The 112,922-nt window shown below is 53.3% G+C and carries 113 protein-coding genes and 2 tRNA genes (1 of these 115 running past the window's edge); 74 read left to right on the forward strand and 41 right to left on the reverse strand.

Annotated elements, in window-relative coordinates:
• Positions 1-76, forward strand: a tRNA-Gly gene (locus OGV85_RS04025).
• A gap of 269 nt (positions 77-345) precedes the next feature.
• Here OGV85_RS04025 and queG read toward each other — a convergent pair.
• Positions 346-1,485 carry a tRNA epoxyqueuosine(34) reductase QueG gene (gene queG / locus OGV85_RS04030; RefSeq protein ID WP_032948370.1) on the reverse strand — a complete coding sequence of 380 codons (1,140 nt, stop codon included), beginning with the start codon at positions 1,483-1,485 and terminating at the stop codon, positions 346-348.
• Between queG and nnr the strand changes: the two genes are divergently transcribed.
• The 21 genes from nnr to OGV85_RS04135 all read left to right on the forward strand — a co-directional run bounded on the left by nnr (position 1,484) and on the right by OGV85_RS04135 (position 23,473).
• On the forward strand, positions 1,484-3,031 hold the full coding sequence (gene nnr / locus OGV85_RS04035) for a bifunctional ADP-dependent NAD(P)H-hydrate dehydratase/NAD(P)H-hydrate epimerase (protein WP_003025569.1): 1,548 nt from the start codon (positions 1,484-1,486) through the stop codon (positions 3,029-3,031). The genes queG and nnr overlap by 2 nt on opposite strands.
• Positions 3,003-3,464 carry a tRNA (adenosine(37)-N6)-threonylcarbamoyltransferase complex ATPase subunit type 1 TsaE gene (gene tsaE / locus OGV85_RS04040; RefSeq protein WP_003025570.1) on the forward strand — a complete coding sequence of 154 codons (462 nt, stop codon included), beginning with the start codon at positions 3,003-3,005 and terminating at the stop codon, positions 3,462-3,464. The genes nnr and tsaE overlap by 29 nt, the downstream gene beginning before the upstream one ends.
• A 16-nt stretch (positions 3,465-3,480) precedes the next feature.
• Positions 3,481-4,812: an N-acetylmuramoyl-L-alanine amidase AmiB gene (gene amiB / locus OGV85_RS04045; protein ID WP_016149446.1), complete on the forward strand. Its 1,332-nt coding sequence runs from the start codon at positions 3,481-3,483 to the stop codon at positions 4,810-4,812.
• 9 nt (positions 4,813-4,821) lie between these two features.
• The gene (mutL, locus tag OGV85_RS04050; RefSeq protein ID WP_061547586.1) at positions 4,822-6,693 is read left to right on the forward strand and encodes a DNA mismatch repair endonuclease MutL; all 1,872 of its coding nucleotides are present in this window, start codon (positions 4,822-4,824) and stop codon (positions 6,691-6,693) included.
• The gene (gene miaA, locus OGV85_RS04055; protein WP_061547585.1) at positions 6,686-7,636 is read left to right on the forward strand and encodes a tRNA (adenosine(37)-N6)-dimethylallyltransferase MiaA; all 951 of its coding nucleotides are present in this window, start codon (positions 6,686-6,688) and stop codon (positions 7,634-7,636) included. The genes mutL and miaA overlap by 8 nt, the downstream gene beginning before the upstream one ends.
• 84 nt (positions 7,637-7,720) lie before the next feature.
• Positions 7,721-8,029: an RNA chaperone Hfq gene (hfq, locus tag OGV85_RS04060; RefSeq protein WP_003025584.1), complete on the forward strand. Its 309-nt coding sequence runs from the start codon at positions 7,721-7,723 to the stop codon at positions 8,027-8,029.
• A 74-nt stretch (positions 8,030-8,103) separates the two neighbouring features.
• Positions 8,104-9,384, forward strand: coding sequence for a ribosome rescue GTPase HflX (gene hflX, locus OGV85_RS04065; protein WP_003025589.1), 1,281 nt, complete (start codon positions 8,104-8,106; stop codon positions 9,382-9,384).
• Between the two features lie 189 nt (positions 9,385-9,573).
• Positions 9,574-10,827 carry an FtsH protease activity modulator HflK gene (hflK, locus tag OGV85_RS04070; protein WP_003025593.1) on the forward strand — a complete coding sequence of 418 codons (1,254 nt, stop codon included), beginning with the start codon at positions 9,574-9,576 and terminating at the stop codon, positions 10,825-10,827.
• A 2-nt stretch (positions 10,828-10,829) separates the two neighbouring features.
• Positions 10,830-11,834, forward strand: coding sequence for a protease modulator HflC (gene hflC, locus OGV85_RS04075; protein ID WP_003025595.1), 1,005 nt, complete (start codon positions 10,830-10,832; stop codon positions 11,832-11,834).
• 82 nt (positions 11,835-11,916) lie between these two features.
• A complete protein-coding gene (locus tag OGV85_RS04080; RefSeq protein ID WP_003025602.1) occupies positions 11,917-12,114 on the forward strand; it encodes a DUF2065 domain-containing protein in 198 nt (65 codons plus the stop codon).
• Positions 12,115-12,216: 102 nt separating this feature from the next.
• The gene (gene purA / locus OGV85_RS04085) at positions 12,217-13,515 is read left to right on the forward strand and encodes an adenylosuccinate synthase (RefSeq protein WP_003025606.1); all 1,299 of its coding nucleotides are present in this window, start codon (positions 12,217-12,219) and stop codon (positions 13,513-13,515) included.
• 216 nt (positions 13,516-13,731) lie between these two features.
• Positions 13,732-14,157, forward strand: a complete 426-nt coding sequence (gene nsrR, locus OGV85_RS04090; protein WP_003025609.1) for a nitric oxide-sensing transcriptional repressor NsrR — start codon at positions 13,732-13,734, stop codon at positions 14,155-14,157.
• Positions 14,158-14,313: 156 nt separating this feature from the next.
• Positions 14,314-16,776: a ribonuclease R gene (gene rnr, locus OGV85_RS04095; protein ID WP_003025612.1), complete on the forward strand. Its 2,463-nt coding sequence runs from the start codon at positions 14,314-14,316 to the stop codon at positions 16,774-16,776.
• Positions 16,777-16,846: 70 nt separating this feature from the next.
• On the forward strand, positions 16,847-17,578 hold the full coding sequence (gene rlmB / locus OGV85_RS04100) for a 23S rRNA (guanosine(2251)-2'-O)-methyltransferase RlmB (protein ID WP_003025615.1): 732 nt from the start codon (positions 16,847-16,849) through the stop codon (positions 17,576-17,578).
• 115 nt (positions 17,579-17,693) lie between these two features.
• A complete protein-coding gene (locus OGV85_RS04105; protein WP_003025618.1) occupies positions 17,694-18,098 on the forward strand; it encodes a YjfI family protein in 405 nt (134 codons plus the stop codon).
• Positions 18,099-18,113: 15 nt separating this feature from the next.
• A complete protein-coding gene (locus OGV85_RS04110) occupies positions 18,114-18,812 on the forward strand; it encodes a PspA/IM30 family protein (protein WP_061547584.1) in 699 nt (232 codons plus the stop codon).
• A gap of 58 nt (positions 18,813-18,870) precedes the next feature.
• Complete coding sequence (locus tag OGV85_RS04115) at positions 18,871-19,530, forward strand: YjfK family protein (protein WP_061547583.1); 660 nt, start codon at positions 18,871-18,873, stop codon at positions 19,528-19,530.
• 17 nt (positions 19,531-19,547) lie between these two features.
• Positions 19,548-19,946, forward strand: coding sequence for a DUF350 domain-containing protein (locus OGV85_RS04120; protein WP_061547582.1), 399 nt, complete (start codon positions 19,548-19,550; stop codon positions 19,944-19,946).
• A 9-nt stretch (positions 19,947-19,955) separates the two neighbouring features.
• Positions 19,956-20,597, forward strand: a complete 642-nt coding sequence (locus OGV85_RS04125; protein ID WP_061547581.1) for a DUF1190 domain-containing protein — start codon at positions 19,956-19,958, stop codon at positions 20,595-20,597.
• Between the two features lie 2 nt (positions 20,598-20,599).
• Complete coding sequence (locus tag OGV85_RS04130; protein ID WP_061547580.1) at positions 20,600-21,766, forward strand: glutathionylspermidine synthase family protein; 1,167 nt, start codon at positions 20,600-20,602, stop codon at positions 21,764-21,766.
• Positions 21,767-21,850: 84 nt separating this feature from the next.
• The gene (locus OGV85_RS04135) at positions 21,851-23,473 is read left to right on the forward strand and encodes an isovaleryl-CoA dehydrogenase (protein WP_061547579.1); all 1,623 of its coding nucleotides are present in this window, start codon (positions 21,851-21,853) and stop codon (positions 23,471-23,473) included.
• Between the two features lie 85 nt (positions 23,474-23,558).
• On the opposite strand, the gene yjfN is transcribed toward OGV85_RS04135, so the two are convergent.
• Complete coding sequence (gene yjfN / locus OGV85_RS04140; RefSeq protein ID WP_003025637.1) at positions 23,559-23,834, reverse strand: DUF1471 family protease activator YjfN; 276 nt, start codon at positions 23,832-23,834, stop codon at positions 23,559-23,561.
• 147 nt (positions 23,835-23,981) lie between these two features.
• Positions 23,982-24,311 (reverse strand): biofilm peroxide resistance protein BsmA, encoded by a 330-nt coding sequence (gene bsmA, locus OGV85_RS04145; protein WP_003025640.1) that lies wholly within the window; start codon positions 24,309-24,311, stop codon positions 23,982-23,984.
• A 181-nt stretch (positions 24,312-24,492) separates the two neighbouring features.
• Here bsmA and yjfP point away from each other — a divergent pair, with 181 nt between their 5' ends.
• On the forward strand, positions 24,493-25,242 hold the full coding sequence (gene yjfP, locus OGV85_RS04150) for an esterase (protein ID WP_048219860.1): 750 nt from the start codon (positions 24,493-24,495) through the stop codon (positions 25,240-25,242).
• On the opposite strand, the gene ulaR is transcribed toward yjfP, so the two are convergent.
• Positions 25,239-25,994: an HTH-type transcriptional regulator UlaR gene (gene ulaR / locus OGV85_RS04155; protein ID WP_003025646.1), complete on the reverse strand. Its 756-nt coding sequence runs from the start codon at positions 25,992-25,994 to the stop codon at positions 25,239-25,241. The genes yjfP and ulaR overlap by 4 nt on opposite strands.
• A gap of 106 nt (positions 25,995-26,100) precedes the next feature.
• On the reverse strand, positions 26,101-27,165 hold the full coding sequence (ulaG, locus tag OGV85_RS04160) for an L-ascorbate 6-phosphate lactonase (RefSeq protein ID WP_003025649.1): 1,065 nt from the start codon (positions 27,163-27,165) through the stop codon (positions 26,101-26,103).
• Positions 27,166-27,531: 366 nt separating this feature from the next.
• Between ulaG and ulaA the strand changes: the two genes are divergently transcribed.
• The 6 genes from ulaA to OGV85_RS04190 are packed head-to-tail and all read left to right on the forward strand — an operon-like array spanning position 27,532 to position 31,941.
• Complete coding sequence (gene ulaA, locus OGV85_RS04165) at positions 27,532-28,929, forward strand: PTS ascorbate transporter subunit IIC (RefSeq protein WP_003025652.1); 1,398 nt, start codon at positions 27,532-27,534, stop codon at positions 28,927-28,929.
• A gap of 15 nt (positions 28,930-28,944) precedes the next feature.
• Complete coding sequence (gene ulaB / locus OGV85_RS04170) at positions 28,945-29,250, forward strand: PTS ascorbate transporter subunit IIB (RefSeq protein WP_016151426.1); 306 nt, start codon at positions 28,945-28,947, stop codon at positions 29,248-29,250.
• 10 nt (positions 29,251-29,260) lie between these two features.
• A complete protein-coding gene (ulaC, locus tag OGV85_RS04175; RefSeq protein WP_003025658.1) occupies positions 29,261-29,728 on the forward strand; it encodes a PTS ascorbate transporter subunit IIA in 468 nt (155 codons plus the stop codon).
• Between the two features lie 12 nt (positions 29,729-29,740).
• The gene (gene ulaD / locus OGV85_RS04180; protein WP_003025660.1) at positions 29,741-30,391 is read left to right on the forward strand and encodes a 3-keto-L-gulonate-6-phosphate decarboxylase UlaD; all 651 of its coding nucleotides are present in this window, start codon (positions 29,741-29,743) and stop codon (positions 30,389-30,391) included.
• A 9-nt stretch (positions 30,392-30,400) separates the two neighbouring features.
• Complete coding sequence (locus OGV85_RS04185; RefSeq protein ID WP_003025663.1) at positions 30,401-31,255, forward strand: L-ribulose-5-phosphate 3-epimerase; 855 nt, start codon at positions 30,401-30,403, stop codon at positions 31,253-31,255.
• Positions 31,255-31,941, forward strand: a complete 687-nt coding sequence (locus OGV85_RS04190; RefSeq protein ID WP_061547578.1) for an L-ribulose-5-phosphate 4-epimerase — start codon at positions 31,255-31,257, stop codon at positions 31,939-31,941. Before OGV85_RS04185 ends, OGV85_RS04190 begins: the two co-directional genes overlap by 1 nt.
• Positions 31,942-32,073: 132 nt before the next feature.
• On the opposite strand, the gene yjfY is transcribed toward OGV85_RS04190, so the two are convergent.
• Positions 32,074-32,349 carry a DUF1471 family protein YjfY gene (gene yjfY / locus OGV85_RS04195; protein WP_003025668.1) on the reverse strand — a complete coding sequence of 92 codons (276 nt, stop codon included), beginning with the start codon at positions 32,347-32,349 and terminating at the stop codon, positions 32,074-32,076.
• Between the two features lie 298 nt (positions 32,350-32,647).
• On the opposite strand from yjfY, the gene OGV85_RS04200 reads away from it, so the two are divergent.
• The 6 genes from OGV85_RS04200 to OGV85_RS04225 all read left to right on the forward strand — a co-directional run bounded on the left by OGV85_RS04200 (position 32,648) and on the right by OGV85_RS04225 (position 36,076).
• Positions 32,648-33,412, forward strand: a complete 765-nt coding sequence (locus OGV85_RS04200; RefSeq protein WP_003025670.1) for a TSUP family transporter — start codon at positions 32,648-32,650, stop codon at positions 33,410-33,412.
• Between the two features lie 158 nt (positions 33,413-33,570).
• Positions 33,571-33,966, forward strand: coding sequence for a 30S ribosomal protein S6 (gene rpsF / locus OGV85_RS04205; RefSeq protein ID WP_003025672.1), 396 nt, complete (start codon positions 33,571-33,573; stop codon positions 33,964-33,966).
• A 6-nt stretch (positions 33,967-33,972) separates the two neighbouring features.
• Entirely contained in the window at positions 33,973-34,287 is a 315-nt protein-coding gene (gene priB, locus OGV85_RS04210) for a primosomal replication protein N (RefSeq protein WP_003025674.1), read from the forward strand.
• Positions 34,288-34,291: 4 nt separating this feature from the next.
• Positions 34,292-34,519, forward strand: a complete 228-nt coding sequence (rpsR, locus tag OGV85_RS04215; RefSeq protein ID WP_000135199.1) for a 30S ribosomal protein S18 — start codon at positions 34,292-34,294, stop codon at positions 34,517-34,519.
• A 41-nt stretch (positions 34,520-34,560) separates the two neighbouring features.
• Entirely contained in the window at positions 34,561-35,010 is a 450-nt protein-coding gene (rplI, locus tag OGV85_RS04220; protein WP_061547577.1) for a 50S ribosomal protein L9, read from the forward strand.
• Between the two features lie 142 nt (positions 35,011-35,152).
• Entirely contained in the window at positions 35,153-36,076 is a 924-nt protein-coding gene (locus OGV85_RS04225) for a DMT family transporter (protein ID WP_003839516.1), read from the forward strand.
• A 29-nt stretch (positions 36,077-36,105) separates the two neighbouring features.
• Here OGV85_RS04225 and OGV85_RS04230 read toward each other — a convergent pair whose 3' ends face one another.
• Entirely contained in the window at positions 36,106-36,756 is a 651-nt protein-coding gene (locus OGV85_RS04230; protein WP_003025681.1) for a LysM-like peptidoglycan-binding domain-containing protein, read from the reverse strand.
• A 219-nt stretch (positions 36,757-36,975) separates the two neighbouring features.
• Here OGV85_RS04230 and bamJ point away from each other — a divergent pair, with 219 nt between their 5' ends.
• Together bamJ and cycA are read left to right on the forward strand one after the other, a co-directional pair.
• On the forward strand, positions 36,976-37,596 hold the full coding sequence (gene bamJ, locus OGV85_RS04235) for a BamJ family beta-barrel-assembly machinery protein (protein WP_003025685.1): 621 nt from the start codon (positions 36,976-36,978) through the stop codon (positions 37,594-37,596).
• Positions 37,597-37,904: 308 nt separating this feature from the next.
• On the forward strand, positions 37,905-39,314 hold the full coding sequence (gene cycA / locus OGV85_RS04240) for a D-serine/D-alanine/glycine transporter (RefSeq protein WP_003025688.1): 1,410 nt from the start codon (positions 37,905-37,907) through the stop codon (positions 39,312-39,314).
• Between the two features lie 83 nt (positions 39,315-39,397).
• Here cycA and ytfE read toward each other — a convergent pair whose 3' ends face one another.
• Positions 39,398-40,060: an iron-sulfur cluster repair protein YtfE gene (ytfE, locus tag OGV85_RS04245; protein WP_003025690.1), complete on the reverse strand. Its 663-nt coding sequence runs from the start codon at positions 40,058-40,060 to the stop codon at positions 39,398-39,400.
• A 245-nt stretch (positions 40,061-40,305) separates the two neighbouring features.
• On the opposite strand from ytfE, the gene OGV85_RS04250 reads away from it, so the two are divergent.
• Positions 40,306-41,859: a methyl-accepting chemotaxis protein gene (locus OGV85_RS04250; protein WP_061547576.1), complete on the forward strand. Its 1,554-nt coding sequence runs from the start codon at positions 40,306-40,308 to the stop codon at positions 41,857-41,859.
• 63 nt (positions 41,860-41,922) lie between these two features.
• Here OGV85_RS04250 and OGV85_RS04255 read toward each other — a convergent pair whose 3' ends face one another.
• The 3 genes from OGV85_RS04255 to OGV85_RS04265 all read right to left on the reverse strand — a co-directional run bounded on the left by OGV85_RS04255 (position 41,923) and on the right by OGV85_RS04265 (position 44,719).
• A complete protein-coding gene (locus tag OGV85_RS04255) occupies positions 41,923-42,888 on the reverse strand; it encodes a DMT family transporter (protein ID WP_057063031.1) in 966 nt (321 codons plus the stop codon).
• Positions 42,889-42,964: 76 nt separating this feature from the next.
• Positions 42,965-43,789 (reverse strand): AraC family transcriptional regulator, encoded by an 825-nt coding sequence (locus OGV85_RS04260; protein WP_003025695.1) that lies wholly within the window; start codon positions 43,787-43,789, stop codon positions 42,965-42,967.
• Positions 43,790-43,870: 81 nt separating this feature from the next.
• The gene (locus tag OGV85_RS04265; RefSeq protein WP_057063032.1) at positions 43,871-44,719 is read right to left on the reverse strand and encodes an SDR family oxidoreductase; all 849 of its coding nucleotides are present in this window, start codon (positions 44,717-44,719) and stop codon (positions 43,871-43,873) included.
• Positions 44,720-44,809: 90 nt separating this feature from the next.
• Between OGV85_RS04265 and OGV85_RS04270 the strand changes: the two genes are divergently transcribed.
• The gene (locus OGV85_RS04270; protein ID WP_003839526.1) at positions 44,810-45,190 is read left to right on the forward strand and encodes a winged helix-turn-helix transcriptional regulator; all 381 of its coding nucleotides are present in this window, start codon (positions 44,810-44,812) and stop codon (positions 45,188-45,190) included.
• A gap of 97 nt (positions 45,191-45,287) precedes the next feature.
• Here the strand turns inward: OGV85_RS04270 and cpdB are convergent, their stop codons facing one another.
• Positions 45,288-47,231 (reverse strand): 2',3'-cyclic-nucleotide 2'-phosphodiesterase, encoded by a 1,944-nt coding sequence (cpdB, locus tag OGV85_RS04275; protein ID WP_100245745.1) that lies wholly within the window; start codon positions 47,229-47,231, stop codon positions 45,288-45,290.
• Positions 47,232-47,419: 188 nt separating this feature from the next.
• Here cpdB and cysQ point away from each other — a divergent pair, with 188 nt between their 5' ends.
• A complete protein-coding gene (gene cysQ / locus OGV85_RS04280; protein WP_003025705.1) occupies positions 47,420-48,160 on the forward strand; it encodes a 3'(2'),5'-bisphosphate nucleotidase CysQ in 741 nt (246 codons plus the stop codon).
• Here cysQ and OGV85_RS04285 read toward each other — a convergent pair.
• Complete coding sequence (locus tag OGV85_RS04285; protein ID WP_003025707.1) at positions 48,150-48,707, reverse strand: YtfJ family protein; 558 nt, start codon at positions 48,705-48,707, stop codon at positions 48,150-48,152. The two genes, cysQ and OGV85_RS04285, sit on opposite strands and share 11 nt — an antisense overlap.
• Positions 48,708-49,035: 328 nt before the next feature.
• Between OGV85_RS04285 and OGV85_RS04290 the strand changes: the two genes are divergently transcribed.
• The gene (locus tag OGV85_RS04290) at positions 49,036-49,242 is read left to right on the forward strand and encodes a DUF1107 domain-containing protein (protein ID WP_003025710.1); all 207 of its coding nucleotides are present in this window, start codon (positions 49,036-49,038) and stop codon (positions 49,240-49,242) included.
• Between the two features lie 66 nt (positions 49,243-49,308).
• Here OGV85_RS04290 and paeA read toward each other — a convergent pair whose 3' ends face one another.
• Positions 49,309-50,649: a polyamine export protein PaeA gene (gene paeA, locus OGV85_RS04295; RefSeq protein ID WP_048219853.1), complete on the reverse strand. Its 1,341-nt coding sequence runs from the start codon at positions 50,647-50,649 to the stop codon at positions 49,309-49,311.
• 274 nt (positions 50,650-50,923) lie between these two features.
• On the reverse strand, positions 50,924-51,562 hold the full coding sequence (gene msrA / locus OGV85_RS04300) for a peptide-methionine (S)-S-oxide reductase MsrA (RefSeq protein WP_003025715.1): 639 nt from the start codon (positions 51,560-51,562) through the stop codon (positions 50,924-50,926).
• Positions 51,563-51,774: 212 nt separating this feature from the next.
• On the opposite strand from msrA, the gene tamA reads away from it, so the two are divergent.
• Genes tamA through OGV85_RS04315 form a run of 3 tightly spaced genes read left to right on the forward strand, consistent with a single transcriptional unit; the run spans position 51,775 to position 57,628 of the window.
• Positions 51,775-53,508, forward strand: a complete 1,734-nt coding sequence (tamA, locus tag OGV85_RS04305; protein ID WP_003025718.1) for an autotransporter assembly complex protein TamA — start codon at positions 51,775-51,777, stop codon at positions 53,506-53,508.
• Complete coding sequence (gene tamB / locus OGV85_RS04310; protein ID WP_061547575.1) at positions 53,505-57,281, forward strand: autotransporter assembly complex protein TamB; 3,777 nt, start codon at positions 53,505-53,507, stop codon at positions 57,279-57,281. The genes tamA and tamB overlap by 4 nt, the downstream gene beginning before the upstream one ends.
• Before the next feature lie 2 nt (positions 57,282-57,283).
• Entirely contained in the window at positions 57,284-57,628 is a 345-nt protein-coding gene (locus OGV85_RS04315; RefSeq protein ID WP_003025723.1) for a gamma-glutamylcyclotransferase family protein, read from the forward strand.
• 104 nt (positions 57,629-57,732) lie between these two features.
• Here OGV85_RS04315 and ppa read toward each other — a convergent pair whose 3' ends face one another.
• On the reverse strand, positions 57,733-58,260 hold the full coding sequence (gene ppa, locus OGV85_RS04320) for an inorganic diphosphatase (protein WP_003025726.1): 528 nt from the start codon (positions 58,258-58,260) through the stop codon (positions 57,733-57,735).
• A 309-nt stretch (positions 58,261-58,569) separates the two neighbouring features.
• Here ppa and ytfQ point away from each other — a divergent pair, with 309 nt between their 5' ends.
• The 5 genes from ytfQ to OGV85_RS04345 all read left to right on the forward strand — a co-directional run bounded on the left by ytfQ (position 58,570) and on the right by OGV85_RS04345 (position 64,371).
• Positions 58,570-59,526, forward strand: a complete 957-nt coding sequence (gene ytfQ / locus OGV85_RS04325; protein ID WP_003025728.1) for a galactofuranose ABC transporter substrate-binding protein YtfQ — start codon at positions 58,570-58,572, stop codon at positions 59,524-59,526.
• A 102-nt stretch (positions 59,527-59,628) separates the two neighbouring features.
• A complete protein-coding gene (ytfR, locus tag OGV85_RS04330) occupies positions 59,629-61,131 on the forward strand; it encodes a galactofuranose ABC transporter, ATP-binding protein YtfR (protein ID WP_016149467.1) in 1,503 nt (500 codons plus the stop codon).
• A gap of 13 nt (positions 61,132-61,144) precedes the next feature.
• Entirely contained in the window at positions 61,145-62,167 is a 1,023-nt protein-coding gene (ytfT, locus tag OGV85_RS04335) for a galactofuranose ABC transporter, ATP-binding protein YtfT (RefSeq protein WP_008323019.1), read from the forward strand.
• Complete coding sequence (yjfF, locus tag OGV85_RS04340) at positions 62,154-63,155, forward strand: galactofuranose ABC transporter, permease protein YjfF (protein ID WP_003025736.1); 1,002 nt, start codon at positions 62,154-62,156, stop codon at positions 63,153-63,155. Before ytfT ends, yjfF begins: the two co-directional genes overlap by 14 nt.
• A gap of 103 nt (positions 63,156-63,258) precedes the next feature.
• Positions 63,259-64,371 (forward strand): methyl-accepting chemotaxis protein, encoded by a 1,113-nt coding sequence (locus tag OGV85_RS04345; RefSeq protein ID WP_003025738.1) that lies wholly within the window; start codon positions 63,259-63,261, stop codon positions 64,369-64,371.
• A 114-nt stretch (positions 64,372-64,485) separates the two neighbouring features.
• Here the strand turns inward: OGV85_RS04345 and fbp are convergent, their stop codons facing one another.
• Positions 64,486-65,484: a class 1 fructose-bisphosphatase gene (gene fbp / locus OGV85_RS04350; protein WP_003025742.1), complete on the reverse strand. Its 999-nt coding sequence runs from the start codon at positions 65,482-65,484 to the stop codon at positions 64,486-64,488.
• Positions 65,485-65,659: 175 nt separating this feature from the next.
• On the opposite strand from fbp, the gene mpl reads away from it, so the two are divergent.
• Positions 65,660-67,039 carry a UDP-N-acetylmuramate:L-alanyl-gamma-D-glutamyl-meso-diaminopimelate ligase gene (gene mpl / locus OGV85_RS04355; protein ID WP_061547574.1) on the forward strand — a complete coding sequence of 460 codons (1,380 nt, stop codon included), beginning with the start codon at positions 65,660-65,662 and terminating at the stop codon, positions 67,037-67,039.
• 107 nt (positions 67,040-67,146) lie between these two features.
• Here the strand turns inward: mpl and yjgA are convergent, their stop codons facing one another.
• Positions 67,147-67,698, reverse strand: a complete 552-nt coding sequence (yjgA, locus tag OGV85_RS04360; RefSeq protein ID WP_003025750.1) for a ribosome biogenesis factor YjgA — start codon at positions 67,696-67,698, stop codon at positions 67,147-67,149.
• A 95-nt stretch (positions 67,699-67,793) separates the two neighbouring features.
• On the opposite strand from yjgA, the gene pmbA reads away from it, so the two are divergent.
• The 11 genes from pmbA (at position 67,794) to OGV85_RS04415 (ending at position 77,315) form a co-directional block, all read left to right on the forward strand.
• Positions 67,794-69,146 carry a metalloprotease PmbA gene (gene pmbA, locus OGV85_RS04365; RefSeq protein WP_003830385.1) on the forward strand — a complete coding sequence of 451 codons (1,353 nt, stop codon included), beginning with the start codon at positions 67,794-67,796 and terminating at the stop codon, positions 69,144-69,146.
• A 46-nt stretch (positions 69,147-69,192) separates the two neighbouring features.
• Positions 69,193-69,579, forward strand: coding sequence for a cytochrome b562 (gene cybC / locus OGV85_RS04370; RefSeq protein WP_003025756.1), 387 nt, complete (start codon positions 69,193-69,195; stop codon positions 69,577-69,579).
• Between the two features lie 331 nt (positions 69,580-69,910).
• Positions 69,911-70,219: a glycine dehydrogenase gene (locus OGV85_RS04375; RefSeq protein ID WP_003025758.1), complete on the forward strand. Its 309-nt coding sequence runs from the start codon at positions 69,911-69,913 to the stop codon at positions 70,217-70,219.
• 10 nt (positions 70,220-70,229) lie between these two features.
• Positions 70,230-70,592, forward strand: coding sequence for an SFCGS family glycine-rich protein (locus OGV85_RS04380; protein ID WP_003830384.1), 363 nt, complete (start codon positions 70,230-70,232; stop codon positions 70,590-70,592).
• Positions 70,593-70,594: 2 nt separating this feature from the next.
• Positions 70,595-70,894, forward strand: a complete 300-nt coding sequence (locus OGV85_RS04385) for a DUF4312 family protein (protein WP_003025762.1) — start codon at positions 70,595-70,597, stop codon at positions 70,892-70,894.
• A 22-nt stretch (positions 70,895-70,916) separates the two neighbouring features.
• The gene (locus tag OGV85_RS04390; RefSeq protein WP_003025764.1) at positions 70,917-71,693 is read left to right on the forward strand and encodes a DUF4311 domain-containing protein; all 777 of its coding nucleotides are present in this window, start codon (positions 70,917-70,919) and stop codon (positions 71,691-71,693) included.
• An 11-nt stretch (positions 71,694-71,704) separates the two neighbouring features.
• Entirely contained in the window at positions 71,705-72,349 is a 645-nt protein-coding gene (locus tag OGV85_RS04395; RefSeq protein WP_003830379.1) for a DUF4310 family protein, read from the forward strand.
• A 58-nt stretch (positions 72,350-72,407) separates the two neighbouring features.
• A complete protein-coding gene (locus OGV85_RS04400) occupies positions 72,408-73,541 on the forward strand; it encodes an amidohydrolase/deacetylase family metallohydrolase (protein ID WP_003025769.1) in 1,134 nt (377 codons plus the stop codon).
• Entirely contained in the window at positions 73,525-74,643 is a 1,119-nt protein-coding gene (locus OGV85_RS04405; protein WP_003025770.1) for a DgaE family pyridoxal phosphate-dependent ammonia lyase, read from the forward strand. The genes OGV85_RS04400 and OGV85_RS04405 overlap by 17 nt, the downstream gene beginning before the upstream one ends.
• Complete coding sequence (gene dagF / locus OGV85_RS04410) at positions 74,640-75,380, forward strand: 2-dehydro-3-deoxy-phosphogluconate aldolase (protein ID WP_003025772.1); 741 nt, start codon at positions 74,640-74,642, stop codon at positions 75,378-75,380. The genes OGV85_RS04405 and dagF overlap by 4 nt, the downstream gene beginning before the upstream one ends.
• Before the next feature lie 21 nt (positions 75,381-75,401).
• Positions 75,402-77,315 carry a BglG family transcription antiterminator gene (locus OGV85_RS04415; RefSeq protein ID WP_003839574.1) on the forward strand — a complete coding sequence of 638 codons (1,914 nt, stop codon included), beginning with the start codon at positions 75,402-75,404 and terminating at the stop codon, positions 77,313-77,315.
• A gap of 33 nt (positions 77,316-77,348) precedes the next feature.
• On the opposite strand, the gene nrdG is transcribed toward OGV85_RS04415, so the two are convergent.
• From nrdG to treR, 5 genes are all read right to left on the reverse strand, one after another.
• On the reverse strand, positions 77,349-77,813 hold the full coding sequence (gene nrdG / locus OGV85_RS04420; RefSeq protein ID WP_003839580.1) for an anaerobic ribonucleoside-triphosphate reductase-activating protein: 465 nt from the start codon (positions 77,811-77,813) through the stop codon (positions 77,349-77,351).
• 184 nt (positions 77,814-77,997) lie between these two features.
• Positions 77,998-80,136 carry an anaerobic ribonucleoside-triphosphate reductase gene (gene nrdD, locus OGV85_RS04425; RefSeq protein ID WP_003844922.1) on the reverse strand — a complete coding sequence of 713 codons (2,139 nt, stop codon included), beginning with the start codon at positions 80,134-80,136 and terminating at the stop codon, positions 77,998-78,000.
• A gap of 408 nt (positions 80,137-80,544) precedes the next feature.
• Positions 80,545-82,197 (reverse strand): alpha,alpha-phosphotrehalase, encoded by a 1,653-nt coding sequence (treC, locus tag OGV85_RS04430; RefSeq protein ID WP_061547573.1) that lies wholly within the window; start codon positions 82,195-82,197, stop codon positions 80,545-80,547.
• A 49-nt stretch (positions 82,198-82,246) separates the two neighbouring features.
• A complete protein-coding gene (treB, locus tag OGV85_RS04435) occupies positions 82,247-83,665 on the reverse strand; it encodes a PTS trehalose transporter subunit IIBC (protein ID WP_061547572.1) in 1,419 nt (472 codons plus the stop codon).
• Between the two features lie 156 nt (positions 83,666-83,821).
• Positions 83,822-84,769, reverse strand: coding sequence for a trehalose operon repressor TreR (gene treR, locus OGV85_RS04440; protein WP_286553115.1), 948 nt, complete (start codon positions 84,767-84,769; stop codon positions 83,822-83,824).
• Between the two features lie 191 nt (positions 84,770-84,960).
• Between treR and mgtL the strand changes: the two genes are divergently transcribed.
• The 4 genes from mgtL to OGV85_RS04455 all read left to right on the forward strand — a co-directional run bounded on the left by mgtL (position 84,961) and on the right by OGV85_RS04455 (position 89,174).
• Positions 84,961-85,014 carry a mgtA regulatory leader peptide MgtL gene (gene mgtL, locus OGV85_RS24385; protein WP_191229402.1) on the forward strand — a complete coding sequence of 18 codons (54 nt, stop codon included), beginning with the start codon at positions 84,961-84,963 and terminating at the stop codon, positions 85,012-85,014.
• Positions 85,015-85,158: 144 nt separating this feature from the next.
• On the forward strand, positions 85,159-87,867 hold the full coding sequence (gene mgtA / locus OGV85_RS04445; protein ID WP_003025791.1) for a magnesium-translocating P-type ATPase: 2,709 nt from the start codon (positions 85,159-85,161) through the stop codon (positions 87,865-87,867).
• Positions 87,868-88,090: 223 nt separating this feature from the next.
• A complete protein-coding gene (locus OGV85_RS04450; protein WP_231877176.1) occupies positions 88,091-88,765 on the forward strand; it encodes a hypothetical protein in 675 nt (224 codons plus the stop codon).
• Positions 88,758-89,174 (forward strand): hypothetical protein, encoded by a 417-nt coding sequence (locus tag OGV85_RS04455; protein ID WP_048219841.1) that lies wholly within the window; start codon positions 88,758-88,760, stop codon positions 89,172-89,174. Before OGV85_RS04450 ends, OGV85_RS04455 begins: the two co-directional genes overlap by 8 nt.
• A gap of 414 nt (positions 89,175-89,588) precedes the next feature.
• On the opposite strand, the gene ridA is transcribed toward OGV85_RS04455, so the two are convergent.
• The 5 genes from ridA to pyrL form a co-directional block, all read right to left on the reverse strand.
• A complete protein-coding gene (gene ridA / locus OGV85_RS04460; RefSeq protein ID WP_000047544.1) occupies positions 89,589-89,975 on the reverse strand; it encodes a 2-iminobutanoate/2-iminopropanoate deaminase in 387 nt (128 codons plus the stop codon).
• 200 nt (positions 89,976-90,175) lie between these two features.
• On the reverse strand, positions 90,176-90,637 hold the full coding sequence (pyrI, locus tag OGV85_RS04465) for an aspartate carbamoyltransferase regulatory subunit (RefSeq protein WP_003025816.1): 462 nt from the start codon (positions 90,635-90,637) through the stop codon (positions 90,176-90,178).
• 13 nt (positions 90,638-90,650) lie between these two features.
• Positions 90,651-91,586, reverse strand: a complete 936-nt coding sequence (gene pyrB / locus OGV85_RS04470) for an aspartate carbamoyltransferase (RefSeq protein WP_003025818.1) — start codon at positions 91,584-91,586, stop codon at positions 90,651-90,653.
• A gap of 2 nt (positions 91,587-91,588) precedes the next feature.
• Complete coding sequence (locus tag OGV85_RS24390) at positions 91,589-91,642, reverse strand: pyrBI operon leader peptide (RefSeq protein WP_106875647.1); 54 nt, start codon at positions 91,640-91,642, stop codon at positions 91,589-91,591.
• A complete protein-coding gene (gene pyrL, locus OGV85_RS04475) occupies positions 91,623-91,724 on the reverse strand; it encodes a pyr operon leader peptide (RefSeq protein ID WP_003025819.1) in 102 nt (33 codons plus the stop codon). The genes OGV85_RS24390 and pyrL overlap by 20 nt, the downstream gene beginning before the upstream one ends.
• Between pyrL and OGV85_RS04480 the strand changes: the two genes are divergently transcribed.
• Positions 91,704-91,826: a hypothetical protein gene (locus OGV85_RS04480; RefSeq protein ID WP_085951582.1), complete on the forward strand. Its 123-nt coding sequence runs from the start codon at positions 91,704-91,706 to the stop codon at positions 91,824-91,826. The two genes, pyrL and OGV85_RS04480, sit on opposite strands and share 21 nt — an antisense overlap.
• Here OGV85_RS04480 and OGV85_RS04485 read toward each other — a convergent pair.
• The 5 genes from OGV85_RS04485 to arcA form a co-directional block, all read right to left on the reverse strand.
• A complete protein-coding gene (locus OGV85_RS04485; protein WP_061547570.1) occupies positions 91,823-92,302 on the reverse strand; it encodes an arginine repressor in 480 nt (159 codons plus the stop codon). The two genes, OGV85_RS04480 and OGV85_RS04485, sit on opposite strands and share 4 nt — an antisense overlap.
• A gap of 144 nt (positions 92,303-92,446) precedes the next feature.
• Positions 92,447-93,850 carry a YfcC family protein gene (locus tag OGV85_RS04490; protein ID WP_003844905.1) on the reverse strand — a complete coding sequence of 468 codons (1,404 nt, stop codon included), beginning with the start codon at positions 93,848-93,850 and terminating at the stop codon, positions 92,447-92,449.
• Positions 93,851-93,905: 55 nt separating this feature from the next.
• Positions 93,906-94,910, reverse strand: coding sequence for an ornithine carbamoyltransferase (argF, locus tag OGV85_RS04495; RefSeq protein ID WP_181522667.1), 1,005 nt, complete (start codon positions 94,908-94,910; stop codon positions 93,906-93,908).
• A gap of 57 nt (positions 94,911-94,967) precedes the next feature.
• Positions 94,968-95,900, reverse strand: a complete 933-nt coding sequence (gene arcC / locus OGV85_RS04500) for a carbamate kinase (protein WP_016149477.1) — start codon at positions 95,898-95,900, stop codon at positions 94,968-94,970.
• A gap of 9 nt (positions 95,901-95,909) precedes the next feature.
• Complete coding sequence (gene arcA, locus OGV85_RS04505; RefSeq protein ID WP_181522827.1) at positions 95,910-97,130, reverse strand: arginine deiminase; 1,221 nt, start codon at positions 97,128-97,130, stop codon at positions 95,910-95,912.
• Between the two features lie 672 nt (positions 97,131-97,802).
• Between arcA and OGV85_RS04510 the strand changes: the two genes are divergently transcribed.
• On the forward strand, positions 97,803-98,255 hold the full coding sequence (locus OGV85_RS04510; RefSeq protein WP_003839618.1) for a YhcH/YjgK/YiaL family protein: 453 nt from the start codon (positions 97,803-97,805) through the stop codon (positions 98,253-98,255).
• Between the two features lie 106 nt (positions 98,256-98,361).
• On the opposite strand, the gene argF (OGV85_RS04515) is transcribed toward OGV85_RS04510, so the two are convergent.
• On the reverse strand, positions 98,362-99,366 hold the full coding sequence (gene argF, locus OGV85_RS04515) for an ornithine carbamoyltransferase (RefSeq protein ID WP_181522666.1): 1,005 nt from the start codon (positions 99,364-99,366) through the stop codon (positions 98,362-98,364).
• Positions 99,336-99,431 (reverse strand): putative translational regulatory protein ArgL, encoded by a 96-nt coding sequence (argL, locus tag OGV85_RS24515; RefSeq protein ID WP_371303384.1) that lies wholly within the window; start codon positions 99,429-99,431, stop codon positions 99,336-99,338. Before argL ends, argF (OGV85_RS04515) begins: the two co-directional genes overlap by 31 nt.
• Positions 99,432-99,529: 98 nt before the next feature.
• Here argL and rraB point away from each other — a divergent pair, with 98 nt between their 5' ends.
• The 3 genes from rraB (at position 99,530) to OGV85_RS04530 (ending at position 101,760) form a co-directional block, all read left to right on the forward strand.
• Positions 99,530-99,955, forward strand: coding sequence for a ribonuclease E inhibitor RraB (gene rraB / locus OGV85_RS04520; protein WP_003025845.1), 426 nt, complete (start codon positions 99,530-99,532; stop codon positions 99,953-99,955).
• Between the two features lie 51 nt (positions 99,956-100,006).
• On the forward strand, positions 100,007-100,765 hold the full coding sequence (gene miaE / locus OGV85_RS04525) for a tRNA isopentenyl-2-thiomethyl-A-37 hydroxylase MiaE (protein ID WP_003025847.1): 759 nt from the start codon (positions 100,007-100,009) through the stop codon (positions 100,763-100,765).
• Positions 100,766-100,929: 164 nt separating this feature from the next.
• The gene (locus OGV85_RS04530; protein WP_003839625.1) at positions 100,930-101,760 is read left to right on the forward strand and encodes a hypothetical protein; all 831 of its coding nucleotides are present in this window, start codon (positions 100,930-100,932) and stop codon (positions 101,758-101,760) included.
• Between the two features lie 26 nt (positions 101,761-101,786).
• Here OGV85_RS04530 and OGV85_RS04535 read toward each other — a convergent pair whose 3' ends face one another.
• The 4 genes from OGV85_RS04535 to pepA all read right to left on the reverse strand — a co-directional run bounded on the left by OGV85_RS04535 (position 101,787) and on the right by pepA (position 107,438).
• Positions 101,787-102,290 carry a GNAT family N-acetyltransferase gene (locus OGV85_RS04535; RefSeq protein ID WP_003025856.1) on the reverse strand — a complete coding sequence of 168 codons (504 nt, stop codon included), beginning with the start codon at positions 102,288-102,290 and terminating at the stop codon, positions 101,787-101,789.
• A 219-nt stretch (positions 102,291-102,509) separates the two neighbouring features.
• On the reverse strand, positions 102,510-105,365 hold the full coding sequence (locus tag OGV85_RS04540; protein ID WP_048219831.1) for a valine--tRNA ligase: 2,856 nt from the start codon (positions 105,363-105,365) through the stop codon (positions 102,510-102,512).
• Entirely contained in the window at positions 105,365-105,808 is a 444-nt protein-coding gene (holC, locus tag OGV85_RS04545; RefSeq protein WP_003025862.1) for a DNA polymerase III subunit chi, read from the reverse strand. The genes OGV85_RS04540 and holC overlap by 1 nt, the downstream gene beginning before the upstream one ends.
• A 118-nt stretch (positions 105,809-105,926) precedes the next feature.
• Entirely contained in the window at positions 105,927-107,438 is a 1,512-nt protein-coding gene (gene pepA / locus OGV85_RS04550) for a leucyl aminopeptidase (protein WP_003025870.1), read from the reverse strand.
• A 153-nt stretch (positions 107,439-107,591) separates the two neighbouring features.
• Between pepA and OGV85_RS04555 the strand changes: the two genes are divergently transcribed.
• The 3 genes from OGV85_RS04555 to lptG all read left to right on the forward strand — a co-directional run bounded on the left by OGV85_RS04555 (position 107,592) and on the right by lptG (position 109,887).
• Positions 107,592-107,642: a hypothetical protein gene (locus tag OGV85_RS04555; RefSeq protein ID WP_212723231.1), complete on the forward strand. Its 51-nt coding sequence runs from the start codon at positions 107,592-107,594 to the stop codon at positions 107,640-107,642.
• Positions 107,643-107,704: 62 nt separating this feature from the next.
• A complete protein-coding gene (gene lptF, locus OGV85_RS04560) occupies positions 107,705-108,805 on the forward strand; it encodes an LPS export ABC transporter permease LptF (protein ID WP_003839630.1) in 1,101 nt (366 codons plus the stop codon).
• Positions 108,805-109,887 (forward strand): LPS export ABC transporter permease LptG, encoded by a 1,083-nt coding sequence (lptG, locus tag OGV85_RS04565; RefSeq protein WP_003025875.1) that lies wholly within the window; start codon positions 108,805-108,807, stop codon positions 109,885-109,887. The genes lptF and lptG overlap by 1 nt, the downstream gene beginning before the upstream one ends.
• 101 nt (positions 109,888-109,988) lie before the next feature.
• Here the strand turns inward: lptG and OGV85_RS04570 are convergent, their stop codons facing one another.
• The gene (locus OGV85_RS04570) at positions 109,989-111,491 is read right to left on the reverse strand and encodes a helicase HerA-like C-terminal domain-containing protein (protein ID WP_061547596.1); all 1,503 of its coding nucleotides are present in this window, start codon (positions 111,489-111,491) and stop codon (positions 109,989-109,991) included.
• A 147-nt stretch (positions 111,492-111,638) separates the two neighbouring features.
• A complete protein-coding gene (ahr, locus tag OGV85_RS04575; protein ID WP_048236253.1) occupies positions 111,639-112,658 on the reverse strand; it encodes an NADPH-dependent aldehyde reductase Ahr in 1,020 nt (339 codons plus the stop codon).
• A gap of 220 nt (positions 112,659-112,878) precedes the next feature.
• Here ahr and OGV85_RS04580 point away from each other — a divergent pair.
• Positions 112,879-112,922: transfer RNA gene (locus tag OGV85_RS04580), tRNA-Leu, on the forward strand (it continues 41 nt past the right edge of the window).

The raw sequence follows: 112,922 nt of genomic DNA on the forward strand, positions 1-112,922 counted from the left end.
GCGGGAATAGCTCAGTTGGTAGAGCACGACCTTGCCAAGGTCGGGGTCGCGAGTTCGAGTCTCGTTTCCCGCTCCAAATTCTTACCCCAATAAAAATATCCACAACGAATAATCGCGTTGGGGACGTTTTGTTTCGTCATTGACATACTCTTGTAAACAGACTTATCCACAGGTTCGGGTATTATTCCTGGAATGCAAAAAACTTCGCCGGGTGAATAGTATCATTTTAACTGATTGAAATTATTGGTTTAATTATCATTTCAAATTGTTAATGCGATCACTTGACGATTTTTTCCCTCTTGAATATCAATGTATTTTTATTTTTATACACAAGCTGTGGATGACTTAAGCGTCGCGCGGCAGACCCTTCTCAATGACCCTGACCAAACGTTGTTTCTTCGGTAGCTGCACCTCAACTACGCAGGTATTTCGCTTCTCGATTTGCTGAGCAACCGCCCAGTCTATGTGTTCGTCGAGAAGTGGGTGCTCACCTCTGCGACTTTCCAGCGCGTGAATAACTGCGTTATCCCAGGGGGCATTACCCAACGCAACGGCGATATTTCGCAGCCAGCGCAGGTGGCCAATACGACGAATGGCAGACCCCTCCGTGACTTTTAAAAACCACGCTTCGCTCCAGCTAAACAGCTCTATTAACTCCGGAGCATGAAGCTGCTTGCGCGGGTTGAAGTCATCCTCTGTCGTCAACTGTGAATAGCGGTTCCACGGGCAAATGAGCTGGCAATCGTCGCAGCCGTAAATTCGATTCCCCAACAATGGACGAAACTCTTCCGGGATCGGGCCTTCCAGTTCGATAGTGAGATAAGAGATACAGCGGCGCGCATCTACGGTGTAGGGTTCAACGATGGCCCCGGTGGGACAGATGGTCATGCAGGCGACGCATTTCCCGCATCCTTCTTCTGCTGGTTGGTCGACCGGCAAGGGTAAATCGATTAGTAATTCCCCGAGGAAGAAAAATGAACCGGCTTCGCGATTGAGGATTAGTGAGTGCTTACCTGTCCAGCCAAGCCCGGCTTTTTCAGCCAAAGGACGCTCAAGAATGGGCGCAGAATCGACAAAAGGTCTAAAATTCAGCGAAGCGCAGTGCTGTTGAATCATCTCTCCCAGCTTTTTTAAGCGGTTACGTAACAGCTTATGGTAGTCGCGGCCAAGCGCGTAACGGCTGACGTAACCCAGAGAAGGGTTCTTCAACGTACTGGCAAAGGCCGCTTTGGCAGGAAGATAGTTCATACGTACGCTGATGACGCGTAGCGTACCGGGCAATAATTCGTGGGGGCGGGCGCGCATCATGCCGTGACGGGCCATCCAGTCCATCTCGCCGTGGTATTGTTTATCCAGCCAGGCCTGCAGTTTGGGCTCTGCTTCGCTGAGGTCGGTATCGGCAATACCGACCTGCTGAAAGCCAAGCTCCAGCCCCCACTGCTTAATATTTTGCGCTAACTGATTGAGATCGAGGGGCTCTGACATGACGGACCATACAATGAAGAAAAACCCCGCAAGTATACCACACTCCATCTGGCACGCCGATGACATCAGGCGTATGGAGCGAGAGGCGGCAGACAGTTTAGGGCTGACGTTGTATGAGCTGATGCAACGGGCGGGAGAGGCGGCGTTTCAGGTCACCCGCGAGGCCTATCCGAACGCCCAACACTGGCTGGTGCTATGTGGTCACGGCAACAACGGCGGTGATGGTTACGTGGTGGCAAGACTTGCCAAAGCGCAGGGTTTTAATGTTACGTTGCTGGCGCACGAGGGTGATAAACCGCTCCCCGAGGAAGCGCAGCAGGCGCACGACGCCTGGCTTAACGCCGGTGGCGTTATTCATGCTGCTGATATTAACTGGCCAGACAGCGTGGACGTCATTATCGACGCGCTGTCAGGTACTGGCTTAAAAAACGCGCCGCGTGAACCTCTCCCGGCGTTGATCGAACGTGCCAATAGCCACCCAGCCCCTACAATTGCAATCGACATTCCCTCCGGCCTGCTGGCGCAGACGGGGGCGACGCCGGGGGCAGTCATCAACGCTGCGCATACCGTTACCTTTATTGCGCTCAAGCCAGGTCTGCTCACCGGTAAAGCACGCGATGTCACCGGACGTCTGCATGTTAATGCTCTTGGGCTGGACGACTGGCTGGCGGGGCAGAACGCGCCGCTGCAACGTTTTGATGCTCAACAGCTTGCGCACTGGCTAACGCCGCGTCGGCCCACCTCACACAAAGGCTCCCACGGTCGGCTGGTGATTATCGGTGGCGACTACGGCACGGCAGGTGCAATACGTATGGCCGGTGAAGCGGCGTTGCGTGCGGGAGCCGGGCTGGTCAAAGTATTGACGCGCAGTGAGAACATTGCGCCTGTTCTGACTGCCAGACCAGAACTGATGGTCGATGCGCTGACGCCGCAGACTCTGGAAGAGAGCCTGGCATGGGCGGATGTTGTGGTGATAGGACCTGGTCTTGGTCAGCAGGAGTGGGGCAAAAAAGCGCTGCAAAAAGTGGAGAATTTTCGCAAACCGATGCTCTGGGATGCGGATGCGCTGAACCTGCTGGCAATCAACCCCGATAAACGTCACAATCGCGTGATCACGCCGCATCCAGGTGAAGCCGCGCGACTGCTGGGCTGTTCCATTGCAGAAATTGAAGACGATCGCTTACTTTGTGCACAACGTCTGGTAAAACGGTACGGAGGCGTGGTAGTGCTGAAAGGCGCGGGTACGGTTGTTGCAGCTGAACAGGCTGAGTTAGGTATTATTGATACCGGCAATGCAGGGATGGCCAGCGGCGGAATGGGAGATGTGCTTTCCGGTATTATTGGCGCATTGCTCGGACAGAAGCTTACCCCGTATGATGCAGCATGTGCGGGATGTGTTGCGCACGGAGCGGCGGCGGATGTGCTGGCGGCGCGTTTTGGTACGCGCGGCATGCTGGCGACAGATCTCTTTACCACGCTACAGCGTATTGTTAACCCTGATGTGATTGACGTTTATCATGATGAATCGAGTAATTCCACTACCTGATGAGCAGGCAACTTTAGACCTGGGACTGCGGGTAGCCAAAGCCTGTGACGGCGCGACGGTTATATATTTGTACGGCGACCTGGGGGCGGGTAAAACCACTTTCAGCCGGGGATTTCTGCAGGCGTTAGGTCATAAAGGTAATGTAAAAAGCCCCACCTACACGCTGGTTGAACCCTATTCACTCGATAACTTGATGGTTTATCACTTCGATTTATACCGACTTGCGGACCCGGAGGAGCTGGAATTTATGGGGATCCGCGATTATTTTGCCAATGATGCCATCTGCCTGGTGGAATGGCCGCAACAAGGTAAAGGTGTACTGCCAGACCCGGACGTCGAAATACACATTGAATATCAGGCGCAAGGTCGGGAGGCGCGCGTAAGCGCAGTCTCCTCATCGGGTGAATTATTGCTGGCGCGTTTAGCCGAATAACCTTAAGGGTGGCGGGATGATTTATCGCATCAGAAACTGGCTGATGGCAACCCTGGTCCTGCTGTGCGCGCAGGCAGGGGCCGCCAGCCTCTCCGATCTTCAGGTTTCCAATGGCAATCAACAGGCGCGGATTACGCTGAGCTTTATTGGCGAGCCTGAATACGCCGTGAGCCAGGACGGGAAACGCACCGTCGCGCTGGATATAAAACAAACCGGAGTGATTCAGGGATTACCGCTGCTGTTTAGCGGCAATAATCTGGTGAAATCTATCCGCTCCGGCACGCCAAAAGATGCGCAGTCCTTGCGTCTGGTGGTGGATTTAACCGAGAACGGCAAGGCCGAAGCCGTTAAACGACAGAACGGCGGCAATTATACAGTTGTGTTTACCATCAAAGCTGATGCGCCACCGCCACCGCCTCCACCTCCAGTGGTTGTTAAGCGTGTTGAAACGCCGGTTGTCGCCCCTCGTCCTGCCGAGCCTGCGCGTAACCCGTTTAAAGCAGAGAACGATCGCACCACGATGGTGACCAACAGTAATACCTCCACACGACCTGCGGCGCGCGCCAGCACCGGCAGCGGTGAAAAAGTGGTTATTGCCATTGATGCCGGACACGGCGGGCAGGATCCGGGGGCGATTGGCCCTGGAGGCACGCGTGAGAAAAACGTCACGATTGCCGTGGCGCGTAAACTGCGCAGCTTGCTCAATGATGACCCAATGTTTAAAGGCGTACTCACCCGTGATGGCGATTACTTTATCTCGGTGATGGGGCGTTCAGACGTCGCACGTAAACAAAACGCCAATTTCCTGGTTTCTATTCACGCGGATGCCGCGCCAAACCGTGATGCCACAGGTGCTTCCGTTTGGGTGCTGTCGAACCGTCGGGCGAACAGTGAGATGGCCGGCTGGCTGGAACAGCACGAAAAACAATCGGAGCTGTTGGGCGGCGCGGGCGATGTGCTGGCAAACAGCCAGTCCGATCCTTATCTCAGCCAGGCCGTACTGGATCTGCAGTTCGGTCATTCGCAGCGCGTCGGGTATGATGTGGCGACCAGCATGATCGGCCAGTTAGAACGTATTGGTTCGATGCATAAGCGCCGTCCGGAACACGCCAGTCTTGGCGTACTGCGTTCGCCTGATATCCCGTCTGTGCTGGTTGAAACCGGCTTTATCAGTAACAACAGCGAAGAACGTCTGTTGGCGAGCGATGATTACCAGCAGCAACTGGCTGAGGCGATATACAAAGGATTGCGTAACTATTTCCAGGCGCACCCGATGCAAACCGGACCGCAGGGCGCGCCGGCGCAAACCGCCAGCGCCATATCGCCGGGTAACACGTTAACAAATTAAGGATTAGCCATGCCGATTCAGGTTCTACCGCCACAGCTGGCGAACCAGATTGCCGCAGGCGAGGTGGTAGAACGGCCTGCGTCAGTGGTGAAAGAGCTGGTGGAAAACAGCATCGATGCCGGTGCGACGCGCATTGATATCGATATTGAGCGCGGCGGCGCGAAGCTTATCCGTATTCGTGACAACGGCTGCGGGATTAAAAAAGACGAGCTGGCGCTGGCGCTGGCGCGTCATGCCACCAGTAAAATAGCCTCGCTTGACGATCTTGAGGCCATCGTGAGCCTCGGATTTCGTGGCGAAGCGCTGGCAAGTATCAGCTCCGTGTCTCGTTTAACCCTGACGTCGCGCACACAAGAGCAGCCTGAGGCCTGGCAAGCCTATGCTGAAGGGCGCGACATGGATGTGACGGTAAAACCTGCTGCGCATCCAGTGGGAACCACACTGGAGGTGTTAGATCTGTTCTATAACACCCCGGCGCGGCGCAAATTTATGCGCACCGAGAAAACTGAATTTAATCATATCGACGAAATTATTCGCCGCATTGCGCTGGCGCGTTTTGATGTGACGATTAATTTGTCTCACAACGGCAAAGTGGTGCGTCAGTACCGGGCAGTGGCCGCGGATGGGCAGAAAGAGCGCCGGCTGGGCGCGATTTGCGGCACGCCGTTTCTGGAGCATGCGCTGGCGATTGAATGGCAGCATGGTGATTTAACGCTGCGCGGCTGGGTGGCCGATCCTAACCACACAACGGCGGCACTGGCAGAAATCCAGTACTGTTATGTGAATGGTCGGATGATGCGAGATCGGCTGATCAACCATGCTATCCGCCAGGCCTGTGAAGATAAGCTGGGAGCCGATCAACAACCCGCTTTTGTGTTGTATCTGGAAATCGATCCGCATCAAGTGGATGTCAACGTACACCCAGCTAAACATGAGGTCCGTTTCCATCAATCCCGCTTGGTGCACGATTTTATTTACCAGGGCGTGTTGAGCGTCCTGCAACAGCAGCTTGAAACGCCGCTGCTGTTGGCTGATGAGGACGAACCTGCTCCAAGGCACATCCCGGAAAACCGTGTTGCTGCCGGACGTAACCATTTTGCCGAGCCTGCCCCCGCGCGTGAACCTGCAACACCGCGGTACTCAGCATCCGCTGGCGCTGGAAACGGCAGTAGTGGCGCAGGCCGTCAGGCGGGGGCCAGTTGGCCTCATGCCCAACCCGGATATCAAAAGCAGCAGGGCGAAATTTATCAGAAACTGATGCAGACGCCGGCTCCAACGCGTAAAACGCCGGTCTCTGAAACATCATCGGCACCTCTGAGTGGCAGCAGTCAGGGCTTTGGCCGGGTGCTAACGATTGTCGGTGCAGACTGTGCGTTACTCGAGTGCGATGGCCATATTCGGTTGCTGGCATTACCGGTGGCTGAGCGTTGGCTGCGTCAGGCGCAATTAACGCCGGACCAGGGGACCGTTTGCGCCCAGCCGTTGCTGATCCCTTTACGGTTAAAAGTCAACGCCGATGAAAAAGCGGCGCTGCAAAAAGGACAGAGCCAACTGGCTGAGCTGGGCATTGAATTTCAACTGGATGCGCAGCATGTGACCATCCGGGCGGTGCCTTTACCCTTACGCCAACAAAATTTACAAATCTTGATTCCTGAACTGATAGGCTACCTGGCGCAGCAATCCGTATTCGAGCCGGGCAATATTGCGCAGTGGATCGCACGTAACCTGATTAGCGAGCATCCACAGTGGAGTATGGCACAGGCGATTACGCTGTTAGCGGATGTTGAGCGGCTCTGCCCACAACTCGTGAAGGCACCGCCGGGTGGTCTGTTACAACCTGTTGATTTACATTCGGTAATGAATGCCCTGAAACATGAGTGATACCCGTAAGGCGAGCCTGCCAAAGGCGATTTTTTTGATGGGGCCAACGGCCTCCGGTAAAACGGCACTCGCAATTGAATTGCGTAAAGTTTTGCCCATAGAGTTGATAAGCGTTGATTCCGCCCTTATTTACAAGGGGATGGATATCGGTACAGCCAAGCCCGATGCAGATGAATTACAGGCCGCGCCGCACCGATTACTGGATATTCGCGATCCGTCGCAAGCGTACTCCGCTGCGGATTTTCGTCGCGATGCGTTAGTCGAGATGGCCGACATCACCGCCGCGGGGCGTATCCCGTTGCTGGTGGGCGGCACAATGTTATATTTCAAAGCCTTGCTTGAAGGGCTGTCGCCGTTACCGTCGGCGGACCCGGAAGTCAGGGCCAGAATTGAGCAGCAGGCGGCAGAGCAGGGTTGGGACGCGTTACACCGACAGCTTCAGGACATCGATCCGGTGGCTGCGGCGCGTATTCATCCAAATGATCCGCAAAGACTTTCCCGGGCACTGGAAGTTTTTTTCATTTCGGGTAAAACTTTAACGGAGCTGACGCAAACGTCAGGAGATGCTTTGCCGTATCAGGTGCATCAGTTTGCAATCGCCCCGGCGAGCCGTGAACTGCTCCATCAGCGAATTGAGCAGCGTTTTCATCAGATGTTAGCTTCAGGTTTTGAAGCAGAAGTCCGGGCGCTTTTTGCCCGTGGAGATTTGCATACGGATTTGCCTTCCATTCGTTGTGTAGGGTATCGCCAGATGTGGTCATACATTGAAGGTGAAATTTCATACGATGAAATGGTTTATAGAGGTGTTTGCGCCACGAGGCAGTTGGCGAAGCGACAGGTAACCTGGTTGCGTGGTTGGGAAGGGGTGCACTGGCTTGACAGTGAAAAGCCTGACCAGGCGCGAAACGAAGTATTACAGGTTGTTGGTGCTATCGCGAACTGAATGTGTACAATTGAAACGTATCGTGCGCAATTTTTCAGAATCGAAAGGTTCAAAGTACAAATAAGCATATAAGGAAAAGAGAGAATGGCTAAGGGGCAATCTTTACAAGATCCGTTCCTGAACGCACTGCGTCGGGAACGTGTTCCAGTTTCTATTTATTTGGTGAATGGTATTAAGCTGCAAGGTCAAATCGAGTCTTTTGATCAGTTCGTGATCCTGTTGAAAAACACGGTCAGCCAGATGGTTTATAAGCACGCGATTTCTACTGTTGTCCCGTCTCGTCCGGTTTCTCATCACAGCAATAATGCCACCGGCGGCACTGGCAGCAACTACCATCACGGTAGCAACGCGCAAGGTTCATCTGCGCAACAGGACAGCGAAGAAACCGAATAAGGTTATTAGCTGTTTTACATACGGGGAGCCAGCGATCCTGCGTTCCCCGTTGATTTATATTAAGGGGTTGACGCTTGTTTGACCGTTATGATGCCGGTGAGCAGGCGGTACTGGTACACATCTATTTTTCGCAAGACAAAGATATGGAAGACCTCCAGGAGTTTGAATCTCTGGTTTCTTCCGCCGGTGTCGAAGCAATGCAGGTGATTACCGGGAGCCGTAAAGCACCGCACCCGAAGTATTTTGTTGGTGAAGGTAAGGCAATCGAAATTGCCGAAGCCGTAAAAGCGACTGGCGCTGCGGTGGTGATTTTTGATCATGCTCTGAGCCCCGCCCAGGAACGTAACCTGGAACAGTTGTGCCAGTGTCTTGTTATCGACAGGACCGGTCTTATTTTAGATATTTTTGCCCAGCGTGCGCGCACCCATGAGGGTAAGTTGCAGGTTGAGCTGGCGCAGTTGCGCCATATGGCTACGCGTCTGGTCCGTGGCTGGACCCACCTTGAAAGGCAAAAGGGCGGGATTGGTTTGCGTGGTCCGGGTGAAACCCAGCTCGAAACCGACCGTCGTTTGCTGCGTAATCGCATTTTGCAAATACAGTCGCGCCTGGAAAAAGTTGAAAAGCAACGTGAGCAGGGGCGGCAGTCGCGCAAGAAAGCGGATGTCCCAACCGTATCACTGGTGGGATATACCAACGCCGGAAAATCCACCCTGTTCAACCAGATCACCGAAGCCCGGGTTTATGCTGCGGACCAGCTGTTTGCGACCCTGGACCCAACGCTGCGCCGCATAGACGTGGCGGACGTGGGTGAGACCGTGCTGGCGGATACCGTAGGGTTTATCCGCCATTTGCCGCACGACCTGGTGGCGGCATTTAAAGCCACCTTGCAGGAAACACGTCAGGCGACATTGCTGCTGCACGTTATTGATGCTGCAGATTTTCGTGTGCAGGAAAACATCGAGGCAGTCGACACGGTGCTCGAAGAGATCGATGCACATGAGATCCCGACCCTGCTGGTGATGAATAAAATCGATATGTTGGATGACTTTGAGCCGCGTATCGATAGAGATGAAGAGAATAAACCCATTCGCGTTTGGGTATCAGCGCAAACGGGGATTGGTATACCACAACTTTTTCAGGCTTTGACTGAGCGACTTTCCGGTGAGGTGGCGCAGCATACGTTGCGTTTGCCGCCGCAGGAAGGGCGTTTGAGAAGCCGGTTTTATCAACTTCAGGCAATAGAAAAAGAGTGGATGGAGGAAGACGGCAGCGTAGGTCTGCAGGTTCGTATGCCGATCGTAGACTGGCGTCGCCTCTGTAAACAAGAACCGGCACTGGAAGACTATGTTGTCTGATCTGACGGATATGGCCTGAAGATTTTTTCGCCTCTATACCTTGTGGATTTTGTGCGGCAGGAAGGCGGCAAGTCCTGAAATCTCCAGGAGCATAGTCAACTATGTGACTGGAGTTGAGGGACGCAGCCAACGCATCGGCAGCGCAAAAGACGCAGGTATAGCATCGCATAACAAATATGGAGCACAAAAATGGCGTGGAATCAGCCCGGTAATAACGGACAAGACCGCGACCCCTGGGGAAGCAGCAAACCTGGCGGCAACCCTGAGGGAAATGGAAACAAAGGTGGTCGCGAGCAGGGACCTCCCGATCTGGACGATATCTTCCGCAAACTGAGTAAAAAGCTCGGTGGTCTGGGTGGCGGTAAAGGTACTGGTTCTGGCGGCGGTAGTTCATCGCAAGGCCCGCGTCCGCAACTGGGCGGGCGAGTCTTTACTATCGCAGCGGCCGCCATCGTCATTATCTGGGCGGCTAGCGGTTTCTATACCATTAAAGAAGCGGAACGTGGCGTGGTGACACGCTTCGGTAAATTCAGCCATTTGGTTGAACCGGGTCTGAACTGGAAACCGACCTTTATCGATGAAGTGACACCGGTCAACGTTGAAGCCGTGCGTGAACTTGCCGCATCCGGCGTTATGCTGACCTCTGACGAAAACGTCGTGCGCGTCGAAATGAACGTACAGTACCGCGTGACCGATCCGCAGCGTTACCTGTTTAGCGTAACCAGTGCGGATGACAGTCTGCGTCAGGCAACTGACAGCGCCCTGCGTGGGGTTATCGGTAAATACACCATGGACCGTATCCTGACCGAAGGGCGTACCGTTATTCGTAGCGATACCCAGCGGGAACTGGAAGAAACAATCCGTCCGTACAACATGGGTATCACCTTGCTGGACGTCAACTTCCAGGCAGCACGTCCGCCGGAAGAAGTAAAAGCCGCGTTTGACGATGCTATCGCAGCACGTGAAAACGAACAGCAGTACATTCGTGAAGCAGAAGCGTACACCAACGAAGTTCAGCCGCGTGCAAACGGTCAGGCTCAGCGTATTCTGGAAGAAGCGCGTGCGTATAAGACTCAGACCATCCTGGAAGCACAGGGTGAAGTGGCTCGCTTCGCAAAAATTCTGCCGGAATATAAAGCCGCACCGCAAATTACCCGCGAGCGTCTGTATATCGAAACCATGGAAAAAGTGCTGAGCAATACCCGCAAAGTCCTGGTTAACGATAAAGGCAGCAATCTGATGGTTCTGCCGCTGGATCAAATGCTGAAAGGTGGTAGTGCGCCAGCAGCAAAGACTGACAGCAGTTCAAACCTGTTGCGTCTGCCGCCAGCAACGACTTCCAGCACTGGAGCAAGCAATACATCGTCCACCAGTCAGGGCGATATTATGGACCAACGCCGCGCGAATGCGCAGCGTAACGACTACCAGCGTCAGGGGGAATAACGATGCGTAAGTCAGTTATTGCGATTATCATCATCGTTCTGGTAGTTCTGTTCATGTCTGTCTTTGTGGTCAAAGAAGGCGAGCGCGGTATTACTCTGCGCTTTGGTAAAGTTCTGCGTGACGATGAAAACAAGCCGCTGGTCGTTGCACCAGGCCTGCACTTCAAGATTCCGTTTATTGAATCTGTGAAGATGCTCGATGCGCGTATTCAGACCATGGACAACCAGGCCGATCGCTTTGTTACTAAAGAGAAGAAAGACCTGATTGTTGACTCCTACATCAAGTGGCGCATCAGTGACTTTAGCCGTTACTACCTGGCAACGGGCGGTGGCGATGTTTCTCAGGCGGAAGTCCTGCTGAAACGTAAGTTCTCTGACCGTCTGCGTTCTGAAATTGGTCGTCTGGACGTGAAGGACATCGTTACCGATTCCCGCGGTCGTCTGACCCTGGAAGTTCGTGACGCGCTGAACTCCGGGTCTGCTGGCACGGAAGATGAAGTGGCGACTCCGGCAGCAGATAGCGCGATTGCCGAAGCGGCTGAACGTGTTCAGGCTGAAACGAACGGTAAAGTACCGGTCATCAACCCGAACAGTATGGCGGCATTGGGCATCGAAGTGGTTGACGTGCGTATTAAGCAAATCAACCTGCCTGCTGAAGTGTCCGAGGCTATCTACAACCGTATGCGCGCTGAGCGTGAAGCGGTAGCGCGTCGCCATCGTTCACAAGGCCAGGAAGAGGCGGAAAAACTGCGTGCAACGGCGGACTATGAAGTCACTAAAACGCTGGCAGAATCTGAGCGTCAGGGCCGTATCATGCGCGGTGAAGGCGATGCAGAAGCCGCTAAGCTGTTTGCCGATGCGTTTAGTCAGGATCCTGACTTCTACGCCTTCATCCGTAGCCTGCGTGCTTACGAGAAGAGCTTCGAAGGCAACCAGGACGTGATGGTCATGAGTCCGGACAGCGATTTCTTCCGCTACATGAAGACACCGAGTTCCGCGACACGCTAATCGCGTTCCAGCGGTTTTAAAGCAGCAAAACCACCGGCATCTCCAGGGATGCGGTGGTTTTCTTTTTATATAAGGGCGATGGATGAATTCAACAATTTTGCTGGCGCTCGCGCTGGTTTTGGTGCTGGAAGGGCTGGGTCCGATGCTTTATCCCAGCGCATGGAAGAAAATGATCTCTGCAATGGCGCAACTTCCCGAAAATATTTTGCGTCGTTTTGGTGGAGGTCTTGTGGTTGCGGGCGTTGTGGTCTACTACATGTTGAGGAAAACGATTGGCTGATTAATAAGTAGACTAATTTGCGGATTTTCGCATGCAAAAAGTGCTGTATATCTGAAAAAGCGGTGGTAGAATCCATTTTTAAGCAAACGGTGATTTTGAAAAATGGGTAACAACGTCGTCGTACTGGGCACCCAATGGGGTGACGAAGGTAAAGGGAAGATCGTCGATCTTCTGACTGAACGGGCTAAATATGTTGTGCGCTACCAGGGTGGTCACAACGCAGGCCATACTCTCGTAATCAACGGTGAAAAAACCGTCCTCCATCTTATTCCATCAGGTATTCTTCGCGAGAATGTCATCAGCATCATCGGTAACGGTGTTGTTCTGTCTCCGTCCGCGCTGATGAAAGAAATGAAAGGACTGGAAGATCGTGGTATCCCGGTTCGCGAGCGCCTGCTGCTGTCTGAAGCTTGTCCGCTGATCCTTGATTATCACGTTGCGTTGGATAACGCTCGTGAGAAAGCGCGTGGCGAGAAAGCGATCGGTACTACCGGTCGTGGTATCGGTCCGGCTTATGAAGACAAAGTAGCTCGTCGCGGTCTGCGTGTTGGCGATCTGTTTGATAAAGCAACCTTCGCTGAAAAACTGAAAGAAGTGATGGAATATCACAACTTCCAGCTGGTGAATTTCTATAAAGTTGAAGCAGTTGACTACCAGAAAGTGCTGGATGATGTGATGGCTATCGCCGACATCCTGACCTCGATGGTTGTTGATGTTTCCGATCTGCTGGACCAGGCGCGTAAGCGTGGCGATTTCGTCATGTTTGAAGGTGCGCAGGGTACGCTGCTGGATATCGACCACGGTACCTATCCGTACGTAACGTCCTCCAACACCACCGCAGGTGGCGTGGCAACCGGCTCTGGCCTGGGCCCACGTTATGTGGACTACGTTCTGGGTATCATCAAAGCTTACTCTACTCGTGTAGGTGCGGGTCCGTTCCCGACTGAACTGTTTGATGACGTTGGCGAGTTCCTGTGCAAACAAGGTAACGAGTATGGTGCGACCACCGGTCGTCGTCGTCGTACCGGCTGGCTGGACTCCGTTGCTGTACGCCGTGCAGTACAGATTAACTCCCTGTCTGGCTTCTGCCTGACCAAACTGGACGTACTGGACGGTTTGAAAGAGGTGAAAATCTGTGTCGCTTACCGTATGCCGGATGGCCGTGAAGTAACGACTACTCCGCTGGCAGCAGACGACTGGAAAGGTATCGAGCCGATTTACGAAACCATGCCGGGCTGGTCTGAATCTACCTTCGGCGTGAAGGAACGTAGCGGTCTGCCGCAGGCTGCACTGAACTACATCAAGCGTATTGAAGAACTGACCGGTGTGCCGATTGATATTATCTCAACTGGCCCAGACCGTACTGAAACCATGATCCTGCGCGACCCGTTCGACGCATAATTCTGGTTATAGCGTGGCGTCGAATGGCGCTGCGCTTGCAATATCTCAAGCCGGATAAGGTGCTTTGCATCAGAATCCGGCTTAAAATCACGTAAGTTCCTCGCTTTTTTCCTTCCCGAACTGAAATAAATTAGCGACCTGGCTGGTGGCTGGTTTATCATCAATATAATTAATACCACCAGGTTTATCCGTTTTATCCCTTTTCCTGAGGTTGATGTGCAGTTAACAAGTTTCACCGATTACGGATTACGTGCGCTAATCTACATGGCGTCACTTCCCGAAGGACGTATGACCAGTATTTCTGAGGTGACAGAAGTCTACGGCGTGTCCCGTAATCATATGGTCAAAATAATCAATCAACTTAGCCGGGCGGGCTTTGTTACTGCTATTCGAGGAAAAAATGGCGGTATCCGCTTGGGTAAACCCGCTAAGGATATTGGTATTGGTGATGTGGTTCGCGAGCTGGAACCCTTATCGTTGGTCAATTGTAGCAGCGAGTTTTGCCACATTACCCCAGCCTGTCGACTCAAACAGGCGCTTTCTAAGGCAGTGCAAAGTTTTCTCACGGAGCTGGACAACTACACACTTGCTGATTTGGTTGAAGAGAATCAACCGCTTTATAAATTATTGCTGGTGGAGTAATGAAGTCCAAAGTATTTCGCGTCGCATCGCGGCGGCAACTGAGCGAGTCGCCAGGAGCTTACAAAAGTAAGTGACTGGTGGGAGCAAAGGCAGCCAACAAAGAGGCGTCGTGAAAGACGAAGGAATTCCATCAGAGCTGACAATGGAGGAACCTCAATGTCACAAGATCCTTTCCAGGAACGCGAAGCTGAAAAATACGCGAATCCTATCCCAAGCCGGGAATTTATCCTCGAACATTTAACTAAACGTGAAAAACCGGCCAACCGTGATGAGCTGGCCGCTGAACTCAACATTGAAGGTGAAGAGCAGCAGGAAGCACTGCGCCGCCGTCTGCGCGCGATGGAGCGTGACGGACAACTGGTCTTCACCCGTCGTCAGTGCTATGCGCTGCCGGAGCGTCTCGACCTGCTGAAAGGTACCGTTATTGGCCACCGTGATGGCTACGGCTTTCTGCGCGTTGAAGGCCGCAAAGATGACCTGTACCTGTCCAGCGAGCAGATGAAAACCTGCATTCATGGCGATCAGGTGCTGGCGCAGCCGCTGGGCGCGGACCGTAAAGGTCGTCGCGAAGCGCGTATTGTGCGCGTACTGGTGCCAAAAACCAGCCAAATTGTCGGTCGCTACTTCACCGATGCTGGCGTTGGGTTTGTCGTCCCTGACGACAGCCGTCTGAGTTTCGATATCCTGATCCCGCCGGAAGAGGTGATGGGCGCTCGTATGGGCTTTGTGGTCGTCGTTGAACTGACCCAACGTCCGACTCGCCGCACCAAAGCGGTGGGTAAAATTGTAGAAGTGCTGGGTGACAACATGGGAACCAGCATGGCCGTTGATATGGCCCTGCGTACTCATGAAATCCCATATATCTGGCCGCAGGCTGTTGAGAAACAGGTCGCCGGGCTGAAAGAAGAAGTGCCGGAAGAGGCGAAAATAGGACGTGTCGATCTGCGCGACCTGCCGTTGGTGACTATCGATGGCGAAGATGCGCGTGACTTCGACGATGCGGTTTACTGCGAGAAGAAACGCGGCGGCGGCTGGCGTTTATGGGTGGCAATTGCCGACGTAAGCTATTACGTTCGCCCGCCGACTCCGCTGGACCAGGAAGCCCGCAGCCGTGGCACATCCGTTTACTTCCCGTCGCAGGTTGTTCCGATGCTGCCGGAAGTGCTGTCTAACGGATTGTGTTCGCTCAACCCGCAGGTGGACAGGTTGTGTATGGTCTGTGAAATGACCATTTCGTCGAAAGGCCGTTTAACCGGCTTTAAATTCTACGAAGCGGTCATGAGTTCCCATGCACGTCTGACCTACACCAAGGTCTGGCACATGCTGCAGGGCGACCAGGAGCTGCGTGAGCAGTACGCACCGCTGGTCAAACACATTGAAGAGCTGCATAACCTCTACAAAGTGCTGGATAAAGCCCGCGAAGAGCGCGGCGGTATCTCGTTTGAAAGTGAAGAGGCGAAGTTTATCTTCAATGCTGAACGCCGTATTGAGCGTATTGAGCAGACGCAGCGTAACGACGCGCACAAGCTGATTGAAGAGTGCATGATCATGGCGAACATCTCAGCGGCGCGATTCGTTGAGAAAGCCAAAGAGCCAGCGCTGTTCCGTATTCACGATAAGCCGACGACCGAAGCGATTAACTCGTTCCGTTCCGTCCTGGCAGAGCTGGGACTGGAGCTGCCAGGTGGCAACAAACCTGAGCCGCGCGATTACGCTGAACTGCTGGAGTCGATTGCTGACCGTCCTGACGCAGAAATGCTGCAAACCATGCTGCTGCGTTCGATGAAGCAGGCGATTTACGATCCGGAAAACCGTGGTCACTTCGGCCTGGCGCTGCAATCTTATGCACACTTTACTTCACCGATCCGTCGTTACCCGGACCTCTCCTTGCACCGGGCGATTAAGTATCTGCTGGCGCAGGAGCAGGGTCATAAAGGCAACACCACGGAAACGGGTGGCTACCATTATTCGATGGAAGAGATGCTGCAACTGGGTCAGCACTGTTCGATGGCCGAGCGCCGTGCTGACGAAGCCACGCGCGATGTCTCTGACTGGTTGAAGTGCGACTTCATGCTGGATCAGGTGGGGAATGTCTTCAAAGGCGTGATTGCCAGCGTCACCGGATTTGGCTTCTTTGTCCGTCTTGATGAGTTGTTTATCGACGGTCTGGTGCATGTCTCCTCTCTGGATAACGACTACTATCGTTTCGACCAGGTTGGGCAGCGCCTGACGGGGGAATCCAGCGGTCAGATGTATCGCCTGGGCGATCGCGTGGAAGTTCGCGTGGAAGCAGTCAACATGGACGAGCGTAAGATCGACTTTAGCTTGATCTCCAGCGAACGTGCGCCGCGTAATGAAGGTAAAACTGCGCGCGAAAAAGCCAAAAAAAGCGATGCGGGTAAAAATACCGGTAAACGTCGTCAGATGGGCAAAAAGGTGAATTTCGAGCCGGACAGTGCTTTCCGCGGCGAGAAAAAAGGCAGAGCCAAACCTCAGGCGGAAAAGAATGCGGCTGAGAAGAAAGGCGACAAAAAAGCGAAAAAGCCATCGGCAAAAACGCTTAAAATCGCTGCCGCCACCAAAGCTAAACGTGCGGCGAAAAAGAAAGTCGCACAATAACTGCCATAAACAGTAAGTCGGGCAATCTCGTGTTGCCCGCGTTATGCATAAACTATTAACGAGTACATTCATGAGTGAAATGATTTACGGCATCCATGCGGTGCAGGCTCTGCTGGAACGTGCGCCTGAGCGCTTCCAGGACGTCTTTATTCTCAAAGGTCGTGAAGATAAACGCCTGCTGCCGCTGATCCACGCACTGGAAGCACAGGGTGTTGTCATTCAACTGGCTAACCGTCAGTTTCTGGATGAGAAAAGCGAGGGTGCGGTACATCAGGGGATTATTGCTCGCGTGAAGCCTGGGCGTCAGTATCAGGAAAACGATCTGCCGGATCTGATTGCTACGCTCGATCAGCCGTTCTTTTTGATCCTCGATGGCGTCACCGACCCGCATAACCTGGGGGCATGCCTGCGTAGCGCCGATGCCGCTGGCGTACATGCTGTAATCGTACCGAAGGATCGTTCCGCTCAGTTGAATGCAACGGCGAAAAAAGTGGCCTGCGGTGCGGCAGAAAGCGTACCGCTGATCCGCGTGACCAACCTGGCGCGCACCATGCGTATGCTGCAGGAAGAGAATATCTGGATCGTCGGAACCGCTGGTGAAGCCGACCATACTCTCTACCAGAGCAAAATGACCGGACGTCTGGCGTTGGTGATGGGCGCAGAAGGTGAAGGTATGCGCCGTTTGACCCGTGAACACTGTGACGAACTCATCAGCATCCCGATGGCAGGTAGCGTTTCGTCGCTGAACGTTTCAGTTGCGACGGGCATCTGCCTGTTTGAAGCAGTCCGTCAGCGCAGCTAAGCTTAATTTTCGGAAAAAGCCATCCTGATTCGGATGGCTTTTTTTTATCTTAAACAAGTATGATAAAGGCTGAAAAATGATATTTATTTCTAATTAACTAATATATGGGAAATATATGGCATGGAATCCGCAGGTGCTTGCTGAAGCACTACAAACTCTTCAAGAATTAAATATAGATATTGAAAATAATGAGCGGTCATTAATTATTAAAATGAATGATTATGGCGATTTGCCGCTCAGTGTGTTATTTACATCCCGCCAGATTATTATTGAAACCATTATTTGTCCTGTCAGCAGTATTCATCAGCAAGATGAGTTTAATGTTTTCTTATTGCGTAATCAGAAACTCCTTCCTCTGTCTTCCGTGGGGATTTCACGCGTTCAGCATGATGAATATTACGTCGCATTTGGGGCGCTTTCCCTGAACTCATCGTTGGATGATGTGGTCCTGGAGATGACGACGCTTGCGGATAACGCTCTGGATTTGGCTGAAATCACTGAAGAATACACTCACGAATAACAAGGAACGCTATTTATGGGAATTTTAAAAAGCCTGTTTACCCTCGGCAAGTCCGTACTTTCTCAGGCGGAAGAATCAATTGAAGAAGCGCAGGGTGTGCGGATGCTGGAACAGCATATTCGTGATGCGAAAGGTGAACTGGATAAAGCCGGAAAATCGCGGGTTGACCTGCTGGCACGCGTGAAGCTGAGTCATGACAAGTTGAGCGATCTGCAGGCACGCAAAAGTAGTCTGGAAACGCGAGCGCTGGAAGCTCTGAGTAAAAACGCTAACCCGTCTCTGATTAACGAGGTTGCAGAAGAAATTGCGCGTCTGGAGAATGCCATAAGTGCCGAGGAGCAAGTGCTCACTAACCTTGAGATCTCTCGTGATGGCGTCGAAAAAGCGGTTAGTGCAACCACACAACGGATTGCGCAGTTTGAGCAGCAGCTGGAGGTGGTAAAGGCGACAGAAGCGATGCAGCGCGCCCAACAGGCCGTGACCACATCAACTGTGGGCGCGTCTTCCAGCGTGTCTACCGCCGCGGAGTCGCTCAAGCGTTTGCAAATGCGCCAGGCAGAGCGTCAGGCGCGTCTGGATGCTGCCGCACAGCTGGAAAAAGTTGCGGATGGGCGTGACCTTGACGAGAAGCTGGCCGAAGCAGGTATTGGCGCAAGCAATAAAAGTTCTGCTCAGGATGTGCTGGCACGATTGCAGCGCCAGCAAGGCGAGTAATCATACGGCGATATATGCCAGCATCGACCGGAGGCTGGCACATCATTAAGGATAAATGATGACGAGTTTTTTCCAGCGTTTATTTGGTAAAGCGGATGTTGCTGCGCCAGTTCGCGGGCCGTTGGGGTTACATCTGAATGCCGGGTTTACGCTCAATACATTGGCATTTCGCCTGTTAGAAGAGGCTTTATTGATCGAATTGCCCGGTGAGGAGTACACCGTTGCTGCAGTCAGCCACATTGATTTAGGCGGCGGAAGTCAGATTTTCCGCTACTACACGTCCGGAGAAGAGTTTCTGCAAATCAATACCACGGGCGGCGCAGACATGGATGATATCGACGATATCAAATTCTTTGTTTATGAAGAAAGCTACGGGATTTCGCAGAAAAAACACTGGCAGTCTGCGATTAGTCCGGCCGCAATAGGCACACCGACGCTCGCCTGGCAGGAAGCGCGCTGGCAGCGCTTTTTTAACGACGAAGAGCCGGGGAATATAGAGCCAGTTTATATGCTGGAAAAAGTGGAAAACCAGCAGCACGCCACGTGGGAAGTGCATAATTTTACCATGGGCTATCAGCGACAGGTTGCTGATGATACCTGGGAATACCTGCTGTTAAACGGTGAAGAGTCGTTCAATGAGCAGGGCGAGCCTGAGTGGGTATTCTCACGGGCGCTGGGCGTGGATATCCCATTGACGTCACTTAATATTATTGGTTAATTTCAGGGAAGGTTTTAATGCACATACTGAGTTCATTACTGGCTTTTGGCGCCTATTTTTTTATTGGCGCAGCCATGGTGATTGTTTTTCTGGTCATCTACTCAAAAATTACGCCGCACAATGAATGGCAGCTGATTAAAAATAACAATATGGCGGCGTCGCTGGCGTTTAGCGGCACGTTGCTGGGTTACGTCATTCCGTTATCCAGCGCGGCAATTAACGCCGTCAGCATCCCGGATTATTTTGCCTGGGGCGGCATCGCGCTAGTGATACAACTGATCATTTACGGCGGCGTGCGTTTATATATGCCGGCACTGAGTGAAAAAATTATTAATCACAACACCGCAGCGGGACTATTTATGGGAACCGCCGCGCTGGCGGGAGGCATTTTTAACGCCGCCTGCATGACATGGTAATGGACGATCATGGCAAGAAAACGTAAATCCGGAAACAAAAACAGAACATCAGGGCATTCTGCTATCACGCGAATCGATCGCCCGGTTAACCCCTTTGTAAGAAAACGCAGTCGTTACAGCGGAAAGTATCTGACGCTGGCTATTATGGGCGGAGCGGCATTTTTTATCCTCAAGGGGTGTAGTGATGACGCAGGGGCAGACAACGATGGCGACGGTACCTTTTACTCCGCGGTGAGTGAATGTATTGACGATGGCAATAGCGCCGCCGTGTGTGCTGATGGCTGGAACAATGCGAAAACAGAGTTCTACTCCAACCTGCCAAAGCAGATGAATAAGCAAAGCTGTCAGACCCAGTTTGGCGACTGCTATCTCGACAGCACCGATCAAAGCTGGGTGCCTGTATTCACCGGTTTTTTACTCAGTCGCGTCATTCGTAAAAATCGCGACGAACAGTATGTCTACAGCAGCGGCGGTTCTTCTTATGCTTCGCGCCCGGTCTGGCGCACGACTTCTGGGGATTACAGCTGGCGTTCCGGTAGTGGAAAAAATGATACCGCGACCAGCCATAGCTATACGACAAAGAAAGTTTCGACGGTTTCACGCGGTGGCTACGGACGTTCGTCCAGCGCGCGTGGGCACTGGGGAGGTTAACGATGCTGCGACATGATGTTCCTGTTCGGCAAGATTTGGACAGGATCGCTTACGATCACGGTTTCGATTTTCATATTATCGATAACGAAATCTACTGGGATGAGAGTCGGGCTTACCGCTTTACGCTCAGACAAGTGGAAGAGCAGATCGAAAAACCTACTGCGGAACTGCACCAGATGTGTCTGGATGTCGTCGAACGAGCAGTTAACGACGAACAGATTATGCAGCAACTGGCGATCCCGCCGCTGTACTGGGACGTTATTGCCGAAAGCTGGCGCAATCGCGATCCCTCTCTGTACGGCCGTATGGATTTTGTCTGGTGCGGAAATAAATCGCCGGTCAAGCTGCTGGAGTACAACGCGGATACGCCAACGTCGCTCTATGAGTCAGCGTATTTCCAGTGGTTATGGCTGGAAGATGCGCGTCGCAACGGGGTGATTCCACGCGATGCCGATCAGTACAACGCTATTCAGGAGCGGTTGATCTCCCGTTTTGCTGAGCTTTATAGCCCGGATCCCTTCTATTTCTGCTGCTGTGAAGATACCGATGAAGACCGTACCACGGTGCTGTATTTACAGGATTGCGCACAGCAGGCCGGGCAAGAATCGCGATTTATTTACGTTGAGGATCTGGGGCTTGGCGTTGGCGGCGTTCTCACAGACCTTGACGATAACGTCATTCGTCGCGCCTTTAAGCTCTATCCCCTGGAGTGGATGATGCGAGATGAGAATGGCCCCTTGCTGCGCCATCGGCGTGAACAGTGGGTTGAACCGTTGTGGAAGAGCGTGCTCAGCAATAAAGGGTTGATGCCGTTACTGTGGCGTTTCTTTCCCAATCATCCCAACTTGCTACCCGCCTGGTTTGACGGTGAAACGCCACAAATTGCGCCAGGTGAAAGCTATGTGCGCAAACCGATATTCTCCCGCGAGGGAGGAAACGTCACCATTTTTGATGGTCAGCAGCAGGTCGTTGAGCATGCTGAGGGTGATTACGCGGAAGAACCGATGATCTATCAGGCATTTCAGCCATTACCGCGCTTTGGCGATAGCTACACGTTGATTGGCAGTTGGATCGTGGATGATGAAGCCTGTGGTATGGGGATCCGCGAGGATAATACTTTGATCACTAAAGATACTTCTCGTTTTATTCCTCATTATATTGCGGGCTAACCGTGCTTTTGTGATCTCCTTCCGTCGCGAATTCTGGGGTTCTGACCATACTTAAAGCGACGGCCATTGACGGAGGGAGACACAATGCACTGGCAAACGCATACCGTTTTTAACCAACCTGTACCGCTCAATAACAGTAACTTATATTTGTCCGACGGCGCGCTGTGCGAAGCGGTTATCCGTGAAGGCGCTGGCTGGGATAGCGATCTTCTCGCCAGTATTGGTCAGCAGCTAGGGACTGCCGAGTCGCTCGAACTTGGTCGTCTGGCCAATGCTTTTCCACCTGAACTATTGCGCTACGACCCGCAGGGGCAGCGGCTGGATGATGTGCGTTTTCATCCTGCCTGGCATTTGCTGATGCAGGGATTGTGCGCCAACCGCGTACATAATCTGGCCTGGGAAGAAGACGCGAGGCAGGGAACATTTGTTGCCCGGGCGGCGCGTTTCATGCTGCATGCGCAGGTTGAAGCAGGCACGTTGTGTCCGGTGACCATGACGTTTGCCGCTACGCCGCTGTTACTTCAAATGTTACCCGCCCCCTTTCACGACTGGCTGACGCCGCTGCTAAGCGACCGTTATGACTCGCATTTACTGCCCGCAGGGCAAAAGCGCGGACTACTGATTGGTATGGGTATGACCGAAAAACAGGGTGGTTCAGATGTGCTGAGCAATACCACTCAGGCAGAACGTCTTGTCGACGGCTCGTATCGGCTGGTGGGACATAAGTGGTTTTTCTCCGTACCGCAAAGCGATGCCCATTTGGTGCTGGCCCAGGCAAAGGGCGGCTTATCCTGCTTTTTTGTACCGCGATTTTTACCTGACGGGCAGCGTAATGCCATCCGTCTTGAACGACTGAAAGATAAGTTAGGCAACCGCTCCAACGCCAGCTGCGAGGTTGAATTCCACGATGCGATTGGCTGGCTATTGGGCGAAGAAGGGGAAGGTATCCGCCATATCCTGAAGATGGGCGGGATGACGCGTTTTGACTGCGCGCTCGGCAGTCACGGCATGATGCGACGTGCTTTTTCCATCGCGATTTATCATGCGCACCAGCGACAGGTTTTTGGCAAGCCATTGATTGAACAGCCGATGATGCGTCAGGTATTAGGCCGGATGGCGCTCCAACTGGAAGGTCAGACGGCGCTACTGTTTCGACTGGCGAGGGCCTGGGACCGTCGTGCTGATGCCAAAGAAGCGCTGTGGGCCAGGCTGTTCACGCCTGCGGTGAAATTCTCAGTTTGCAAGGTCGGTATGCCGTTTGTGGCTGAGGCGATGGAAGTGCTGGGCGGGATTGGCTATTGCGAGGAGAGTGAGCTGCCGCGCCTGTATCGTGAGATGCCGGTAAACAGTATCTGGGAAGGCTCCGGCAACATTATGTGCCTTGATGTATTGCGGGTACTGACAAAACAACCCGGCATCTACGATATGCTCAGCGAAGCCTTTGCGGAGGTAAAGGGGCAGGATCGGCATTACGATCGAATGGTGCGTCAGTTGCAGCAGCGTTTACGTAAACCCAGTGAGGCATTGGGACGGGAGATTACGCAGCAGCTTTTCCTGCTCGGTTGCGGGGCGCAGATGTTGCGTTATTCTTCTCCGCCAGTGGCGCAGGCCTGGTGCCAAATGATGCTTGATACGCGGGGTGGACTACGATTGTCTGAACAGGTGCTGAACGATTTGCTCCTGCGGGCAACGGGGGGGTTACGGTAATAACTTGCCTGATGGCGACGCGGGTGCGTCTTATCATGCCTACGCTCAGTCCAGGTCTGATAAGTTTACGCCATCCGGCAATCTGTTACGCATAAAGTATGGCCTGTACGCGCCAGTTGTCGGGCTGCTGGTCTTCGTACATCTGAATGATCCGATACCATGAGGCACCTTGTTCATCCGCTTTTAACGCGATTACACGTTCTACATCCTGCAGATTTCCTGCAATGTTACTGACAGAGATCAGGCCAATTTCGTTCAGGCCAGTAACGCAGTCAGCACTGGCGAATTCGGCAGACTGCGCCGTAGTGCCTGCCAGTCCGGCAGAAAGCAGCAGTGAGGATAAGGCAAGAGATTGTTTCATCGTCAGCTCCATTATTCGTACCCCTACACACGGCAGGGCATTCCATCGCGATAATAAACCTCAAGCTTCCTGCTGTTGGTTTATTGTGCACAGGTAAACGCATAGAGGCGCAAAGCAATGTAAAGCTGACTAAATTTCAACCCAATGTTATTTACGATACAAAATTGCCTGTGAATACCATTGGCCTGTCACGATGGTTTCATCTACTAATAAAACCACGTAGTAATCAGCTTTAGCCGCGACGGCTTTGGCACGGATCTCTGCCAGCGCATCATCCGGAGAGCCTCTAACCAGCGCGCTAACCGTCCCTAATCGCTGTAACCCATTACTCTGGTCACGGCGGATCTCCTGCGGGTGGTCGGCAACGGGCGGTGCGGGTTGCGGCGTTCCCTGTAGCACGCTACAGGCGCTTAAAAACATAACCAGCAACAAAGAGGCAAACCGACGCATAACTCTATCTCGTTTCCTGATAGCCATAGTGTAGTGCCTTATTAATTTCCCTTTAGGGGAATGTTCCCGAATTGTTATCTCTCACGCGATTTTCGAATGAAAATGTTGCGAAAGCGTAACCCAGTTCTCAACATTATGAATCATTACCGAACACATTCGCTTGCGTTAAGTATTGCTGCATGGCATACCAGAAAAAAAGGGGCAACAAATGATAGAAATTGAGACACGACAGTTAGCTGGTATCCCTGTCCTGCATGCCGTTCCGGCTGGTAAACGCGAATGTTCACTCCCTTGTATTCTCTTTTATCACGGGTTTACATCTTCAAGTCTGGTCTACAGTTATTTTGCCGTTGCGCTGGCTCAGGCCGGGTTTCGCGTCGTCATGCCAGATGCGCCCGAACATGGCGCCCGATTTAACGGTAATGCTCAGGAGCGAATGTTCCGCTTCTGGCATATATTGCAGCAAAACATGCAGGAGTTTACGACGTTACGTGCGGCTCTGGTGGCAGAAAATTGGCTTTCAGATGAGCGGCTTGCCGTCGGTGGGGCATCGATGGGAGGAATGACTGCATTGGGCATAATGGCGCGCCATCCTGAGGTTAAATGTGTAGCCAGCCTGATGGGCTCAGGATATTTTACCCGGCTTGCGCAGACGCTTTTTCCTCCTTTACTGGTTCAGACCCCAGAGCAACAGGTGGAATTTGATGCCGTTATCGCCCCGCTTGCCGAATGGGACGTTACGCATCAGTTGCCACGCCTCGCCGACAGGCCGTTGCTGCTGTGGCATGGACAGGATGATGATGTTGTACCGGCAGTTGAAACCTTCCGCTTACAGCAAGCGCTGATTCAGGCAGGTTTGGACAACAATCTGACCTGCCTGTGGGAAGCGGGCGTACGACATCGCATCACGCCAGAAGCGTTGGCCGCAACAGTGACGTTTTTCCGCCAGCACCTTTAAACACGCATAATGCTCACGCCCTGAGCTTCAAGCTGTTGCAGAATCTCAGGGTTTGCATTTTTGCCGGTAATGAGCATATCGATTTGATCGGCGCGACTGAACAGCATTCCCGCACGTTCACCGACTTTACTGCTATCGACCAGCACCACCAGCTTACCCACCACGTTAAGCATCTTCTGCTCGGCCATCGCGGTCAGCATATCGGTTTTATACAGTCCGTCCGCGGTCAACCCTTTGCCGCTGGTAAACATCCAGTGTCCGGCATACAGGCTATTTTCACTGCCTTGCGGGCTAAGCGTGATGGATTGGCTTTTGTTATATTGCCCTCCCATGATGATCACGCTGTCATGCTCCTGGTCGATCAGATAGTTCGCCAGCGGCAAATAATTGGTGATGATCTGCACCGGCTTGCCGCACATTTCGCGACCCAGCAGGAAAGCGGTCGATCCGCAGTTGATCACTACGCTTTCACCCGCATTCACAAGCTGGGATGCTGCCTTGGCAATGCGAACTTTTTCATCGTGGTTCTGCGCCTGGTGCAGATTCATTGGCGTCCAGCGCGGTCTCTGTTGGGTAATAGCTTCTGCGCCGTTGCGTACTTTCTTGAGTTTGCCGCTTTCGTCGAGCTTGTTGATGTCCCGGCGCGCTGTGGCGGGTGAAATCCCCAGACGCTCAATTACGTTCTCAACGGTAACAAAGCCCAACTGCGCCAGCATATCCAGCAATATTTGATGTCTTTGTGCTTCAGTCATGAGCTATTCCGATACAAATTGATTTGAAAAGATGATATTTGAAATAGCCTGGAAATACTAAAGTAAATGGGAAAAAATGCCGGGATGGCCCGGCATTTTGTGTGGATCACAAGAACGATTTAAACGGTAAATCCGGTTCAATGGTGAAGCAGTCATCAAAGCCGCGCGGATAGTGATATTCAAAGTTATCTTTGTCCAGCGGCCAGGTGAACTTGCCACCTACCTGCCAGATGAATGGCTTAAAGCCATACTTAAGGCGATCTTTTTTCATCTCCCACAGTACGCGGATCTCCTGTGGATCGGCCTGAAAGTTTGACCAGATATCATGATGGAAAGGGATCACCACTTTTGTATTCAGGGCCTCCGCCATACGCAGCATGTCAGAACTGGTCATTTTGTCCGTAATACCCCGTGGGTTCTCGCCGTAGGATCCGAGTGCGACGTCGATCTGGTGCTCGTTGCCATGCTTTGCATAGTAGTTGGAGTAGTGTGAGTCGCCGCTATGATAAAGCGTACCGCCCGGCGTTTTGAACAGATAGTTTACGGCGCGGGCATCCATACCATCCGGCAGCACGCCAGCGGCTTTTTGATCGGCGGGCAGGGTGATTAACGCAGTACGATCGAACGCATCAAGCGCATGAATTTCAATATCTTTCACTTTCACCACATCGCCTGGTTTTACCACGATGCAGCGCTCTTTTGGTACACCCCAACCGATCCACAGATCCACACAAGTCTGCGGTCCAATAAACGGCACGTCGTCGGCACAGTTCTGCATGACGGCTGCCGCAACATTTACGTCGATGTGATCGTTATGATCGTGTGTGGCCAGCACCGCATCGATCTGACGAATGGCAAACGGATCAAGAACAAACGGCGTGGTGCGCAGGTTTGGCTGCAGCTTCTTCACCCCTGCCATGCGTTGCATCTGGTGACCGGTTTTCATCAGCGGGTTACCGTGACTCTGTTTGCCCGTGCCGCACCAGAAATCGACGCAGACGTTAGTCCCGCCTTCCGACTTCAGCCAAATTCCGGTACAGCCGAGCCACCACATCGCGAAAGTACCTGGTGCGACCTGTTCCTGCTCGATCTCCTCATTCAGCCAGCTTCCCCACTCCGGGAATGTGCTCAGGATCCATGATTCACGCGTGATGCTTTTTACTTTACTCATCGCAATTACCTTCATGTTTGTTCAAGTTGAATCAAATTGTGATTTGTTTTGATTGATACTGACATCATTTTCTCAAGAAGGCAATGCGTTGATTTTTGGTGTTGATGAAAAATAGTTAACAAATTACAACATGACAAGATGGTTTATATGAAATGTATTTTTGTATTTTATTGTTTTAAATGGTTTTATTTTGAAGTGAATGAATTCGAAGTAAATCCACTCTGCAAGTAAGAGAATTATTTGCGTACTGCATCACATTTAATCAAATTCAATCTTGTTGTGATTACTTTTGAAAATTAGAGTGAGGGCACAACATCCTGGGCATCTGTAATGAATGTTCAGCAACTTCGTCTACTGGAGATCGTTATGGAGATCCTCTACAACATCTTTACCGTCTTTTTTAATCAGGTCATGACCAATGCACCGTTGCTGTTGGGTATTGTGACCTGCCTCGGCTACATCCTGTTGCGTAAAAGTGTCAGCGTTATTATCAAAGGCACGATCAAAACGATTATCGGTTTTATGTTATTGCAGGCAGGGTCGGGCATTCTGACCAGCACGTTTAAACCGGTAGTGGCGAAGATGTCCGAGGTTTACGGTATCAACGGTGCGATTTCCGATACCTATGCCTCCATGATGGCAACCATCGAACGTATGGGGGATGCCTATAGCTGGGTAGGGTACGCGGTACTGTTGGCGCTGGCGCTAAACATTTGTTACGTGCTGCTACGGCGGATTACCGGTATTCGTACCATCATGCTGACCGGGCACATCATGTTCCAGCAGGCGGGCCTGATCGCCGTCTCTTTCTACATCTTTGGCTATTCCATGTGGACCACCATCATCTGTACCGCGGTGCTGGTGTCGCTCTACTGGGGCATTACCTCCAATATGATGTACAAGCCGACCCAGGAAGTGACCGACGGCTGTGGTTTTTCCATCGGTCACCAGCAGCAGTTCGCCTCCTGGATTGCTTACAAAGTCGCGCCGTATCTGGGTAAGAAAGAGGAGAGCGTAGAAGATCTCAAGCTGCCAGGCTGGCTGAATATCTTCCATGACAACATCGTTTCTACCGCGATTGTGATGACCATCTTCTTCGGGGCGATCCTGCTCTCTTTCGGCATTGATGTGGTTCAGGCGATGGCGGGTAAAACCCACTGGACCGTGTATATCCTGCAAACCGGTTTTTCGTTTGCTGTCGCTATCTTCATCATCACCCAGGGCGTACGTATGTTCGTTGCTGAACTTTCAGAAGCGTTCAACGGTATCTCCCAACGTCTGATCCCGGGCGCGGTACTGGCCATCGACTGCGCGGCGATTTATAGCTTTGCTCCTAACGCGGTGGTCTGGGGCTTTATGTGGGGGACCATCGGACAACTGATTGCGGTGGGCATCCTTGTGGCCTGCGGCTCTTCCATTCTGATTATCCCAGGCTTTATCCCGATGTTCTTCTCGAACGCCACTATCGGCGTATTTGCTAACCACTTTGGCGGTTGGCGTGCAGCGCTCAAGATTTGCCTGGTGATGGGGATGATCGAAATCTTCGGCTGCGTCTGGGCGGTGAAGCTCACCGGTATGAGCGCCTGGATGGGCATGGCGGACTGGTCAATTCTGGCACCGCCGATGATGCAAGGCTTTGCCTCCATTGGCATCGTGTTTATGGCCGTCATTATTCTGATTGCACTGGCTTATATGTTTTTCGCAGGACGCACGTTGCGTGCTGAGGAAGACGCAGAAAAACAACTGGCAGAACACTCTGCTTAATAAGGAGTTCCGATTATGACCGTACGTATTCTGGCTGTGTGTGGCAATGGGCAGGGCAGTTCCATGATCATGAAAATGAAGGTGGACCAGTTTTTAACCCAGTCAAATATTGACCATACGGTAAACAGCTGCGCCGTGGGTGAATACAAAAGTGAACTGAGCGGAGCGGATATTATCATCGCCTCTACGCATATCGCCGGCGAGATTACCGTTTCTGGCAATAAATATGTCGTTGGCGTACGCAACATGCTGTCTCCTGCCGATTTTGGACCAAAACTGCTGGAAGTGATCAACGCGCATTTTCCGCAGGACGTGAAGTAAGGGGCGGCATATGAAATTACGTGACTCGCTGGCAGACAATAGTTCCATCCTTTTGCAAGCCGAGGCCAGTACCTGGCAGGAAGCGGTAAAGCTTGGCGTGGATCTGCTGGTTAAGGCTGATGTGGTTGAACCACGCTACTACCAGGCCATCCTTGATGGCGTTGAGCAGTTTGGCCCGTACTTTGTGATTGCGCCAGGCCTGGCGATGCCGCACGGCCGTCCGGAGGAAGGGGTCAAGAAAACCGGTTTTGCGCTGGTGACGCTGAAAACGCCGCTGGTGTTTAACCACGAAGATAACGACCCGGTCGATATTCTGATAACGATGGCGGCAGTTGATGCCAACACACATCAGGAAGTGGGCATCATGCAGATCGTGAATCTCTTTGATGACGAAGCCAATTTCGACCGTTTACGCGCCTGCCGCACCGCGCAGGAAGTGTTGGATTTAATTGATAACGCCACTGCGGCGGCTGTTTAAAAGGATACCAAAATGTCATTACCTATGTTGCAGGTTGCGCTGGATAACCAATCAATGTCTTCCGCGTATGAAACGACGCGTCTAATTGCCGAAGAGGTCGATATCATTGAGGTGGGCACTATTCTTTGTGTGGCAGAGGGCGTGCGCGCCGTTCGCGATCTGAAAGCGCTTTACCCACATAAAATTGTACTGGCGGATGCCAAAATTGCCGATGCGGGAAAAATCCTCTCCCGCATGTGTTTCGAAGCCAACGCTGACTGGGTTACCGTCATCTGCTGTGCCGATATCAACACCACCAAGGGTGCGCTGGAGGTGGCGAAAGAATTTAACGGTGATGTACAGATTGAACTGACTGGTTACTGGACCTGGGAGCAGGCGCAAGAGTGGCGTGACGCAGGGATTGGGCAAGTTGTATATCACCGCAGTCGTGATGCGCAGGCGGCGGGCGTGGCGTGGGGAGAAGCGGATATCAGCGCGATCAAGCGTCTGTCCGAGATGGGCTTTAAAGTCACCGTCACCGGCGGTCTGGCGCTGGAAGATCTGCCGCTGTTCCAGGGAATTCCGATTCACGTCTTTATTGCTGGCCGCAGTATTCGCGATGCCGCCTCTCCGGTGGAAGCGGCCCGTCAGTTCAAACGTTCTATCGCCCAACTGTGGGGATAAGGAGCGACTATGTTGTCGAAACAGGTCCCGCTCGGTATTTATGAAAAAGCACTCCCCGGCGGGGAGTGCTGGCTGGAACGCTTGCAACTGGCGAAGGAACTGGGCTTTGACTTTGTCGAAATGTCGGTTGATGAAACCGACACTCGCCTGGCGCGTCTTGACTGGAACCGGGAGCAGCGACTGGCGTTGGTGGCCGCTATCGCCGACACCGGGATACGGGTACCGTCCATGTGCCTGAGCGCTCATCGTCGTTTTCCGCTTGGTAGTGAAGATGATGCGGTACGCGAACAGGGGCTGGAGATCATGCGTAAAGCCATTCAGTTTGCGCAGGATATCGGTATTCGCGTTATTCAACTGGCGGGTTACGACGTTTATTACCAGCAGGCCAATAACGAAACGCGTCGTCGGTTTCGCGATGGGCTGAAAGAGAGCGTAGAGATGGCGAGCCGTGCACAGGTGACGCTGGCGATGGAAATCATGGATTATCCACTGATGAATTCGATCAGTAAGGCGCTGGGATACGCCCACTATCTCAACAATCCGTGGTTCCAGCTGTATCCCGATATTGGCAATTTATCGGCGTGGGATAACGACGTGCAGATGGAGCTGCAGGCGGGAATGGGCCATATAGTTGCCGTACACGTGAAAGATACCAAACCTGGCGTATTCAAAAATGTGCCGTTTGGTGAAGGGGTTGTCGATTTTGAACGTTGTTTTGCGACGCTCAAACAGAGTGGGTATTGCGGGCCATACTTGATTGAGATGTGGAGCGAAACGTCGGACGACCCGGCACGTGAAGTGGCGAAGGCGCGCGACTGGGTGAAAGCGCGTATGGCCAGCGCGGGCCTGGTGGAGGCAGTGTAATGCAAAAACGTAAACAGCAGGTTTTTGAGGCCAACATGGATCTGCCGCGCTACGGGCTGGTGACGTTTACCTGGGGTAACGTCAGCGCCATCGACCGCGAACGCGGGCTGGTGGTGATTAAGCCCAGCGGCGTCGACTACCAAACAATGACAGTGGATGACATGGTGGTTGTGGATCTGCACGGTAATGTGGTGGAGGGACGCTATCGTCCTTCTTCCGATACCGCCACCCATCTGGCGCTGTATCGCCGTTATTCCTCTCTCGGCGGCGTGGTGCATACCCACTCAACCCACGCGACGGCATGGGCGCAGGCAGGTCTGGCAATTCCTGCGCTCGGCACGACGCATGCTGACTACTTCTTTGGCGATATTCCCTGTACCCGGGCTTTAACTGAAGCTGAAGTTCAGGAGGAGTATGAACTTAATACCGGTAGGGTGATTATTGAAACGCTCGGGGAGGTGGAACCTTTACATACGCCTGGCGTAGTGGTGTACCAACATGGCCCGTTTGCCTGGGGCAAAGATGCTCACGACGCGGTACATAACGCTGTGGTGATGGAAGAGGTGGCAAAAATGGCATGGATTGCGCGTGGCATTAATCCGGCGCTCAGCACCATCGACAGTTACCTGATGAATAAGCACTTCATGCGTAAGCACGGCCCAAATGCCTATTACGGCCAGAAGTAAGAAAAAACGTTCCGGAGCCAACTCTTCATGGGGATGAGATCGGTCTGGCTTCGGGATTGTTTTGCAAAAAAAAGCCCCCAGTGAAGGGGGCAAGTCAAACTGTGGCAATGTTCTCGTTGGTTGTTTCTGGTGCTAGCGATAAATATCTGCACTGGCGTGCATATTTCCGTTACTACCGGGTTCCCTGGTGAGGATCACGTGATAGTAGGTTGCGCCTTGCGCATCGGTTTCTTCATTCAGGGCCTGAGTGGCTTCACTTTCAGTGGCGAAGTTATGATTTATGTAAATAACGCCTAAGCTCTGCACATCATCCATATTCCTGGCCTGATGATTGTCAATTTTGATGGCTGCCGTTGCATTTGCACTGAGCAAAAGTACAGCCAGAAGGGTCAAAACACGGGCTCGCATATGTACCTCCTCGACTGCGGTCTCTGGTTAGCTCTCTCCTGTGAGTGGATAACTTCTGATTTAATTTTAACCGCTGCCGGCGCAGTCGATAGCGACCATTTCTGATGCAGTTGTTCAAAAAATTACCGCAAAGCCATCTTTTCTTTAATTAACAATCAGCTGATGCCTTCCGCTACGGTTAAAAATACCTGCCTTACGCGCATAAGCTCTTACCAAATAGTCAATTTAATCGGGTGAGTACGCCGTTTATAGTGAGCCAGATAATTAATATAACTTTATGATAATTAGGCAAAAACTTATGGATACTTCATTCATGGATTTCAGCTATTTCGTGATTATGTTTATGGTCGCGCTGGTGGCTGGCTTTATTAACGTGGTGTCGGGCGGCGGTGGTTTTCTCTCTATTGGCGCTCTCTTAATTTCTGGTTTACCCCCGGCTAATGCGCTGGCAACCAATAAAATTCAGGCACTGGGTAGCTCGCTAACCTCCGGAATTTACTTTTTACGCCGGGGACATATTAATGTGCAGGAGCACAAATATGTCTTTTTATCTGCCTTTATCGGTTCTGCGATGGGCACAACGCTTATCCAGTTTATTGAACCGGACGTGTTGAAGAAACTGCTGCCGATCCTGATTATCGCGGTCGCTATCTACTTTATTTCTGCGCCTAATCTTAGCGAACCGAAAAGGAAGCAGCAGGTATCCCTGTTTCTCTTCTCGTTGATCTGCGGGGGAGGTATTGGGTTTTATGATGGTTTTCTCGGTGCCGGGGCCGGCTCCTTTTATACGCTCTGCTATATCCTGCTGTGGGGGTACAGTATCGATAAAGCGCAAATTCACTCGAATTTTATCAACCTGGCGTCGAATATTGCCTCGATTCTGTTCTTCATTTTCGGCGGTAAAATGATCTGGTCGCTGGGGCTGGTGATGTTTGCCGGGCAATCCCTTGGCGCACGTCTGGGTGCGACAGTCGTACTGACGCGCGGCAAGAAAGTCATCCGACCCATGATTGTCATCGTCTCTATTTGTATCAGCGTCAAAATGCTGCTGGATATGTATTAATGGCGACATGATAAATAATCGTACAAGCACCTTGAGTTTAACTGCTGACCCCAGTATTATGACGCGTCATTTTTCAGCCGACCTTTAACACGTTCCTTGCCTCCATGGGCCTCGGCTGACCCAGACAGGAGGCTGAATAATCCGTAAGGAGCAATTCGATGCGTCATTACGAAATCGTTTTTATGGTCCATCCTGACCAGAGCGAACAGGTTCCGGGTATGATCGAACGCTACACTGCTGCCATCACTGGTGCAGAAGGCACGATCCACCGTCTGGAAGACTGGGGCCGCCGTCAGCTGGCTTACCCGATCAACAAACTGCACAAAGCTCACTACGTTCTGATGAACGTTGAAGCGCCGCAGGAAGTGATCGATGAGCTGGAAACTACCTTCCGCTTCAACGATGCCGTTATCCGCAGCATGGTTATGCGTACTAAACACGCTGTTACCGAAGCATCTCCGATGGTTAAAGCGAAAGACGAGCGCCGTGAGCGTCGCGATGATTTCGCTAACGAAACCGCAGATGATGCTGAAGCTGGGGATTCTGAAGAGTAATTTCTGATGACCAACCGTCTGGCGTTGTCCGGCACCGTGTGCAGGGCTCCCCTTCGAAAGGTCAGTCCATCAGGAATTCCTCATTGCCAGTTCGTGCTTGAGCATCGTTCTGTGCAGGAGGAAGCCGGGTTTCACCGGCAGGCGTGGTGCCAAATGCCCGTTATTATTAGCGGACACGAAAACCAGGCCATTACTCACAGTATAACGGTCGGTAGCGCAGTGACCGTTCAGGGGTTCATCTCTTGCCACAAGGCAAAGAACGGCCTGAGCAAAATGGTTCTGCATGCCGAGCAGATTGAATTGATAGATTCTGGAGACTAGCCATATGGCACGTTATTTCCGTCGTCGCAAGTTCTGCCGTTTCACCGCGGAAGGCGTTCAAGAGATCGACTATAAAGATATCGCTACGCTGAAAAACTACATCACCGAAAGCGGTAAGATTGTCCCAAGCCGTATCACCGGTACCCGTGCAAAATACCAGCGTCAGCTGGCTCGCGCTATCAAACGCGCTCGCTACCTGTCTCTGCTGCCGTACACTGATCGTCATCAGTAATCGGTCACGGTCCATTAATACGACTTTGAGAGGATAAGGTAATGCAAGTTATTCTGCTTGATAAAGTAGCAAACCTGGGTAGCCTGGGTGATCAGGTTAACGTTAAAGCGGGCTATGCTCGTAACTTCCTGGTACCACAGGGTAAAGCTGTTCCTGCTACCAAGAAAAACGTTGAATTTTTCGAAGCGCGTCGCGCTGAGCTGGAAGCTAAACTGGCTGACGTTCTGTCCGCTGCTGAAGCTCGTGCTGAGAAAATCAACGCACTGGAAACCGTAACTATCGTGTCTAAAGCTGGCGACGAAGGTAAACTGTTCGGTTCCATCGGTACTCGCGACATCGCTGACGCTGTAACTGCAGCTGGCGTTGAAGTAGCTAAGAGCGAAGTTCGTCTGCCGAACGGCGTTCTGCGTACCACTGGTGAGCACGAAGTGAGCTTCCAGGTTCACAGCGAAGTGTTTGCTAAGCTGACTGTAAACGTAGTTGCAGAATAAGTTTTTATTCTGATGACCGCGTAAAAGCGCCGGCCCTGTGCCGGCGTTTTGCTTTTCTGTTCCCCCGCTTTTCTCTCTGGCTATTCTTTATCCTTTTCGGGATAATCACAAAAATAAAACATTATTTCAAAGTGGTGATGGAATGGAACCAACGCACCAACCTCTGTTTGCGCGTAAAAATGTTGTCTATCTGAGCGCGGCGTTCTGCTGCCTGCTGTGGGGGAGCGCCTATCCGGCGATCAAAAGCGGATATGAGATCTTCCAGATTGCCACGGATGACATTCCCTCAAAGATTGTCTTTGCCGGATATCGCTTTCTGTTTGCGGGAATATTGCTGCTAATGCTGGCGCTGGCACAGCGAAAACCGATTGGCCGGTTAAGCCCGCGTCAGTATGGGCAACTCACGCTGTTGGGGCTGACGCAAACCTCGCTGCAATACATCTTCTTCTATATCGGCCTGGCGTTCACGACGGGGGTGAAAGGGTCCATCATGAATGCGACCGGGACCTTCTTCAGCGTGCTGCTGGCCCATTTTATCTACCATAATGACAAATTGAGCTACAACAAAGCGCTGGGCTGTATCCTCGGCTTTGCTGGGGTGATGGTAGTGAACTTTAGCAGCGGAATGGATTTTAGTTTCAGCCTGTTAGGAGACGGTTCAGTAGTGATGGCGGCCTTTATTCTTTCTGCTGCCACGCTATATGGAAAACGTATTTCTCAGACGGTGGATCCGACGGTAATGACAGGGTACCAGTTGGGCGGTGGCGGTCTGGCGTTGGTTATCGGTGGTTACGCTTTTGGCGGCACGCTGACCGTACACGGCGCGTCTTCGGTGGCAATTCTGGGCTACCTGACGTTACTCTCTTCTGTCGCCTTTGCCTTGTGGAGTATTCTGCTCAAGCATAATCGTGTGGGAATGATTGCGCCGTTTAACTTCCTGATCCCGGTTTCGGGGGCGCTGCTGTCGGCGATATTCCTCGGCGAAAACATTCTCGAATGGAAATACGCACTGGCACTGGTGCTGGTCTGTTCGGGGATCTGGTGGGTGAATAAGGTGAAGCGCTGACGCTTCACCTTGATGCCTGATGGCGTCGCTTAACGGGCGCGAATAAAACTGCCGTTTGGCTGGCGGGTGAACAGAACCTGCTGGCCATTCCCGGTATCAATGGTTAATCCCGTCACCACGCCATTGGCATTCTGCCTGATCTGCACCATCTGACCGTCTTTCAGGTTGCTTAGCGGTTTTCCCGCGCCTTCAACCTGCGCCATTGCATACACATCGGTTGGCGGGAGGTTATGGTCACGGAAGACCTGGGCCAGCGTTTTGCCCGAGTCTACGCGATAAGAGCGCCACTGTTGCTCAATTCCGCTATCCTGTTGGAAAGGTTGCGTCTGCGGCTGAGATTGCTGAGCCTGCGGCTGCGCATCAGGTTCTCCTTCCTGGATTGGCTCTGGAGCAACCGGAGCGACCTGGCCGGGATCGTTTTGCGGGGCGACTAACTGTGCCTGTAGCTGAGCCTCGGTTGGTGGCTGCGACTGTGACTGTAAATCCAGCTGGGCAGTACGCGTCACCACAGGGGCATCGCTGGTGTCACTGGAAGGAAGCAGGAAACCTATCACCAGCACGATAGCAGCAATAATAATGCCGCGGCGGTGCATAGGCGGTAGCGGATCCATAATGCGAAAATTGTCCGGTGCATGCCAGATTTTCGCCAGGGTTGGTTTTAATTCAAAGCGCCCGGGCATGGCTTTCCTCCTGCTCCGCGTCTCGTTCCTCGATCATAGAGTATAGATGGCTAACGCTATGATGTTCGTCATATTACCCGCTTTCGTGACGTCAACGCGGGATATTCCTATTGTTTATGTTTCCTCGCGATTTGTCATCTGTTCCCGAGACAAAGTTTTACCGGATGCGGCATGGCTGATATGCTGCCCGCTACTTTACATCCGATGAAAGGAAATATGATGGCTAACCCGACTTTTGACACTATCGAAGCGCAAGCAAGCTACGGCATTGGTTTGCAGGTAGGACAACAGCTGAGCGAATCCGGACTGGAAGGACTGTTGCCTGAAGCGCTGGTAGCGGGTATCGCTGACGCGCTGGAAGGTAAGCACCCGGCAGTGCCGGTTGATGTTGTGCATCGCGCGCTGCGTGAAATCCATGAACGCGCTGATGCAGTACGTCGCGAACGCTTCCAGGCTATGGCGGCTGATGGCGTCAAATATCTGGAAGAAAACCGTGAGAAAGAGGGTGTGAACAGCACTGAATCCGGTTTGCAGTTCCGTGTTCTGACTCAGGGCGAAGGGGCTATTCCGGCGCGTACTGACCGCGTTCGCGTGCATTATACCGGTAAACTGATCGACGGTACCGTGTTTGACAGCTCTGTCGCACGTGGCGAACCGGCTGAATTCCCGGTTAACGGCGTAATCCCTGGCTGGATTGAAGCACTGACCCTGATGCCGGTAGGTTCGAAATGGGAACTGACTATTCCTCAGGAACTGGCTTACGGCGAGCGTGGTGCTGGCGCGTCCATTCCTCCGTTCAGCACGCTGGTGTTCGACGTTGAGCTGCTTGAGATCCTGTAAGCAGTGACTTCTGTTCCCCCCGAGGCCGGGGGGAGCAAAAAAATAGCGTGAAAAGCTATAGTTACGTCGTTGTCGATATTTTATCTTGCAAATGCCGCATCAGCGTGTATTTTTGTGAGCTGATTCGCGCTATCAGAGTGATATGACACTCACTTTAAACATTAAATTAACATTATATCTAAATCTTAGTATTCATCCCGCCAATTCTTACCTAATATCGATGAGTCCTGATAACAGGATCGTCGTATCATAGACACACTAAAGGCCGTAGAGCCTGAACAACACAGACAGGTACAGGAAGAAAAAACATGGTAGATCAGGTAAAAGTCGACACCGCTGAAGAGGCGTCGTCTGAACAGTCGCTACGGCGCAATCTCACAAACCGTCATATTCAACTTATTGCTATTGGTGGTGCTATCGGTACTGGCCTGTTTATGGGCTCCGGTAAAACCATCAGTCTCGCCGGACCGTCGATCATCTTTGTATATATGATCATCGGTTTTATGCTGTTTTTCGTGATGCGGGCAATGGGTGAATTGCTGCTCTCGAATCTGGAGTACAAATCGTTTAGTGATTTCGCCTCCGACCTGCTCGGGCCGTGGGCCGGGTATTTTACCGGCTGGACCTACTGGTTCTGCTGGGTCGTTACTGGGATGGCAGACGTTGTCGCGATTACCGCGTATGCGCAATTCTGGTTCCCCGAACTGTCAGACTGGGTCGCCTCGCTGGCGGTGATTGTGCTGCTGCTGAGCCTCAACCTCGCCACCGTAAAAATGTTCGGTGAGATGGAGTTCTGGTTTGCGATGATCAAAATCGTCGCCATCATCGGCCTGATTGTCGTCGGTCTGGTGATGGTGCTGACGCACTTCCAGTCGCCAACCGGCGTTCAGGCATCGTTCACGCATCTGTGGAATGACGGTGGCTGGTTCCCGAAAGGTCTGAGCGGCTTCTTTGCCGGCTTCCAGATAGCGGTGTTCGCGTTTGTGGGTATTGAGCTGGTGGGAACGACCGCTGCGGAAACCAAGGATCCTGAGAAATCTCTGCCGCGCGCCATTAACTCGATTCCAATCCGTATTATCATGTTCTACGTGTTCGCGCTGATCGTGATTATGTCCGTAACGCCGTGGAGCTCGGTAGTACCAACCAAGAGCCCATTCGTTGAACTGTTTGTGCTGGTTGGTCTGCCTGCTGCGGCGAGCCTGATCAACTTTGTGGTTCTGACTTCAGCTGCCTCTTCCGCAAACAGCGGCGTGTTCTCTACCAGCCGTATGCTGTTCGGCCTGGCGCAGGAAGGCGTTGCACCGAAAGCATTTGCCAAGCTGTCTAAACGCGCAGTTCCGGCGAAGGGGTTAACCTTCTCCTGTATCTGTCTGTTGGGCGGCGTGGTGATGCTGTACGTGAACCCGAGCGTGATTGGCGCGTTCACCATGATCACCACCGTGTCGGCGATTCTGTTCATGTTCGTCTGGACCATCATTCTTTGCTCGTACCTGGTGTACCGCAAGCAACGTCCTCACCTGCATGAAAAATCAATCTACAAGATGCCGTTAGGCAAGCTGATGTGCTGGGTATGTATGGCGTTCTTCGTCTTCGTACTGGTACTGCTGACGCTGGAAGATGATACCCGTCAGGCGTTGATGGTGACGCCGCTGTGGTTCATCGCGCTGGGTCTGGGCTGGTTGTTTATCGGTAAGAAACGTATGGCGGGTATGCGTTAAGCGTTGTCATATCGGACACAAAAAAGGCCACATAAGCAGTGGCCGAATTCGGACTTCAGGAAGGCGCTCTCGGGCGCCTTTTTTTATTCACCTGCGAGGGCACGCGGGAACAACACATTGTTTTCCAGGCTGATGTGTTCCATCAGGTCATCGATCATTTCGTTAATGCCGTTATACATGGCTTTCCAGGTGGTGCAGGCTTCTGGCGGCGGCGTCACGTTGTGGGTGATGTGTTTGATCACTTCCACCAGTTCACCCGCATCGTCATGTTCGCTTTCCATCACGCTGATTGGCCCCATCGCCTGACTACCCATGCCCTGTTTGATCATCGGGAACAGGATCTGCTCTTCTTTCATCATGTGGCTGGACAGCTCTTCATGCAGCATGGTCAGGTTTTTCGCCAGACCGCGCGGTACGTTCGGTTTGTCTGCGTGAACGCGTTCAACTTTTGTGGCCTGCAGGATCAGCTCCGGCAGCTGTTCGCGGTGTCTGTCGTGATAACGCACGATGATATGGTCGATGATTTCAGCCAGAGCCACGGTACGCCAGTCTTTCTCCAGCGGCTGTTCAGCCAGCTGCGCAAGCTGCGCCTCAATAACGTCTAAATCCAGCTCTTTACGCGCGGCAGCGCGTGCCAGCGTTTGCTTACCGCCGCAGCAGTAATCCATATCGTATTTACGAAACAGGGCCGAAGCGCGAGGAATAGAGAGCGCCAGTTCACCTAAAGGTTGATCGCGATAAGACATTGCCGTTACCTCATTCTCAATAATATAAGATGTATTTTAAATACAACTTATGGCGAAGGATATAACCCTTTCGGGGTGGGGTGATTTGTGATGAACGTCACGAAAATTTCTTATTTCGTTAAGGTGCTGAATCTTATTGGAAAGGTGAGGGGCGGCGAAAAAAGCGGCACGACAGGATTAAATAAGCGCACGCCGCTGCCGATAGTTAGACCTCAGACAATACCTGCATAATAAAAAGGCTACAGATGTTCAAACGAATCAAAGTGATAACCTTACTTATCACCGTGTTACTCGCCCTGAGCGCAATGCAGCTCATCTCCGCGGGCGTTTTTATTGGCGCACTCAATAACGATAAGCAGAACTTTAACGTGTCTCAACTTTCCAGCCAGAACGTGGCCGAGTTTACCGATGCGTGGATTAGCCTGAACCAGGCTCGCGTCACGCTCAACCGGGGCATGCTGCGTTTACAGGGAACGATGGCTAGCGAGATTAACGGCGGTCAGTTGAAGGAGCTGGTGAACACGGCAAATCGCCTGTTGGCCGAATCGAAAGAGCATTACGATAAATACTACGCTCTACCGGAAACGCCGGGGTTGGATGAGCATCTGGCCGATCGACTGGAAGAACAGTACGGCATCTATTCTGCGACGCTGGCAAAAATGAACGCGCTGCTGGCTGAAGGAAAGCTGGAAGAGATGTTCAAGCAGAACGCCGAGCAAAAGCAAACGGCCATGCAGGAAGTTTATCGGGAATGGCGTAGCGCGCAAACGGCGCTGGCCACTGCCGGAGTGCAGGACAATGAGAGTGACTACCAGAAGATAATCTGGCTGCTGTCCGCGGTGATGTTGATTGTCGTCACCGTGATTATCGCCAGTTGGCTGGCGATGCAGCGAGTGTTGCTCAAGCCGCTCCACGAGGTGATGGGACATATTCGCCATATTGCCGCAGGTGATTTGACTCACCGCATCAACGCCGATGGCAGTAATGAAATGGCGCTGCTGGCAGGCAACGTCCGCGACATGCAGCAGGCGCTGGCGAACACGGTCAGCGTGGTGCGTGACGGGGCTGACACCATCTATACCGGCGCGGGTGAAATTGCCGCTGGCAGTAACGATCTCTCGTCACGTACCGAACAGCAGGCCGCCTCTCTGGAGGAGACCGCAGCCAGCATGGAACAACTTACCGCAACCGTGAGACAGAACGCAGATAACGCGCGTCAGGCGACCAGCCTGGCAAAAAATGCTTCACAGACGGCGCAGAAAGGCGGAACCGTGGTTGATGGCGTGGTGCGTACGATGGATGAAATCGCCACCAGTTCCAGCAAAATTGCGCAAATTACCACTGTTATCGACGGCATTGCTTTCCAGACCAACATCCTGGCGCTGAACGCGGCGGTAGAAGCGGCGCGGGCTGGCGAACAGGGGCGTGGCTTTGCTGTAGTCGCAGGTGAGGTGCGTACGCTGGCGCAGCGTAGCGCTCAGGCGGCGAAAGAGATTAAGGCGCTGATTGATGACTCAGGGAATCGGGTCAATGCCGGTACGGCGCTGGTGCATGAAGCGGGTGAGACGATGGCGGAAATTGTCAGTGCCGTCACCCAGGTAACCGATATTATGGGTGAAATTGCGTCGGCCTCTGATGAACAGAGCCGGGGTATCGATCAGGTCGGTCAGGCGGTGGCTGAGATGGATCGCGTCACGCAGCAAAACGCCTCGCTGGTGGAGGAATCCGCTTCCGCCGCAGCCGCGCTCGAAGAGCAGGCCGCACGGTTGAACCAGACGGTGGCGGTGTTTAAAGTTTAACGTCTGCTCCGGCCTACAAGATATTATCCAGTAGGCCGGATAAGCGGAGCACCATCCGGCACATTATGATTGTGAAACCACCATGACGCTGGGTTTCTGCGGCTTGGCTCTGACGGCTATCACTACCCCAACCATCAGCAGCGTAATACCGCTTACCGTCAGCAACGGTGGAAATTCCTGGCGCAGTATAAAGGTGTACAGCAGGCCAGCCAGCGTTTCGAAGACAATCAACGGGCCGAGGATCACCGTCGGCAGCTTCTGGCTGGCGACGTTCCAGCACAGTGCGCCAACCCAAGAACACAATACCGCAATGGCTATCATCAGGCCGATAAACACGGCTGGACGCGGACCGAAGGGCAGAGCGAAGTCCGGCGTTTGCCCGTTCAGCCACAGGCAGGCGGCAATATAGCCGAGCAGAGAAACAGGCAGCGTTACCAGAGCCTGAGCCGTCGCCCACATCATCGGGTGCTTATCCGGATTCTCGCGCAGCCAGCGGGCATTACGCAGCGCATACCACGCCCAACACACCACCGAAATCAGCGCCAGTGCGATGCCAGAGCCATATCGCCAGCCGCTAAAGTCAGGGAGTCCCTGATTCAGCTCCGAGATATTCACGCACAGCAGGCCTATACCAATCAACACCAGCGCAGGCGACAAACGCCACCATGATAATTTGCCGTCACGCTGGCTGTAGAGGAGGTTAGCGAAGACCGGGATCACCACCGGCAATGTACCAATAATCATCGTGGAGACCGGTGCGCCGGTGCGCTGGATAGCGCTTGCCAGGCAAACGTAATAAATCAGATTCCCCATCATTGTTAGCGTCAGCGCAGTTACCCAGTCTTTCCGCCCGAGCTGACGCAGGCGCATACGTCCCAGCCAGGCAATCGGCAATGCGATCAGCCCCAGCGCCAGATAGCGCCCCATCGACTGCAATACCGCCGGGTATTCCGGTACGATCAGCGGTCCCACAAAAATTAATCCCCACATCAGCCCGGCCAGCAGGGCATACAACACACCGCTAATCATTTTTGATATCCACATCGCTTAACAATACGTCGAGTGTAGGCAGGAAAAATGCCGCCGTATTGTATGAGATTGCTGATCAACGCCGGACGACTTGTTTCTGATAACGCACTGGCGTAATGCCGTAGCGATGGGTAAACGCGCGGGTGAGATGCGACTGGTCGGTGAGGCCGGTTGCGGCGGCGACCTCTGCGGCGGGCATACCGCAAGTGAGAAAACCTTTGGCTCGCCACAGACGGATCGCCATCAACATCTGGTGCGGCGTGACGTGGAAATGAGATTTAAACTGGCGCTGAAAATGCCAGGGACTCAGCGATGCAACCCGCGCCAGCTCGTCGAGCGTGACCGGATGCATATAATTATCGTGCAGATACTCGCGTACTCGTTCAAAGCGATGAGCCCCCTCCGGCAGTACCGGTGCATGGCGGGCCAGCGGCTGGAACGTATCGATCAGATCGAGCAATAGTCCTTTTTGCGCCAGCGGATCTTCCGTGTTCCACAGGCCGTGGATCAGCGAGCAGATCTGGCGCGAGCGCAGCGGATCGTGACGCGTTACGTCATGAAACCACCAGTGGCGGATCCCAGTGACCTCTTCCAGAAGATCGGGCTCAAGATAAATCATCCGATAGCGCCAGCCATCGGCGGTTTCGGCCTCGCCGGTGTGCAGCTCATCGGGATTCATGGTTACGACGGAATGGGCGGGGGCCACGTACTGCGTGCCGCGATAACGAAAACGTTCGGCTCCGGCTTCTATCGCGCCAATGCCGAATGCTTCATGTGTGTGCGGCTCAAAGGCGTAACGTGAGATGTGCGCATGATACAGCTCTACGCCCGGCACCTGCGCCAGATGGCGAAAGCGGGCGCTGTCTTTCTCATCAATAAACTGCTCAGGTACACCTTGCACGTTTTCTCTCCCCACGCATCATCCTGTCATTATCAGAGAGGATGCGCGGGGATGCCACCACAATTAACTAATTTTTAACACTTACACGATGCCTTTGACGCTGTCAGCCAGCGAGGTGGTCGGGCGACCAATCAGTTTGCTTAGCGTATGGCTGTCGTCGAACAGACCGCCTTTGGAGGCGCCACTGTCTGAGTCAGCCAGCATGTCCGCCAGTCCGGCAGGCAGACCTACACCTTTTAGCGCGGCGGCAAAATCAGCTTCGCTCAGGTTCTGATACACCACTTTTTTACCACTCTGTTTTGCCAGTTCGGCAGCCAGCTGGCTCAGGGTCCAGCCTGCGTCGCCCGCCAGCTCATAGGTTTTACCGGCGTGACCGTCTTCACTGATGACGCGCGCGGCGGCAGCGGCATAGTCGGCGCGGGTCGCTGAGGCAATTTTGCCTTCACCTGCAGCCCCGATAAACACGCCATGTTCCAGAGCAGCCGGTGCGCTGGCGAGATAGTTTTCGGTGTACCAGCCGTTACGCAGTAGCACGTAGGCGATACCGGATTCAGCCAGCATCTGCTCGGTTGCCACATGCTCATCAGCCAGCCCCAGCGGGGAGGTGTCAGCGTGCAGCAGGCTGGTGTAGGCGATAAATTTCACGTGAGCGGCTTTCGCTGCGTTAATCACGTTGCGATGCTGTGGGGCACGTTGTCCCACTTCGCTGGAGGAGATCAGCAGTAGCTTGTCGATACCCTGTAAGGCAGTTGTAAAGGCGGCTTCATCGCTGTAATCCGCCTGACGAATGGTAATGCCCTGCTGACTAAGCGCCGTCGCTTTAGCGGGATTACGCACGATTGCCACAATCTGGCTGGCAGGAACGGTTTTCAGCAGAGATTCAATAACGTGTTGGCCCAGTTGGCCGGTGGCGCCGGTAATCGCGATCATGGGGTGACTCCTTGGTATTGGTCTTGTGTTTAATCACGCTAACACCTAAACTTACTTTTAGTAAGTACGTACAAAAAGGTTAGTATGAAAATGACAGCTTCGACGCTCTCCCAGCAGTTACGCGATGGCAACTTGTTTGCCGAACAGTGTCCCTCCCGCGAGGTGTTAAAACACGTCACCAGCCGATGGGGTGTATTGATTCTGGTGGCGCTGCGCGACGGTACGCACCGTTTCAGCGATTTGCGCCGTAAGATGGGCGGGGTCAGTGAAAAGATGCTGGCGCAATCTCTGCAGGCGCTGGAGCAGGACGGGTTTATCAACCGGGTATCGTATCCTGTCGTACCGCCGCATGTGGAGTATAGCCTGACGCAGTTGGGTGAGCAGGTGAGCGATAAAGTCGCCGCGCTGGCGGACTGGATAGAACTGAATTTGCCGCAGGTTTTAGCGCAGCGGGAAGAGCGGGCGGCGTAAAGTATTGCCGGATGGCGGATAACTCCTTATCCGGCCTACTGATTACTTCGACTCGTAGGCCGGATAAGACGCTATTGCGTCGCATCCGGCACGAAAATTACTTACTTAAATCCAGCTGGTAAATGGCGAAACCGATGTCATCGGTCGCGACTTTTTTCAGCGGATACTGGCCTTTCTCTTTAATAAACGCCGCGGCTTTATCAGACGGTGATGTTTCAAAGCGAATATCCAGTGGCGTATCGCTGTGAATTGGCGCCAGACGCCAGTTGTTATCTGCCGCCGGATGAATTTCACCGGCACGCTTCGTCTGTGCACCAATCCACGCGGCCAGCACCGAGCGGTTTTCATCCGGAGAAGCAAACGCGATGTGGTTGTCGCCGGTTCCGGCAAACTTACCGCCGTAGGCGCGGTAGTTGTTGGTCGCGACGAGGAAGGTAGCATTCGGATCGATTGGTTTGCCGTTAAAGGTCAGATTTTTAATACGTTCCGCTTTCGGATTAATGGTCTGACATTCCCCGTCGTAGCGGGCGGGTTGTGAAACATCAATCTGATAATTCACGCCATCAATCACGTCGAAATTATAGGTACGGAAGCCGTCCCAGTTAATCAACGACTGTGGTTTGCTGCTGTGGATATCAATCTGATTGAACTGCCCGGCGGAACATTCCAGCCACTCTTTCACCTCTTTACCGCTGGCTTTCACCACCACCAGAGTGTTGGGATAGAGATACAAATCAGCGGCGTTACGGAAGGTTAACTGGCCTTTTTCGACTTCTACAAAGCTTGCCGGATCGTTCTTACGCCCACCGACCTTAAACGGCGCGGCGGCGGAAAGTACCGGTAGTTTTGCCAGATCCGGATCGCCCTGAATAAAGTGTTCCACATAGGCTTTCTGCGCGTTGTTCACCACCTGTACGGTCGGATCATCCTGTACCAGCGCCAGATAGCTGTACATATTGTCGGCGGATTTACCGATCGGTTTGCTGACAAACTCACGCGTGGCGTCGTGATCGGCTTTCAGGATCTCAACGATTTTTTTGTCTTCTGCTGCCAGTGATTTTTTCGCTGCCGCGTCATAAATCGGACGTGCTTCGGCTTTCGCCTGGGTGACCTGCCATTTACCGCTGTTGTTATTCAGCACTAAATCCACCACCCCCAGATGATCGCCCCACATACCCGGCATCACCGCCGGAACGCCATTGAGCGTACCTTTTGTGATATCTGCACCTTTGATGTTGGCAAAGTCTTTACCGGGGAAAACGGCGTGAGCGTGACCAAACATAATGGCATCCACGCCCGGGACTTCACTGAGGTAATAAACGGAGTTTTCCGCCATGGTTTGATACGGGTCGGCAGAAAGCCCGGAGTGAGCAACTACCACCACGACATCGGCACCTTTTTCTCGCATTTCGGGAACGTATTTGCGTGCAGTTTCCGTAATGTCGTTCACCGTCACTTTACCGCTGAGGTTGGCTTTATCCCAGGTCATAATCTGCGGTGGCACAAAACCGATATAGCCAATCTTCAGCGTCTGCTTGTTCCCTTCTTTGTCGACAACCTCAGTGTCTTTGATCAGATAAGGCGTAAACAGCGGCTTTTTGGTCTTAACGTCGATGATATTGGCGTTAACGTAAGGGAACTTCGCCCCTGTCAGCGCGTTGTGCAGATACTCAAGGCCGTAGTTGAATTCATGGTTGCCGAGGTTACCCACCGCGTAATCCAGGGTATTCAGCGCCTTATATACCGGGTGAGTTTCGCCAGCTTTCAGCCCTTTGGCCGCCATGTAATCCCCGAGCGGGCTGCCCTGAATCAGATCGCCATTATCAACCAGCACGCTGTTTTTGACTTCTCCACGCGCAGCGTTGATAAGACTTGCCGTTCGTACCAGACCGAATTTTTCAGTCGGTGTGTCTTTGTAATAATCGAAATCCATCATATTGCTATGCAAATCAGTGGTTTCCATTATACGCAGATCGACGGTCGCGGCATTGACGCTGGCTGCAATCAGCGTTGCCAGAAGCGTTGCACTAAACTTAATCATCAGGGGCATCCTTTTAAGATCTAAGCCACAAAAGAAAATGTATATAAATCTTCTTGCTTACAGAACTGTGAATCATGACATGAATATAGCGTTTAAAACCGCAGACGCTATCACAGTTGGCGGATCCCCTGACGATCGGGTATAAGTAAAACAACGAGTTAACACCACTGACAGAAACGAGGTGGAGAATGCTAGAACATGTATGCCAGCTTGCACGGAACGCGGGCGATGCCATTATGCAGGTCTACGATGGAATCAAACCGATGGAGATTACCAGCAAGCAGGATGATTCTCCGGTCACGGCGGCGGATATCGCCGCGCACAAGGTTATCCTCGAGGGATTACTGGCGCTGACGCCGGATATTCCCGTCCTGTCTGAAGAAGCGCCTCCTGGCTGGGATGTCCGCCAGCACTGGCAGCGCTACTGGCTGGTGGACCCGCTGGACGGGACCAAAGAGTTCATTAAGCGTAACGGTGAATTTACGGTCAATATTGCGCTGATCGAAAAGGGAAAGCCGGTTCTGGGCGTGGTTTACGCGCCGGTAATGAAAGTGATGTACAGCGCAGCAGAAGGTAAAGCGTGGAAAGAAGAGTGCGGCGTACGTAAACAAATTCAGGTTCGTGACGCGCGTCCGCCGCTGGTGGTCATTAGCCGCTCGCATGCCGATAATGAGTTAAAAGAGTATCTGCAACAGTTGGGCGAGCACCAGACCACGTCGATTGGCTCATCGTTGAAGTTCTGCCTGGTGGCGGAAGGGCACGCACAGCTGTATCCGCGTTTTGGGCCCACTAACGTATGGGACACCGCCGCGGGCCACGCTGTTGCCGCCGCAGCCGGGGCGCACGTTCACGACTGGCAGGGGAAACCTCTGGATTACACCCCACGTGAATCGTTCCTCAACCCCGGCTTCCGCGTTTCTATTTACTGAGCAATTTGTGCAGCAGGGCAATTACCTGCTGCACCTCTTCCTGCGTTAATGCGCCATCTTTTGCCCACTGCACGCGTCCGTCCTTATCGAGTACGACGATAGCGGAGCTCTCTTCATCCAGTTGCCAGGCTTTACGCGCAATGCCATTGCTGTCGACAATGAATTGCGACCACGGGTAGAGCTTCTTATTGCTCTCCAGACTGCTGCGCACAAACATACCGGAGCCGGGGATGGCGTCATCTGTGTTGACGATAGTGGTGGTCTGATATTTGTCGTGCGGCAGGTTGGCGGCTTTGATTGCCTCGATCAGTGTCGCATTTTTCTCTTTGGCGGAGGTGCGTCCGGCAATGTGTTGCACAATTCGCACTTTCCCAGGCAATTGCGCGCTATTCCAGCTTTTGTAGCTAAACTTATCGTTATCGAGAATCAGTTCGCCGCGATCGGCGATCCCCACCGGTGGTACGCGTTGGTCAGTCTCAAACTTATGTGCGGAGGCAATCATCGGCAGCAGCAGAAACGACAGCGCCAGCAGTTTTCGTAAGGTCATAGGTTTTCCTTCTTTCTTTTATTTTGCAGGTGATCCGACCACTTGGGTCTGGAATTTAATCATATGTGCGATTGATGCTTTTTCCCGCAAGCGCGATGCCAGTTTGCGGACGGGCGCACAAATCCTGCGAAAAATGAAGGCTTATACTGAAGACAGCGAAGCGTTGAAAAGATAATTCTGAATAATTGTAACCTGAAGGTAAATAAACTTATACACGCTGGAAACATCAACGAGATAGTCTATAGTCATAGGGCATTAAAATTTGCGCCTGAGGATTGTCGGACCGATTGTGGTACCGCAAAGGCGTAATGCTCAGCAGGAGACAACAATGAAAATTTTCCAACGATACAACCCGCTGCAGGTGGCGAAGTACGTGAAGATCCTGTTTCGTGGACGGTTATATATCAAGGATGTAGGCGCTTTTGAATTTGATAAGGGTAAGATTCTTATCCCAAAAGTGAAGGACAAGCTGCATTTTTCCGTGATGTCCGAAGTTAACCGTCAGGTCTTGCGTCTGCAAACTGAGATGGCTTGATCAAGTGCTATGCAGTAGTTAAAAAAACGGCTCCTGGACAGGAGCCGTTGATGTTTCTGTAAGGCGTTACGACGCCTTTGCCTCTTCTTTTGCATCTGGCAGTTTTGGTACCAGAACTGTAGGTTTGCTGTCCAGACGCGTCACCAGCAGCTGATCGATCTTGTAGTTATCGATATCCACCACTTCAAATTTGTAGCCAGAATACTTCACCGAGTCGGTGCGTTTCGGGATTTTACGCAGCATGAACATCATAAAGCCGCCGATGGTTTCATAGTTGCCGGACTGCGGGAACTCGTCGATATCCAGCACGCGCATAACGTCATCAATCGGCGTACCGCCATCAACCAACCATGAGTTCTCATCACGCGCCACAATCTGCTCTTCCAGACCCTGGCCAACTAAATCACCCATCAGCGTGGTCATCACGTCGTTGAGCGTGATAATCCCTACCACCAGCGCGTACTCGTTCATGATGACGGCAAAGTCTTCGCCTGCGGTTTTGAAGCTTTCCAGTGCTTCAGAGAGCGTCAGCGTGTCCGGGACGATCAGCGTATTGCGGATCTGTACGCCGCTGTTCAGCGCCATGCTTTGGTTCGCCAGTACGCGGTTGAGGAGATCCTTTGAATCGACATAACCAATGATGTGGTCGATATCTTCGTTACACACCAGGAATTTGGAGTGCGGATGTTCCGCCACCTTGTTCTTCAGGCTTTGCTCATCTTCATGGAGATCGAACCAGATAATATTCTCGCGCGAGGTCATTGAAGACGGGACGGTACGCGATTCCAGTTCGAACACATTTTCAATCAGCTCATGCTCCTGTTTGCGCAGAACACCTGCCAGCGCACCGGCTTCGACCACGGCGTAAATGTCGTCTGAGGTGATGTCATCTTTTCGCACCATTGGGATCTTAAACAGACGGAAAATGTTGTTTGCCAGACCGTTAAAGAACCACACCAGCGGGCGGAAGACCAGCAGGCAGAAGCGCATCGGGTTGATGATACGCAAAGCCACAGCTTCTGGCGCAATCATACCGATGCGTTTCGGGGTTAAATCCGCGAACAGGATGAACAGGCCAGTAACCAGCGAGAATGACAGAATAAAGCTTAACTGTTCGGACAGCTCTGGAGCGAAGTATTTTGAGAACAGGCTGTGAAAAGCCGGGGAGAATGCCGCATCACCGACGATACCGCCGAGAATGGCGACCGCGTTAAGGCCAATTTGCACGACGGTAAAAAACATGCCGGGGTTTTCCTGCATCTTCAAAACACGTTGTGCGTTTACGTTGCCTTCATCGGCAAGCAGTTTAAGTTTTATTTTGCGTGATGCAGCAAGCGAGATCTCAGATATCGAGAAAAACGCACTCACGGCGATCAGGCAGAGAATGACTAAAATACTGTTTAACATATCTTATCCGACCGTTCAGGTCAGATCCTCGGAAGGGAGAAGTTGATACTCGTCGTCTTTCAAGCTGCAGGTGCGTTAGCTGCACTCATTCACCCCAGTCACATAGTTATCTATGCTCCTGGGGATTCACGAGTTTGCCGCCTGCCTGCAACTCGAAATCCATAGAGTATAAATCCAATGGAATATTCAATGAAAACCGGTCCGAAGGGAGTGGACCGGTAATTTCAGAAGCTAGTATAGCGTAAGGTACTGTAAAGCCGCCAGAGGGCGGCGATTATCCTTGTGGCGGCAGGCAAACGCCAATCCCGCCAATGCCACAATATCCATAAGGATTTTTATGCAGATATTGCTGGTGATCGTCCTCGGCATAGTAGAAAGGCGTTGCCGTAGTGATTTCCGTGGTAATGGTGCGCTCGTCGCCTGCGGCGGTCATAGCTGCCTGAAAACGCTCAAGGCTGGCCTGTGCGGCAGCGGTTTGTTCCGGCGTTAACGGGTAAATGGCGGAGCGATACTGCGTACCCTGGTCGTTCCCCTGACGCATGCCCTGCGCCGGATCGTGATTTTCCCAGAACACCTGCAGCAGTTGTTCGTAGCTGATAACATGCGGGTCATAGACGATGCGTACCGCTTCGGCATGCCCGGTGTCGCCAGAACACACTTCCCGATAGGTTGGGTTTGGGGTGTAGCCGCCGGTGTATCCGGCTGCCGTGCTGTATACACCGGGTAATGACCAGAATAAACGCTCAACGCCCCAGAAACATCCCATGGCGAAATAAGCGGTCTCCATACCGTCGGGCACGTTGGTCATCGAATGTTGGTTAACCGCATGCAGCGTTGCCACTGGCATCGGGGTGTTGCGTCCAGGTAGCGCATCTGCTTGAGTAACAAGATGCTTTCTATCAAATAAACTCATGGCCGTTCTCCCGAAATCAGTCATTTGGGTTAAGGTTGTAACGAGACGCGTCTTTGCCCACAATAAACGGCGTGAATACGTCTAGAGTTAAACATAAGAAATATTTGGGTTGTCGTCTGTTTTTCAACTCTTATTGTTGATTTTTTGTTAAGCCGAGGAACGGCATAGTATTTTTTTCCAGGGGTGGGAAAAAAGGATATTCAGGAGAAAATGTGCCACATATCCGTCAGTTATGTTGGGTGGGATTACTGTGCTTAAGTGGCTCCGCCGCCGCCGCGAATGTTCGCTTACAGGTCGAAGGATTATCAGGACCGCTGGAGAAAAACGTCCGTGCGCAGCTGTCCACGATTCAAAGTGATGAAGTCACTCCAGACCGACGCTTTCGTGCGCGCGTTGATGATGCCATCCGCGAAGGGCTAAAAGCGCTGGGCTACTTTGAGCCGACTATTGATTTTGAACTACGTCCACCGCCGGCGAAAGGCCGCCAGGTGCTGATCGCCAAAGTGACCCCCGGCGAGCCGGTGCTGATTGGTGGCACCGAGGTGATTTTGCGTGGTGGCGCGCGTACGGATAAGGATTATCTGGATCTGTTGAAAACGCGCCCGGCAATCGGCACCGTGCTGAATCAGGGGGACTATGACAACTTCAAAAAGTCACTCACCAGCGTGGCGCTGCGCAAAGGTTATTTCGACAGTGAATTTAATAAAAGCCAGCTTGGAATAGCGCTTGAGCGCCGCCAGGCGTTCTGGGATATCGATTACAACAGCGGCGAACGCTATCGCTTTGGGCATGTCACCTTTGAAGGCTCGCAAATTCGCGATGAGTATCTGCAAAATCTGGTGCCCTTTAAAGAAGGTGAAGAGTACGAGTCGAAAGATCTGGGCGAACTGAACCGTCGTCTGTCGGCGACCGGATGGTTTAACTCCGTGGTCGTCGCGCCGGAGTTTGATAAAGCCCGCAAAACCAAAGTGCTGCCGCTGAAAGGCGTGGTCTCACCGCGCACCGAAAACACCATCGAAACCGGGGTCGGTTATTCAACTGATGTTGGACCACGGGTGAAGACCTCGTGGAAAAAGCCGTGGATGAACTCCTACGGCCACAGCCTGACGACCAGCGCCAGTATCTCGGCACCAGAGCAGGTGCTTGATTTCAGCTATAAAATGCCGCTGTTAAAGAACCCGCTGGAACAGTATTACCTGGTACAGGGCGGCTTTAAGCGAACCGATTTAAACGACACCGAGCAGGACTCCACGACGCTTGCGGTTTCCCGCTACTGGGACCTCTCCAGCGGCTGGCAGCGCGCGATTAACCTGCGCTGGAGCCTCGACCACTTTACCCAGGGTAACGTCACCAACACCACTATGCTGCTCTATCCGGGCGTGATGATCAGCCGGACGCGTTCACGCGGCGGCTTGATGCCTGTCTGGGGCGACTCTCAGCGTTATTCTATTGATTACTCCAACACCGCCTGGGGGTCAGATGTTGATTTCTCCGTTTTCCAGGCGCAAAACGTCTGGATCCGTACGCTGTACGATCGCCATCGCTTTGTGATGCGCGGCAACCTCGGCTGGATTGAGACCGGAGACTTCGACAAAGTACCGCCGGACCTGCGTTTCTTCGCCGGGGGCGATCGCAGTATTCGCGGCTATAAATACAAATCTATTTCGCCGGAAGGTAGCGACGGCAAGCTGAAAGGGGCCTCCAAGCTGGCAACTGGCTCGCTGGAATACCAATACAACGTGACCGGTAAATGGTGGGGCGCGATGTTTGTCGATAGCGGTGAAGCGGTCAGCGATATTCGCCGAAGCGATTTCAAAACCGGTGCCGGGGTCGGCGTACGCTGGCAATCACCAGTGGGGCCTATCAAGCTCGACTTTGCCGTCCCGGTCGGCGACAAAGATGAACATGGTTTACAGTTTTACATCGGTCTGGGGCCTGAATTATGAGTTTATGGAAGAAGATAAGCCTCGGCGTGCTGATTTTTATCCTGCTGTTGTTAGGCACGGTGGCGTTCCTCGTCGGTACCACCTCGGGCCTGCATCTGATCTTCAAAGCCGCTAATCGTTGGGTTCCGGGGCTGGAGATTGGTCAGGTCACCGGTGGCTGGCGGGATTTATCACTGAAAAATATTCGTTATGACCAGCCTGGCGTGGCGGTGAATGCTGGCGAAGTACACCTGGCCGTGGGGCTTAACTGCCTGTGGAACAGCAGTCTGTGCGTCAACGATCTGTCGCTGAAAAATATCAATGTGGCGATCGACAGCAAAAAGATGCCGCCATCCGCGCCGGTTGAGGAAGAAGAGAGCGGTCCGCTTAATCTTTCCACGCCTTACCCCATCACGCTTTCGCGCGTGGCGCTGAACAACATCAATATCAAAATCGATGACACCACGGTTTCGGTGCTGGATTTTACCTCCGGCCTGAACTGGCAGGAAAAAACGCTGACGTTGAAGCCAACGTCATTACAGGGGCTACTGATTGCTCTGCCCAAAGTGGCCGAAGTGGCGCAGGAAGAGGTTGTCGAACCGAAGATTCAAAACCCGCAGCCGGATGAAAAGCCGCTCGGCGAAACGCTAAAAGATCTGTTCTCACAGCCGGTGCTGCCGGAAATGACCGATGTCCATCTGCCGCTCAATCTCAATATTGAAGAGTTTCGCGGCGAGCAACTGCGCGTGACCGGAGATACGGATTTAACGGTCCATAGCATGCTGCTAAAAGTGAGCAGCATTGACGGCAACATGAAGCTCGACGCGCTGGACATCGACTCGAATCAGGGAACGGTAAAAGCCAGCGGCACAGCGCAACTGACCAACACGTGGCCGGTTGATATTACGTTAAACAGTACGCTAAACATTGACCCGTTAAAAGGCGAAAAGGTGAAGCTGAAGGTCGGCGGCGCGCTGCGCGAGCAGCTGGAAGTCGGCGTCAATCTGTCTGGTCCGGTGGATATGGACCTGCGTGCACAGACGCGTCTGGCTGAAGCCGGATTACCGCTCAACATTGAGGTGGTGAGTAAGCAGGTTTACTGGCCGTTTACCGGTGAGAAACAGTTCCAGGCCGATGACATCAAACTCAAACTGACCGGTAAGATGACCGACTATACGCTGTCGATGCGTACCGCCGTGAAAGGTCAGGATATTCCACCGGCTACCATCACGCTGGACGCCAAAGGCAACGAACAGCAGATCAATCTCGACAAACTCAGCGTTGCGGCACTGGAAGGGAAAACCGAGCTGAAAGCGCTGGTGGACTGGCAGCAGGCGATCAGCTGGCGCGGGGAGCTAACGCTGGATGGCATCAACACCGCAAAAGCGATCCCGGACTGGCCGTCAAAACTGAATGGCCTGGTGAAAACGCGCGGCAGTCTGTACGGCGGAAGCTGGCAGATGGAGGTTCCCGAGCTGAAGCTGACCGGCAACGTGAAGCAGAACAAGGTCAATGTGAACGGTTCGCTGAAAGGGAACAGCTACCTGCAGTGGACGATCCCGGGCCTGCATCTGGAACTGGGACGCAACAGTGCGGACGTAAAAGGTGAACTGGGGGTTAAAGACCTCAACCTCGACGCGACGATTGATGCCCCAAGCCTGGATAACGCGCTGCCGGGGCTGGGCGGTACGGCGAAAGGGCTGGTAAAAGTTCGCGGTACGGTTGAAGCACCACAGCTGCTGGCGGATATTACCGCCCGTGGTCTGCGCTGGCAGGAACTTTCCGTTGCTCAGGTACGTGTTGAAGGGGATGTGAAATCGGCCGAGCAAATTGCCGGTAATCTTAATGTTCGCGTAGAGCGGATTGTACAACCTGACGTGAATATTGGCCTGGTGACGCTCAACGCCAAAGGCAGTGAAAAGCAGCACGAGCTGCAGTTGCGCATTCAGGGTGAACCGGTTTCCGGGCAACTGGATCTTGCCGGGAGCTTTGATCGCAAAGAACAGCGCTGGAAAGGAGAGTTAAGCAATACCCGCTTCCAGACGCCGGTTGGTCCGTGGTCGCTCAACCGGGCTATCGCGCTGGATTACCGTAATCAGGAACAAAAAATTAGTATCGGACCGCACTGCTGGAACAACCCGAATGCGGAGCTGTGCGTACCACAGACGATTGATGCGGGTGCGGAAGGGCGCGCGGTGGTGAATCTAAACCGCTTCGACCTGGCGATGCTAAAACCGTTTATGCCGGAGACAACCCAGGCCAGCGGCGTGTTCACCGGTAAAGCCGATGTGAGTTGGGACACCACCAAAGAGGGGCTGCCACAGGGGCAGGTCACCCTGAGCGGACGTAACGTGAAGGTCACGCAAAGCGTGAATGATGCGCCGCTCCCCGTGGCGTTTGAAACGTTGAATCTGACCGCCGACCTGCACAATAACCGTGCCGAGCTGGGCTGGCTGATTCGTCTGACCAACAACGGACAGTTTGACGGACAGGTGCAGGTAACAGACCCGCAAGGGCGCCGTAATCTGGGCGGTAACGTCAATATTCGCAACTTCAATCTGGCGATGGTGAACCCCATCTTCTCGCGCGGTGAAAAAGCGGCAGGGATGATCAACGCCAACCTGCGGCTGGGCGGCGATGTGCAAAGCCCGCAGTTGCTCGGACAGCTGCAACTGAGCGGTCTGGATATAGACGGTAACTTTATGCCGTTTGACATGCAGCCAAGCCAGTTAGCCGTTAACTTCACCGGAACACGCTCAACGCTGGCGGGCGTGGTGCGTACGCAGCAGGGAGAAATTAACCTGAGCGGCGATGCCGACTGGAGTCAGATAGACAACTGGCGGGCGCGGGTCGCGGCTAAAGGCAGCAGGGTACGTATTACCGTGCCGCCGATGGTTCGCCTGGATGTCTCGCCGGACGTGGTCTTTGAAGCCACGCCAAGCCTGTTCACCCTCGATGGCAACGTGGATGTGCCGTGGGCGCGTATCGTGGTACATGACCTGCCGGAAAGCGCGGTTGGGGTTTCCAGCGACATGGTCATGCTTAACAACAATCTGCAGCCCGAGAAACCGCAGACCGCCGGCATTCCGATCAACAGCAACCTGAATATCCACGTCGGTAACAACGTGCGTCTTGACGCCTTTGGTCTGAAAGCGCGTCTGACGGGCGATCTGAAAGTGGTGCAGGATAAGCAGGGGCTGGGGCTGAACGGACAAATTAATATTCCGAGCGGTCGCTTCCATGCCTATGGTCAGGATCTGATTGTGCGTAAGGGCGAGCTGTTGTTCTCCGGTCCGCCGGATCAGCCGTTGCTCAACATCGAAGCGATTCGTAACCCGGATGCCACCGAAGACGACGTGATCGCTGGCGTTCGCGTCACTGGTACCGCCGATGAACCGAAGGCGGAGATCTTCTCTGACCCGGCAATGTCGCAGCAAATGGCGCTTTCCTACCTGCTACGCGGACAAGGGCTGGATAGCGAGCAGAGCGATAGCGCAGCGATGACCTCAATGCTTATTGGTCTGGGGGTTGCACAAAGTGGTCAGGTTGTGGGTAAAATCGGGGAGACATTTGGCGTAAGCAATCTGGCACTGGACACGCAAGGGGTGGGCGACTCATCTCAGGTGGTTGTCAGCGGATACGTACTGCCAGGTCTGCAGGTGAAATATGGTGTGGGTATATTTGACTCCTTAGCGACACTCACGCTACGTTATCGTCTGATGCCTAAGCTATATCTGGAAGCAGTGTCTGGCGTAGATCAGGCACTTGATTTGCTCTATCAGTTCGAGTTTTAGCAATGCGAATATTTGTCTACGGCAGTTTACGAACCAAACAAGGCAACAGCCACTGGATGACCAATGCCCTGTTGCTGGGAAATTTCAGTATCGATAACTACCAGTTGTACAGCCTGGGCCACTATCCAGGCGCCGTTCCGGGAAATGGAACAGTACACGGGGAAGTTTATCGTATTGATAACGCCACGCTGGCAGAGCTTGACGCTCTGCGTACCCGCGGCGGTGAATACGCACGCCAGTTAATTCAAACGCCGTACGGAAGTGCATGGATGTACGTGTACCAACGTCCGGTTGATGGCTTAACGCTGATTGAAAGCGGTAACTGGTTAGACAGAGACCAGTACTGATGTGAACACGCCACCTTCGGGTGGCGTTGTTTTATGTGCCTGTTGCACTTGTATCAGGGCACAAAAAAGCCCCGACATGCGGGGCTAAGCATCAAAAGTAAAACTTACTTCTTCGCGCGCTCGAAGGAAGCAACGATTTCAGCTTTAGCGGCTTCAGCGTTGTCCCAACCGTCAACTTTTACCCATTTGCCAGCTTCGAGATCTTTGTAGTGTTCGAAGAAATGGGTGATCTGCGCTTTCAGCAGTTCCGGCAGGTCGGTCACATCTTTGATGTGATCGTATTCTTTGCTCAGCTTGGTGTGCGGTACCGCAACCAGTTTCGCATCTTCACCGGATTCGTCGGTCATTTTCAGTACGCCAACCGGACGGCAACGGATCACTGAACCTGGCTCCAGCGGGTACGGAGTCGGGACCAGAACGTCTACCGGGTCACCATCCAGAGACAGGGTGTGGTTGATGTAACCGTAGTTGCACGGATAGAACATCGCGGTGGACATGAAGCGGTCAACGAACAGGGCGCCGCTCTCTTTGTCAACTTCGTATTTGATCGGATCTGCGTTAGCAGGGATCTCGATAACAACGTAGATATCTTCCGGCAGGTCTTTACCGGCAGGGACGTTGAGTAAGCTCATGTCTGTTTCCTTTAAATAAGCTATGGCAAACAAGTGGCGGGTATTATAGCCAACTCGCGCGGAATGTCTCCGCTTGTTTTCGCTTTCTCTGCGTGCATTTTCTTCTTTTCACCTCTCTCTCGTGACAGAAAAGTCCATATCTTCAGCCGCATTTTTCATAGCGAGATGAAAGCGATTACAAAGTTGTGATTAACGTTTTATTTACTTTTTTGAAGTGTGATGTAACGCAATCCGTTACATGCTCAATTGTCTATAGTTTTTTCGCAACGGTTAATTAACCAACAATAATCACCCTACGAGGACGCACTTATGTGGAAGCGCTTACTTTTAGTCACAGCAGTTTCGGCAGCCATGTCGTCTATGGCAATGGCAGCCCCTTTAACCGTAGGATTTTCGCAGGTTGGCTCTGAATCCGGCTGGCGCGCAGCAGAAACCAACGTCGCGAAAAGCGAGGCCGAAAAGCGGGGAATTACGCTGAAAATCGCTGATGGCCAACAAAAGCAGGAAAACCAGATTAAAGCAGTTCGCTCATTTGTTGCGCAGGGCGTCGACGCCATCTTTATTGCGCCGGTCGTGGCAACAGGTTGGGAGCCGGTTTTAAAAGAAGCGAAAGATGCCGACATTCCGGTCTTTTTGCTTGATCGTTCCATCGATGTAAAAGACAAATCTCTCTATATGACCACTGTCACCGCCGACAACGTGCTGGAAGGCAAATTGATCGGCGACTGGCTGATTAAACAAGTGGACGGCAAGCCGTGTAACGTCGTTGAGCTGCAAGGGACCGTCGGGGCCAGCGTGGCGATCGATCGTAAAAAAGGCTTTGCTGAAGCCATCGCCAGTGCGCCAAACATCAAAATTATCCGTTCTCAGTCCGGTGACTTCACCCGCAGTAAAGGGAAAGAAGTGATGGAGAGCTTTATCAAAGCAGAAAACAACGGCAAGAACATCTGCATGGTTTACGCCCACAACGATGACATGGTGATCGGTGCTATCCAGGCGATCAAAGAAGCGGGCCTGAAACCCGGCAAAGATATTCTCACCGGTTCTATCGACGGCGTACCGGATATCTACAAAGCGATGATTGACGGTGAAGCCAACGCCAGCGTCGAACTGACGCCGAATATGGCCGGTCCGGCATTCGACGCGCTGGAGAAATTCAAAAAAGACGGCACGATGCCTGAGAAGCTGACCATTACCAAGTCGATCCTTTATCTGCCGGATACGGCGAAAGAAGAGTTAGAGAAGAAGAAAAACATGGGCTACTAAGCCTTCATGAAAATGCCGGGGGGCTGCGCTTGCCCGGCCTACATTACGCTCTTTTGTAGGCCGGATAAGCGTAGCGCCATCCGGCGTGATGCAGGGGGAATCATGACCACCGACCAACATCAGGAAATCCTCCGCACCGAAGGATTAAGCAAATTCTTTCCCGGCGTCAAAGCGTTGGATAACGTAGATTTCAGCTTGCGTCGCGGTGAAATTATGGCGCTGCTGGGGGAAAACGGAGCCGGCAAATCGACGCTCATCAAAGCGCTGACCGGCGTTTACCATGCAGATCGCGGCACTATCTGGCTCGAAGGCCAACCGATCTCCCCCAAAAACACCGCCCATGCCCAGCAACTGGGGATTGGCACCGTGTACCAGGAAGTGAACCTGCTGCCCAATATGTCGGTTGCCGATAACTTATTTATTGGCCGTGAGCCGCGGCGTTTTGGCCTGCTTCAGCGCAAGCAGATGGAAAAACGCGCGACGGAGCTGATGGCGTCATACGGTTTTTCCCTTGACGTGCGTGAGCCGCTGAACCGCTTTTCCGTGGCGATGCAACAAATCGTCGCCATCTGTCGGGCGATCGATCTCTCCGCGAAAGTGCTGATCCTCGATGAGCCGACCGCCAGCCTCGATACCCAGGAAGTTGAAATGCTGTTCGGCCTGATGCGTCATCTGCGCGATCGGGGCGTCAGCCTGATCTTCGTCACTCATTTCCTCGATCAGGTTTATCAGGTCAGCGATCGCATCACCGTTCTGCGTAACGGCGGCTTCGTTGGCTGCCGTGAAACCCGGGAATTACCGCAAATTGAACTGGTCAAAATGATGCTGGGTCGCGAACTGGATACCCATGCGCTACAGCGTGCGGGCCGCACATTGCTTAGCGATAAGCCGGTGGCGGCCTTTAGCGACTTTGGCAAAAAAGGCACCATCGCGCCGTTTGATCTACAGGTGCGTCCCGGTGAGATCGTCGGTCTCGCAGGACTGCTGGGATCCGGGCGAACGGAAACGGCAGAGGTGATCTTCGGTATTAAACCCGCCGACAGCGGAAGTGCGCTGATCAAAGGCAAACCGCAGACCTTGCGATCGCCGCATCAGGCTTCGTGTCTGGGAATCGGTTTCTGTCCGGAGGATCGCAAAACGGATGGCATTATTGCCGCCGCTTCGGTGCGGGAAAACATCATTCTGGCATTGCAGGCGCAGCGCGGCTGGCTGCGGCCTATCCCACGGAAAGAACAAAACGAGATTGCCGAGCGTTTTATCCGCCAGCTCGGAATTCGCACCCCCAACGCTGAACAGCCGATCGAGTTTCTCTCCGGCGGCAATCAGCAAAAAGTATTGCTCTCGCGCTGGTTACTGACCAAACCGCAATTCCTGATCCTCGATGAACCCACGCGTGGGATCGACGTCGGCGCACATGCCGAGATCATCCGCCTGATCGAAACGCTGTGCGCGGATGGTCTGGCGCTGCTGGTCATTTCATCCGAACTGGAAGAGTTAGTGGGCTATGCCGATCGGGTCATTATTATGCGCGATCGCAAACAAGTGGCCGAGATCCCACTGGCTGAACTGTCCGTACCGGCGATCATGAACGCCATTGCGGCCTAAGGAGACTATGGTGATGCCTCAATCTCTCCCTCAATCCAATCCGCCTAAACGGCGGTTCCGTTGGCCAAAGGGGATGCCACAACTGGTGGCGTTACTGCTGGTGCTGCTGGTGGATAGCCTGGTCGCCCCGCACTTCTACCAGGTGATTTTGCAGGATGGTCGGCTGTTTGGTAGCCCGATTGATATTCTCAACCGCGCCGCTCCCGTGGCGCTGTTGGCGATTGGTATGACGCTGGTGATTGCCACCGGCGGCATCGACCTTTCCGTGGGTGCCGTCATGGCTATTGCTGGCGCCACTACTGCGGCGATGACGGTGGCCGGGCACAGTCTACCGGTGGTGCTGCTTGCCGCCTTAGGTTCCGGCATTCTGGCTGGGCTGTGGAATGGGATTCTGGTGGCCATACTCAAGATCCAACCGTTTGTTGCCACGCTAATCCTGATGGTGGCCGGGCGTGGAGTGGCGCAGCTTATCACTTCCGGGCAAATCGTCACTTTCAACTCGCCCGAGCTGTCGTGGTTTGGTAGCGGCTCGCTCTTACTGTTCCCTACGCCGGTAATTATTGCACTGCTCACGCTGGTGGTGTTCTGGCTGCTGACGCGGAAAACGGCGCTGGGTATGTTTATCGAAGCGGTGGGTATCAACATTCGTGCGGCAAAAAACGCTGGGGTGAACACCCGCATTATCGTGATGCTCACCTATGTGCTGAGCGGCCTGTGCGCGGCTATCGCTGGCATTATCGTCACGGCGGATATCCGCGGGGCAGACGCCAATAACGCCGGATTATGGCTGGAACTGGATGCCATCCTGGCGGTAGTCATCGGTGGTGGCTCGCTAATGGGCGGGCGCTTTAACCTGCTGCTGTCGGTGGTAGGCGCGTTGATTATTCAGGGCATGAACACCGGGATTTTGCTGTCGGGCTTCCAGCCGGAACTGAATCAGGTGGTCAAAGCCGTGGTGGTGTTGTGTGTGCTGGTCGTGCAGTCACAACGCTTTATCAGCCTGATAAAAGGAGTGCGTGGTCATGATAAAACGTAATTTACCGCTGATGATCACCCTCGGCGTGTTTGTGCTGGGCTACCTTTACTGCCTGACGCAGTTTCCAGCTTTTGCTTCCACCCGGGTGATTTGCAATATCCTGACCGATAACGCTTTTTTAGGGATTATCGCCGTGGGCATGACCTTCGTGATCCTCTCTGGCGGGATCGACCTTTCCGTTGGCTCGGTGATCGCGTTTACCGGCGTATTTTTGGCGAAGGCCATTGGCTATTGGGGTATTTCCCCGCTGCTGGCGTTCCCCCTGATTTTGCTGATGGGCTGCGCGTTTGGCGCATTTATGGGGTTACTGATTGATGCGCTGAAGATCCCGGCATTCATTATTACGCTGGCGGGAATGTTTTTCCTGCGCGGCGTCAGCTATCTGGTCTCTGAAGAGTCGATCCCAATTAACCATCCGATTTATGACACGCTCTCCAGTCTGGCATGGAAAATTCCTGGCGGCGGTCGCCTGAGCGCGATGGGGTTGTTAATGCTGGGCGTGGTGGTGATTGGCATTTTCCTTGCGCACCGTACGCGCTTTGGTAATCAGGTTTACGCCATTGGCGGCAACGCCACCTCTGCTAACCTGATGGGCATTTCTACTCGCAGCACAACGATCCGCATTTATATGCTGTCTACCGGGCTGGCGACGCTTGCCGGCATTGTGTTTTCCATTTACACCCAGGCGGGTTATGCGCTAGCGGGCGTTGGCGTTGAACTGGATGCGATTGCCTCAGTGGTGATTGGCGGAACGCTGCTAAGCGGCGGCGTGGGAACGGTGTTGGGTACGCTATTTGGCGTGGCGATCCAAGGGCTGATCCAGACCTACATTAATTTTGATGGCACATTAAGTTCCTGGTGGACGAAGATCGCGATTGGCATTTTATTGTTTATTTTTATAGCGTTACAACGCGGCCTGACGGTGCTTTGGGAAAATCGTCAAAGCTCGCCGGTTACCCGAGTGGGTACGGCGGCAACACCAAAGTAACATCCTGATTTTGCACAAAACATTTAAATACCTAAACTTTTTCCGGTTGTAGTCGATAGGTTCTGTACAGGTCTGTTTTAACCCTACAACCGGAAATATAACGATGCCAAAATCCCTTTCAATTCGATCAAGTTTGTTGGTGTTATTGTCTTTGCTGACTTTCCTTCTGTTACTGACCGGTGGTATGGGGCTATATGCCTCTACGCGTGTCATTACCTCATTGATTTATCACGGTATTATGAGCGCTGCGATGTTGACTGCTATCGCATTGCTGGCGGTTATTTGGTTTATGCTGCGAAATAAGTTTCTCAAACCGCTGGATAATATGGTTGAGCAACTGGAACGTCTGGCGACGGGGGATTTATCACCGGTTACCACGCTGTCGGCCAGCGCTGAATTCAACCGACTGAACGCGGCAATGGATGACATGCGCCATGCACTGGGCGACTCGGTACAACGCGTACGCGATGCCAGTTCGCAAATTGATATTGGCAGTCGTGAACTGACGGCCGGGAACCAGCATCTGGCGCAACGCACTGAATCGACAGCCACTTCACTGGAGCAGACCGCCGCCAGCATGGAAGAACTCACGGCGACGGTGAAACAGAATGCACAGAACGCGGAACAGGCTCACCAACTGGCGAAATCGGTGTCGGATACCGCCGATCGCGGTAGCGAAATGGTGTGCTATGTGATCGAGAAAATGCGCGATATTTCCGGCAGCTCCAGCCGAATCGCCGACATCCTCAGCGTAATTGACGGTATTGCTTTCCAGACCAATATCCTGGCGCTCAACGCTTCCGTTGAAGCGGCGCGCGCCGGTGAGCAGGGGCGGGGCTTTGCGGTTGTTGCAGGTGAAGTACGTAATCTGGCCAGCCGCAGCGCCGAGGCGGCCAAAGAGATCCGTACGCTAATCAGCGATTCGCACACCCACGTAGGGGAAGGTAGCGAGCTGGCGCAGCAGGCGGGCGAAACCATGGATGAGATTGCCAATGAAGTCATGCGCATGACCAAACTGATGCGTGAAATTGCCAGTGCGTCCCAGGAACAGAGTCGCGGCATAGAGCAGGTGAATATTGCGGTGATTCAGATGGATGAAACGGCGCAGCAAAATGCGGCGCTGGTACAGCAGTCGTCAGCGGCTACCCGCTCGCTGGAAGAACAGTCTTCAGCGCTAATCGAAGCAATGGCCGTATTTAAGCTACAGACAGCCTAACCGTGCGTAGGCCGGATAAAGGCGTTTACGCCGCCATCCGGCAATATCACCGTATTGTGCCGGATGGCACTTCGCTTATCCGGCCTGCAACGTGCTGTAGGCCGGATGTTGCGCTTACGCGTCCGGGAACTCGCGGATAAAGCGTTCTACATCTTCAACCATATGGTCGTTACCCACGAAGAAGGAGCGGCGCTGGTGCAGGCTTTCCGGGATGATATCCAGAATACGATTTTTACCGTCGCTCGCCTTGCCGCCCGCTTGCTCGGCCAGCAGGGCCATTGGGTTGCATTCATACAGCAGACGCAGTTTCCCTTCCGGGTGGCTGGCGGTGCTTGGGTACAGGTAGATCCCGCCTTTCAGCAGATTGCGATGGAAGTCCGCAACCAGAGAGCCAATGTAGCGCGAGGTGTACGGGCGCTGGGTTGACTTATCTTCTTCCTGGCAGAATTTAATGTACTTCTTCACGCCGTTCGGGAATTTGATGTAGTTACCTTCGTTAATGGAGTACGTGCTGCCTTTCGCCGGGAAGCGCATACGTTCCTGGCTGAGGCAGAATACGCCCAGAGAAGGATCGTAGGTGAAGGCGTGCACGCCACAGCCGGTGGTGTACACCAGCATGGTGGAAGAACCATAAACCACGTAACCTGCAGCAACCTGCTTGTTGCCCGGTTGCAGGAAATCCTCTTCCGTGACCGGAGTACCGACTGGGGTTACGCGGCGGTAAATAGAGAAAATCGTACCGACAGAGACGTTAACATCGATGTTGGATGAGCCATCCAGCGGATCCATTAGCACAACGTATTTAGCGTGTTCACAGCCTTCAAAGACGACGATTTCATCTTCTTCTTCCGAGGCAATGCCCGCCACAATGTCGCGCGCCTTCAGTGCAGCTTTCAGTTTTTCGTTCGCGAACAGATCGAGTTTTTGCTGAACCTCTCCCTGCACGTTCTCAGCACCGCTGGCACCCAGGATATCGACCAGACCGGCCTTGTTGATATCGCGGTGGATGATCTTGGCGCCCAGCTTTATTGCCGACAACAAAGCAGTGAGTTCACCGGTAGCATGAGAAAACTCGTGCTGCTTTTCGACAATAAATTCACCTAACGTTTTCATAACACTTTCCCTGCAATTTATGTGGAGTAAAGCGACCGCAACAATATTAACAAATATTTCCATTGTTGCGCTTAGGTGAATCGCGCCAGCAAACTGCGGAATATCCTGAAATGCGTTTCTCACTTGCCGGACATGTGCGTAAAATGGCCCCCAGATTAAAAAAGGATAGTGACGTATGCGCATTCATATTTTGGGAATTTGTGGCACTTTCATGGGCGGTCTGGCGATGCTGGCGCGCTCGCTCGGTCATGAAGTAACCGGTTCGGACGCCAATGTGTATCCGCCGATGAGTACCTTACTTGAGAAGCAAGGCATTGATCTGATTCAGGGTTACGATGCCAGCCAGCTCGACCCGCAGCCGGACTTAGTGATCATCGGCAATGCCATGACCCGTGGTAATCCGTGCGTGGAAGCGGTTCTCGAGAAGAACATTCCGTACATGTCTGGCCCGCAGTGGCTACATGACTTTGTATTGCGCGACCGCTGGGTACTGGCGGTTGCGGGTACGCACGGCAAAACCACCACCGCCGGAATGGCGACCTGGATCCTCGAAGCCTGCGGCTATAAGCCTGGCTTTGTGATCGGCGGCGTACCGGGTAACTTCGAGGTTTCTGCGCGTCTGGGCGAAAGCGACTTCTTCGTGATTGAAGCGGATGAGTACGACTGCGCGTTCTTCGACAAGCGTTCTAAATTCGTGCATTACTGCCCGCGTACGCTGATCCTCAACAACCTTGAGTTTGATCACGCGGACATCTTTGACGATTTGAAAGCGATCCAGAAACAGTTCCACCATCTGGTGCGTATCGTGCCGGGCCAGGGACGCATCATCTACCCGGAAAACGACATCAATCTGAAACAAACGATGACGATGGGCTGCTGGAGCGAACAAGAGCTGGTGGGCGAACAAGGTCACTGGCAGGCGAAAAAACTGACCACCGATGCTTCTGAGTGGGAAGTATGGCTGGACGGTGAAAAAGTCGGCGAAGTGAAGTGGGGCCTGGTGGGCGAGCACAATATGCATAACGGTCTGATGGCGATTGCGGCTGCGCGCCATGTGGGTGTCGTGCCTGCAGATGCAGCTAATGCGCTCGGTTCATTCATTAACGCCCGTCGTCGTCTTGAGCTGCGCGGTGAAGCCAATGGTGTGACGGTGTATGACGATTTTGCCCATCACCCGACGGCCATTCTGGCAACGCTTGCGGCGTTGCGCGGTAAAGTGGGCGGTACGGCGCGCATCATCGCAGTGCTGGAACCTCGCTCGAACACCATGAAAATGGGCCTGTGCAAAGACGATCTGGCGCCGTCGCTAGGCCGTGCGGACGAAGTGTTCCTGCTGCAACCTCCGCATATTCCGTGGCAGGTAGCCGAAGTCGCTGAAGCCTGCGTTCAGCCGGCACACTGGAGTGGCGATGTGGATGCCCTGGCAGATATGGTGGTGAAAACCGCGCAGCCAGGCGATCACATTCTGGTGATGAGCAACGGCGGATTTGGTGGTATTCATCAAAAACTGCTGGATGGTCTGGCGAAGAAAGCTCAGGCAGAAGCGGAAGAGTAAAAAAATGCCCGGTGGCGCTACGCTTACCGGGCCTACAACGTGTTAACGGATTGTAGGCCGGATAAGGTGATTGCACCGCCATCCGGCACTTTCGGCAGACGAAGAGGTTAGGCCTCGTTTTCCGCCAGTTCACGCAGATACTGGAAGATCTGGCGGGAAGATTTTGGCGGCTTGTTGCCCGCTTTTTCTTTCCTGGCATTACGTACCAGCGAACGCAGTTGCTGGCGGTCGGCGTCAGGCCACAGATTCATTACTTCTTCGATGGCTTCATCGCTACCGTCAACCATACGGTCACGCAGTTGCTCCAGCTTATGGAAGACAACGACCTGCTGGTTGTGACGATTTTTCAGCTTGTCCAGCGCCTGACGAATAGGATCAACATCGCGCTGGCGCAACATTTTGCCAATCAACTGCAGCTGGCGGCGGCGTCCTTCCATCTTAATACGCTGGGCCAGCTCAATGGCGGCACGTAAATCCGCATCAAGCGGGATCTTATCCAGCGCGTTTTTCCCCAGATCAACCAGTTCCGCACCCAGGCGTTTTAACTCCTCGGCATCGCGTTTAATTTCACTTTTACTGACCCAGATAATTTCATCGTCTTCGTCTTCGATGTCATCACCGGGAACGTCGTCGAGCCAGTCTTCGGGCTGCTTTGTCATTTCAGGCTCCTTAAAAAAAGAGGCTAATGTTACCAGTTAAGATGCGCACTGAAAAACGGTTCTCTGTTAGACTTCAGAGAAACTCTCTCTACATTATGGCATTTGCGATGAAAGTAATCTCACAAGTTGAAGCGCAGCGTAAGATTCTGGAAGAAGCAGTCTCGACGGCACTGGAATTAGCGTCAGGTAAGTCGGATGGCGCGGAAGTCGCTGTGAGCAAGACCACGGGTATTAGCGTCAGCACCCGTTATGGTGAAGTGGAGAACGTCGAATTCAATAGCGATGGTGCACTGGGGATTACGGTTTATCACCAGAACCGTAAGGGCAGCGCATCGTCCACCGATTTAAGCCCGCAGGCGATTGCACGCACCGTGCAGGCTGCGCTGGACATTGCACGTTACACTTCGCCGGATCCGTGCGCAGGCGTGGCAGATAAAGAACTGCTGGCCTTTGATGCGCCCGATCTGGACCTGTTCCACCCGGCGGAAGTTTCCCCTGATGAAGCCATCGAACTGGCCGCTCGTGCTGAACAGGCGGCGCTGCAGGCTGATAAGCGTATCACCAATACCGAAGGCGGCAGCTTTAACAGCCACTATGGCATCAAAGTGTTTGGTAACAGCCACGGCATGCTGCAGGGCTACTGCTCCACGCGTCATTCCCTTTCCAGCTGCGTGATCGCGGAAGAAAATGGTGATATGGAGCGTGATTACGCCTACACCATTGGCCGGGCGATGGGCGATCTGCAAACGCCGGAGTGGGTGGGGGCTGACTGTGCTCGCCGTACCTTATCACGCCTGTCTCCACGTAAGCTGTCCACCATGAAAGCGCCGGTGATTTTCGCCAACGAAGTTGCGACCGGACTGTTCGGACACCTGGTCGGCGCGATCGCCGGCGGTTCGGTGTACCGCAAATCCACCTTCCTGCTGGATTCGCTGGGCAAACAAATTCTGCCGGAATGGCTGACTATTGAAGAACATCCGCACCTGCTGAAGGGACTGGCGTCGTCGCCGTTCGACAGTGAAGGGGTACGGACTGAACGCCGTGACATCATTAAAGACGGCGTGCTGACTCAATGGCTGTTGACTAACTATTCCGCACGTAAGCTGGGCCTGAAGAGCACTGGGCATGCGGGCGGGATCCACAACTGGCGAATTCCGGGACAAGGTCTAAGCTTCGAGCAGTTGCTCAAAGAGATGGGCACAGGTCTTGTGGTTACCGAGCTGATGGGACAGGGCGTAAGCGGCATTACCGGCGATTACTCGCGCGGCGCGGCGGGCTTCTGGGTCGAAAATGGTGAAATTCAGTATCCGGTGAGTGAAATTACCATCGCCGGTAACTTAAAAGAGATGTGGCGCAATATTGTGACCGTGGGGAACGATATTGAAACGCGCAGTAATATCCAATGTGGTTCGGTATTGTTACCGGAGATGAAAATCGCCGGGCAGTAATACTCGTTAAGGCGTTAATTTTTAATAATAAAAAAGGAAGTGAGCAATGCGTAAACACCTGTTAGCGATCGTCGCGGCTTCAACGCTGGTTCTTGGTTCTTCTGCGTTTGCAGCCGATCTCGAAGATGACATGGGGATCCTCAACGACAACCTGAAAATTGTCGAAAAAACGGATAATGCGACTGAACTGAAAGACGCGTTAACCAAAATGCGTGCAGCCGCGCTGGACGCGCAAAAAGGTACGCCGCCGAAGCTGGAAAACAAATCCCCGGACAGCCCGGAGATGAAAGATTTCCGCCACGGCTTTGACACGCTGATCGGCCAGATTGACGGCGCGCTGAAGCTGGCGAACGAAGGTAAAGTTAAAGAGGCGAAAGCCGTTGCGGAAGAGCTGAAAACCACGCGCAACGAAAACCACAAGAAGTTCCGCTAATCTGCGCTACCCGGCCTGCATACCCGTAGGCCGGATAAAATCCCCCGCTACTACACGCCCATAAGTAAACGCTATCCCCATCACATTTTTTCATTTTTATCGTCCATTCATTGTTCGCACTTCCTTCCATTTTGCTGCCCACTCTTGCGATCTCAATCACATTCTTCCGGTGATAAATCGTGGTTCCAGCCCTTTTTGCGGCACAGATCACTATCGCTGCACACCTTTCCACTTCGAAGTGGAAAACAACTCGCTACAAACTTATAACCTCCGTCGCTAATTTACCCTCAGAGACATTAACGGGGTAAGACGAGTGAATAACGGAGCTGTAATGAATGACATGGGGGAATCGGTGGAACTGGCCGACCGCATGCTGGCGCAGGTGTATGCCTTGCTGCGTGAACGCAACATTATTCCCAACGCCGTACAGGAACAAATGCTGACGTCGCATGTTCGCGCCATGGCGCACCGCTCGGTAACGGGTGAACCCTTACCAGAAGTCGATGCCAGCTTGTTTGATGAAATATCTGCCGAGTCAATGGCGCTTGCCCGCGACGTGGTCGCCGAGTTTGGCAATCTTCCTGAGGAAGAGGCCTGGCTGCTGTCGGTGCACTTTGAAGTCGCGAAAGACAACCTTTAAGGAGAAAAAGATGGAACAGATTACCGTAGTGATTGGCGATCGTCTGGGTAAAGGCCAGAAAGTGGCGGCAGGCGTAGAGAAAGCGGGTGGCCGTGCCGTTGTGGTGCCGGGCGTTGCAGCAGATATGAAGCTGGGTGACGTGATGAAGGCGGAAAACGCCACCTTTGGTATCTCGTTTTGCGGCAGCGGTGGTGCGGGTGCGATTACTGCGCAGACCAAATACGGCTACAAGGCGAAATACGGCATGCGTTCGGTCGATGAAGGGGTAACCGCCATCAACGAAGGGTGCAACGTACTGGGATTCGGCTTTATGGACAAAGAAGAGCTCGGCGAGCGCCTGGTGCAGGCCTGGCAAAAGAAACACGGCGCTTAAGCATGAAAGAGCAATTCACCACCACGGTGAGAGTCACGGGTAAGGGCGAGACCAAAGCTCGCGCCTTTGCCGATGCCCTGAACCACGTTCAGGCTGCGGTGATGAAAGCGTCGCCGCATATCTTACTGCGTATTGAGCCACAGGATGTGCAGGTTGTTCAAGCGCGTGAATCGGTGCGTAAAGAGGCGTTTTTATTCCTCTTTTTGCGCCGGGAAAGACGCACTTTCAGCGTGGAGCTGGACGTGACCGTCAACGTGACTGCCATCAATCTCGACAAGGTGGATTTCGTTACGCAACGCTGATTTTCTATTAAAAGGCATAATTATGTTCCTGATAATATTAATAAAATCGCTCATCATCGGCGCGTTGGTTGGCGTTGGTGTCGGCGCTGGGGCTGCACGCATGTTTCATGCGCCTACCACTCAAGGGATGGGCGCGTTTCGTACTCTTGGAGAACTGAATTCCTGCGAAGGGGATCCGGCTTCTCACTTCTCGTTCGGTCTGGGCTTCTTCTTTAACGCCTGGGCTTCCTCCGTTGCGGCGGGGGCGTTCACTCAGGACGTCGACCATCGCATCATCCCCAACTGGGGGGCCGCCGCGCTGATGATTAAAAATCGCAACGTCGGTGAAACGCTGCACGATCCTAAGCGCATGGCAATTGCCTGCGGCGTTATCGGGATGATCGTGGTGACCTTCCTGAACCTCACTGCGTCATCCGTACCGGAAGCGCTGCAGGTTACCGCCGTCAAGGTGCTGGTGCCAGCGGCTAACCTGCTGGTTAACACCGTGATGCCGGTGATCTTCTGGCTGGCGGCGATCGACGCCGGTAAGAAATCCGGCTTCTGGGCCACCGTTTTTGGCGGCGCGGCGCAGCTGATCATGGGCAACGCCGTTCCGGGGCTGGTGCTCGGCATTCTGATCGGCAAAGGTGTTGAAGAAAGCGGCTGGAACCACGTCACGAAAGTGATGATGGTAGCTATCGTCGCGCTGTTTGTTCTGAGCGGCTTCTTCCGCGGTTTCGATATGAAGATGATCGAATCCTTCCATCTGACCGTGCCTAACTGGCTCGAACTTATCCACAACTCGCTCAGCGGCAAATAACGGAGGTCATCATGGAACAGAATAAAGGTTTTTGGTTCGCTGACTGGTCGTTCCCGATCTTCGTGGGCCTGCTCTCATCCGGCGTATTTGCCGGAACGCACATGTACTACCTGTACGGTATTGGCGCATTTAACGAAGTGGCTTTTGTGGCGATGCTGAAAGCTGGAATGGATACCGGCTCCTATGGGGCGGTGGCGGCATTTGGCGCAAGTTTCCTGTTTGCCCGCATCATTGAAGGTTCGCTGGTGGGGATTCTGGATATCGGCGGGGCGATTCAGACCGGGGTTGGGTTAGGCGTTCCGGCGCTGCTACTGGGCGCGGGCATTATCTTCCCGGTCGCCAACTTTGCCGCCTCGCTGGTCACCGGTCTGGTGATTGGTCTGGCGATTGGCTACATCATCATTCTGGCGCGTAAGTTCACCATCAACCAGAGCGACTCAACCTACGGTGCGGACGTCATGATGGGGGCCGGTAACGCCTCCGGCCGCTTCCTCGGACCGTTGATTATCCTCAGCGCGATGACGGCTTCTATTCCTATCGGAATCGGTTCTCTGGCGGGTGCGCTGCTGTTTTATCTGTGGCAAAAACCGATCACCGGCGGGGCGATCCTTGGGGCAATGATCCTCGGGTCCATCTTCCCGATTGCCATTAGCTAACTGTTGATTTGCAGGCCGGATAAGGCGGTTACGCCGCCATCCGGCATAGGAGAGAGCGATGTTTGATTTACTCCTGCGCCGTGCGCGCCTCGTTGACGATACGGTGAGTGATATTGCGCTCAAAGACGGCAAGATCGCGGCGTTGGGCGACGTTGATGGCCCGGCGCTGAAAACCATTGAGCTGGGCGGCGAGTGCTACGTCAGCGCAGGCTGGATTGACTCCCACGTTCATTGCTACCCGAAATCCCCGATTTACCACGACCAGCCGGATAGCGTCGGTATTGCGACCGGCGTCACTACCGTGGTGGATGCGGGCAGTACCGGGGCGGATGACATCGACGATTTTTACACCCTGACCCGGGAAGCTGCCACCGAGGTGTATGCGTTGCTGAATATCTCCCGCGTTGGGCTTATCGCCCAGAACGAGCTGGCCAACATGGCCAATATTGACGCTGATGCGGTGCGAGAGGCGGTGAAACGCCACCCTGATTTTATCGTCGGTCTGAAGGCACGCATGAGTAGCAGCGTAGTCGGTGAAAATGGCATCACGCCGCTGGATCGCGCCAAAGCGATGCAAAAAGAGAGCGGCGACCTGCCGCTGATGGTGCACATCGGCAACAACCCGCCGGACCTGGATGAGATCGCCGAGCGCCTGAGCGCGGGTGACATCATTACCCACTGCTACAACGGTAAGCCGAACCGCATTCTGACGCCGCAAGGCGAGCTGCGGGCGTCAGTGACGCGGGCGATTTCACGCGGCGTGCGTCTGGACGTTGGGCATGGCACCGCCAGCCTGAGCTTTGCGGTGGCAAAACGCGCTATTGAACTGGGGATTTTGCCACACACCATCAGTTCCGATATTTACTGTCGCAACCGTATCAGCGGCCCGGTGCATTCTCTGGCGAATGTGATGTCGAAATTTCTCGCCATTGGGATGTCGCTTCCGCAGGTCATTGAGTGCGTTACCGCCAATGCTGCCGACGGCCTGCGCCTGAAACAGAAGGGGCGACTGCAGGTCGGTCTGGATGCTGATTTAACCCTCTTTACGCTTAAGCGCCAGCCAACCGTGCTGGTAGATGCAGAAAACGACAGCCTGCAGGCTGAACAACTGCTGGTGCCGCTTGCCGCAATACGTGCGGGCAAGGGCTATATGACCGAACAAGGGAGCGCGGAACATGCCTTCGATTTTTGAGAAATACGATTTAAAACAGGTGATTAATACCTCCGGCCGCATGACGGCGCTTGGCGTTTCCACGCCGCGACCAGAAGTGGTTGAAGCGGCGATGGCGGGGATGAACCACTATTTCGAGATGAAAGATCTTGTCAATAAAACCGGCGACTACATCGCGAAATTGCTGGAAGTGGAAGGGGCAACCGTTGTCTCTTGCGCCTCGGCGGGGATCGCCCTGTCGGTGGCTGGCGTATTGGTTAAAGACAGCGACTGGCTGCTGGAGAACCTGCACGTCACGCCCATCGAGAACAACGAAATCGTGCTGCCCAGAGGCCACAACGTCAACTTTGGCGCTCCGGTGGGTACCATGGTGGCGCTTGGCGGCGGTAAGTTAGTGGAAGCCGGTTATGCCAACGAATGTTCCGCGGCGCAGCTGGCTGCGGCCATTACACCGCGTACGGCGGCCATTCTGTATATCAAATCTCACCACTGCGTCCAGAAAAGTATGCTCAGCGTGGAGCAGGCTGCGGTGGTGGCGCGTACGCATAACCTGCCGCTGATCGTGGACGCGGCGGCGGAAGAAGATTTGCAATGCTACTACCGGGTTGGCGCAGATCTGGTTATTTATAGCGGCGCGAAGGCGATTGAAGGACCAACCAGCGGTCTGGTGATAGGTAAAACCCAGTACGTTGAGTGGGTGAAACGCCAGACGGCGGGAATTGGCCGGGCGATGAAGGTGGGGAAAGAGGGAATTCTTGGCCTAACCTGCGCCATCGAACTGTATCTGAACGCGCAGAAAGAGAGTGGCGCGGAGATGGTCGAGAAAATGACGCCGTTCATTAATGCGTTGAACCAGCTTAACGGCGTGAGCGCGCGCGTGGTGTGGGATAGCGCAGGGCGCGACATCGCACGCACGGAAATTAAGTTTGATGAAGCGGTAACCGGGATCGCCACGGGCGAACTGGTTGAAGCCCTGAAACAAGGCGAGTACGCGATTTACTTCCGTGGTTACAAAGCTAACGAAGGCATTATCGAAGCCGATGTGCGCAGCGTCGATCGTGCGCAGCTGGAGATTGTGGCCCGTCGAATTGGTGAAGTGATTTCGCAGGAGAAAGAAGTATGAAACTGACCCCTAACTTTTATCGCGACCGCGTCTGCCTGAACGTGCTGGCAGGCTCCAAAGAAAATGCGCGGGATATTTACGCGGCGGCGGAAGGACACGTGCTGGTTGGTGTGTTGTCAAAAAATTACCCGGATGTCGCAAGCGCAGTAGCGGATATGCGTGAATACGCAGCGCTTATCGACAATGCGCTCTCCGTGGGATTGGGGGCAGGCGACCCAAACCAGTCGGCGATGGTCAGTGAAATTTCCCGTCAGGTACAGCCGCAGCATGTTAATCAGGTCTTTACCGGTGTGGCCACCAGTCGCGCGCTGCTGGGCCAGCAGGATACAGTAGTCAACGGTCTGGTCTCGCCAACCGGCATGCCGGGCAGGGTGAAAATCTCCACCGGTCCGCTGAGCAGCCAGACGCCGGACGGTATTGTGCCGGTAGAAACCGCGATTGCGTTGCTCAAAGATATGGGCGGTAGCTCGATTAAATACTTCCCGATGGGCGGCCTGAAATGCCGTGAAGAGTACATTGCCGTAGCGCAGGCATGCGCCCGTCATGACTTCTGGCTGGAGCCAACCGGCGGTATCGACCTGGATAATTTCACTGAAATCCTGCAGATTGCCCTCGATGCCGGAGTGAGTAAAATCATTCCTCACATCTATAGTTCGATTATTGATAAGGTGAGTGGTAACACTCGTCCGGATGACGTACGCCAGCTGATGGCGATGACCCGGGCCTGCGTAGGCTAACTGACTGATGAGGAAACTGACGTGCGATTCCCCAACCAACGTTTAGCACAGCTGTTTGACATGTTGCAAAACGAAGCGCTTCCACAGGACGAGCTGGCGCAGCGGTTGTCGGTTTCCACACGCACCGTACGGGCGGATATCACCGCGCTAAACGCGCTGCTCACCCAGTACGGCGCACAGTTTGTCCTCAGCCGGGGTAACGGTTATCAGCTCAAAATTGACGACCCGGCAAGTTATAACACCCTGCAAACGCAGCAGCCCAACGCGTTGCTACGCATCCCTCGAACCAGCCAGGAACGGATACACTGGCTGGTGGTGCGTTTTCTGACGTCGGCTTTCTCGCTAAAGCTGGAAGATTTGGCTGATGAATGGTTTATCAGCCGCGCGACGCTGCAAAACGATATGGCTGAGGTGCGCGAGCATCTGCAACGTTATCATCTGACGCTGGAAACGCGTCCCCGTCACGGCATGAAACTGTTCGGCAGCGAAATGGCGATTCGCGCCTGTTTGACCGATCTGCTGTGGACGCTGGCACAGCAGGATCCGCAGCACCCATTAGTGATGCAGGAGGCGCTTAATGCCGGGATCCCCGAGCAGCTACAGCCCGTTTTACAGGATATTTTCGCTCGTTTTCATATTCGTCTGACCGATGAGGGCGAGCTGTTTTTACGCTTGTACTGCGCGGTGGCGGTACGGCGGATTAGCGAAGGGTATCCACTCCCGGATTTTGCCGCAGAAGAGGCCGATCAATCGGTGTGCCTGGCCACGCGGGAAATCGCGGCGGTATTGCACCGCCTGGCAGACAAACCGCTTTCCGTTTCCGAAGAAAACTGGCTACAGGTGCATATTGCTGCCCGCCAGGTACAAGAGATCGCGCCCAGTGCTATCAATGCGGATGATGACGAAGCGTTGGTCAATTACATCCTGCGTTTTATCAACACCCAGTACAACTACAACCTGTTGAATGACAAACAGTTACATGCTGACCTGCTGACGCATATTAAGACGATGATCACCCGCGTGCGTTACCAGATAATGATCCCCAATCCGCTGCTGGAAAATATTAAACAGCACTATCCCATGGCGTGGGACATGACGCTGGCCGCCGTCTCGGGATGGGGAAAATATACGCCGTACACCATCAGTGAAAATGAGATCGGCTTCCTCGTGCTGCATATTGGCGTCGGGCTGGAGCGTAGTTACAACATCGGTTACCAGAGACAGCCGAAGGTTCTGCTGGTATGCGATGCCGGAAATGCGATGGCGCGGATGATTGAAGCGGTGCTGGCGCGTAAGTATCCGCAGATAGAGATCGTCGATACCGTGACGCTGCGTGACTACGAACAGCGGGAAAGCATTAGCGAAGATTTTGTTATCTCTACCGCGCGGATCGGTGAAAAAGATAAGCCCGTAGCGATGATTGCGCCGTTTCCGACCGATTATCAACTCGAGCAAATTGGCAAACTGGTGCTGGTGGATAGAACCCGCCCGTGGATGTTGAACAAATTCTTCGATGCCGCCCATTTTCGTGTAATTGACGAGCCAATGGATCAACAAACGTTGTTCAAAACCTTATGCCGTCAGTTGCAGGATGAAGGTTTTGTCGACGCAGAGTTCCTTGATTCAGTGGTTGAGCGTGAGGCCATCGTCAGCACCATGCTGGGTGACAGCATTGCCTTGCCGCACGCCCTCGGTCTGCTGGCCAAGAAAACGGTGGTTTACACTATCCTCGCCCCGCAGGGCATTGCCTGGGGCGATGAAACCGCGCACGTGATCTTCTTGCTCGCCATCAGTAAAAGCGAGTACGAAGAAGCGATGGCGATCTACGATATTTTCGTCACCTTCCTGCGTGAACGCGCTATGACGCGGCTCTGCGCATGCCGGAATTTCACCGAGTTCAAAACGGTCGCCATGGAGTGTGTCAGTCGTTTTTGAGAGGCAGAAAACAGAATATTAACCGCCTGGAGATCAACGCAAATGATGCACAACCTGGTTGCTGCTGCCGCGCCAGATTAGCGCCGGGTCTTTAAGATCCTGCACGTATTTGCCATCGACCAGTACGTTGATGAGATCGACCACCTGCATTTGCGCGGCGTTGAGTTCATCGAGCTTGTAGCCGGTCCACACCCAGATATCTTTGCCGGGGCACTCAGCGCGAACGCGCTGCACTAGTTGCAGGATTTCCGGCACGTTTTGCGGATGTAGCGGATCGCCACCGGAGAGCGAGATCCCCTGACGCTTGATTCGCGTATCGTTCAGATCGGCAATGATCTTGTCTTCCATCTCTTTGGTAAATGGCTCGCCGGAATTGAGCCGCCAGGTGCTTTTGTTATAGCAACCGGGACATTCATGCACGCACCCGGACACAAACAGCGTGCAGCGGGTGCCGGGGCCGTTAACGATGTCGACGGGATAGTATTGGTGAAAGTTCATTTTCGCTTCTCATCCGCTTATCAATTCGCGCCATAGCTGCGTTAGCTGCATTCGTGCGCCCGAGTCACTTACTTATGTAAGCTCCCCGGGACCCACTCATTTGCTGCCTTGCTATGACGTGAATTGCGTTGCGGAAAAAATGGCCCGAAAAGCATCGCATTGCCGGGCAATAATACTGTCGAAATTAACCTATCTGCCCATTACCCAAATGCTTAACGCGGCGCTTCACTTCTTCCTGCTTACCGGCGTTAAACGGACGGGCGTCCGGGCTGCCTAAATAACCGCAGACGCGGCGGGTGACCGACACGCGCGCGGCGTCGTGGTTACCACATTTCGGGCAGGTAAAGCCTTTGCTGGTGCACTCGAACTCACCGGTAAAGCCGCACTCGTAGCATTCATCAATTGGCGTGTTGGTCCCGTAATACGGCACGTGCTGATAGCTGTAATCCCAGACGTCTTCCAGTGCTTTCAGGTTGTGTTGAATATTCGGGTATTCGCCGTAGCAAATGAAGCCTCCACTCGCCAGCGGCGGGTATGGCGCTTCGAAATCGATCTTGTCGTACGGGTTAACCTTTTTCTCCACGTCGAGGTGGAAGCTGTTGGTGTAGTAACCTTTATCGGTCACGCCTGGCACCACACCAAACTCGGCGGTATCCAGACGGCAGAAACGATCGCACAGGTTTTCGCTTGGCGTGCTGTACAGGCTGAAGCCGTAGCCGGTCTCGTCTTTCCACTGATCGACTGCCTGACGCAGGCGTTCGACAATGGCGATAGCTTTGGCGCGAAGCTGCTCGCTGTCGTACAGATGTTTGTCACCAAACAGCGCGTTAATGGTTTCGTGAATGCCGATGTAACCCAGCGAGATAGACGCGCGGCCATTTTTAAATATTTCTGACACGTCATCGTCCGCTTTCAGACGCACGCCGCAGGCACCTTCCATATACAGGATTGGCGCCACGCGGGCTTTCACGCCTTCCAGACGCGCAATGCGGGTCATCAGCGCTTTACGTGCCAGCACCAGTCGATCGTCGAGCAGTTTCCAGAAGGTGGCTTCATCGCCGTGGGCTTCCAGCGCGATACGCGGCAGGTTGAGGCTGATAACGCCGAGGTTGTTACGCCCGTCGTGAATCTGTTCGCCGTTCTCGTTTTCCCACACGCCGAGGAAGCTGCGACAGCCCATCGGCGTTTTGAACGAACCGGTCACTTTCACTACCTGATCGTAGTTCAGGATGTCCGGATACATACGCTTGCTCGCGCACTCCAACGCCAGCTGTTTGATGTCGTAGTTCGGATCGCCAAACTTGTGGTTCAGGCCGTCGCGAATGGCGAACACCAGTTTCGGGAACACGGCAGTTTTACGATTTTTACCGAGACCCGCAATGCGGTTACGCAGAATGGACTGCTGGATCAAACGCGATTCCCAACTGGTTCCCAGGCCAAAACCGAAGGTGACGAACGGCGTCTGACCGTTAGCGGTATGCAGGGTATTCACTTCATACTCGAGGGACTGGAATGCGTCGTAGCACTCTTTCTCGGTACGGGAATGCGCATAGCCGTCGGCATCCGGGATCTGCCACTCTTCAGCGGTTTTGCGATGCTTGTTAAAGCTCTCGGTCACGAATGGTGCGAGAACTTCGTCAATACGGTTAATGGTGGTACCGCCATAAATATGGCTGGCAACCTGCGCGATAATTTGCGCGGTGACGGCCGTCGCGGTGGAGATGGATTTTGGCGGCTCAATCTCCGCGTTACCCATCTTAAAGCCCTGCGTCAGCATGCCTTTCAGGTCGATCAGCATGCAGTTAAACATTGGGAAGAACGGAGAGTAGTCGAGATCGTGATAGTGAATATCACCACGCTCGTGCGCCTGGACGACATCACGCGGCAGCAGGTGCTGACGCGCATAGTGTTTGGCGACGATACCGGCCAGCAGGTCACGCTGGGTCGGGATCACTTTGCTGTCTTTGTTGGCGTTTTCGTTCAGCAGAGCAGAGTTGGTTTGCTCAACCAGACCACGAATTTCCTGGTTCAGACGGCCACGCTTTTCACGCTGGATATCACGGTCGTGGCGATATTCGATGTACGCACGGGCGAGTTGTTTGTACGGACCAGACATCAGCTGGTTTTCTACCGCTGTCTGGATCTCGTTGATATCGACCTGGCTGCGCTCATTCATCTGGCTACTAACGACTTCTGCGACGGTGGCACAGTAATCTGCGTCATCGACTCCCGCTGCTTTAGCTGCACGCAGAATGGCTTCTTTGATGCGCTCTGATTTAAACGGCACTTTACAGCCATCTCGTTTCATCACATGCGGTGTCATGATCACTCCATATTTATAAGAACAGGTTATCCACAGAGGTTGGGGAAGCGGCCATGGCTTTATTCATCTCTATTGCCAATGACTTCCCGCAATCCTGACCCACTTTATCCACAATTTCACCGTAAAGCGGTGCACTGTAGTTGTAGCAATTGTAGTCGATTAATACAACATATTGGGTCGGCGTGCATTTTAAGTTCTATATGTAGTGATTTGCATCAAGGATGTTTACGATTTATTTGATGTAGCGCAAAGTAAAAATCGGAGCGTACAGATGACGGGCAGTACAGCGATTGTAAATTGTGGGCAGAAAATTCTGATTAATTATTCAACAAAAACAGGAGGCTAAGCTAAGCGCATGTAGCAACGCCCGGTAGCGCTATGCGTATCGGGCTTGAGCATAATTGCAAGCTATTTTTGTACCCACCAGACGGCTTCGAAAGGACGCAGTGTCATGTCCCCAGGTTGGCTGGCGACCTCGGCATAGTTGTGCATCAGCACCTGCCAGTTTCCATCGGCTTGGGCTGGTTGCCAGTTCTGGAAGGTATCGCTCAGATTAGCAATGACCAGCAGCCGCTGCCCTTGCCACTCGCGTTGGTAACACCACAGATGTGGGCTGTCCGGTAACAGATCCTGATAGTCGCCCCAGGTAATAACTGGCTCCGCTTTGCGCAATGCGATCAGTTTCTGATAGGTGTAGAACACCGAGTCGGTATCGTTCAGTGCTGCAACCACGTTGATCTCCGCCGCGTTGTCGCACAGATTGATCCATGGCTCGCCCTCGGTAAAGCCCGCGTGTTGGCTGGCATCCCACTGCATCGGCGTGCGGCTGTTATCGCGGGATTTACTGGCGAGGATCGCCAGCAGTTCGTCGGCATCCCGCCCCTGACCGTTCAGTTCGGCAAACATGTTATGGCTTTCCACATCGCGATAATCGGTAATCTGGCTGAAGTGCGGGTTGGTCATGCCGATCTCTTCACCCTGGTAGATATAGGGCGTGCCCTGCATGCCATGCAGCACCATCGCCAGCATTTTGGCCGACGGAATGCGGTATTTACCTTCATCGCCAAAACGCGACACGATGCGCGGCTGATCGTGGTTACACCAGAACAGCGCGTTCCAGGCCTGATTGTGCATGCCTTGCTGCCAGTGACGGAACAGGGTTTTCAGCGCGACATAATCGGGTTTGGCTAACGTCCACTTCTCACCGTTGGGGTAATCCACTTTCAGGTGGTGAAAGTTAAAGGTCATCGACAGTTCGCTGCCATCGAGCGCGGCGTACTGCTGGCAATTTTCCAGTGTGGTGGAAGACATCTCGCCCACCGTCATCAGGCCGCGTGGCGTGAAGACGTCGCGGTTCATCTCGCGTAAAAACGCATGCGCGCGCGGGCCATCGGTATAAAAACGCCGCCCATCGCCGTCGGGATCGTGCGGGAAGTCCTGATCTTTAGAGATAAGATTCACCACGTCGAGGCGTAATCCGTCCACGCCGCGATCGGCCCAGAACTCACAGACTTTTTTTAGCTCGGCGCGCACCGCCGGATTTTCCCAGTTCAGATCGGCCTGCTCCGGAGCAAAGAGGTGCAGATAGTACTGCTCGCTTTCGGCGTGCCAGCCCCAGGCGTTACCGCCAAATTTGGAACGCCAGTTATTCGGCGGGCTGTCTGGCGTACCGTCGCGCCAGAGATAAAACTGACGATACGGGCTGTCTTTATCCAGCGCTTCACGAAACCAGGCGTGCTGGGTTGAGGTGTGGTTAAACACCATATCGAGAATAATACGGATGCCGCGCGCTTTCGCCTGCGCTACCAGTTCGTCAAAATCTTCCAGCGTACCGTAGGCCGGATCGACAGACAGGTAATCTGCGACGTCGTAACCGTTATCAACCTGCGGCGAAATATAGAATGGCGTCAGCCAGATGGCATCGACTCCCAGTTTTTGCAGATAGTCGAGGCGCTGCGTCACGCCGCGTAAATCGCCGGTGCCGCTGCCGGTAGTGTCCTGAAAACTCTTGGGGTAAACCTGATAGATAACGCCGTTTTGCCACCAGTGGGGAATATTCATGGTTGTTTCCTGGAAATACGCTGGGGCGCAACTGCGCCCCGAAGAAAAGTTAGATAATTTGTAATGTGCCCAGACGGTATTTACGCTGGTAAACAAATGAGGTCAGTATCATTGGGATAACAATCGCAATGACCATCGCCATGCCAAATACCTGCCAATAAGTCGGCTGGATGGAGAGGATGCCCGGCAAACCGCCGACGCCAATCCCGTTTGCCAGCACACCGTTCAGGCCGCACAGCAGTCCGGCGAGACCGGAGCCGATCATCGCGCACAGCATCGGGAAGCGGTATTTCAGGTTGATCCCGTACATTGCTGGTTCAGTTACTCCAAGATAAGCAGAGATCGCGGCAGGAACGGAGATTTCACGTTCGTTGTGCTTGCGACTGGAGATAATGATCCCGACCACCGCAGAAGCCTGAGCGATATTCGACAGTGCGATCAGTGGCCATACCGGCGTGCCGCCCATGCTCTGAATCATCTGCATGTCGATAGCCAGTGTGGTCTGATGCACACCGGTGATCACCAGCGGGGCGTACAGGAAGCCGAACAGGGCCGCGCCAATCGGAGCAAAACTGCCGGTCAGCAGATGACGGACCGCAAACGCGACACCGTCGCCGATCATGCGGCCAAACGGACCGATAAAGGCATGCGCAAGGAATACCGCAAGGATCAGCGAGCACACCGGGACGATCACCAGATACAGATAATCCGGCACGATGCGCTTCATGCGTGTTTCAATAAACCCGAGCGCCAGACCAGCCAGCAATGCCGGAATGACCTGCGCCTGGTAGCCCACTTTCTCAATGCTGAACGGGCCGAAGTTCCACACTTCCGGTACCTGCTGACCGAGCAAATAAGCGTTCATTAACTGCGGTGAAACCAGGGTTACGCCCAGCACAATACCGAGGATCGGCGTACCGCCCATTTTCTTCACCGCCGACCAGCAGATCCCGACCGGCAAATAGAAGAAGATCGCCTCGCCAATCAGCCACAGGAAGTCGTAAAGGGTTTTCAGCGAAGGATGCATCTGCGCCAGCGTCTGGCCATTGCTCATCGGCAGATCGCCGATCACGTTACGGAAACCTAAGATCAAGCCGCCGCTAATCAGCGCGGGCAGCAGCGGGAAGAAGATCTCCGCAAAATGAGAAATCAGCTGTTCATGCCATTTCATATTCTGCCGCGCCGCTTTTTTCGCCTGCTCTTTGTCGGCGCTGGCTTGTCCGGTAGTCGCCAGCAGTGCTTTGTAGTAATCACCTACCTCGGTGCCAATCACCACCTGAAATTGCCCGGCGTTGGTGAAGCAGCCTTTGACCATCGGCAACTGTTCGATCTCTTTCGGCCTGGCGTTCGCAGGTTGATTCAGCACAAAACGCAGGCGAGTAATGCAGTGACTTACCGTGGCGATATTGTCGCGCCCGCCTACCAGCTCAATCAGCCGGTCGATGTCTGCTTGTTTTATTTTGCTCATGATGACGTGTGTTCCCCGTAGGCCGGATAAGACGCGTTAGGTCGCCATCCGGCAACTCTCGCGTTGTTGGCGCCAGAGTATATCGTCGATGAATATTTAAAAATGGGAACGTTCCCGAAACGCAGCGAAGATCACAAATTAACGCTCAGAAAGCGGTCAGGAGAGGGTGGAAGGAATAACGATTTGTCGTGGTTCGCTGCGGCCGTTGATCTGCTCGATCAGCTGAGAGGCCGCTTGTCGCCCGGCTTCGGCGTATCCTGGGTCGACGGTGATAATTTCCGGATGGAGGAATTTCATCAGCGGCGTGCTGCCCACGCTCGCCAACTGCAGGTTCTCAATTCGCTGCTCCTGCAGGTATTTGCTGACCCCAAGGGCGAGGGTGTCCGTCGCGCAGACTAATGCGGTGGTTTCCGGGGTGATGACACTGGCGGCCTGCTCATAGCCCTGCTTCATGGCCAGACCCGGCAGCGAGGCAACCGGATGCAGTTTGTGTTTCTTACAGAATGCCAGATAAGCTTCATGGCGGCGCTTACCGGTGGTCACGTCGCTATGAGGAACGCCAAGAAAGCTAATATGGCGATGCTCGCGTTCATATAAACGCTGCATCAGGGTGCGAATGGCACCCTCATCGTCATAGCAGACCGAGGCAATGCCTTTGGCATCTCTTGCCAGCAGCACCAGCGAATCCTGCCAGGTGGTGAGCATGGATTCAGTAATGCCGGTAAAACCGAACAGCACCACACCGTCAATGTTGCGGCGTCGGAGCATGCCGAGATGTTCTTCAACCAGTTCGGGTGAGAACTGGCTTTCCATCATGATCGGATCGTAACCCTGTTCATAAAAGGCGGGCAGCATGGTCTGCACGGCGAGATTTTCCGAAAGCGAGTCCAGACGCGTGACGATAATCGCCACTACCTTGTCGCTTTGCCCACGCATGGCGCGTGCGGAGCGAGAAGGGGAAAAACCGTGCTGATTCATCACCGCTTCAACGCGCTCGCGGGTGCGTTCACTCACGCCGCTTTCATTGTTGAGCACACGGGAAACGGTTGATTTTCCCACACCGCTTAAGCGGGCGATGTCTTTAATGGTCAGCCGATTTTGCATCCTGTTTTCCCATGTTGCGTGTGAAGTTATGCCAAATAGAGAATAACTTTACTCAAGCGCAGTGCAATGGGCAAAGTCTGGTATACATTTGGTTTAGTTTCCGTGCTGTATCATACCGCCATAATTGCCACAAACCTTATGGTTTTCTGCGTATAATCCGCAGCGCAAATCTTTCACTTACCGGAGGCTATATGGATCCCGATCCCACCCCTCTCCCGAGACGGAGAAACAACCCTTTCCGGTAAGCCTGTCTTTCACTGTCTTACCGGATGCGTAAGACAGTGACGTTCTGACGTCCCTGTTACGATTTTGAGATTGCCATCAGGCAAGGCTTTGCCACGCCTGAAGGATTTACTGCGCCTGTTTATACTGGTGCAGGGGGACTGCCTATGTTCAAAAATATTACTCGCCAGCTATTTGCCCGGCTAAACCGCCATCTACCGCATCGTCTGGTGCATCGCGATCCGCTACCCAATGCGCAAACCGTTGCCAGCACGCCGATCCCACCCTCGCTGAGCGAACATTGCCTGAAAATGGCGCTGATGGACGAAGCCGCGCTGTGGAAAACGTTCGGCGCGCACCCAGAAGGGTTGAACGCCGCAGAAGTCGAGAACGCTCGCGAAATCCATGGCGAAAACCAGTTGCCGGCGCAGAAGCCGTCGCCCTGGTGGGTGCATCTGTGGGTCTGCTACCGCAACCCGTTTAATATTCTGCTGACTATCCTTGGTGCGATTTCCTATGCCACCGAGGATCTGTTCGCTGCTGGCGTCATCGCGCTGATGGTCGCCATCTCGACGCTGCTGAATTTTGTGCAGGAGGCGCGTTCCACCAAAGCGGCGGATGCGTTGAAAGCGATGGTCAGCAACACCGCCACGGTGCTGCGCGTTATCAACGAGAAAGGCGAGAACGGTTGGATTGAACTGCCAATCGATCAGTTGGTTCCTGGCGATATTATCAAACTGGCGGCAGGGGATATGATCCCGGCCGATCTGCGCGTGGTACAGGCTCGTGACCTGTTTGTGGCTCAGGCTTCGCTGACCGGTGAATCGCTGCCGGTAGAGAAAGTTGCAACCAGCCGCGACCCGCAGCAAAGCAACCCGCTGGAATGCGATACCCTGTGCTTTATGGGCACCAATGTGGTGAGCGGCACGGCGCAGGCCATCGTGATTGCGACCGGGGCCAATACCTGGTTCGGGCAACTGGCGGGCCGCGTCAGCGAGCAGGAAAGCGAGCAGAATGCCTTCCAGAAAGGGATCAGCCGCGTCAGCATGCTGCTGATCCGCTTTATGCTGGTGATGGCACCCATCGTGCTTATCATCAATGGCTACACCAAAGGTGACTGGTGGGAAGCGGCGCTGTTTGCCCTGTCTGTGGCGGTGGGACTGACTCCAGAAATGCTGCCGATGATCGTCACCTCGACGCTGGCGCGTGGGGCGGTGAAGCTGTCAAAACAAAAGGTTATCGTTAAACACCTCGACGCTATCCAGAACTTTGGCGCGATGGATATTCTGTGCACCGATAAAACCGGCACTCTGACACAAGATAAAATAGTGCTGGAGAATCATACTGATATATCTGGAAAGCCCAGCGAACACGTCCTGCATTCTGCGTGGCTGAACAGCCACTACCAGACCGGGCTGAAGAATCTGTTGGATACGGCAGTGCTGGAAGGCGTGGACGAAGAATCCGCCCGTCGGCTCTCTACCCGCTGGCAAAAAATCGATGAGATCCCGTTTGATTTCGAACGTCGCCGCATGTCGGTGGTGGTGGCAGAAGAAACCGATGTGCACCAGTTGGTCTGTAAAGGCGCGCTGCAGGAGATCCTCAGCGTGTGTACCCAGGTGCGTCACAACGGCGAGATAGTCCCGTTAGATGACAACATGCTGCGTCGGGTGAAACGCGTCACGGACACGCTGAACCGCCAGGGGCTGCGCGTGGTGGCGGTGGCGACGAAATACCTGCCAGCGCGTGAAGGTGATTACCAGCGTATTGACGAATCCGATCTGATCCTCGAAGGCTATATCGCGTTCCTCGATCCGCCGAAAGAGACCACCGCACCGGCGCTTAAGGCGCTGAAAGCCAGCGGTATTACGGTGAAAATTCTGACGGGCGATAGCGAGCTGGTGGCGGCGAAAGTGTGTCATGAAGTGGGGCTGGATGCGGGCGATGTGGTTATCGGTAGTAGCATTGAGGGGTTAAGTGACGACGAGCTGGCAACGCTTGCTCAGCGCACCACGCTGTTTGCCCGCCTGACACCAATGCACAAGGAGCGTATTGTCACACTGCTCAAGCGCGAAGGTCATGTGGTCGGCTTTATGGGGGATGGCATTAACGACGCTCCGGCGCTGCGCGCGGCGGACATTGGTATCTCCGTTGACGGCGCGGTTGATATTGCACGTGAAGCGGCTGATATCATCCTGCTGGAAAAGAGCCTGATGGTGCTGGAAGAAGGGGTAATCGAAGGACGCCGTACCTTCTCTAACATGCTGAAGTACATCAAAATGACGGCCAGTTCTAACTTCGGTAATGTGTTTAGCGTGCTGGTGGCGAGCGCCTTCTTACCGTTCCTGCCGATGTTGCCGTTGCACTTACTGATTCAGAACCTGCTGTACGATGTATCCCAGGTGGCGATTCCGTTTGATAACGTTGATGAAGAGCAGATCAAAAAGCCGCAGCGCTGGAATCCCGCCGAGTTGGGCCGCTTTATGATCTTCTTTGGACCGATCAGCTCGATCTTTGACATTCTGACTTTCTGCCTGATGTGGTTCGTCTTCCATGCCAATACGCCTGAACATCAGACATTGTTCCAGTCTGGCTGGTTCGTGGTGGGCCTGCTGTCGCAAACGCTGATTGTGCATATGATCCGTACCCGTCGCGTGCCGTTCATCCAAAGCCGCGCCGCATGGCCGCTGATGCTGATGACGCTGGTGGTAATGGTGGTGGGCATTGCATTACCGTTCTCGCCGCTGGCCAGCTATCTGCAATTGCAGGCGCTGCCGCTGAGCTACTTCCCGTGGCTGATTGCGATTCTGGCGGGTTACATGACATTAACCCAGCTTGTGAAAGGTTTTTATAGCCGCCGCTACGGCTGGCAGTAATCTTTTTATTTCTCTGCCGGATGGCGTTCACGAAGCCATTCGGCATTTCTGGATCTGCATAAAAACCATCTCCTATGGAGGTGGTCAGCAACAGGTTTTGGTTTTGCCTGTTCAATTCTTCTAAATTTATTCTGAATTATGGAATTGCTAATGCCCTTCAACAGAAGAGGGTACATTGTAAATGTTAACATCAGAGTATGTTAATTATTTACAGGGAATGATTATGTCAAATTATATATTGGGAAAAGAAGATCCTGAATCTATTATAGATGCTGGGAGTGGTGAATGGTGTGGTGCTGGTCACTTTTCTGAACAATTATATCACTATAAATGTTACTTAGAGCAATTGGTCGAGGGTAGCTTTTATTTAAAATATCGTTATCCCGTTGCTCGGGACCATTTATTACATTATCTGCAAAACACTGGTGAAGATGTACATATTAATTTATTCGACCTGATGAGCAAATCAAATCAGTTAAGAGATAATTATGTAAGTGAGTTGAATGAGGCGAAAGTATTTTGTCGAAATTTATCACCAGGGCAGCATTTTTTTACTTCTGAGTCTGTTAGTACAGATGATTTTATTTCCAGCGATCCAGATCTTTTTTATGCTATTGGTGGATATCAATATTGGGGCAAAGGACAGGTATTAATTACTGAAGATAAGTATAAAAATACGATGAGCAATGGTAGTAGATTATGTAGTTATGATTTGACATTTCAGTTTAAGTTTTTTGACAGGTATAACTGGAATGTTACTGTCGCAAATTCTGAGGTTCGTTTAGGTAGTGTTATTCCGGTTAGTGATGATTTCATGGGCAGATTTCATCAGGAATGCCTTGCCAGAGAGTACAATATTTTTGGTACCATTGAATCAGAGGTGAAATGGCATGACTGAGCATCGATGCTCTTTGTTTCTGGGAAGAATTCTCAGTGTTGCTACATTCTGCGCTTTTCTCTATATGATTTATGTTGTTTTGGCTTGTTGGGCTCCCATACGTGAAAGCTATCAACTTCTGGTTGTGCAATGGTGCCGTAATGATGATACCAGTATCCATTATGCGGAAAATATCTCGTGGCATGGCTTATATGTTTACCTGGAAAAATCGGCTGGAAACATTATATTAAGAGAAGTAAATACTCCAATTGATAACTCCTTTCAGCCTTACAGGTATATTTACAACATAATCGGTCATGAGCATGAGCTGCGTTTGGCCAGTGAGAAGTGGGGAGCGATTGAGTGTCAGGCAGGAAATAAAGCTATTATTGGTTCATCCGGTTATCTCTTTTCATGGGGGCCGAACTGATGAAGTTTGCTTTACAACGATGCAGAATAAAAATTATCATGTTAATTGGTATTTTGTTGATTTGCATTTTTTTAATCGATTCAGTCGGTCGTTATAATAAGCTTGTTAGCTTCAAAATTTATAATGGCGTGATATATACTTTAGAGAAGATAGATGATGATAGTATCTACGTTCTCAAGGCTAATGTTTATAGCTCAAAAGCTAATTGGCTATTAGGTCGAGTTTGTTTTTCAAAAAATATAGATTCACAGAAAAAAAGAACAATGAAATTGTATCACTGGAATTTTAAAAAAATTGAGAATAAATCAGTTAGCGTAACGAACAAGGGCAGAGAGCTGAGTTTTCCAGTTAGAGATTGCTTGTGAAAAAACAACGCGTAAGGAACCCTGCCAGAGCAGGGCTCTCTAATAAGACTTAGCGACGAACGGCGATCGCTTCAATCTCGATTTTCACGTCTTTCGGCAGACGGGCAACTTCTACGCAAGAACGCGCCGGGAAGGTCGCGTTGTGCTCGGTGAAGAATGCTTCGTAGGTCGCGTTTACGGTGGCGAAATCGTTCAGGTCTTTAACGAAAACGGTCGTTTTTACGATGTCGCCCACTTTCAGGCCTGCTGCTTCAACGATAGCTTTTACGTTTTCCAGCGACTGACGTGCCTGAGCGGATACGTCTTCCGCTACGGCACCGGTTTTCGGATCGACCGGGATCTGACCGGAAGTGATTACCATGCTACCCAGGTCAACGCCCTGAACATATGGGCCGATTGCTGCTGGTGCATTTTCCGTCGCGATAGTCTTGCTCATGATTTCTCCTGAATTTACAGCGGTAGTAGAATGTTCCCGCCCATTATACACGTCATCCTTCACACTGCCTCTTCGTTGGCTACGTCCTCTTACCCTGGTCACATAGTTTACTATGCTCCCAGTGATAATCGGACTTGCCGCCTCGATGCATTGCGAATGCTTATGTGTAACGGGAGCCGGGAGCTCATAACCAACCCCAATTAGTTGGCCAGCACCACATAATGCGAAAACTCTTTTTCACAGTATTTGCATTTGAGTGCGATGTCATCGGCACGTTTTTTCACTGCAAAACTGGAAGAAACCGGCTCAGCATGACTGATGCAGTTGCTGTTCGGGCAAACCAGCACGTTATCGATACGCTCAGGCAGGCTCGGACGTGATTTACCCACTACGTCGTAATCGTCAATGCGGTTTACCGTTGCCTGCGGGGCGTACAGGGAGAGCTGGTTTACCTGCTCGTCGGTCAGGAACGTGTTTTCGATTTTAATCAGATCCTTACGGCCCATCTCGCCAGACGGCAGGTTCAGACCGATGGTGATACGTTGGTCAGTTTCCGTCAGTTTGAACAGCGTCAGCAGCTTAAAACCAACCTGTGCGGGAATGTGGTCAATCACGGTGCCACGTTTGATGGCTTCAACCTGCAGTTTGTTATCGTGTGTCATCTCTTTTTCTCCCTTACAGTGCCAGTTCGCTATTCAGTACCAATGCCAGTAACGCCTGGCGGGCGAAGATGCCGTTGCCAGCCTGCTGGAAATACCAGGCGTGCGGCGTCTTATCGACGTCGGTGGTGATTTCATCGATGCGCGGCAGCGGATGTAGCACCTTCATGTTTGCTCTGGCGCCGTTCAAATCGCTGGCGCGCAGGACAAACTGTGCTTTCACGTTGGCGTATTCGGACGGGTCCAGACGCTCTTTTTGTACGCGGGTCATGTAGAGGATATCGACCTCCGCCATCACCTCTTCGATAGTGCCGTGCAGGCTCCAGGCGATACCTTTTTCGTTCAACATATCCAGAATGTATTGCGGCATGGCCAGTGCGTCCGGGGCGATGAAGTAGAAACGGTTACCTTCGAACTTCGCCAGCGCCTGGGTCAGGGAGTGGACGGTACGGCCATATTTCAGGTCACCCACCATGGCGATGTGCAGATTGTCCAGGCGACCCTGCGTTTCCTGAATGGTAAACAGGTCCAGCAGCGTTTGGGTGGGATGTTGGTTGGAGCCGTCGCCTGCGTTCAGTACCGGAACGTTACCGGAGAACTCCGTAGCCAGACGTGCGGCGCCTTCCTGCGGATGACGCATGACGATGGCGTCGACATAGGTGCTGATGACGGAAATGGTATCGGCCAGGGTTTCGCCTTTTTTGCCCAGCGACGTGTTGCTGCTGTCAGAAAAACCCACCACGCTGGCGCCCAGGCGGTGCATGGAGGTTTCAAAGGATAAACGGGTGCGGGTTGACGCTTCAAAGAAGCAACTGGCGATAACCTTATGCTTTAACAGCTCCGGCTGTGGGTTAGCTTTTAATTTCGCCGCCGTCGCGAGGACCAGATTGAGGTCATCGCGGCTGAGGTCGTTTATGGAAATGATGTGTTTTTGATAGAGCGGGTTAGCCATGTTTATCTCCTGACGCCTGGGCAAAAAAAAAGCCCCTCAATTGAGGGGCTCGGAATGGGTGATCAACGGAAAGAAAAACGGCAGGCCAGCGTCCTTTTTCAGACGCGGTAAGACAAAATGTCGTACACACTGAACCATACATCCTCCCGGCAAATTGTCCGCGATTATACTCAGCTCCGTTATGGGATCAAGCGGAAAATGCACAATTTATTCACCGCAAACGGTTCTTATGAATTTTAATTCATTTTAAATAGATAGTTAATCTGCTTGTGTACCAGCCCCGTTCGCTGCACAACTCGCGGCGCAACCCAGACAATACTGCTGCCAGCGATGACACCCAGAATCTCTGGTAACGCGTGGTAATCGAGGATTCTGGCAACGGCACGGCCATAACCTGCCGCCGTGTGGATGAGGATAAATTCGCTATTGTGCTCAACGCTGACCACCATTTCAGCAATCGATCGGGCAGCATCAGGAGCGGGGCGCGACTGCGGATTTACAGAATAAATTTTTTGCCCTTTTGTATTTCTTATTTTTATAGCCCCGATCAGTTTCAGCAGACGGGATACCGTTGACTGGCTAATTCCGGTAAAACCATGGTGTTGGAGATCGCGGCGAAGCGCTTCCTGAGAAAGGTAGCTTTTTTCGCTAATCAGGCGCTGACAAATCGCCAATTGTTTCTGCTCTTTGGTCGAGTAATCATCGAATTCCTTCATAAATACACCCTAAGTTTATCATTTGTATCAATGTGATGGCGAAATTCACCACATTTGCAGTATCAATAACGGCTCAAACGGGCGGTTGCGCAGAAAAACGAGAGTGCGCTCAAAAAAGCCGTCGGGATCCGACGGCTAAAAGGGCTACAACATCGCGCCGATACTCAGGACGGCCATGTTCAGTAACGTCAAAATGAGCAGGAGCGGGGCGACCCATTTCAGGTAGCGCACGTAAGGAACACGGGCGATGGCTAACCCACCCATCACGACGGCTGAGGTGGGTGTAATCAGATTCACAATGCCGGAAGCGGATTGATACGCGGTGACGACCAGATCCCTCTGTACATGCGCGAAGTCGGCCAGCGGGGCCATAATGGGCATCGTGAGCACCGCCAGGCCAGACGAGGAAGGGACCAGGAAGGAGAGCAATACTTCCAGCCAGTAGGTTACATTGATGAAAATGGTGGTGGACAGACCGGAGACTAAATTTTCGGCGCTGTGCAAAATAGTGTGGGTGATCATGCCGTTGTCCATCACCACGACGATACCGCGTGCAATGCCGATAATCAGCGCCACGCCAAGCAGATCCCGCGCACCGTCAATGAAGGTACTGGTGAAGGCTTCTTCACTCATGCGGGCAATCACGCCGACGATAATGGCAGAACCAAGAAAGACTGCGGATATTTCTGCCATCCACCATCCGAGTACCGCGACGCCATAAATCATTACCGCAAAGGCGGCGGCGAATATCAGCAGAATCCACTTACGCGTGGCCGTGAATTCAAGATTGGTATTGCCGCGATTGCCGAGAAAATGCGCACGGTTTTCCTCCATTTTATCCGCCACAATCGACAACTCCGGGTGATTGCGGACTTTGCGCGCATAACGCATGACCCACACCACACAGATAACATAGCCGACGATCAGCAGCAGAATGCGCATCAGCATTCCCTGGGTGAAGGGGATCCCGGCGGCGTTAGCCGCGATAACCGTTGCGAAAGGGTTGATTGTCGAGCCGAGTGTACCAATGCCCGCGCCGAGCAGAACGGTGGCGGCGGCAACCAACGGATCAAAGCGTGCGGCCATCATGACCGGAACCAGCAATGTGTAGAATGGGAGTGATTCCTCCGCCATCCCGTAAATCGTACCTCCGGCGGCGAAAAGCCCCATTAGAATGGGGATCATCCACTCCTCTTTACCGTTCAACCTGACCGTCACGCGCTCGATACCTGCGTCGATGGCGCCTGTTTTGTTTACTACGCCGAGAAACCCACCAATAATCAGGACAAACAACGCCACATCAATTGCGCCTGCGGTATAGGTTTCGTGGTTGTAAAGACCGTCAATCGGGGCCAGCAGTACAGCGGTAAAACCTTGCGGGTGCGCCTCTGTGGGGGCATAAGTACCGGCAACTGGCACTTCTTTGCCCAGAGTAGCATTCATCGCCATCTGGTATTTCCCTGCCGGGACTATCCAGGTCATAACCGCGACGAGTGCAATGAGAATAAACAGGATGGTATATGCGCTGGGAAATTTGAATTTGCCCATGATGTTCTCCGGATAGCTTGGGCATATGCCGTCAGGCGACATACGCCCGCTGGGGTTAGTCGCCGAGGGTCGCTACCATTACCGCTTTAATGGTATGCATCCGGTTCTCTGCTTCGTCGAAGACGATGGAATGAGCTGACTCAAAAACCTCTTCCGTGACTTCAAGCCCTTTCAGGCCGTAGGCCATTTCGATTTCACGTCCAACCTTTGTGTGCTCGTTATGGAAGGCGGGCAGACAGTGCATAAATTTCACATTGGGGTTACAGGTTGCGTTGATGACCCGCTGGTTAATTTGATAGGGCGTCATCAGGCTAACGCGTTCTGCCCAGGCTTCTTTGGGTTCGCCCATAGAGACCCAGACATCGGTGTAGAGGAAATCGACGTCGTATACGCCTTCCTCAACATCCTCTGTGAGCGTAATGCGTGCGCCAGTCACGCTGGCAATTTCACGGCATTCGGCAACCAGCGCCTCGTCAGGCCAGAAGGATTTAGGTGCGACCAGCCGAATATCCATCCCCATTTTCGCCGCGCCGACCATCAGCGAATTACCCATGTTATTGCGGGCGTCACCGAGATAAGCGAAACTCAGTTCCGGCAAGGTTTTACCCGGGGCGTGTTCCAGCATGGTCATCAGATCCGCGAGGATCTGGGTGGGGTGAAATTCATTTGTCAGTCCATTCCAAACAGGAACTCCGGCAAATTGCCCCAGTTCCTCCACAATGTCCTGGCCGTATCCGCGATATTCAATGCCGTCGTACATGCGGCCTAGCACGCGGGCAGTATCTTTCATTGATTCTTTATGGCCGATCTGCGATCCACTTGGGCCGAGATAGGTCACCTGTGCGCCTTGATCGAAAGCGCCGACTTCAAAGGCACAGCGGGTACGGGTTGAGGTTTTTTCGAAGATCAGCGCGATATTTTTACCGACCAGCGTCTGTCTTTCGCGCCCGGCCTTTTTTGCCGTTTTTAACTCGATAGCCAGATCGATCAGGTACTGGATTTCCGTCGGGGTGTAGTCCAGCAGTTTGAGAAAATTGCGATTTTTCAGGTTAACAGTCATGAAAATGTCCTTATGTAGGCCGGATAAGGCGAAGCCGTCATCCGGCAAAAAAAAGTCCTACGCGTTAGCGTCGGTGGTTTCGAGACGAATTAGCGTGCCTTTGTCGCCGGCGAGAATGGCCGAACCGTCGGCCAGTGAACCGATGCCAGCAATCCCACGACAGTGAGAGACGAATTCCGCGCAGGCGGTGACTTTGGGGCCCATTGAACCGGCGTCGAATTGCATTTCACCGAGCAGTTCCGGGGTGACCTGGGACAGCGGGCGCTGGGTAGGTTTGCCCCAGTCGAGGTACACGGCGTCAGCATCGGTGAGGATCAGCAACGCATCGGCATGGAGTTGGCGGGCGAGTAGGGCGGCGGAGAGATCCTTGTCGATCACCGCTTCAATGCCGTGGTAGCCATCGGCTTTTTCCACCACCGGTACGCCGCCTCCGCCGTTGCAAATCACCAGATGATCGCGGGCGATCAATGTACGAATGGCATCACTTTCAACGATACGTTTGGGTTGTGGAGAGGGCACAACGCGGCGGAACGCTTTGCCATCGGCTTTGAAAATCCAGCCCTTTTCCGCGTGTAGCGTTTTAGCCTGAGCGTCGTCGTAAATCGGTCCGATATATTTGGTCGGATTGCTGAAGGCTGGATCGCGGGCATCGACTTCAACCTGAGTCAGCAGCACACTAATTTCACGCTGTGGAAGCTGGTTTTTCAGCGCCTGTTGCAGCATATAGCCAATCATTCCCTGACTTTCCGCGCCGAGAATGTCGAGCGGATAGGGGGTGACGCTGGCATACGCACTGTTTTGCAACGCCAAAAGTCCAACCTGCGGGCCATTGCCGTGCACCAGAATCACGCGCCATTGCTGTGTGAGCTGAGCGATAGTTTTTGCCGCCAGCTCAATGTTCTTGCGCTGGATGTCAGCTTCCAGCGGCTCGCCGCGTTTGAGCAGCGCATTGCCGCCCAACGCCACAACCAGAGTAGGTTTGTTTTCCATGACTTCTCCTTAAATACCGTCGCGTTCCAGTGGGCAGCTCATGCAGCGTGCGCCGCCGCGTCCACGTCCAAGTTCGTCGCCAGGAATGGGTAAAACGGTGATGCCTGCTTTGTCGTATTTCTCGTTGGTCCAGATGTTGCGCTCGTAACCCACCACCACACCGGGGCGTAGCGTCAGGACGTTGTTGGCGTCATTCCACTGTTCGCGTTCAGCTTCGAAGGCGTCGCCTCCGGTGGTTATCAGCGTGATTTGGTCGAGGCCCAGCGCTTTTTCGAGGGCATGTACCAGAGTACTTTCCTGGGTGCGTTTCAAGCCGCCGCGCCCGTCTGGCGTCAGGGTCCAGCACTGGACATCCGGGCGTACCACTTCCGGGTAGACGGAGAAGGTATCAATATCAATGTGGGTCATGACGGTATCGAGGTGCATACAGGAGCGATGTTTCGGCAGTTCAACCGCGATGACGCGTTCAGCCTGGCGATGCTTAAACAGCGACTGGGCAAGGAATTCAATGCCCTGCGGCGTGGTGCGTTCCGACATACCGATGAGTACCGCGCCGCGACCAATCACCAGCACATCTCCACCTTCTAATGTGGCGTGGTCGTAATTAATATTTTCATCGCCGAAATATTTAATAAATTCACCATCAGCAAATTGAGGGTGCCAACGGTAGATCGCCCGCAGGTTATTGGTTTCTCTTTGCCGCGCGGTTTTTGCCATTGGGTTAATTGACACACCGTTATATATCCAGCATGAGGTGTCGCGGGTAAATAAGTGGTTTGGTAATGGCTTCATAATAAAGTCATTAATATCGTGAGTATCGACCACCATATTTTTGATGGAGGCAGGAATTTCTCCGTAAGTTAGCCCACCGCTTAAATGCCGGGCGAGTTCCCGATGCTGCATATCTGCAAGCCAGGCGCGAATATCCGTGGCGAAAGCGGGGCCAAGGCGATAATCAGAGATTTGTGTCTCCAGCAACCAGTCTTTGGCATCTTGGACATCTAAGGTTTGTGTCAATAAATCAGTGAGTAACAGAACCTCAATCCCTTGCTGACGTAACGTGTTGGCGAAAATGTCATGCTCTTCTCCTGCACGTTCTACCGAAAGAACATCATCAAAAAGCAGTTCCTGGCAATTTGATGGCGTCAGCCTTTTTAAGCTGAGATTAGGGCGATGTAGCATTACGCTACGTAATTGACCGATTTCAGACCTGACATAATGCTTTTCCATCATTATTCCTTTAATACGATTTTAAAAAATAAAGAGGATGTGCCTGCAAATAATATTTATTGCAGTCATGACTTTTCAGCTGATTTCAGAATCTATATTTAGATCTTATTTGATGAGGAAACGTGATTTATTTCACAGTCAGGTCGATATTTGACTTTTGATGTTTAATTTATGATATGGCTCGGAGAATTAATAAAATAAAAATATGAATAATTGAATTACTACGCGGGAATATGTCTTGTTATTTATCGGTGTTAATTTTATGTACACTTTTAGCGTGCTGTAATATAATTAATGCATTGATTTATTTGTGCTTTTTTCTGTGTTGTGAATTATTATGCGAATATATGATTTTATTATTTGCGCGGTAAAGTTCATTTCAAAATAAATATGACGATGAAGAAGGATAGCGAAGGAGAGGTGAACTGTGATCGATAGCTGGTTTTTCTAATAAAACTTTTAATAACAGTTGGTTACTGATCTGGTTGAAAAAGGGTGGCCGAAAGTTATGCAAAGTTTATGCATAACCTGTTGCTGAGAGTTAGCAATTATTTAACACCATCAGCGATAAACATGCGTTGACGCAAAATATCGGCAAATAGCAGTAGTATGGCAGGCCGTTTTTTCGTATAACAACTAAAATGAAACGATGTTTTAATTAAGGAGTTTGAGATGATTGTTGGCAATATTCACAACCTGGATGCCTGGCTGCCGGAAGAGCTGCGTCAGGCAATTGAACACATTAAAGCGCATGTGACGGATGCGACAGAAAAAGGTAAGCACGACATTGACGGCGATCGCCTGTTTTATCTGATTGCCGAAGATATGACGGAGCCGTTTGCACAGCGCCGCGCCGAATATCACGCTCGCTATCTGGATATTCAGATCCTGCTCAAAGGCCAGGAAGGAATGACCTTCAGCACGCAGCCTGCAGGCGCGCCGGAAACTGACTGGCTGGCGGATAAAGATATCGCCTTCCTGCCGGAAGGGGTACAGGAGAAGACGGTGGTGCTGAACGAAGGTGATTTCGTGGTGTTCTATCCGGGTGAAGTGCATAAACCGCTGTGCGCGGTCGGTGCTCCAGCGCTGGTACGCAAAGCCGTGGTGAAAATGCAAGTGGCATAAGCGTATTTGCCGGGGGCGGCTTCGCCTTGCCCGGCCTACGAGAGCGCCGTTGTAGGCCGGATAAGATGCTTAGCATCGCCATCCGGCATTCTTTTGATCCATGCCCTCACTTCGCCAGCGTCGCCACCATCACCGCTTTGATGGTGTGCATCCGGTTTTCCGCCTGATCAAATACGATGCTGGCGGGTGATTCAAAGACCTCATCGGTCACTTCCATACCGCCGTGCAGACCATATTCCTGTGCCATTTGTTTGCCAAGCGTGGTTTGATCGTCATGAAATGCGGGCAGGCAGTGCAGGAATTTCACCTGTGGATTGCCGGTCAACGCCATCATCGTGCTATTAACCTGGTACTTACGCAGCAGCGCAATACGTTCGGCCCACTTCTCTTTTGCTTCGCCCATTGATACCCAGACGTCGGTATAGATAAAGTCCGCACCTTTCACGCCCGCGGCGACATCTTCGGTCAGCGTAATATTGCCACCGTTTTTCTGTGCCAGCGCTTTGCACTCTGCAACCAGACTTTCCTCTGGCCAGCAGGCCTGCGGTGCGACCAGGCGCAGATCCAGCCCGGTTAACGCAGCGGCTTCCAGCATGGAATTGCCCATATTGTTGCGGGCATCACCGGTGTAGACCAGCGTCATCTCATAAAACGCTTTACCCGGCAGGTGTTCCTGCATAGTTAACAGATCCGCCAACAGCTGGGTGGGATGAAACTCGTTGGTTAATCCGTTCCACACCGGAACTCCGGCATATTCCGCCAGCGTCTCGACAATCTCCTGGCCGTGTCCCCGATACTGAATACCGTCGTACATGCGGCCGAGCACGCGGGCGGTGTCTTTGATCGACTCTTTATGGCCAATCTGGCTGCCGCTTGGCCCGAGATACGTCACGCGAGCGCCCTGGTCGTATGCGGCAACTTCGAAAGAGCAACGGGTTCGGGTTGAGTCTTTTTCGAAGATGAGCGCGATGTTTTTACCGGTGAGCTTTGCGACTTCAGTGCCGTTTTTCTTATCTGCCTTTAGCTGCGCGGCGAGCTGGAGCAGTGACGTGAGTTCAGCAGAGGTGAAATCAAGCAGTTTCAAAAAATGTTTATGATAAAACGCAGACATGGTTCCCTCACATGGCTTAGGCCATTTATTGAATTAAAATTCAATTTATATGGATGTTTATTCATTTGCAACCTTGTTTAACAAATCTTTCCTGGAAAGGTGGAGGCAATGACAGCGGTATGTGACAATAAGAGTATCGGCAGGACATTATGAGGAACGAGCCATGGCAAACCCGGAACTACTGGAAGAACAGCGTGAAGAAACGCGCTTGATTATTGAAGAGTTACTCGAAGATGGCAGCGATCCAGACGCGCTGTACACCATTGAGCATCACCTTTCCGCGGATGACTTCGAAACCCTGGAAAAAGCGGCAGTAGAAGCCTTCAAGTTGGGTTATGAAGTGACCGAGCCGGAAGAGCTGGAAGTGGAAGAAGGCGACACGGTTATTTGCTGTGATATTTTGAGCGAATGTGCACTGAATGCGGAGTTGATCGATGCTCAGGTTGAGCAACTGATGAACCTGGCTGAAAAATATGATGTGGAATACGACGGTTGGGGCACCTATTTTGAAGACCCGAACGGCGAAGAAGGTGAAGACGGCGACGATGAAGATCTCGTCGACGAAGATGATGACGGCGTGCGTCACTAAGTCATCTACTGACCTGCGGTAGCCCAGGCTGCCGCAGGCCAAGGACAATGTATGGATTACCTGCAAATACTCTCCCCGATCCACAATTTCCTGCACTGTAAAACGCCCCAGGCCTGGCTTGATAAAGCGCGAGACCCGGCTAATCTGCCTCTGTTATTGACCGATCACCTCGTCTGTGAGCTGAAAGCGGCGCAAACGGCGATGCTGCTGGTGCGTAAGTATGTCGCAGATAAACAGGGATCTCAGGCGCTGCTGGACTGGCTGAAACCCTATGAAGCGTTTGCTTTCAGAGAAGGGGATGAGCCGGATTTTATCGCGCTGAATAAACAGATAAGCAAAAGCGTGATGCCGCAAACCGACGACCCGTGGGGACGCAAGCTTATCGACAGCATGGTTTTGCTGATCAAGGAAGAACTGCATCATTTCTGGCAGGTGCGTGAGGCGATGATGAGTCGCAACATTCCCTATATTAAGATTACCGCCAGCCGTTACGCCAAAGGCATGCTCAAAGAGGTGCGCACCCACGAGCCGCTGACATTAATCGATAAACTGATTTGCGGGGCTTACATTGAGGCGCGTTCCTGTGAACGGTTCGCCGCGCTCGCACCGTATCTGGATAACGATTTGCAGGCGTTTTATCTGTCGCTGCTGCGATCCGAGGCGCGGCACTATCAGGATTACCTGGCGCTGGCGCAGCAGGTTTCAACCGATGATATCAGTCGCCGGGTGCAGTTTTTTGGCGAAGTAGAAGCCGCGTTGATCACCTCTCCTGACGATGAATTCCGCTTTCACAGCGGTGTGCCAGCTTAGTTCCTTTCTTTGGCGCGCGGTGCCCATCGCCGCGCGGTTTAATCCTTCCTGTTTCTGTTAGCAAAATCTGGTGGCTGGAAATAGCTCGCTGCTGCCGTAATAATCAAAACATCGAAGGGGAAATATATCCCTGTAACAGAGACGATTTGGCATAAGGATGGTTAATGAACTGGGCACACGTTTTGTTGGCAGGTTATATCGGGGCGGTGATTGCTATCGTCGTCGGCATGTTTCGCAAAAAAGGCTGGCTGGGCAAGGTCTCAGGCGCGGTGGTCTTTGTGGTGGCGATTATCGCGTGGAATCTGTTTGATGTGCACTACCTGATCCCACGCGAAAGCCCTGATTATGGTCTGACGGATGCGCAGAAATTTGAAAACGCGATGCTGTCCATGCCCGTTTATCAGGTGCTTAAGGAGCAGGAGCCAGCGCTGTGGCAGAACATCCTCACCCAGGCAACGCAGCTGAAAGAGGCGGGGAAAAGCGAACAGCAGATTATCGACGCTATTCAGCCGCAGATCCTACAGGTACAGATGGCGCGTTTGCAGCAGGCGCCTGATGCCAACGTGATCGAGTATATGAAGATTAATCTCGAGCAGATTGCCGCGGTGGCAAAAGTGGGCAATGACGAATGTTTTCGCTTTTTATTCCCGGCAGTGAAAGGCGGGATTAACCCGGTGCGTATTATTCCGCGCGAGCTCATGAACCGTCGTATGGCCAGCGACATGAGTATGATGCACGCGGCCTATGGCCCGAACAAACATACGGTTACGGCGGAAGAAAAACAGTTGGCACTTCAGGATCTGCAATCCATCAGTCCGGGGCTGGTACAGCGCTTTGGACCGGATATCCAAATCATGGCCGATCCGAGTAAAGGCGTGGGCAAAGAGAAAGTCGCCTGTGAAATGGTGCAAGATTTATGGTCACAGGTGCTGAAGCTGCCAACCGCTCGCGCGGCTGGCGTTATTCGACTGATGCTCTCAGCCGAGATGCAGTAACGCGGTTAAAGCCTCTCGGCGTAAGGTCAGAGGGGCTTTAACATTCGCACTTCACAATCTACGTGCCCGGTACAGCCCAGCGCTTCGCTGATATGCTCAAAGCCTAAATGCTCATACAGGCGAATTGCCTCAGTCAGAAAAGCCGTGGTCTCAAGATAGCACTGCTTAAAACCTTGCTCACGGGCATGTTCAAGCGCCATCAGCGCCAGTTTTTTCGCCAGCCCCTGACCGCGCGCACTCGACAGGAAGTACATCTTTTGCAGCTCGCAAATGTCTGGTTCACTACATCCTAACGGTGCAACACCGCCGCCGCCCACGACTTCACCGTTTTGCTCAACCACCCAGTAGGCCGCGCCCGGCTGGCTGTAAACCTGGAACAATTCGTCCAGATTAGGGTCGGCAACGGTGTAGCCTTTATCGGCGGTCAGGCCGTATTCAGCGGAAACTTTGCGGATAACGCGGGCAATTGCGGCGTTATCATCGGCAGAAATTCGGCGCAGCGTTGCCGCGACGGAGGTAATGGCACTCATAGCGAACTCATGACATAAAAGTGAGACATATGCAGTTAATACCACTGCGGTGAGGGGAAGCGCAAGCGAGGATAATTCAATAAAAAGCCTCTGAGCATATGCGTCAGAGGCTTTTATTGTCTGCGGCGTCGGATGCGCAACACTTATCCGACCTACGTTGACGGTGCCCGTAGGCCGGATAAGCGCAAGCGCCATCCGGCAAACGTACAGGCACGATGATTACAGCGCGGCGATAACTGCCTGCTGCTCAATCAGCTTCGCTTTCGCTTCTGCGTAACCGTCCAGCTTCTCACGCTCTTTGGCGATGACCGCTTCCGGTGCGCGGGCAACGAAACCTTCGTTGGACAGTTTGCCTTCGATACGGGCAATCTCACCTTCGATTTTCGCCACTTCTTTCGCCAGACGCGCCAGCTCATCTTCTTTGTTGATGAGGCCAGCCATCGGGATCAGCAACTCGGCGCCGTCGATGATTTTGGTCACGGAGACCGGACCTTTGTCATCGGCTGGCAGCACGGTGATGCTTTCCAGACGCGCCAGGTTAAGCAGGAAGCTCTTGTTGTCGTTTACACGACGCATCGCATCCGCGCTGCAACCACGCAGCAGCAGCTCCAGCGGTTTGCCCGGGGCAATGTTCATTTCCGCGCGAATATTACGTACGGCAACGATCGCCTGCTTCAGCCATTCGGTATCGGCCAGCGCCGCTTCATCTACCTGAGCCGCGTTATATTCCGGGAATGGCTGCAGCATGATGGTATCTGCGGTGTTGCCACAAATCACCTTCACACGCTGCCAGATGGTTTCGGTGATGAACGGAATGATCGGGTGCGCCAGGCGCAGCAGACCTTCCAGCACGGTCACCAGCGTATTGCGGGTGCCGCGCAGTTCAGCATCAGTTCCTCCGGTCATTACCGGCTTGGTCAGCTCCAGATACCAGTCGCAGAACTGGTTCCAGGTGAACTCGTACAGGATGCCCGCAGCGATATCGAAGCGGAAGTTATCCAGCGCTTCGCGGTACGCTTTGATGGTCTGGTTGAATTCAGCGAGGATCCAGCGGTCTGCCAGTGACAGGGTCATTTCGCCGCCGTTAAAGCCGCAATCATTTCCTTCAGTGTTCATCAGCACGAAGCGGCTGGCGTTCCACAGCTTGTTACAGAAGTTACGGTAACCTTCCAGACGCTTCATGTCCCAGTTGATATCGCGGCCGGTCGAAGCCAGCGCCGCCAGGGTAAAGCGCAGGGCGTCGGTGCCGTGCGGCTCAATACCGTTCGGGAACTGCTTCTCGGTACGTTTGGCAATCTTCTCAGCCAACTGCGGCTGCATCATGTTGCCGGTGCGTTTCTCCAGCAGCTCCGGCAGTGAGATACCGTCGACCATATCCAGCGGGTCGATAACGTTGCCCTTGGATTTGGACATCTTCTGGCCTTCGTCGTCGCGAATCAGACCGGTCATGTAGACGGTATGGAACGGAACCTGCGGCTTGCCGTTTTCATCTTTGATGAAGTGCATGGTCATCATGATCATGCGGGCAATCCAGAAGAAGATAATGTCGAAGCCGGAGACCATCACGCTGGTTGGGTGGAACTGACGCAGCGCGTCGGTGTTTTCCGGCCAGCCGAGCGTGGAGAAGGTCCACAGCGCGGAGGAGAACCAGGTATCCAGAACGTCTTCGTCCTGACGCAGCGCAACGTCGGCGCCGAGGTTGTTTTCCTGACGCACTTCGTCTTCGGTACGGCCAACATATACGTTGCCGTCGTTGTCATACCATGCCGGGATACGGTGACCCCACCACAACTGACGGGAAATACACCAGTCCTGAATATCGCGCATCCAGGAGAAGTACATGTTTTCGTACTGCTTCGGTACGAACTGGATGTCGCCGTTTTCAACCGCTTCAACCGCCGGTTTTGCCAGCACGTCGGCACGGACGTACCACTGGTCGGTCAGCATCGGTTCGATAACCACACCGCCACGGTCGCCGTAAGGAACGGTCAGATCGTGAGGTTTGATCTCTTCCAGCAGGCCCATCGCATCAATGGCAGCGACGATCGCTTTACGCGCGGCAAAGCGTTCCAGCTTCTGGAACTCAGCCGGGATGGCGTTGGAGTAAACGTCAGACTCTTCGCCTTTGGTGTCATATACTTCCGCGGTTTCACGGATGTCACCGTCAAAGGTCAGAATGTTGATCATCGGCAGGCCGTGACGTTTCCCGACTTCGTAGTCGTTAAAGTCGTGTGCCGGGGTGATCTTCACGCAGCCGGTGCCTTTTTCCATATCGGCATGTTCGTCGCCGACGATCGGAATACGGCGGTCAACCAGCGGCAGAATAACGAATTTGCCGATCAGATCTTTATAGCGCGGATCTTCCGGGTTCACGGCCACGCCGGTGTCGCCCAGAATGGTTTCCGGACGGGTAGTCGCCACGACCAGGTAATCTTTACCGTCTGCGGTTTTCGCGCCGTCGGCCAGCGGATAGCGGATGTGCCACATCGAGCCTTTAGACTCGCGGTTTTCCACTTCCAGGTCAGAGATGGCGGTGCGCAGTTTCGGGTCCCAGTTTACCAGGCGCTTGCCACGGTAAATCAGGTCTTCTTTGTACAGGCGAACGAAGACTTCTTTCACGGCATTGGAAAGGCCTTCGTCCATGGTGAAGCGCTCGCGCTCCCAGTCAACGGAGTTGCCGAGACGGCGCATCTGACGGGTAATGGTGCCGCCGGATTCCGCTTTCCACTGCCAGATTTTATCGATAAACGCTTCGCGACCGTAGTCGTGACGGGTTTTACCTTCTTCAGCGGCAATCTTACGCTCAACCACCATCTGGGTAGCGATACCCGCGTGGTCGGTACCAGCCTGCCACAGGGTGTTTTTACCCTGCATGCGCTGGTAGCGAATCATGGTATCCATGATGGTTTGCTGGAAAGCATGACCCATATGCAAACTGCCGGTGACGTTCGGCGGCGGGATCATGATGCAGAAGGACTCTTTGCTTTCATCGCCGTTAGGTTTGAAATAGCCCTGCTTTTCCCAGTGCTCGTAAAGCGGCTGTTCGATATCTTGTGGGTTGTATGTCTTTTCCATTATTTCCAGGTTGCCGTATTCAGGTTAAAACCAGCCACGCGGTAAGCTTTGTAGCGATCGCGTGCCGATTGTTTCAAAGAATCTTCGTAAGGAACGAAGTCTATCACTTCTGTGAAAGCGGTGGCAAAATCTGCAAAGCCAACGCGCAAACTGATGAGCAGGTCGCGCGGGCTGCTATTGCGTTTCTCCGGCCAGGCAATTTCTACCGGCGCGCCGCCTCTGGGGCCTTCGCCCGCCAGATTATGCGGAACAAAGCTTTCTGCCGGTCTTGCCCACAGGGCTTCATCCAGTCGAAGAGCCTGCTTTTCGTTTTCACAGGCGATAAGCACGCGCTTGCCAGCCCGCCAACGTTCTGCGGCAATTTCACACACCAGTTGCTCGACGGCGCTTAAACCATCTTGTTGTGTGTCGTTGTCCAGAAGATAGAACGTCGCATTCTTCATATATGGGGCTTCTTGTGGTGGATTTAAATGCAAAGCCGGGTGGCGCTACGCTTACCCGGCCTACGGTTGAGTGACGTTGTAGGCCGGGTAAGGCGAAGCCGCCACCCGGCGTTTTACATCACTCTTCGCCGTTAAAACCCGCGCGATTGAGCAGGAACTGCGACAGTAAGGCGACCGGACGACCGGTTGCACCTTTGGCTTTACCGGAGCGCCATGCGGTACCGGCGATATCCAGGTGCGCCCAGTTGTACTTACGGGTAAAGCGTGACAGGAAGCAGCCCGCGGTAATGGCGCCGCCAGGGCGTCCGCCGATGTTCGCCATATCCGCAAAGTTAGACTCTAACTGCTCCTGGTATTCATCACCCAGCGGCAAACGCCACGCGCGGTCGCCAGCCTGCTCGGACGCACCGATCAGCTCATGCGCCAGCGGGTTGTGGTTCGACATCAGGCCGGTGATGTGATGGCCCAGCGCAATCACGCACGCGCCGGTCAGGGTCGCAACGTCAATCACCGCCTCCGGCTCAAAGCGCTCGACGTAGGTTAACACGTCGCACAGCACCAGACGGCCTTCGGCGTCGGTATTGAGCACTTCAACGGTCTGACCAGACATGGTGGTCAGCACGTCGCCTGGGCGATACGCGCGGCCACCCGGCATATTTTCGCAGCCCGCCAGTACGCCGACGACGTTGATGGGCAACTGAAGCTCGGCCACCATGCGCATTACGCCGTACACAGCCGCCGCGCCGCACATGTCGTACTTCATCTCATCCATGCCTTCGGCTGGTTTGATGGAGATACCGCCGGAGTCGAAGGTTAACCCTTTACCGACCAGTACAATTGGACGCGCGTCTTCGGACGGGTTGCCTTTGTACTCGATGACTGACATCAGCGACTCGTTCTGCGAACCGTGACCGACGGCGAGATAAGAGTGCATACCCAGCTCTTTCATCTGCTGCTCGCCGATCACGCGGGTCACAACATTTTTGCTGTAGCTGTCTGCCAACTGACGCGCCTGAGAGGCCAGATAAGCTGCGTTACAGATGTTCGGCGGCATGTTGCCGAGATCTTTCGCCGCTTTAATGCCAGCGGCGATTGCCAGACCGTGTTGGATCGCACGCTCACCGCTGGTCAGCTCGCGGCGGGTCGGCACGTTGAAGACCATTTTACGCAGCGGGCGACGCGGCTCGCTTTTGTTGGTCTTCAACTGGTCAAAGCTGTACAGCGTTTCCTGTGCCGTCTCAACGGCCTGGCGCACTTTCCAGTAGTTATTGCGCCCTTTGACGTGCAGCTCAGTCAGAAAGCAGACGGCTTCCATTGAGCCAGTATCATTCAGCGTATTGATGGTTTTCTGAATGACCTGCTTGTACTGGCGCTCGTCAAGTTCGCGCTCTTTGCCACAACCAATGAGGAGAATTCGCTCAGACAGAACGTTAGGAACATGGTGCAGCAACAGGGTTTGACCCGGTTTGCCTTCCAGTTCGCCACGACGCAGCAGTGCGCTGATGTACCCGTCGCTGATCTTGTCGAGCTGCTCTGCAATCGGAGAGAGGCGGCGTGGTTCAAAGACACCCACGACGATGCACGCACTCCGCTGTTTCTCCGGGCTACCGCTTTTTACACTGAACTCCATGCACTACGCTCCTGAATCTTAAAGACAACAGCGGTGGCTACGGATAGAATTGCAAGCTTTCGTAACTCATACCCGCTGTTGCGGTGACTTCGTGTTAATCTTAACGTTATTACGGCATTGGCACGTCAGAACAATTTCTGAGAGGTGGATCCGTTGAGTATAATGATCTTAGCGACGATTTCGACGACTCAAGAGAATAAATGACGTTTAAGCCATGAAACAAGCTAAATTCCGGCAAAAGACGGGTTTTTACGGGCGTATTTAAAGTGATAATCATAAGATATCTGGTTCGGGAAACGCTCAAAAGCCAACTTGCGATCCTATTCATCCTGCTTTTGATCTTCTTTTGTCAAAAGTTGGTCAGGATCCTTGGTGCGGCTGTTGACGGTGATATCCCGGCAAATCTGGTGCTCTCGCTGCTGGGGCTGGGCGTGCCAGAAATGGCGCAACTTATCTTGCCCTTAAGCCTGTTCCTCGGGCTGCTGATGACGCTGGGCAAACTGTATACCGAAAGTGAAATTACGGTCATGCATGCCTGCGGGCTGAGCAAGGCTGTGCTTGTTAAAGCGGCGATGGTGCTGGCGTTGTTTACCAGTATTATTGCGGCGGTCAACGTGATGTGGGCCGGACCGTGGTCCTCCAGACATCAGGACGAAGTCCTGGCGGAGGCGAAAGCGAACCCCGGTATGGCGGCGCTTGCTCAGGGGCAATTCCAGCAGGCGACCAACGGCAGTTCGGTGCTGTTTATCGAAAGCGTTGACGGCAGCAACTTCAAAGACGTGTTCCTCGCGCAAATCCGTCCGAAAGGCAACGCTCGTCCTTCGGTCGTCGTAGCCGATTCCGGACATCTTACCCAATTGCGCGATGGCTCTCAGGTTGTGACGCTAAACCAGGGGACGCGCTTTGAAGGTACCGCGCTGCTGCGCGATTTCCGCATTACCGACTTCCAGGATTATCAGGCGATTATCGGCCATCAGGCCGTGGCGCTGGATCCAAACGATACCGAACAGATGACCATGCGTACGCTGCTGGCGACCGACACCGATCGTGCCCGCGCGGAGCTGACATGGCGTATCACGTTAGTATTCACCGTATTTATGATGGCGCTGATGGTTGTACCGCTGAGCGTGGTAAACCCGCGTCAGGGTCGCGTGCTGTCGATGCTGCCGGCAATGCTGCTCTATTTGCTGTTCTTCCTGGTTCAGACATCGCTGAAGTCGAACGGTGGCAAAGGTAAGCTGGATCCGGTGTTCTGGATGTGGGTGGTTAACCTGGCTTATCTGGCGCTGGCGATTGTGCTTAACCTCTGGGATACGGTGCCGATGCGCCGCTTGCGTGCCCGTTTTATGCGTAAAGGAGCGGTATAATGCAGCCTTTTGGTGTACTTGACCGCTATATCGGTAAAACCATTTTCACCACCATCATGATGACGCTGTTCATGCTGGTATCGCTCTCCGGGATCATCAAGTTCGTTGACCAGCTGAAAAAAGCCGGGCAGGGGAGCTACGATGCGATGGGCGCCGGGCTGTATACCCTGCTCAGTGCGCCGAAAGATATCCAGATCTTCTTCCCGATGGCGGCGCTGCTGGGAGCATTGCTGGGGCTGGGCATGCTGGCCCAGCGCAGTGAACTGGTGGTGATGCAGGCTTCTGGCTTTACCCGTATGCAGGTGGCGTTATCGGTGATGAAAACCGCGATTCCGCTGGTGCTGCTGACGATGGCCATTGGCGAATGGGTCGCACCGCAGGGTGAACAGATGGCGCGTAACTACCGTGCGCAGCAGATGTACGGCGGCTCGCTGCTCTCTACCCAGCAGGGTTTGTGGGCGAAAGACGGTGACAGCTTTGTCTACATCGAGCGGGTGAAAGGCGAGGCCGAGTTGGGCGGGATTAGCATCTACTCGTTTAACGACAAGCGCCGTCTGCAGTCTGTACGCTATGCTGCGAGCGCGACGTTTGACCCGGAGCAGAAGGTCTGGCGTTTGTCGCAGGTGGATGAATCCAACCTGACCGATCCGAAACAAATCACCGGTTCGCAAACGGTGAGCGGCACCTGGAAAACCAACCTGACGCCCGACAAGCTCGGCGTCGTGGCGTTGGATCCTGACGCGCTGTCGATTAGCGGTCTGCATAATTACGTGAAGTACCTGAAGTCGAGCGGCCAGGATGCCGGACGCTACCAGCTCAATATGTGGAGCAAAGTCTTCCAGCCGCTATCAGTGGCGGTCATGATGCTGATGGCGTTGTCGTTTATCTTTGGTCCGCTGCGTAGCGTCCCGATGGGTGTGCGTGTGGTGACGGGGATTAGCTTCGGTTTTGTGTTCTATGTGCTGGACCAAATCTTTGGCCCGCTGACGCTGGTGTACGGCATTCCGCCGATTATCGGTGCGCTGCTGCCAAGCGCCAGCTTCTTCCTGATAAGCCTGTGGCTGATGCTGCGTAAATCGTAATCATAGTAATCGTAGGCCTGATGGCGTTGCGCTTTTCAGGCCTACTCCGGGCCCGTAGGCCGGATAAGGCGTTAAGCCGCCATCCGGCAACGTAATACGGGCTAGCGTTTTCTCCCGCCCATCAAACTCCCCAACATGCCGCGGATTATCTGATTAGTAACCTGTCGCGCCGCGCTTTTCGCCACGCTCTGTACCACGCCATCGCGCTTGCCGCCGCGCGGCCCTGTGCTGCCAAATAAAATATCCTTCAATCCACCGAGAATACCGCCGTCCACCTCGACCGCTTTACCGTTGGCGGGAGGCGTATTTTGCTGCTTGGTACTGGCCTGCACGCCCTGCTGTAAACGTTCATAGGCGGACTCTCGGTCGATATCTTCTTCATATTTGCCGTACAGCGAAGAGTGATTAATCAGCCCGTTGCGCTCGTCGTCCGTCACCGGTCCCATCCGTGAGCACGGCGCAATCACCATCGCCCGTTCAACCACCGACGGGCTGCCTTTGGCGTCCAGAAACGACACCAGCGCCTCGCCGGTTCCCAGCTCCTGAATGGCTTTTTCGGTATCAAATGCCGGGTTGGCGCGCATGGTTTGCGCCGCGGTTTTCACCGCTTTCTGATCTTTCGGCGTGAACGCGCGCAGGGCGTGCTGCACGCGGTTGCCCAACTGACCAAGCACGTTGTCCGGAATATCCGACGGGTTTTGCGAGACGAACCACACGCCGACCCCTTTCGAGCGGATCAGACGGATCACCTGTTCGATTTTATCCAGCAACACCTGCGGGGCATCGTTGAACAGCAGGTGCGCTTCATCAAAGAAGAACACCAGTTTTGGTTTCTCCAGATCGCCCGCCTCCGGCAACTGTTCGTACAGTTCAGAGAGCATCCACAGCAGGCTGGCGGCGTACAGTTTGGGCATCTGGTAGAGCTTCTCGGCGCTGAGGATATTAATCATCCCTTTGCCGCTGGCGTCGGTACGCATCCAGTCTTTGATGTCCAGCATCGGTTCGCCAAAGAAGTGCGCTGCTCCCTGCTGCTCCAGCGACAGCAGTCCGCGCTGAATAGCCCCGACCGAAGCGCTGCTGATATTGCCGTACTGATTTTGGAAGGATTTAGCGTTATCGCCGATGTACTGAGTGATGGCCCGCAGGTCTTTGAAATCGAGCAGCAGCAGGCCCTGGTCATCGGCAATGCGGAAGATAATATCCAGCACGCCGGACTGAACGTCGTTGAGATTCAACAGACGGGCCAGCAGCAGCGGTCCGAGGTCAGATACCGTGGCTCGCACCGGGTGACCCTTTTCGCCGAAGATATCCCACACCGTGACCGGATTACCATGCGGTTGCCAGTCGGTAATGCCGATGTTTTTCAGGCGGGCGAGCAGCTTTTCAGAGGCTTGTCCTTCCTCGGCCACGCCGGTTAAGTCACCTTTCACATCGGCCATAAATACCGGTACGCCAATCTCGGACAACGATTCGGCCAGCTTTTGTAGTGTGACGGTTTTACCGGTCCCGGTCGCGCCGGTAATCAGCCCGTGACGGTTGGCCATGCCTGGTAGTAAAAACAGTTCGGTGTCCGGCGTGCGGGCAATTAGCAGGGGTGCGCTCATTGAGATTTCCTCCATTTATCCTGCCTGGAGTATAGGCAACCGTGACGCACTCTTCACCGCTAAATTGCGGAGATTGTGAGGAGAATTTAACCTGTCTGGAATAGCGGGGAGAATAGCCGGGAAGCTTACGCCACCCGGCAAAGACGATCAGAAGTCGGCTTTCAGCACCACGCGGTAGCGGGCCTTGCCGTCACGCACGTGCTGGATTGCTTCGTTAATTTGCGACATCGGGTACAGCTCGGTGGTAGGCGACACCTTGCTGCGCCCGGCAAACTTCATCAGCTTGCGCAGCTCGAATGGCGTCCCGGTCGCCGAACCGGAGATGCTGCGATCCCCGGCAATTAAGGTGAACGCCGGAACCGGCAGCGGCTTCAGCACTGCACCGACGGTATGGAAGTTACCGCCGTAGGCCAGCGCTTCAAAATAGGGCTGCCAGTCGAGATCGACGTTAACCGTGTTAATGATGAGATCGAACTGGCCCGCCAGCGCTTTTAGCGCATCCGGATCGCGGCTGTTGACCACTTTATCCGCCCCCATCGCCAGCACTTCCTGCTCTTTCGCCGGATTGGAACTGAATGCGGTCACTTCGCAGCCCATCGCGTGTAACAGCTTAATGGCGATATGTCCCAGGCCACCGATGCCGATCACCCCGACGCGGCTGGTGGCAGTGATATGGTGCATCAGCAGCGGTTTGAACACCGTAATGCCGCCGCACAATAATGGGCCAGCTGCCGCCAGATCGATACTCTCCGGCAGCGGGATCACCCACTGCCAGTCGGCCCGCAGCTTCTCGGCAAAGCCGCCGCGATTAAGAATAGTGGGAACGGAACCTTCCAGGCAGTTGATTTGATTACCGCTGATACAGGCGTCGCAGTGCCCGCAGCTGCGCGCCGTCCAGCCAACGCCGACGCGCTGACCAACCTTCAGGCCTTTATCCTGCGCCGCGCTGCCGAGCGCTGCCACACGACCAATCACCTCATGCCCGGCAACCAGCGGATACTGAGAGAATCCCCATTCGTTGTCGATCATTGACAAATCAGAATGGCAGATACCGCAGTAATCGACCTGGACTTCGACATCTTCCGGCTTGAGCTCGCCTGCATCATATTCATAGAGTTCGAGTTCGCTGCCCGCCGCTTTTGCGGCGTAGCTTTTTATCATCGACATCGTGTTTCCCTCAGTGTGGTGTTGAACTGGAAGTGTAGAGCATGGGGAAACGGGACGCTTCGCAGAAGGGGGGATTAAGAAGAGGGTAAACTGTGATGATGGTTACAGGTAAGAAAGGTAATGCTGAAATTTTCAACACTTAGCGAGCCAGACACACGCTGGCGCTTGCATGGTGGCGCACGACAGGTATAATCCACAACGTTTTCCGCATCCCTTCCGTGCCGGAGTGGCGAAATCGGTAGACGCAGTTGATTCAAAATCAAC

Origin of the sequence: Citrobacter sp. Cf132 (assembly GCF_030333885.1) — a bacterium.
GTDB classification, from domain to species: domain Bacteria; phylum Pseudomonadota; class Gammaproteobacteria; order Enterobacterales; family Enterobacteriaceae; genus Citrobacter; species Citrobacter freundii.

What these genes read in the sequence shown, in the direction of transcription:
- treC (WP_061547573.1), bottom strand. Translation starts at nt 82,197, where the DNA reads ATGAATATTCCCCACTGGTGGCAAAACGGCGTTATCTATCAGGTTTAC.
- mutL (WP_061547586.1), top strand. Translation starts at nt 4,822, where the DNA reads ATGCCGATTCAGGTTCTACCGCCACAGCTGGCGAACCAGATTGCCGCA.
- OGV85_RS04255 (WP_057063031.1), bottom strand. Translation starts at nt 42,888, where the DNA reads ATGATTAGCGGTGTGTTGTATGCCCTGCTGGCCGGGCTGATGTGGGGA.
- rplI (WP_061547577.1), top strand. Translation starts at nt 34,561, where the DNA reads ATGCAAGTTATTCTGCTTGATAAAGTAGCAAACCTGGGTAGCCTGGGT.
- purA (WP_003025606.1), top strand. Translation starts at nt 12,217, where the DNA reads ATGGGTAACAACGTCGTCGTACTGGGCACCCAATGGGGTGACGAAGGT.
- OGV85_RS04510 (WP_003839618.1), top strand. Translation starts at nt 97,803, where the DNA reads ATGATTGTTGGCAATATTCACAACCTGGATGCCTGGCTGCCGGAAGAG.
- OGV85_RS04375 (WP_003025758.1), top strand. Translation starts at nt 69,911, where the DNA reads ATGAATGACATGGGGGAATCGGTGGAACTGGCCGACCGCATGCTGGCG.
- OGV85_RS04385 (WP_003025762.1), top strand. Translation starts at nt 70,595, where the DNA reads ATGAAAGAGCAATTCACCACCACGGTGAGAGTCACGGGTAAGGGCGAG.
- rpsF (WP_003025672.1), top strand. Translation starts at nt 33,571, where the DNA reads ATGCGTCATTACGAAATCGTTTTTATGGTCCATCCTGACCAGAGCGAA.
- pyrI (WP_003025816.1), bottom strand. Translation starts at nt 90,637, where the DNA reads ATGACACACGATAACAAACTGCAGGTTGAAGCCATCAAACGTGGCACC.
- ulaG (WP_003025649.1), bottom strand. Translation starts at nt 27,165, where the DNA reads ATGAGTAAAGTAAAAAGCATCACGCGTGAATCATGGATCCTGAGCACA.
- hflK (WP_003025593.1), top strand. Translation starts at nt 9,574, where the DNA reads ATGGCGTGGAATCAGCCCGGTAATAACGGACAAGACCGCGACCCCTGG.
- nrdG (WP_003839580.1), bottom strand. Translation starts at nt 77,813, where the DNA reads ATGAACTTTCACCAATACTATCCCGTCGACATCGTTAACGGCCCCGGC.
- ytfE (WP_003025690.1), bottom strand. Translation starts at nt 40,060, where the DNA reads ATGTCTTATCGCGATCAACCTTTAGGTGAACTGGCGCTCTCTATTCCT.
- nnr (WP_003025569.1), top strand. Translation starts at nt 1,484, where the DNA reads ATGACGGACCATACAATGAAGAAAAACCCCGCAAGTATACCACACTCC.
- OGV85_RS04200 (WP_003025670.1), top strand. Translation starts at nt 32,648, where the DNA reads ATGGATACTTCATTCATGGATTTCAGCTATTTCGTGATTATGTTTATG.
- yjfF (WP_003025736.1), top strand. Translation starts at nt 62,154, where the DNA reads ATGATAAAACGTAATTTACCGCTGATGATCACCCTCGGCGTGTTTGTG.
- arcC (WP_016149477.1), bottom strand. Translation starts at nt 95,900, where the DNA reads ATGGAAAACAAACCTACTCTGGTTGTGGCGTTGGGCGGCAATGCGCTG.
- OGV85_RS04290 (WP_003025710.1), top strand. Translation starts at nt 49,036, where the DNA reads ATGAAAATTTTCCAACGATACAACCCGCTGCAGGTGGCGAAGTACGTG.
- yjfP (WP_048219860.1), top strand. Translation starts at nt 24,493, where the DNA reads ATGATAGAAATTGAGACACGACAGTTAGCTGGTATCCCTGTCCTGCAT.
- paeA (WP_048219853.1), bottom strand. Translation starts at nt 50,649, where the DNA reads ATGTTAAACAGTATTTTAGTCATTCTCTGCCTGATCGCCGTGAGTGCG.
- pmbA (WP_003830385.1), top strand. Translation starts at nt 67,794, where the DNA reads ATGGCATTTGCGATGAAAGTAATCTCACAAGTTGAAGCGCAGCGTAAG.
- hfq (WP_003025584.1), top strand. Translation starts at nt 7,721, where the DNA reads ATGGCTAAGGGGCAATCTTTACAAGATCCGTTCCTGAACGCACTGCGT.
- mgtA (WP_003025791.1), top strand. Translation starts at nt 85,159, where the DNA reads ATGTTCAAAAATATTACTCGCCAGCTATTTGCCCGGCTAAACCGCCAT.
- priB (WP_003025674.1), top strand. Translation starts at nt 33,973, where the DNA reads ATGACCAACCGTCTGGCGTTGTCCGGCACCGTGTGCAGGGCTCCCCTT.
- ppa (WP_003025726.1), bottom strand. Translation starts at nt 58,260, where the DNA reads ATGAGCTTACTCAACGTCCCTGCCGGTAAAGACCTGCCGGAAGATATC.
- miaA (WP_061547585.1), top strand. Translation starts at nt 6,686, where the DNA reads ATGAGTGATACCCGTAAGGCGAGCCTGCCAAAGGCGATTTTTTTGATG.
- holC (WP_003025862.1), bottom strand. Translation starts at nt 105,808, where the DNA reads ATGAAGAATGCGACGTTCTATCTTCTGGACAACGACACACAACAAGAT.
- OGV85_RS04110 (WP_061547584.1), top strand. Translation starts at nt 18,114, where the DNA reads ATGGGAATTTTAAAAAGCCTGTTTACCCTCGGCAAGTCCGTACTTTCT.
- OGV85_RS04345 (WP_003025738.1), top strand. Translation starts at nt 63,259, where the DNA reads ATGCCAAAATCCCTTTCAATTCGATCAAGTTTGTTGGTGTTATTGTCT.
- yjfY (WP_003025668.1), bottom strand. Translation starts at nt 32,349, where the DNA reads ATGCGAGCCCGTGTTTTGACCCTTCTGGCTGTACTTTTGCTCAGTGCA.
- pyrB (WP_003025818.1), bottom strand. Translation starts at nt 91,586, where the DNA reads ATGGCTAACCCGCTCTATCAAAAACACATCATTTCCATAAACGACCTC.
- mpl (WP_061547574.1), top strand. Translation starts at nt 65,660, where the DNA reads ATGCGCATTCATATTTTGGGAATTTGTGGCACTTTCATGGGCGGTCTG.
- OGV85_RS04540 (WP_048219831.1), bottom strand. Translation starts at nt 105,365, where the DNA reads ATGGAAAAGACATACAACCCACAAGATATCGAACAGCCGCTTTACGAG.
- cybC (WP_003025756.1), top strand. Translation starts at nt 69,193, where the DNA reads ATGCGTAAACACCTGTTAGCGATCGTCGCGGCTTCAACGCTGGTTCTT.
- argF (WP_181522666.1), bottom strand. Translation starts at nt 99,366, where the DNA reads ATGTCTGCGTTTTATCATAAACATTTTTTGAAACTGCTTGATTTCACC.
- OGV85_RS04105 (WP_003025618.1), top strand. Translation starts at nt 17,694, where the DNA reads ATGGCATGGAATCCGCAGGTGCTTGCTGAAGCACTACAAACTCTTCAA.
- argL (WP_371303384.1), bottom strand. Translation starts at nt 99,431, where the DNA reads ATGAATAAACATCCATATAAATTGAATTTTAATTCAATAAATGGCCTA.
- ytfT (WP_008323019.1), top strand. Translation starts at nt 61,145, where the DNA reads ATGCCTCAATCTCTCCCTCAATCCAATCCGCCTAAACGGCGGTTCCGT.
- OGV85_RS04390 (WP_003025764.1), top strand. Translation starts at nt 70,917, where the DNA reads ATGTTCCTGATAATATTAATAAAATCGCTCATCATCGGCGCGTTGGTT.
- amiB (WP_016149446.1), top strand. Translation starts at nt 3,481, where the DNA reads ATGATTTATCGCATCAGAAACTGGCTGATGGCAACCCTGGTCCTGCTG.
- nrdD (WP_003844922.1), bottom strand. Translation starts at nt 80,136, where the DNA reads ATGACACCGCATGTGATGAAACGAGATGGCTGTAAAGTGCCGTTTAAA.
- OGV85_RS04400 (WP_003025769.1), top strand. Translation starts at nt 72,408, where the DNA reads ATGTTTGATTTACTCCTGCGCCGTGCGCGCCTCGTTGACGATACGGTG.
- OGV85_RS04490 (WP_003844905.1), bottom strand. Translation starts at nt 93,850, where the DNA reads ATGGGCAAATTCAAATTTCCCAGCGCATATACCATCCTGTTTATTCTC.
- ytfQ (WP_003025728.1), top strand. Translation starts at nt 58,570, where the DNA reads ATGTGGAAGCGCTTACTTTTAGTCACAGCAGTTTCGGCAGCCATGTCG.
- OGV85_RS04225 (WP_003839516.1), top strand. Translation starts at nt 35,153, where the DNA reads ATGGAACCAACGCACCAACCTCTGTTTGCGCGTAAAAATGTTGTCTAT.
- ytfR (WP_016149467.1), top strand. Translation starts at nt 59,629, where the DNA reads ATGACCACCGACCAACATCAGGAAATCCTCCGCACCGAAGGATTAAGC.
- OGV85_RS04485 (WP_061547570.1), bottom strand. Translation starts at nt 92,302, where the DNA reads ATGAAGGAATTCGATGATTACTCGACCAAAGAGCAGAAACAATTGGCG.
- OGV85_RS04185 (WP_003025663.1), top strand. Translation starts at nt 30,401, where the DNA reads ATGTTGTCGAAACAGGTCCCGCTCGGTATTTATGAAAAAGCACTCCCC.
- OGV85_RS04230 (WP_003025681.1), bottom strand. Translation starts at nt 36,756, where the DNA reads ATGCCCGGGCGCTTTGAATTAAAACCAACCCTGGCGAAAATCTGGCAT.
- OGV85_RS04535 (WP_003025856.1), bottom strand. Translation starts at nt 102,290, where the DNA reads ATGAGTGCCATTACCTCCGTCGCGGCAACGCTGCGCCGAATTTCTGCC.
- OGV85_RS04450 (WP_231877176.1), top strand. Translation starts at nt 88,091, where the DNA reads ATGTCAAATTATATATTGGGAAAAGAAGATCCTGAATCTATTATAGAT.
- pepA (WP_003025870.1), bottom strand. Translation starts at nt 107,438, where the DNA reads ATGGAGTTCAGTGTAAAAAGCGGTAGCCCGGAGAAACAGCGGAGTGCG.
- OGV85_RS04135 (WP_061547579.1), top strand. Translation starts at nt 21,851, where the DNA reads ATGCACTGGCAAACGCATACCGTTTTTAACCAACCTGTACCGCTCAAT.
- OGV85_RS04190 (WP_061547578.1), top strand. Translation starts at nt 31,255, where the DNA reads ATGCAAAAACGTAAACAGCAGGTTTTTGAGGCCAACATGGATCTGCCG.
- ahr (WP_048236253.1), bottom strand. Translation starts at nt 112,658, where the DNA reads ATGTCGATGATAAAAAGCTACGCCGCAAAAGCGGCGGGCAGCGAACTC.
- OGV85_RS04530 (WP_003839625.1), top strand. Translation starts at nt 100,930, where the DNA reads ATGAACTGGGCACACGTTTTGTTGGCAGGTTATATCGGGGCGGTGATT.
- tsaE (WP_003025570.1), top strand. Translation starts at nt 3,003, where the DNA reads ATGATGAATCGAGTAATTCCACTACCTGATGAGCAGGCAACTTTAGAC.
- dagF (WP_003025772.1), top strand. Translation starts at nt 74,640, where the DNA reads ATGAAACTGACCCCTAACTTTTATCGCGACCGCGTCTGCCTGAACGTG.
- OGV85_RS04395 (WP_003830379.1), top strand. Translation starts at nt 71,705, where the DNA reads ATGGAACAGAATAAAGGTTTTTGGTTCGCTGACTGGTCGTTCCCGATC.
- bamJ (WP_003025685.1), top strand. Translation starts at nt 36,976, where the DNA reads ATGGCTAACCCGACTTTTGACACTATCGAAGCGCAAGCAAGCTACGGC.
- OGV85_RS04130 (WP_061547580.1), top strand. Translation starts at nt 20,600, where the DNA reads ATGCTGCGACATGATGTTCCTGTTCGGCAAGATTTGGACAGGATCGCT.
- treB (WP_061547572.1), bottom strand. Translation starts at nt 83,665, where the DNA reads ATGAGCAAAATAAAACAAGCAGACATCGACCGGCTGATTGAGCTGGTA.
- OGV85_RS04265 (WP_057063032.1), bottom strand. Translation starts at nt 44,719, where the DNA reads ATGATCGCGATTACCGGCGCCACCGGCCAACTGGGCCAACACGTTATT.
- bsmA (WP_003025640.1), bottom strand. Translation starts at nt 24,311, where the DNA reads ATGGCTATCAGGAAACGAGATAGAGTTATGCGTCGGTTTGCCTCTTTG.
- yjfN (WP_003025637.1), bottom strand. Translation starts at nt 23,834, where the DNA reads ATGAAACAATCTCTTGCCTTATCCTCACTGCTGCTTTCTGCCGGACTG.
- OGV85_RS04080 (WP_003025602.1), top strand. Translation starts at nt 11,917, where the DNA reads ATGAATTCAACAATTTTGCTGGCGCTCGCGCTGGTTTTGGTGCTGGAA.
- treR (WP_286553115.1), bottom strand. Translation starts at nt 84,769, where the DNA reads ATGCAAAATCGGCTGACCATTAAAGACATCGCCCGCTTAAGCGGTGTG.
- argF (WP_181522667.1), bottom strand. Translation starts at nt 94,910, where the DNA reads ATGACTGTTAACCTGAAAAATCGCAATTTTCTCAAACTGCTGGACTAC.
- OGV85_RS04115 (WP_061547583.1), top strand. Translation starts at nt 18,871, where the DNA reads ATGACGAGTTTTTTCCAGCGTTTATTTGGTAAAGCGGATGTTGCTGCG.
- ulaA (WP_003025652.1), top strand. Translation starts at nt 27,532, where the DNA reads ATGGAGATCCTCTACAACATCTTTACCGTCTTTTTTAATCAGGTCATG.
- rlmB (WP_003025615.1), top strand. Translation starts at nt 16,847, where the DNA reads ATGAGTGAAATGATTTACGGCATCCATGCGGTGCAGGCTCTGCTGGAA.
- cpdB (WP_100245745.1), bottom strand. Translation starts at nt 47,231, where the DNA reads ATGATTAAGTTTAGTGCAACGCTTCTGGCAACGCTGATTGCAGCCAGC.
- ulaC (WP_003025658.1), top strand. Translation starts at nt 29,261, where the DNA reads ATGAAATTACGTGACTCGCTGGCAGACAATAGTTCCATCCTTTTGCAA.
- OGV85_RS04120 (WP_061547582.1), top strand. Translation starts at nt 19,548, where the DNA reads ATGCACATACTGAGTTCATTACTGGCTTTTGGCGCCTATTTTTTTATT.
- OGV85_RS04480 (WP_085951582.1), top strand. Translation starts at nt 91,704, where the DNA reads ATGTCGTACACACTGAACCATACATCCTCCCGGCAAATTGTCCGCGAT.
- OGV85_RS04570 (WP_061547596.1), bottom strand. Translation starts at nt 111,491, where the DNA reads ATGAGCGCACCCCTGCTAATTGCCCGCACGCCGGACACCGAACTGTTT.
- lptG (WP_003025875.1), top strand. Translation starts at nt 108,805, where the DNA reads ATGCAGCCTTTTGGTGTACTTGACCGCTATATCGGTAAAACCATTTTC.
- rpsR (WP_000135199.1), top strand. Translation starts at nt 34,292, where the DNA reads ATGGCACGTTATTTCCGTCGTCGCAAGTTCTGCCGTTTCACCGCGGAA.
- queG (WP_032948370.1), bottom strand. Translation starts at nt 1,485, where the DNA reads ATGTCAGAGCCCCTCGATCTCAATCAGTTAGCGCAAAATATTAAGCAG.
- msrA (WP_003025715.1), bottom strand. Translation starts at nt 51,562, where the DNA reads ATGAGTTTATTTGATAGAAAGCATCTTGTTACTCAAGCAGATGCGCTA.
- tamB (WP_061547575.1), top strand. Translation starts at nt 53,505, where the DNA reads ATGAGTTTATGGAAGAAGATAAGCCTCGGCGTGCTGATTTTTATCCTG.
- pyrL (WP_003025819.1), bottom strand. Translation starts at nt 91,724, where the DNA reads ATGGTTCAGTGTGTACGACATTTTGTCTTACCGCGTCTGAAAAAGGAC.
- OGV85_RS04315 (WP_003025723.1), top strand. Translation starts at nt 57,284, where the DNA reads ATGCGAATATTTGTCTACGGCAGTTTACGAACCAAACAAGGCAACAGC.
- OGV85_RS04285 (WP_003025707.1), bottom strand. Translation starts at nt 48,707, where the DNA reads ATGACCTTACGAAAACTGCTGGCGCTGTCGTTTCTGCTGCTGCCGATG.
- cycA (WP_003025688.1), top strand. Translation starts at nt 37,905, where the DNA reads ATGGTAGATCAGGTAAAAGTCGACACCGCTGAAGAGGCGTCGTCTGAA.
- hflC (WP_003025595.1), top strand. Translation starts at nt 10,830, where the DNA reads ATGCGTAAGTCAGTTATTGCGATTATCATCATCGTTCTGGTAGTTCTG.
- cysQ (WP_003025705.1), top strand. Translation starts at nt 47,420, where the DNA reads ATGCTAGAACATGTATGCCAGCTTGCACGGAACGCGGGCGATGCCATT.
- OGV85_RS04405 (WP_003025770.1), top strand. Translation starts at nt 73,525, where the DNA reads ATGCCTTCGATTTTTGAGAAATACGATTTAAAACAGGTGATTAATACC.
- arcA (WP_181522827.1), bottom strand. Translation starts at nt 97,130, where the DNA reads ATGGAAAAGCATTATGTCAGGTCTGAAATCGGTCAATTACGTAGCGTA.
- ulaR (WP_003025646.1), bottom strand. Translation starts at nt 25,994, where the DNA reads ATGACTGAAGCACAAAGACATCAAATATTGCTGGATATGCTGGCGCAG.
- OGV85_RS04455 (WP_048219841.1), top strand. Translation starts at nt 88,758, where the DNA reads ATGACTGAGCATCGATGCTCTTTGTTTCTGGGAAGAATTCTCAGTGTT.
- OGV85_RS04125 (WP_061547581.1), top strand. Translation starts at nt 19,956, where the DNA reads ATGGCAAGAAAACGTAAATCCGGAAACAAAAACAGAACATCAGGGCAT.
- ulaB (WP_016151426.1), top strand. Translation starts at nt 28,945, where the DNA reads ATGACCGTACGTATTCTGGCTGTGTGTGGCAATGGGCAGGGCAGTTCC.
- OGV85_RS04250 (WP_061547576.1), top strand. Translation starts at nt 40,306, where the DNA reads ATGTTCAAACGAATCAAAGTGATAACCTTACTTATCACCGTGTTACTC.
- rraB (WP_003025845.1), top strand. Translation starts at nt 99,530, where the DNA reads ATGGCAAACCCGGAACTACTGGAAGAACAGCGTGAAGAAACGCGCTTG.
- OGV85_RS04270 (WP_003839526.1), top strand. Translation starts at nt 44,810, where the DNA reads ATGACAGCTTCGACGCTCTCCCAGCAGTTACGCGATGGCAACTTGTTT.
- OGV85_RS04380 (WP_003830384.1), top strand. Translation starts at nt 70,230, where the DNA reads ATGGAACAGATTACCGTAGTGATTGGCGATCGTCTGGGTAAAGGCCAG.
- ulaD (WP_003025660.1), top strand. Translation starts at nt 29,741, where the DNA reads ATGTCATTACCTATGTTGCAGGTTGCGCTGGATAACCAATCAATGTCT.
- fbp (WP_003025742.1), bottom strand. Translation starts at nt 65,484, where the DNA reads ATGAAAACGTTAGGTGAATTTATTGTCGAAAAGCAGCACGAGTTTTCT.
- ridA (WP_000047544.1), bottom strand. Translation starts at nt 89,975, where the DNA reads ATGAGCAAGACTATCGCGACGGAAAATGCACCAGCAGCAATCGGCCCA.
- rnr (WP_003025612.1), top strand. Translation starts at nt 14,314, where the DNA reads ATGTCACAAGATCCTTTCCAGGAACGCGAAGCTGAAAAATACGCGAAT.
- yjgA (WP_003025750.1), bottom strand. Translation starts at nt 67,698, where the DNA reads ATGACAAAGCAGCCCGAAGACTGGCTCGACGACGTTCCCGGTGATGAC.
- miaE (WP_003025847.1), top strand. Translation starts at nt 100,007, where the DNA reads ATGGATTACCTGCAAATACTCTCCCCGATCCACAATTTCCTGCACTGT.